This window comes from Staphylococcus sp. HMSC06C11 (assembly GCF_001808345.1).
Lineage (GTDB): Bacteria > Bacillota > Bacilli > Staphylococcales > Staphylococcaceae > Staphylococcus > Staphylococcus capitis.
Genome location: NZ_KV793038.1, coordinates 294,357 through 409,699, shown reverse-complemented (window position 1 = coordinate 409,699; position 115,343 = coordinate 294,357). Strand labels below are relative to the sequence as shown.

114 protein-coding genes, 1 other RNA gene, 2 pseudogenes, 1 riboswitch and 3 other annotated features (2 of these 121 cut by a window edge) are annotated in these 115,343 nt (G+C 32.6%); of the genes and pseudogenes, 111 read left to right on the top strand and 6 right to left on the bottom strand.

Going from position 1 to position 115,343, the window contains the following annotated elements; translation table 11 throughout:
- The 24 genes from polA to HMPREF3154_RS05275 all read left to right on the top strand — a co-directional run.
- Nucleotides 1–65, top strand: partial view of a DNA polymerase I gene (gene polA, locus HMPREF3154_RS05390; RefSeq protein ID WP_023350123.1) — the final stretch only. Its footprint begins 2,566 nt before the window's first position; 65 of the gene's 2,631 nt are visible here — the last part of the coding sequence; the start codon falls outside the window, past its left edge; it ends in the stop codon at nucleotides 63–65.
- Between the two features lie 15 nt (nucleotides 66–80).
- Nucleotides 81–953, top strand: a complete 873-nt coding sequence (mutM, locus tag HMPREF3154_RS05385; RefSeq protein ID WP_002436128.1) for a bifunctional DNA-formamidopyrimidine glycosylase/DNA-(apurinic or apyrimidinic site) lyase — start codon at nucleotides 81–83, stop codon at nucleotides 951–953.
- Between the two features lie 15 nt (nucleotides 954–968).
- The gene (gene coaE / locus HMPREF3154_RS05380) at nucleotides 969–1,568 is read left to right on the top strand and encodes a dephospho-CoA kinase (protein ID WP_023350124.1); all 600 of its coding nucleotides are present in this window, start codon (nucleotides 969–971) and stop codon (nucleotides 1,566–1,568) included.
- 196 nt (nucleotides 1,569–1,764) lie between these two features.
- Complete coding sequence (gene gap / locus HMPREF3154_RS05375) at nucleotides 1,765–2,790, top strand: type I glyceraldehyde-3-phosphate dehydrogenase (protein ID WP_023350126.1); 1,026 nt, start codon at nucleotides 1,765–1,767, stop codon at nucleotides 2,788–2,790.
- A 355-nt stretch (nucleotides 2,791–3,145) separates the two neighbouring features.
- Nucleotides 3,146–3,616 carry a transcriptional regulator NrdR gene (gene nrdR / locus HMPREF3154_RS05370; protein ID WP_002436018.1) on the top strand — a complete coding sequence of 157 codons (471 nt, stop codon included), beginning with the start codon at nucleotides 3,146–3,148 and terminating at the stop codon, nucleotides 3,614–3,616.
- Entirely contained in the window at nucleotides 3,617–5,002 is a 1,386-nt protein-coding gene (locus HMPREF3154_RS05365) for a replication initiation and membrane attachment family protein (protein ID WP_030058645.1), read from the top strand.
- Nucleotides 5,002–5,922, top strand: coding sequence for a primosomal protein DnaI (gene dnaI, locus HMPREF3154_RS05360; protein WP_002469660.1), 921 nt, complete (start codon nucleotides 5,002–5,004; stop codon nucleotides 5,920–5,922). The genes HMPREF3154_RS05365 and dnaI overlap by 1 nt, the downstream gene beginning before the upstream one ends.
- Before the next feature lie 347 nt (nucleotides 5,923–6,269).
- Nucleotides 6,270–8,207, top strand: a complete 1,938-nt coding sequence (gene thrS / locus HMPREF3154_RS05355; RefSeq protein WP_002453420.1) for a threonine--tRNA ligase — start codon at nucleotides 6,270–6,272, stop codon at nucleotides 8,205–8,207.
- A 49-nt stretch (nucleotides 8,208–8,256) separates the two neighbouring features.
- Nucleotides 8,257–8,432, top strand: a riboswitch (Lysine riboswitch).
- Nucleotides 8,433–8,652: 220 nt separating this feature from the next.
- The gene (locus HMPREF3154_RS05350; protein WP_023350128.1) at nucleotides 8,653–10,152 is read left to right on the top strand and encodes an amino acid permease; all 1,500 of its coding nucleotides are present in this window, start codon (nucleotides 8,653–8,655) and stop codon (nucleotides 10,150–10,152) included.
- Nucleotides 10,153–10,212: 60 nt separating this feature from the next.
- Nucleotides 10,213–10,336, top strand: a sequence feature (ribosomal protein L20 leader region).
- 27 nt (nucleotides 10,337–10,363) lie between these two features.
- On the top strand, nucleotides 10,364–10,891 hold the full coding sequence (gene infC / locus HMPREF3154_RS05345) for a translation initiation factor IF-3 (RefSeq protein WP_002436083.1): 528 nt from the start codon (nucleotides 10,364–10,366) through the stop codon (nucleotides 10,889–10,891).
- Nucleotides 10,892–10,918: 27 nt separating this feature from the next.
- Entirely contained in the window at nucleotides 10,919–11,119 is a 201-nt protein-coding gene (gene rpmI / locus HMPREF3154_RS05340) for a 50S ribosomal protein L35 (RefSeq protein ID WP_001830767.1), read from the top strand.
- A 48-nt stretch (nucleotides 11,120–11,167) separates the two neighbouring features.
- On the top strand, nucleotides 11,168–11,524 hold the full coding sequence (gene rplT / locus HMPREF3154_RS05335) for a 50S ribosomal protein L20 (RefSeq protein ID WP_002436058.1): 357 nt from the start codon (nucleotides 11,168–11,170) through the stop codon (nucleotides 11,522–11,524).
- A 180-nt stretch (nucleotides 11,525–11,704) separates the two neighbouring features.
- Nucleotides 11,705–12,313, top strand: coding sequence for an NUDIX domain-containing protein (locus HMPREF3154_RS05330; protein WP_023350129.1), 609 nt, complete (start codon nucleotides 11,705–11,707; stop codon nucleotides 12,311–12,313).
- A gap of 19 nt (nucleotides 12,314–12,332) precedes the next feature.
- Complete coding sequence (locus HMPREF3154_RS05325) at nucleotides 12,333–13,256, top strand: hypothetical protein (RefSeq protein ID WP_070474437.1); 924 nt, start codon at nucleotides 12,333–12,335, stop codon at nucleotides 13,254–13,256.
- Between the two features lie 163 nt (nucleotides 13,257–13,419).
- Nucleotides 13,420–14,721, top strand: a complete 1,302-nt coding sequence (tig, locus tag HMPREF3154_RS05320; RefSeq protein WP_023350131.1) for a trigger factor — start codon at nucleotides 13,420–13,422, stop codon at nucleotides 14,719–14,721.
- 389 nt (nucleotides 14,722–15,110) lie between these two features.
- On the top strand, nucleotides 15,111–16,373 hold the full coding sequence (gene clpX, locus HMPREF3154_RS05315) for an ATP-dependent Clp protease ATP-binding subunit ClpX (protein WP_002436051.1): 1,263 nt from the start codon (nucleotides 15,111–15,113) through the stop codon (nucleotides 16,371–16,373).
- Between the two features lie 145 nt (nucleotides 16,374–16,518).
- Nucleotides 16,519–17,106, top strand: coding sequence for a ribosome biogenesis GTP-binding protein YihA/YsxC (yihA, locus tag HMPREF3154_RS05310; protein ID WP_002453415.1), 588 nt, complete (start codon nucleotides 16,519–16,521; stop codon nucleotides 17,104–17,106).
- A gap of 203 nt (nucleotides 17,107–17,309) precedes the next feature.
- On the top strand, nucleotides 17,310–18,656 hold the full coding sequence (gene hemA / locus HMPREF3154_RS05305) for a glutamyl-tRNA reductase (RefSeq protein WP_023350132.1): 1,347 nt from the start codon (nucleotides 17,310–17,312) through the stop codon (nucleotides 18,654–18,656).
- Between the two features lie 21 nt (nucleotides 18,657–18,677).
- Nucleotides 18,678–19,490 (top strand): cytochrome C assembly family protein, encoded by an 813-nt coding sequence (locus HMPREF3154_RS05300; protein ID WP_023350133.1) that lies wholly within the window; start codon nucleotides 18,678–18,680, stop codon nucleotides 19,488–19,490.
- Nucleotides 19,491–19,556: 66 nt separating this feature from the next.
- Nucleotides 19,557–20,486: a hydroxymethylbilane synthase gene (gene hemC, locus HMPREF3154_RS05295; protein WP_023350134.1), complete on the top strand. Its 930-nt coding sequence runs from the start codon at nucleotides 19,557–19,559 to the stop codon at nucleotides 20,484–20,486.
- A gap of 34 nt (nucleotides 20,487–20,520) precedes the next feature.
- A complete protein-coding gene (locus HMPREF3154_RS05290) occupies nucleotides 20,521–21,201 on the top strand; it encodes a uroporphyrinogen-III synthase (RefSeq protein WP_037560641.1) in 681 nt (226 codons plus the stop codon).
- Nucleotides 21,191–22,165: a porphobilinogen synthase gene (gene hemB / locus HMPREF3154_RS05285; protein ID WP_023350136.1), complete on the top strand. Its 975-nt coding sequence runs from the start codon at nucleotides 21,191–21,193 to the stop codon at nucleotides 22,163–22,165. Before HMPREF3154_RS05290 ends, hemB begins: the two co-directional genes overlap by 11 nt.
- Before the next feature lie 28 nt (nucleotides 22,166–22,193).
- Nucleotides 22,194–23,477, top strand: coding sequence for a glutamate-1-semialdehyde 2,1-aminomutase (gene hemL / locus HMPREF3154_RS05280; protein WP_002435979.1), 1,284 nt, complete (start codon nucleotides 22,194–22,196; stop codon nucleotides 23,475–23,477).
- Between the two features lie 97 nt (nucleotides 23,478–23,574).
- Complete coding sequence (locus HMPREF3154_RS05275) at nucleotides 23,575–24,642, top strand: AbrB family transcriptional regulator (RefSeq protein WP_023350137.1); 1,068 nt, start codon at nucleotides 23,575–23,577, stop codon at nucleotides 24,640–24,642.
- Between the two features lie 52 nt (nucleotides 24,643–24,694).
- Here the strand turns inward: HMPREF3154_RS05275 and HMPREF3154_RS05270 are convergent, their stop codons facing one another.
- A complete protein-coding gene (locus HMPREF3154_RS05270; RefSeq protein ID WP_023350138.1) occupies nucleotides 24,695–25,255 on the bottom strand; it encodes a DNA-3-methyladenine glycosylase I in 561 nt (186 codons plus the stop codon).
- A gap of 58 nt (nucleotides 25,256–25,313) precedes the next feature.
- Nucleotides 25,314–25,561: a binding site (T-box leader), on the top strand.
- Nucleotides 25,562–25,601: 40 nt separating this feature from the next.
- Here HMPREF3154_RS05270 and HMPREF3154_RS05265 point away from each other — a divergent pair.
- The 5 genes from HMPREF3154_RS05265 (at nucleotide 25,602) to HMPREF3154_RS05250 (ending at nucleotide 31,432) form a co-directional block, all read left to right on the top strand.
- Nucleotides 25,602–28,232, top strand: coding sequence for a valine--tRNA ligase (locus HMPREF3154_RS05265; RefSeq protein WP_023350139.1), 2,631 nt, complete (start codon nucleotides 25,602–25,604; stop codon nucleotides 28,230–28,232).
- Between the two features lie 10 nt (nucleotides 28,233–28,242).
- Nucleotides 28,243–29,508 (top strand): bifunctional folylpolyglutamate synthase/dihydrofolate synthase, encoded by a 1,266-nt coding sequence (locus HMPREF3154_RS05260; protein ID WP_030061502.1) that lies wholly within the window; start codon nucleotides 28,243–28,245, stop codon nucleotides 29,506–29,508.
- Between the two features lie 184 nt (nucleotides 29,509–29,692).
- Nucleotides 29,693–30,403 (top strand): prepilin peptidase, encoded by a 711-nt coding sequence (locus HMPREF3154_RS11255; protein ID WP_030061504.1) that lies wholly within the window; start codon nucleotides 29,693–29,695, stop codon nucleotides 30,401–30,403.
- Nucleotides 30,400–31,083, top strand: a complete 684-nt coding sequence (gene radC / locus HMPREF3154_RS05255) for a RadC family protein (RefSeq protein WP_023350142.1) — start codon at nucleotides 30,400–30,402, stop codon at nucleotides 31,081–31,083. Before HMPREF3154_RS11255 ends, radC begins: the two co-directional genes overlap by 4 nt.
- 67 nt (nucleotides 31,084–31,150) lie before the next feature.
- Nucleotides 31,151–31,432, top strand: a complete 282-nt coding sequence (locus tag HMPREF3154_RS05250) for a hypothetical protein (RefSeq protein ID WP_023350143.1) — start codon at nucleotides 31,151–31,153, stop codon at nucleotides 31,430–31,432.
- A 70-nt stretch (nucleotides 31,433–31,502) separates the two neighbouring features.
- On the opposite strand, the gene HMPREF3154_RS11250 is transcribed toward HMPREF3154_RS05250, so the two are convergent.
- Nucleotides 31,503–31,682, bottom strand: a complete 180-nt coding sequence (locus HMPREF3154_RS11250) for a hypothetical protein (protein WP_037560643.1) — start codon at nucleotides 31,680–31,682, stop codon at nucleotides 31,503–31,505.
- A 165-nt stretch (nucleotides 31,683–31,847) separates the two neighbouring features.
- Between HMPREF3154_RS11250 and HMPREF3154_RS05245 the strand changes: the two genes are divergently transcribed.
- The 24 genes from HMPREF3154_RS05245 (at nucleotide 31,848) to HMPREF3154_RS05135 (ending at nucleotide 55,455) form a co-directional block, all read left to right on the top strand.
- Nucleotides 31,848–32,330 (top strand): DUF4930 family protein, encoded by a 483-nt coding sequence (locus tag HMPREF3154_RS05245; RefSeq protein WP_023350145.1) that lies wholly within the window; start codon nucleotides 31,848–31,850, stop codon nucleotides 32,328–32,330.
- An 88-nt stretch (nucleotides 32,331–32,418) separates the two neighbouring features.
- Entirely contained in the window at nucleotides 32,419–32,559 is a 141-nt protein-coding gene (locus HMPREF3154_RS11385) for a hypothetical protein (protein ID WP_002436055.1), read from the top strand.
- 196 nt (nucleotides 32,560–32,755) lie between these two features.
- Nucleotides 32,756–33,598 carry a rod shape-determining protein MreC gene (gene mreC / locus HMPREF3154_RS05240; protein WP_030064686.1) on the top strand — a complete coding sequence of 281 codons (843 nt, stop codon included), beginning with the start codon at nucleotides 32,756–32,758 and terminating at the stop codon, nucleotides 33,596–33,598.
- A complete protein-coding gene (gene mreD, locus HMPREF3154_RS05235; protein ID WP_023350147.1) occupies nucleotides 33,598–34,119 on the top strand; it encodes a rod shape-determining protein MreD in 522 nt (173 codons plus the stop codon). The genes mreC and mreD overlap by 1 nt, the downstream gene beginning before the upstream one ends.
- A 32-nt stretch (nucleotides 34,120–34,151) precedes the next feature.
- Nucleotides 34,152–34,282: a sequence feature (ribosomal protein L21 leader region), on the top strand.
- A 12-nt stretch (nucleotides 34,283–34,294) separates the two neighbouring features.
- Complete coding sequence (rplU, locus tag HMPREF3154_RS05230; protein ID WP_002436008.1) at nucleotides 34,295–34,603, top strand: 50S ribosomal protein L21; 309 nt, start codon at nucleotides 34,295–34,297, stop codon at nucleotides 34,601–34,603.
- 4 nt (nucleotides 34,604–34,607) lie between these two features.
- The gene (locus tag HMPREF3154_RS05225; protein WP_002436010.1) at nucleotides 34,608–34,928 is read left to right on the top strand and encodes a ribosomal-processing cysteine protease Prp; all 321 of its coding nucleotides are present in this window, start codon (nucleotides 34,608–34,610) and stop codon (nucleotides 34,926–34,928) included.
- 11 nt (nucleotides 34,929–34,939) lie between these two features.
- Complete coding sequence (rpmA, locus tag HMPREF3154_RS05220) at nucleotides 34,940–35,224, top strand: 50S ribosomal protein L27 (protein ID WP_001830822.1); 285 nt, start codon at nucleotides 34,940–34,942, stop codon at nucleotides 35,222–35,224.
- Nucleotides 35,225–35,367: 143 nt separating this feature from the next.
- Nucleotides 35,368–36,660 (top strand): GTPase ObgE, encoded by a 1,293-nt coding sequence (gene obgE / locus HMPREF3154_RS05215; RefSeq protein ID WP_023350148.1) that lies wholly within the window; start codon nucleotides 35,368–35,370, stop codon nucleotides 36,658–36,660.
- Nucleotides 36,661–36,671: 11 nt separating this feature from the next.
- The gene (locus tag HMPREF3154_RS05210; protein WP_002436060.1) at nucleotides 36,672–37,127 is read left to right on the top strand and encodes an ACT domain-containing protein; all 456 of its coding nucleotides are present in this window, start codon (nucleotides 36,672–36,674) and stop codon (nucleotides 37,125–37,127) included.
- 13 nt (nucleotides 37,128–37,140) lie between these two features.
- Nucleotides 37,141–37,743, top strand: a complete 603-nt coding sequence (ruvA, locus tag HMPREF3154_RS05205; protein ID WP_070474434.1) for a Holliday junction branch migration protein RuvA — start codon at nucleotides 37,141–37,143, stop codon at nucleotides 37,741–37,743.
- A 33-nt stretch (nucleotides 37,744–37,776) separates the two neighbouring features.
- Complete coding sequence (gene ruvB / locus HMPREF3154_RS05200; protein ID WP_023350149.1) at nucleotides 37,777–38,781, top strand: Holliday junction branch migration DNA helicase RuvB; 1,005 nt, start codon at nucleotides 37,777–37,779, stop codon at nucleotides 38,779–38,781.
- Nucleotide 38,782: 1 nt separating this feature from the next.
- Nucleotides 38,783–39,808 (top strand): tRNA preQ1(34) S-adenosylmethionine ribosyltransferase-isomerase QueA, encoded by a 1,026-nt coding sequence (queA, locus tag HMPREF3154_RS05195; protein WP_002436078.1) that lies wholly within the window; start codon nucleotides 38,783–38,785, stop codon nucleotides 39,806–39,808.
- Nucleotides 39,809–39,830: 22 nt separating this feature from the next.
- On the top strand, nucleotides 39,831–40,970 hold the full coding sequence (gene tgt, locus HMPREF3154_RS05190) for a tRNA guanosine(34) transglycosylase Tgt (protein ID WP_002436105.1): 1,140 nt from the start codon (nucleotides 39,831–39,833) through the stop codon (nucleotides 40,968–40,970).
- A gap of 15 nt (nucleotides 40,971–40,985) precedes the next feature.
- On the top strand, nucleotides 40,986–41,249 hold the full coding sequence (yajC, locus tag HMPREF3154_RS05185) for a preprotein translocase subunit YajC (RefSeq protein WP_002436110.1): 264 nt from the start codon (nucleotides 40,986–40,988) through the stop codon (nucleotides 41,247–41,249).
- A 235-nt stretch (nucleotides 41,250–41,484) separates the two neighbouring features.
- Nucleotides 41,485–43,776, top strand: a complete 2,292-nt coding sequence (gene secDF / locus HMPREF3154_RS05180; protein ID WP_023350151.1) for a protein translocase subunit SecDF — start codon at nucleotides 41,485–41,487, stop codon at nucleotides 43,774–43,776.
- Between the two features lie 138 nt (nucleotides 43,777–43,914).
- Nucleotides 43,915–46,188, top strand: coding sequence for a single-stranded-DNA-specific exonuclease RecJ (recJ, locus tag HMPREF3154_RS05175; RefSeq protein WP_023350152.1), 2,274 nt, complete (start codon nucleotides 43,915–43,917; stop codon nucleotides 46,186–46,188).
- Nucleotides 46,189–46,206: 18 nt separating this feature from the next.
- The gene (locus HMPREF3154_RS05170) at nucleotides 46,207–46,725 is read left to right on the top strand and encodes an adenine phosphoribosyltransferase (protein WP_002453394.1); all 519 of its coding nucleotides are present in this window, start codon (nucleotides 46,207–46,209) and stop codon (nucleotides 46,723–46,725) included.
- A gap of 410 nt (nucleotides 46,726–47,135) precedes the next feature.
- Nucleotides 47,136–49,325 carry a RelA/SpoT family protein gene (locus tag HMPREF3154_RS05165; RefSeq protein WP_002436070.1) on the top strand — a complete coding sequence of 730 codons (2,190 nt, stop codon included), beginning with the start codon at nucleotides 47,136–47,138 and terminating at the stop codon, nucleotides 49,323–49,325.
- 13 nt (nucleotides 49,326–49,338) lie between these two features.
- Entirely contained in the window at nucleotides 49,339–49,791 is a 453-nt protein-coding gene (gene dtd, locus HMPREF3154_RS05160) for a D-aminoacyl-tRNA deacylase (RefSeq protein ID WP_030064674.1), read from the top strand.
- Nucleotides 49,788–50,663, top strand: a complete 876-nt coding sequence (locus HMPREF3154_RS05155; protein WP_002436126.1) for an N-acetylmuramoyl-L-alanine amidase family protein — start codon at nucleotides 49,788–49,790, stop codon at nucleotides 50,661–50,663. Before dtd ends, HMPREF3154_RS05155 begins: the two co-directional genes overlap by 4 nt.
- A 387-nt stretch (nucleotides 50,664–51,050) precedes the next feature.
- The gene (hisS, locus tag HMPREF3154_RS05150) at nucleotides 51,051–52,313 is read left to right on the top strand and encodes a histidine--tRNA ligase (protein ID WP_023350155.1); all 1,263 of its coding nucleotides are present in this window, start codon (nucleotides 51,051–51,053) and stop codon (nucleotides 52,311–52,313) included.
- 15 nt (nucleotides 52,314–52,328) lie between these two features.
- Nucleotides 52,329–54,095, top strand: coding sequence for an aspartate--tRNA ligase (aspS, locus tag HMPREF3154_RS05145; protein ID WP_002436088.1), 1,767 nt, complete (start codon nucleotides 52,329–52,331; stop codon nucleotides 54,093–54,095).
- Between the two features lie 285 nt (nucleotides 54,096–54,380).
- Nucleotides 54,381–54,571, top strand: a non-coding RNA gene (ssrS, locus tag HMPREF3154_RS05140) — 6S RNA.
- A gap of 110 nt (nucleotides 54,572–54,681) precedes the next feature.
- Nucleotides 54,682–55,455 carry a tRNA threonylcarbamoyladenosine dehydratase gene (locus HMPREF3154_RS05135; protein ID WP_002435982.1) on the top strand — a complete coding sequence of 258 codons (774 nt, stop codon included), beginning with the start codon at nucleotides 54,682–54,684 and terminating at the stop codon, nucleotides 55,453–55,455.
- 96 nt (nucleotides 55,456–55,551) lie between these two features.
- On the opposite strand, the gene HMPREF3154_RS05130 is transcribed toward HMPREF3154_RS05135, so the two are convergent.
- Complete coding sequence (locus HMPREF3154_RS05130) at nucleotides 55,552–56,820, bottom strand: replication-associated recombination protein A (RefSeq protein ID WP_030064671.1); 1,269 nt, start codon at nucleotides 56,818–56,820, stop codon at nucleotides 55,552–55,554.
- Between the two features lie 83 nt (nucleotides 56,821–56,903).
- Here HMPREF3154_RS05130 and cymR point away from each other — a divergent pair, with 83 nt between their 5' ends.
- Nucleotides 56,904–57,326: a cysteine metabolism transcriptional regulator CymR gene (cymR, locus tag HMPREF3154_RS05125; protein ID WP_002436108.1), complete on the top strand. Its 423-nt coding sequence runs from the start codon at nucleotides 56,904–56,906 to the stop codon at nucleotides 57,324–57,326.
- Nucleotides 57,327–57,674: 348 nt separating this feature from the next.
- On the top strand, nucleotides 57,675–57,815 hold the full coding sequence (locus tag HMPREF3154_RS11380; RefSeq protein WP_002436115.1) for an SAS049 family protein: 141 nt from the start codon (nucleotides 57,675–57,677) through the stop codon (nucleotides 57,813–57,815).
- A 53-nt stretch (nucleotides 57,816–57,868) separates the two neighbouring features.
- Here the strand turns inward: HMPREF3154_RS11380 and HMPREF3154_RS05120 are convergent, their stop codons facing one another.
- Entirely contained in the window at nucleotides 57,869–58,864 is a 996-nt protein-coding gene (locus tag HMPREF3154_RS05120; RefSeq protein WP_023350159.1) for an LLM class flavin-dependent oxidoreductase, read from the bottom strand.
- 260 nt (nucleotides 58,865–59,124) lie between these two features.
- On the opposite strand from HMPREF3154_RS05120, the gene HMPREF3154_RS05115 reads away from it, so the two are divergent.
- From HMPREF3154_RS05115 to holA, 32 genes and pseudogenes are all read left to right on the top strand, one after another.
- Nucleotides 59,125–60,267: a cysteine desulfurase family protein gene (locus HMPREF3154_RS05115; RefSeq protein WP_002436113.1), complete on the top strand. Its 1,143-nt coding sequence runs from the start codon at nucleotides 59,125–59,127 to the stop codon at nucleotides 60,265–60,267.
- On the top strand, nucleotides 60,267–61,385 hold the full coding sequence (gene mnmA / locus HMPREF3154_RS05110; protein WP_002436098.1) for a tRNA 2-thiouridine(34) synthase MnmA: 1,119 nt from the start codon (nucleotides 60,267–60,269) through the stop codon (nucleotides 61,383–61,385). The genes HMPREF3154_RS05115 and mnmA overlap by 1 nt, the downstream gene beginning before the upstream one ends.
- A 102-nt stretch (nucleotides 61,386–61,487) precedes the next feature.
- Complete coding sequence (locus HMPREF3154_RS05105; protein WP_002470021.1) at nucleotides 61,488–62,156, top strand: tetratricopeptide repeat protein; 669 nt, start codon at nucleotides 61,488–61,490, stop codon at nucleotides 62,154–62,156.
- Between the two features lies 1 nt (nucleotide 62,157).
- Nucleotides 62,158–64,608 carry an SF1B family DNA helicase RecD2 gene (locus HMPREF3154_RS05100; protein ID WP_070474431.1) on the top strand — a complete coding sequence of 817 codons (2,451 nt, stop codon included), beginning with the start codon at nucleotides 62,158–62,160 and terminating at the stop codon, nucleotides 64,606–64,608.
- A gap of 339 nt (nucleotides 64,609–64,947) precedes the next feature.
- On the top strand, nucleotides 64,948–67,578 hold the full coding sequence (gene alaS, locus HMPREF3154_RS05095) for an alanine--tRNA ligase (RefSeq protein WP_023350161.1): 2,631 nt from the start codon (nucleotides 64,948–64,950) through the stop codon (nucleotides 67,576–67,578).
- Between the two features lie 63 nt (nucleotides 67,579–67,641).
- Nucleotides 67,642–67,902 carry an IreB family regulatory phosphoprotein gene (locus HMPREF3154_RS05090; RefSeq protein ID WP_002435994.1) on the top strand — a complete coding sequence of 87 codons (261 nt, stop codon included), beginning with the start codon at nucleotides 67,642–67,644 and terminating at the stop codon, nucleotides 67,900–67,902.
- Nucleotide 67,903: 1 nt separating this feature from the next.
- On the top strand, nucleotides 67,904–68,332 hold the full coding sequence (gene ruvX / locus HMPREF3154_RS05085; RefSeq protein WP_002435990.1) for a Holliday junction resolvase RuvX: 429 nt from the start codon (nucleotides 67,904–67,906) through the stop codon (nucleotides 68,330–68,332).
- 13 nt (nucleotides 68,333–68,345) lie between these two features.
- The gene (locus HMPREF3154_RS05080; protein WP_023350162.1) at nucleotides 68,346–68,666 is read left to right on the top strand and encodes a DUF1292 domain-containing protein; all 321 of its coding nucleotides are present in this window, start codon (nucleotides 68,346–68,348) and stop codon (nucleotides 68,664–68,666) included.
- A gap of 400 nt (nucleotides 68,667–69,066) precedes the next feature.
- Nucleotides 69,067–69,702: an O-methyltransferase gene (locus HMPREF3154_RS05075; protein ID WP_023350163.1), complete on the top strand. Its 636-nt coding sequence runs from the start codon at nucleotides 69,067–69,069 to the stop codon at nucleotides 69,700–69,702.
- A 2-nt stretch (nucleotides 69,703–69,704) separates the two neighbouring features.
- Entirely contained in the window at nucleotides 69,705–70,628 is a 924-nt protein-coding gene (locus HMPREF3154_RS05070; protein WP_070474426.1) for a peptidase U32 family protein, read from the top strand.
- Nucleotides 70,629–70,647: 19 nt separating this feature from the next.
- On the top strand, nucleotides 70,648–71,916 hold the full coding sequence (locus tag HMPREF3154_RS05065) for a peptidase U32 family protein (protein ID WP_070474423.1): 1,269 nt from the start codon (nucleotides 70,648–70,650) through the stop codon (nucleotides 71,914–71,916).
- Nucleotides 71,916–72,539: a uridine kinase gene (gene udk, locus HMPREF3154_RS05060; protein WP_002436118.1), complete on the top strand. Its 624-nt coding sequence runs from the start codon at nucleotides 71,916–71,918 to the stop codon at nucleotides 72,537–72,539. Before HMPREF3154_RS05065 ends, udk begins: the two co-directional genes overlap by 1 nt.
- A gap of 27 nt (nucleotides 72,540–72,566) precedes the next feature.
- Nucleotides 72,567–73,043 carry a transcription elongation factor GreA gene (gene greA / locus HMPREF3154_RS05055; RefSeq protein ID WP_023350165.1) on the top strand — a complete coding sequence of 159 codons (477 nt, stop codon included), beginning with the start codon at nucleotides 72,567–72,569 and terminating at the stop codon, nucleotides 73,041–73,043.
- 406 nt (nucleotides 73,044–73,449) lie between these two features.
- Nucleotides 73,450–74,181, top strand: a complete 732-nt coding sequence (gene pxpB / locus HMPREF3154_RS05050; RefSeq protein WP_023350166.1) for a 5-oxoprolinase subunit PxpB — start codon at nucleotides 73,450–73,452, stop codon at nucleotides 74,179–74,181.
- Nucleotides 74,171–75,175: a 5-oxoprolinase subunit C family protein gene (locus tag HMPREF3154_RS05045; RefSeq protein WP_023350167.1), complete on the top strand. Its 1,005-nt coding sequence runs from the start codon at nucleotides 74,171–74,173 to the stop codon at nucleotides 75,173–75,175. The genes pxpB and HMPREF3154_RS05045 overlap by 11 nt, the downstream gene beginning before the upstream one ends.
- A gap of 2 nt (nucleotides 75,176–75,177) precedes the next feature.
- On the top strand, nucleotides 75,178–75,633 hold the full coding sequence (locus HMPREF3154_RS05040; protein WP_002453375.1) for an acetyl-CoA carboxylase biotin carboxyl carrier protein: 456 nt from the start codon (nucleotides 75,178–75,180) through the stop codon (nucleotides 75,631–75,633).
- A 14-nt stretch (nucleotides 75,634–75,647) separates the two neighbouring features.
- Complete coding sequence (locus HMPREF3154_RS05035) at nucleotides 75,648–77,009, top strand: acetyl-CoA carboxylase biotin carboxylase subunit (RefSeq protein WP_002436565.1); 1,362 nt, start codon at nucleotides 75,648–75,650, stop codon at nucleotides 77,007–77,009.
- Nucleotides 77,009–77,761, top strand: coding sequence for a 5-oxoprolinase subunit PxpA (gene pxpA / locus HMPREF3154_RS05030; protein WP_023350168.1), 753 nt, complete (start codon nucleotides 77,009–77,011; stop codon nucleotides 77,759–77,761). The genes HMPREF3154_RS05035 and pxpA overlap by 1 nt, the downstream gene beginning before the upstream one ends.
- A 12-nt stretch (nucleotides 77,762–77,773) precedes the next feature.
- A complete protein-coding gene (locus HMPREF3154_RS05025; RefSeq protein ID WP_023350169.1) occupies nucleotides 77,774–79,030 on the top strand; it encodes an NRAMP family divalent metal transporter in 1,257 nt (418 codons plus the stop codon).
- Between the two features lie 171 nt (nucleotides 79,031–79,201).
- Nucleotides 79,202–79,888, top strand: a complete 687-nt coding sequence (gene mtnN, locus HMPREF3154_RS05020; protein ID WP_023350170.1) for a 5'-methylthioadenosine/S-adenosylhomocysteine nucleosidase — start codon at nucleotides 79,202–79,204, stop codon at nucleotides 79,886–79,888.
- 21 nt (nucleotides 79,889–79,909) lie between these two features.
- Nucleotides 79,910–80,434, top strand: coding sequence for a YqeG family HAD IIIA-type phosphatase (locus HMPREF3154_RS05015; protein WP_023350171.1), 525 nt, complete (start codon nucleotides 79,910–79,912; stop codon nucleotides 80,432–80,434).
- Between the two features lie 3 nt (nucleotides 80,435–80,437).
- Complete coding sequence (yqeH, locus tag HMPREF3154_RS05010) at nucleotides 80,438–81,538, top strand: ribosome biogenesis GTPase YqeH (protein ID WP_023350172.1); 1,101 nt, start codon at nucleotides 80,438–80,440, stop codon at nucleotides 81,536–81,538.
- Nucleotides 81,539–81,554: 16 nt separating this feature from the next.
- Nucleotides 81,555–82,364, top strand: a complete 810-nt coding sequence (gene aroE, locus HMPREF3154_RS05005; protein ID WP_023350173.1) for a shikimate dehydrogenase — start codon at nucleotides 81,555–81,557, stop codon at nucleotides 82,362–82,364.
- Complete coding sequence (yhbY, locus tag HMPREF3154_RS05000) at nucleotides 82,364–82,654, top strand: ribosome assembly RNA-binding protein YhbY (RefSeq protein ID WP_023350174.1); 291 nt, start codon at nucleotides 82,364–82,366, stop codon at nucleotides 82,652–82,654. The genes aroE and yhbY overlap by 1 nt, the downstream gene beginning before the upstream one ends.
- Complete coding sequence (locus HMPREF3154_RS04995) at nucleotides 82,654–83,226, top strand: nicotinate-nucleotide adenylyltransferase (RefSeq protein WP_023350175.1); 573 nt, start codon at nucleotides 82,654–82,656, stop codon at nucleotides 83,224–83,226. The genes yhbY and HMPREF3154_RS04995 overlap by 1 nt, the downstream gene beginning before the upstream one ends.
- Complete coding sequence (yqeK, locus tag HMPREF3154_RS04990; RefSeq protein ID WP_070474421.1) at nucleotides 83,216–83,800, top strand: bis(5'-nucleosyl)-tetraphosphatase (symmetrical) YqeK; 585 nt, start codon at nucleotides 83,216–83,218, stop codon at nucleotides 83,798–83,800. The genes HMPREF3154_RS04995 and yqeK overlap by 11 nt, the downstream gene beginning before the upstream one ends.
- A complete protein-coding gene (rsfS, locus tag HMPREF3154_RS04985; RefSeq protein ID WP_002436550.1) occupies nucleotides 83,801–84,154 on the top strand; it encodes a ribosome silencing factor in 354 nt (117 codons plus the stop codon). It abuts the gene before it with no gap.
- Nucleotides 84,155–84,157: 3 nt separating this feature from the next.
- Nucleotides 84,158–84,874 carry a class I SAM-dependent DNA methyltransferase gene (locus tag HMPREF3154_RS04980; RefSeq protein WP_023350176.1) on the top strand — a complete coding sequence of 239 codons (717 nt, stop codon included), beginning with the start codon at nucleotides 84,158–84,160 and terminating at the stop codon, nucleotides 84,872–84,874.
- A gap of 65 nt (nucleotides 84,875–84,939) precedes the next feature.
- A pseudogene (locus HMPREF3154_RS04975) lies at nucleotides 84,940–85,619 on the top strand (helix-hairpin-helix domain-containing protein).
- Between the two features lie 81 nt (nucleotides 85,620–85,700).
- Nucleotides 85,701–86,162: a ComE operon protein 2 gene (locus tag HMPREF3154_RS04970; protein WP_002436740.1), complete on the top strand. Its 462-nt coding sequence runs from the start codon at nucleotides 85,701–85,703 to the stop codon at nucleotides 86,160–86,162.
- A gap of 3 nt (nucleotides 86,163–86,165) precedes the next feature.
- Complete coding sequence (locus HMPREF3154_RS04965; protein ID WP_023350178.1) at nucleotides 86,166–88,382, top strand: DNA internalization-related competence protein ComEC/Rec2; 2,217 nt, start codon at nucleotides 86,166–86,168, stop codon at nucleotides 88,380–88,382.
- Nucleotides 88,383–88,427: 45 nt separating this feature from the next.
- The gene (gene holA / locus HMPREF3154_RS04960; RefSeq protein WP_023350179.1) at nucleotides 88,428–89,402 is read left to right on the top strand and encodes a DNA polymerase III subunit delta; all 975 of its coding nucleotides are present in this window, start codon (nucleotides 88,428–88,430) and stop codon (nucleotides 89,400–89,402) included.
- Nucleotides 89,403–89,460: 58 nt separating this feature from the next.
- Here the strand turns inward: holA and rpsT are convergent, their stop codons facing one another.
- Nucleotides 89,461–89,712: a 30S ribosomal protein S20 gene (gene rpsT, locus HMPREF3154_RS04955; RefSeq protein WP_002436569.1), complete on the bottom strand. Its 252-nt coding sequence runs from the start codon at nucleotides 89,710–89,712 to the stop codon at nucleotides 89,461–89,463.
- A 310-nt stretch (nucleotides 89,713–90,022) separates the two neighbouring features.
- Here rpsT and lepA point away from each other — a divergent pair, with 310 nt between their 5' ends.
- The 19 genes and pseudogenes from lepA to recO all read left to right on the top strand — a co-directional run bounded on the left by lepA (nucleotide 90,023) and on the right by recO (nucleotide 108,260).
- Nucleotides 90,023–91,846 (top strand): translation elongation factor 4, encoded by a 1,824-nt coding sequence (lepA, locus tag HMPREF3154_RS04950; RefSeq protein WP_002436542.1) that lies wholly within the window; start codon nucleotides 90,023–90,025, stop codon nucleotides 91,844–91,846.
- A gap of 102 nt (nucleotides 91,847–91,948) precedes the next feature.
- Nucleotides 91,949–93,073, top strand: a complete 1,125-nt coding sequence (gene hemW / locus HMPREF3154_RS04945; RefSeq protein ID WP_002453365.1) for a radical SAM family heme chaperone HemW — start codon at nucleotides 91,949–91,951, stop codon at nucleotides 93,071–93,073.
- Between the two features lie 99 nt (nucleotides 93,074–93,172).
- Complete coding sequence (gene hrcA / locus HMPREF3154_RS04940; protein ID WP_002453364.1) at nucleotides 93,173–94,150, top strand: heat-inducible transcriptional repressor HrcA; 978 nt, start codon at nucleotides 93,173–93,175, stop codon at nucleotides 94,148–94,150.
- A 28-nt stretch (nucleotides 94,151–94,178) separates the two neighbouring features.
- Nucleotides 94,179–94,814, top strand: coding sequence for a nucleotide exchange factor GrpE (gene grpE / locus HMPREF3154_RS04935; protein WP_023350180.1), 636 nt, complete (start codon nucleotides 94,179–94,181; stop codon nucleotides 94,812–94,814).
- Between the two features lie 55 nt (nucleotides 94,815–94,869).
- The gene (gene dnaK, locus HMPREF3154_RS04930; RefSeq protein WP_002436539.1) at nucleotides 94,870–96,699 is read left to right on the top strand and encodes a molecular chaperone DnaK; all 1,830 of its coding nucleotides are present in this window, start codon (nucleotides 94,870–94,872) and stop codon (nucleotides 96,697–96,699) included.
- Between the two features lie 147 nt (nucleotides 96,700–96,846).
- Nucleotides 96,847–97,983, top strand: a complete 1,137-nt coding sequence (dnaJ, locus tag HMPREF3154_RS04925) for a molecular chaperone DnaJ (RefSeq protein ID WP_030064651.1) — start codon at nucleotides 96,847–96,849, stop codon at nucleotides 97,981–97,983.
- Nucleotides 97,984–97,986: 3 nt separating this feature from the next.
- Nucleotides 97,987–98,925 (top strand): 50S ribosomal protein L11 methyltransferase, encoded by a 939-nt coding sequence (gene prmA, locus HMPREF3154_RS04920; RefSeq protein WP_023350183.1) that lies wholly within the window; start codon nucleotides 97,987–97,989, stop codon nucleotides 98,923–98,925.
- Nucleotide 98,926: 1 nt separating this feature from the next.
- Complete coding sequence (locus tag HMPREF3154_RS04915; protein WP_002436722.1) at nucleotides 98,927–99,679, top strand: 16S rRNA (uracil(1498)-N(3))-methyltransferase; 753 nt, start codon at nucleotides 98,927–98,929, stop codon at nucleotides 99,677–99,679.
- A 5-nt stretch (nucleotides 99,680–99,684) separates the two neighbouring features.
- Nucleotides 99,685–101,031 carry a tRNA (N(6)-L-threonylcarbamoyladenosine(37)-C(2))-methylthiotransferase MtaB gene (mtaB, locus tag HMPREF3154_RS04910; protein ID WP_030064648.1) on the top strand — a complete coding sequence of 449 codons (1,347 nt, stop codon included), beginning with the start codon at nucleotides 99,685–99,687 and terminating at the stop codon, nucleotides 101,029–101,031.
- 126 nt (nucleotides 101,032–101,157) lie between these two features.
- Nucleotides 101,158–101,334 (top strand): 30S ribosomal protein S21, encoded by a 177-nt coding sequence (rpsU, locus tag HMPREF3154_RS04905; RefSeq protein WP_000048060.1) that lies wholly within the window; start codon nucleotides 101,158–101,160, stop codon nucleotides 101,332–101,334.
- 333 nt (nucleotides 101,335–101,667) lie between these two features.
- Nucleotides 101,668–102,339, top strand: a pseudogene (locus HMPREF3154_RS04900) (NfeD family protein).
- A gap of 17 nt (nucleotides 102,340–102,356) precedes the next feature.
- Nucleotides 102,357–103,346 carry a flotillin-like protein FloA gene (gene floA, locus HMPREF3154_RS04895; RefSeq protein ID WP_002436747.1) on the top strand — a complete coding sequence of 330 codons (990 nt, stop codon included), beginning with the start codon at nucleotides 102,357–102,359 and terminating at the stop codon, nucleotides 103,344–103,346.
- A gap of 16 nt (nucleotides 103,347–103,362) precedes the next feature.
- Nucleotides 103,363–104,070 carry a hypothetical protein gene (locus HMPREF3154_RS04890; protein ID WP_002436544.1) on the top strand — a complete coding sequence of 236 codons (708 nt, stop codon included), beginning with the start codon at nucleotides 103,363–103,365 and terminating at the stop codon, nucleotides 104,068–104,070.
- Nucleotides 104,071–104,388: 318 nt separating this feature from the next.
- The gene (locus tag HMPREF3154_RS04885; protein ID WP_023350187.1) at nucleotides 104,389–105,336 is read left to right on the top strand and encodes a PhoH family protein; all 948 of its coding nucleotides are present in this window, start codon (nucleotides 104,389–104,391) and stop codon (nucleotides 105,334–105,336) included.
- On the top strand, nucleotides 105,337–105,807 hold the full coding sequence (ybeY, locus tag HMPREF3154_RS04880; protein WP_002436567.1) for an rRNA maturation RNase YbeY: 471 nt from the start codon (nucleotides 105,337–105,339) through the stop codon (nucleotides 105,805–105,807).
- A 2-nt stretch (nucleotides 105,808–105,809) separates the two neighbouring features.
- The gene (locus HMPREF3154_RS04875; protein WP_002453353.1) at nucleotides 105,810–106,166 is read left to right on the top strand and encodes a diacylglycerol kinase family protein; all 357 of its coding nucleotides are present in this window, start codon (nucleotides 105,810–105,812) and stop codon (nucleotides 106,164–106,166) included.
- Nucleotides 106,167–106,571: a cytidine deaminase gene (gene cdd / locus HMPREF3154_RS04870; protein ID WP_002436745.1), complete on the top strand. Its 405-nt coding sequence runs from the start codon at nucleotides 106,167–106,169 to the stop codon at nucleotides 106,569–106,571. It abuts the gene before it with no gap.
- Nucleotides 106,571–107,473 (top strand): GTPase Era, encoded by a 903-nt coding sequence (gene era, locus HMPREF3154_RS04865; RefSeq protein WP_002436750.1) that lies wholly within the window; start codon nucleotides 106,571–106,573, stop codon nucleotides 107,471–107,473. Before cdd ends, era begins: the two co-directional genes overlap by 1 nt.
- A gap of 31 nt (nucleotides 107,474–107,504) precedes the next feature.
- On the top strand, nucleotides 107,505–108,260 hold the full coding sequence (recO, locus tag HMPREF3154_RS04860; protein WP_023350188.1) for a DNA repair protein RecO: 756 nt from the start codon (nucleotides 107,505–107,507) through the stop codon (nucleotides 108,258–108,260).
- Between the two features lie 109 nt (nucleotides 108,261–108,369).
- Here recO and HMPREF3154_RS04855 read toward each other — a convergent pair whose 3' ends face one another.
- Nucleotides 108,370–109,761 (bottom strand): glycine--tRNA ligase, encoded by a 1,392-nt coding sequence (locus HMPREF3154_RS04855; RefSeq protein ID WP_002436742.1) that lies wholly within the window; start codon nucleotides 109,759–109,761, stop codon nucleotides 108,370–108,372.
- Between the two features lie 351 nt (nucleotides 109,762–110,112).
- On the opposite strand from HMPREF3154_RS04855, the gene HMPREF3154_RS04850 reads away from it, so the two are divergent.
- The 5 genes from HMPREF3154_RS04850 to HMPREF3154_RS04830 form a co-directional block, all read left to right on the top strand.
- Nucleotides 110,113–110,736 carry a transcriptional regulator CcpN gene (locus HMPREF3154_RS04850; RefSeq protein ID WP_072093086.1) on the top strand — a complete coding sequence of 208 codons (624 nt, stop codon included), beginning with the start codon at nucleotides 110,113–110,115 and terminating at the stop codon, nucleotides 110,734–110,736.
- 11 nt (nucleotides 110,737–110,747) lie between these two features.
- Nucleotides 110,748–111,566 (top strand): pyruvate, water dikinase regulatory protein, encoded by an 819-nt coding sequence (locus HMPREF3154_RS04845; protein ID WP_002453349.1) that lies wholly within the window; start codon nucleotides 110,748–110,750, stop codon nucleotides 111,564–111,566.
- 60 nt (nucleotides 111,567–111,626) lie between these two features.
- Nucleotides 111,627–113,411 carry a DNA primase gene (dnaG, locus tag HMPREF3154_RS04840; protein ID WP_023350190.1) on the top strand — a complete coding sequence of 595 codons (1,785 nt, stop codon included), beginning with the start codon at nucleotides 111,627–111,629 and terminating at the stop codon, nucleotides 113,409–113,411.
- Between the two features lie 290 nt (nucleotides 113,412–113,701).
- Nucleotides 113,702–114,808 (top strand): RNA polymerase sigma factor RpoD, encoded by a 1,107-nt coding sequence (rpoD, locus tag HMPREF3154_RS04835; RefSeq protein ID WP_002436727.1) that lies wholly within the window; start codon nucleotides 113,702–113,704, stop codon nucleotides 114,806–114,808.
- A 155-nt stretch (nucleotides 114,809–114,963) separates the two neighbouring features.
- Nucleotides 114,964–115,343 carry the 5' portion of a tRNA (adenine(22)-N(1))-methyltransferase gene (locus HMPREF3154_RS04830; protein ID WP_030063902.1) on the top strand. 313 nt of this gene lie beyond the right edge of the window, so the window shows 380 of its 693 coding nt (coding positions 1–380); it begins with the start codon at nucleotides 114,964–114,966; the stop codon falls past the right edge of the window.

Here is a 115,343-nt window from a genome sequence, read left to right as displayed (position 1 = left end):
TAGATTTAGATGTACCTCTAAAAGTAGATTCAAGTTATGGACCAACATGGTATGACGCTAAATAAGGAAAGGATTAAAATATGCCAGAATTACCAGAAGTTGAACATGTTAAAAGAGGTATAGAACCTTTTGTAATAAATGAAAAAATTGATAAAGTTATTTTTTCAGAGAAGGTAATCGAAGGTAAAAATAATCAAAGAGAAACAATTATAAAAGGTATAGAGTTAGATAGTTTTAAAAAATTAACTGAAGGTTATGTTATATCTGAAGTTCTTAGGCGTAGTAAGTACATCGTTTTTCATATTGAAAAAGACAATGATCATAGAATTTTGATAAGTCATTTAGGTATGGCAGGAGGATTTTTTGTAGTAGATGATTTAGAAGAAATTGGAACGCCAAATTACCGTAAACATTGGCAAGTGATTTTCGAACTTAACAATGGTAAAAAATTAGTTTACTCAGATATTAGACGTTTTGGAGAAATTAGAAATATTGCCAATTATGAAAGTTATCCTCCTTTTCTAGAAATAGCTCCAGAACCATTTGATAAAGAAGCAATGATACATTATCTGAGTTGTTTTGATATTAATAAATACGCTAATAAACCTATTAAACAAATGATTTTAGATCATAAAGTGATTGCCGGTGCTGGTAATATTTATGCTTGTGAAGCACTTTATAGAACTGGTATTCGACCTGATAAAATTGCTAACTCATTGAGTCATCAACAAAAAGAGATGTTATTTTATTATGTTCGAGAAGTTCTTGAAGAGGGTATTAAATACGGTGGAACAAGTATTTCTGATTATCGCCATGCTGACGGTAAAACCGGAGAAATGCAATTGCATTTAAATGTTTATAAACAGAAATATTGTAAAACATGTGGGCATGAAATAGAAACAAAAGTGATTGCCACTAGAAATAGTCATTTTTGCCCAAATTGTCAGAAATAAAGGAAGCGTGAAAATATGCCAAAGATTATTGGACTAACAGGTGGAATCGCAACTGGTAAATCAACAGTCTCAGAATTATTAACTGCTTATGGATTTAAGGTTGTTGATGCGGATGTTGCATCTCGAAAAGCTGTTAAGAAGGGTTCAAAAGGATTAGATCAAATAAGAGAGAAATTTGGTCAAGAAGCTATTGACGACAATGGTGAGATGAATCGTAAATATGTTGGAGAACTTGTCTTTAATAATCCAGAACAACGAATAGAACTTAATAAGATAGTTCATCCTATTGTTAGAGAAATAATGGAAGAAGAGAAGAATCACTACCTAAATGAGGGATACAATGTCATTATGGATATTCCTTTGTTATTTGAAAATGATTTACAAGATACTGTGGATGAAGTTTGGGTAGTTTACACTTCTGAAAGTATTCAAATTGAACGTTTAATGGAAAGAAATGATTTATCACAAGAAGATGCTAAGGCACGTGTGTATAGTCAAATATCTATTGATAAGAAAAGTAGAATGGCGGATCATGTCATAGACAATCTAGGTGATAAACTTGAATTAAAACAAAATTTACAACAACTTCTTGAAGAAGAAGGTTATATCGATTAATAAAGTTAACGTACACAAAGCATTGTTTTGTGTACGTTTTTTATTTTTGTATGTTAAATAATAAGTATAACTTATTTAAAATGATAGATAAAAGTTCGAACATGAGTATAGGGAAACGCTTTCAAAAGACAGATAATATGTTATACTAATTTCATAAAGTATAACATATAAATAAATGTTCAAGGGGTGCTTTTTAATGTCAACGAATATCGCGATTAATGGAATGGGTAGAATTGGAAGAATGGTGCTACGTATAGCTTTAAAAAACGAAAACTTAAATGTTGTAGCGATTAATGCAAGTTATCCTTCTGAAACTATTGCACATTTAATTAATTATGATACAACTCATGGTACATATGATAAAAAAGTTGAAGCAACAGAAAATGGTATTAAAGTAGATAATCATGAAATTAAACTTGTTTCTGATAGAAATCCAGAAAACTTACCATGGAATGAATTAGATATCGACATTGTTATTGAAGCTACTGGTAAATTTAATCATGGAGATAAAGCCATTGCTCATATTAATGCAGGTGCAAAGAAAGTATTACTCACAGGCCCTTCAAAAGGTGGAGAGGTACAAATGATTGTTAAAGGTGTTAATGATGACAAACTTGATATTAATCAATATGACATCTTTAGTAATGCTTCATGTACTACCAATTGTATCGGTCCAGTTGCAAAGGTCTTGAATGATAAGTTTGGCATTGTAAATGGTTTAATGACAACTGTTCATGCCATTACTAACGATCAAAAAAATATTGATAATCCTCATAAGGATTTACGTAGAGCACGTTCTTGCAATGAAAGTATTATTCCAACTTCAACTGGTGCCGCTAAAGCGCTTAAAGAAGTGTTACCAGAAGTTGAAGGGAAACTTCATGGAATGGCTTTACGTGTTCCAACTAAGAATGTCTCACTTGTTGATTTAGTCGTTGATTTAGAAAAAAATGTCACTGCTGAAGAAGTAAATGAAGCATTTAGACAATCGGACTTAGATGGCATTTTAGATGTTGAAGATGCACCTTTAGTATCAGTAGACTTTAATACGAATCCTAATTCTGCAGTTTTAGATTCTCAATCTACTATGGTTATGGGTGAGAATAAAGTAAAAGTAATTGCTTGGTATGATAATGAATGGGGTTACTCTAATCGTGTTGTAGAAGTAGCTGAACAAATTGGAGAACTGATTGAGAAAGTGGCCACTGTTAAAGCAGTATAATTAAAAAACAGTATAAGACATGTAATTATAAGCTGTCGACAAAGTATGAACAATCATAAAGTTAGTATTCATCTAACTCATATTGGTTGATCTTTATCCTTTGTTGACAGCTTTCTTTTTGGAAATTTGTAGTAAGACTTATATCTTTATAATAAAAACATTAGAAAGCGTAATTAACTTAATTTAAATTTCTGTTTTAAACATTTATCCAAAGATTCAATTTTATAGTAAAATATCATTTAAAAATCTATATTTATAGCATTAAAATCTAAATTCTAGCGTAAATAACCTTTCTTTTTTACAATACAATTATGTAGTATAATGTACGTTAATCAAACTTAAGAGGGTGACATAAATGAAATGCCCAAAATGTAATTCAACACATTCTAGAGTAGTTGATTCTAGACACGCAGATGATGCAAATGCAATAAGACGAAGAAGAGAATGTGAAAATTGTGGAACTCGGTTTACTACTTTTGAACACATTGAAGTAAGTCCGCTTATCGTTGTTAAAAAAGATGGTACTCGAGAACAATTTTTAAGAGAAAAAATATTAAATGGGTTAGTGAGATCTTGTGAAAAGAGACCAGTAAGATACCAACAATTGGAAGATATTACCAATAAAGTCGAATGGCAATTACGTGACGAAGGTCAAACTGAAATATCCTCAAGAGATATAGGAGAGCATGTTATGAAATTATTAATGCATGTTGATCAAGTCTCATATGTTAGATTTGCATCTGTCTACAAAGAGTTTAAGGACGTTGACCAATTACTTGCTTCAATGCAAGGAATCTTGAGTGATAATAAACGGAGTGATTATTAAATGGGATTACAGTCGTATGAGTATGGGTTAAGACCTCAAGATAGCTTCGAAGTCATCAAAGAATTTCAATTAACGACAGAACATTTAGAAATATTGAACCGTCTCTTTACGCCGTTAATCGGTCCGCAATCTATAGGGCTTTATCACTTTATCAATCAATTTGTAGACGACCATCATCATTATCCGCTCACTCATTACATATTTATGAATGAGTTAAAAATCAATCTTTTAGACTTTAGAAAGCAGATGGATTATTTAGAAGCTATCGGGTTAATTAAAACCTTTGTTAAGCATGAAGAGCAGCAAACACGATTTGTATATCAATTAATACAACCTCCTACAGCTTATCAATTTTTTAATGATCCTATGTTATCTGTTTTTTTATATAGTGAAGTTGATAAAAATCGTTATCAGTCTTTAAAGAATCATTTTGAAAAAGACAAAAAGGATTTAAGTCATTATCAACAAACGACTAGGAAGTTTACTGAAGTTTTTAATGTACCCAAAAAGGTTTTGAATCAAGATTTATCTAATCTTAAACAAGCTAATCACTATAGTGGTATTGATTTATCCAATGAGACATTTGATTTCGAAATGTTGAGCCATATGTTAAATCAACACTTTATCAGTAATGAAATCGTAACTAAAGATGCTAAAGAATTAATTATTCAATTGGCTACGTTATATGGTTTGACTGCCGATGGAATGAAAAAAGTTATATTAAATTCAATTACTAGTGCACAACAATTATCATTTGAAGAAATGCGCAAGCAAGCACGATCATATTATTTGATTGAACACGAAAATCATTTGCCTAAATTACAATTGAAAGGTGAGTCTTTTGATAAATCAACTCAAGAAAAAGATACACCCCTAGATAATACTGATGAATGGTTACAACTATTAGACGAAACTAGTCCTATAGATATGTTAGCGAGTTGGTCAGGTTCTGAACCTACGCAATCACAAAAAAGTATGATTGAAGAATTAATTGATAGAGAAAAAATGAGTTTCGGTGTGATTAATATACTATTGCAATTTGTTATGCTAAAAGAAGATATGAAGTTACCCAAATCTTACATATTCGAAATTGCATCAAATTGGAAGAAAAAAGATATTAAAACAGCTAAGCAAGCGTACAACTATGCACTTCAAGTTAATCAACCTAAAAGTTATGACCAAAATTTCAAAGGGAATAGAAACTATTCCAGACAAAACAAGCAACTTATTTCAAAAGAGAAAACTCCAAAATGGCTTGAAAATAGAGAGGCTCAATCAAATTCATCAGCTACAAAAGATTCAACCACAAAAGATGAAAAATTAGAAAAAGATCGAAAAGCATTCTTAGAACGTTTGAATAAAAAATGGGAGGAGGGCAATGAGTAATGAAAAGTTTCAAGAACATAATGGGTGCGTCAGACGACTTAAATAAACGTATTGAGAAAATCAAGCAAAATGTTATAAAAGACCCAGATGTTAAAGAGTTTCTAGAGCAACATCAATCTCAACTTACGAATGCAATGATTGATGAAGATTTAAATGTTTTACAAGAGTATAAAGATCAACAGAAGCATTATGATGGTCATCGTTTTGAAGAATGTCCTAATTTTGTTAAAGGGCACGTACCTGAGTTGTATATAGAAAATGAAAGAATTAAGATTAGATATTTGAAATGTCCATGTAAAATTAAACATGATGAAGAACGCTTTAACTCTCAACTCATCACCTCACATCATATGCAACGTGATACATTAGATGCAAAATTAAAAGATATTTACATGACTGAACGTGATCGTTTGGACGTAGCGATGGCTGCAGATGAAATATGCACAAATATAGCTAATAATGAAAAAGTAAAAGGATTATATTTGTATGGCCCTTTTGGAACAGGTAAGTCATTTATATTAGGTGCAGTTGCTAATCAACTCAAATCGAAGAAGATTTCATCCACTATTGTTTACTTACCTGAATTTATTCGTACTTTAAAAGGTGGCTTCAAAGACGGTAGTTTTGAAAAGAAACTAGAACGTGTGCGTGAAGCTAATATACTTATGCTTGATGATATAGGTGCTGAAGAGGTTACACCATGGGTAAGAGATGAAATTATCGGACCATTATTACATTATAGAATGGTTCATGAGTTACCTACGTTTTTCAGTTCGAACTTCGACTATAGTGAATTAGAGCATCATTTATCTATGACGAGAGATGGAGCTGAGAAAACTAAAGCAGCTAGAATTATTGAACGTGTGAAAACACTATCTACGCCATATTATTTAGAAGGTAAAAATTATAGAAACAATTGAATTTTATCTTATGAGGTGTATAATGGACTTAAATCTTAATCGTTGAAACTATTGAAGATAAGATAATTTAATCACTATTACACAGAAAGTCATTAGTTGATGAGAATATGGCTAATATATTAAATTATTACTACTTCATAATGATATTTGTAATGAATATCCGGCTCGAGACCGTTATCTCATGTAGAGTAGCTTAGTTATTATTTTTATAAAGCTGAGCAACTAGGGTGGTACCACGACAAACTCGTCCCTTGTTATAGGGGGCGAGTTTTTTGTTTTGTGGATATTTATCTTAATCATTCAATAAGTCAACGATCAGATCTTTTTAATATTTAGGAGGGTTTAATATGGATCAAATTAATATTCAATTTCCAGATGGTAATTCAAAAGAATTTGATAAAGGTACTACTACTGAAGACATCGCTCAATCTATTAGCCCAGGTTTAAGAAAGAAAGCTGTAGCAGGTAAATTTAATGGTCAAATGGTAGATTTAACTAGACCACTTGAGGAAGATGGATCAATTGAGATTGTTACACCAGGTAGTGAAGAGGCTTTAGAGGTTTTACGACATTCTACTGCGCATTTAATGGCACAAGCTTTGAAGCGTTTATATGGTGATGTGAAATTTGGTGTAGGTCCGGTGGTTGAAGGCGGATTTTACTATGACTTTGATATGGATGAAAAAGTATCATCAGATGATTTTGAAAAAATAGAAAAAACGATGAAGCAAATCGTTAATGAGAATTATAAAATAGAACGAAAAGTTGTAAGTAGAGATGAAGCTAAAGAATTCTTCAAAGATGATCCATATAAATTAGAACTTATTGATGCAATTCCAGAAGATGAGAGCGTTACTTTATACTCACAAGGTGAATTCACTGATTTATGTCGTGGTGTACATGTACCTTCGACTTCTAAGATAAAAGAGTTTAAATTACTATCAACTGCAGGTGCTTATTGGCGTGGTGACAGTAACAATAAAATGTTACAACGTATATACGGTACTGCGTTTTTTGATAAAAAGGATTTAAAAGCGCATTTACAAATGCTTGAAGAACGTCGTGAAAGAGATCACCGTAAAATCGGTAAAGATTTAGAATTATTTACTAATAGCCAACTTGTTGGTGCTGGATTACCTTTATGGTTACCAAATGGCGCTACAATCAGACGTGAAATTGAACGCTATATTGTAGATAAAGAAGTGAGCATGGGATATGACCATGTATATACTCCAGTATTAGCAAATGTTGATTTATATAAAACTTCTGGTCACTGGGATCATTACCAAGATGACATGTTTCCACCTATGAAATTAGATGAAACTGAAGAAATGGTATTAAGACCAATGAACTGTCCACACCATATGATGATTTATAATAATAAACCACACTCTTACCGAGAATTACCAATCCGTATTGCGGAATTAGGTACTATGCATAGATATGAAGCAAGTGGTGCAGTTTCAGGTTTACAACGTGTTCGTGGAATGACTCTTAACGATTCTCATATATTCGTGAGACCAGATCAAATTAAAGAAGAGTTCAAAAGAGTAGTCAATATGATTCAAGAAGTTTATGAAGACTTCGGTTTTAAGGATTACACTTTCAGATTAAGCTACAGAGACCCAGAAGATAAAGAAAAATATATGGATGATGATGAAATGTGGAATAAAGCTGAATCAATGCTCAAAGAAGCAGTTGATGAAATGGGTCTACCATATGTAGAAGCTATTGGTGAAGCGGCATTTTATGGTCCTAAACTTGATGTTCAAGTTAAAACTGCGATGGGTAAAGAAGAAACTTTATCTACTGCGCAGCTTGATTTCTTACTACCTGAACGTTTTGAACTCACTTATATTGGTAGTGATGGTGAACAACATAGACCAGTAGTTATTCACCGAGGTGTTGTTTCTACAATGGAACGTTTCGTCGCATTCCTTACTGAAGAAACTAAAGGAGCTTTCCCAACATGGTTAGCACCAAAACAAGTCGAAATCATTCCAGTTAATGTAGATTTACATTATGATTACGCCCGCCAATTACAAGATGAACTTAAATCGCAAGGCGTTCGTGTTGAGATTGATGATCGTAATGAAAAAATGGGTTATAAAATTCGTGAAGCGCAAATGCAAAAAATACCATACCAAATTGTTGTAGGGGATAAAGAAGTAGAAAATAATGAAGTCAATGTAAGACAATATGGTTCCCAAGATCAAGAAACACTTGAAAAAGATGAATTTATTTGGAATTTGGTGGATGAAATTCGTTTGAAAAAACATAGATAACCTTGAAAAGATAGGTCGTATCATGTATATTACAGATGAATGAAATAAAATTAGAGTTAGAGGTTGCATCTTTAATTAGTAACTAGTCAGAAGTCGTATGGGACATGTGTTGAATTAGTGAAAGGTAACGATGCCGAAACAATTGTAAAACCATAATTTATAATTGTTGGGACAGTTTTCGACAAGAAGCTGTACTGTCACAGAATGTGATGTGCTACCTTATATAGATAAAACCTAAGTGGTTGCATATCTTAAAGGTATGTAACCACTTTTTATTTTCGTATTGTGTAGTATTTAGCTTATTAAATGATTTAGTGCTATTATTGTTACAAAGTTTGTTGCTTATAAATTTTTTAATCAAACTTTCATATTTAAAATATATATTTATTACACAAAGAGAAAAATAGTTACATGTTAGCCTCTAAGACAAGGAAAGGGAGCTTCTATGAGTAAAAAAGAAAATCAAAATGACGGTGTCCAAAGAGGATTAAAAGACCGTCATATTTCAATGATCGCTATAGGCGGTTGTATTGGTACAGGTCTATTCATGACATCTGGTGGTGCTATTCATGATGCTGGTGCGTTAGGTGCTTTAATTGCTTATGCAATTATTGGTACAATGGTATTCTTCCTGATGACATCTCTTGGGGAAATGGCTACTTATTTACCAGTTTCCGGTTCATTTAGTACATATGCTACACGCTTTGTTGATCCATCACTGGGATTTGCATTAGGTTGGAACTATTGGTTTAACTGGGTAATAACTGTTGCTGCTGATGTTACCATTGCTGCACAGGTTATACAGTATTGGTCACCTATGCAAGGTATACCAGCGTGGGTTTGGAGTTGTATCTTTTTAGTAATTATATTTGCCCTAAATTCTTTATCAGTGAGAATTTATGGTGAAAGTGAATATTGGTTCGCTTTAATAAAAGTAATAACTGTAGTTATATTTATTGTCATTGGTTTATTAACAATTGTTGGAATTATGGGTGGTAAATACGTCGGTTTTGATACATTTACCAAAGGTGATGGTCCTATTCTAGGTGGAAATTTAGGTGGTAGCCTATTATCAATTTTAGGAGTATTCCTTGTTGCAGGTTTCTCATTCCAAGGAACAGAATTAATAGGTATCACAGCTGGTGAGTCTGAAAATCCAGAAAGAGCCGTCCCTAAAGCGATTAAGCAAGTGTTTTGGCGTATCTTATTATTTTACATTTTAGCAATATTCATAATAGGTATGTTAATTCCTTATGATAGTAAGTCTCTAATGGGCGGTGGAGATAGCATTTCTACTTCTCCATTTACACTTGTGTTCAAAAATGCTGGTCTTGCTTTTGCAGCATCATTTATGAACGCCGTTATATTAACGTCTGTTTTATCTGCTGGTAACTCAGGAATGTATGCATCAACTCGTATGTTATATTCAATGAGTAAAGACAAATTAGCATTTTCTTCTTTTGGTAAGACTAACAAAAGTGGCGTACCTTATTTATCATTAATTGCTACTGGTGTACTTGTTGTAATTATCTTTGCTTTACAGCATATAAGTGGAGATGCATATGAATATATTGTTGCAGCTAGTGGTATGACAGGGTTTATCGCTTGGGTAGGTATAGCAATAAGTCACTATAGATTCAGACGAGCATTTGATAAACAAGATTATGATAAAAGTAAACTTAAATATAAGGCTAAGCTGTTCCCATTTGGCCCTATATTTGCAGGTATATTATGTATAATTGTTATCATCGGACAAGATGTAGACTTTATAAAAACAGGACATTTTGATCTTAATCGTTTTGTTATTACTTATATGGGAATACCTGTTTTCTTAGCATTCTTCATTTACCATAAGCTACGCTATAAAACGAAAATGATTCCACTTAAAAAAGTTGATTTAAGACAAGATGTTTCGATGGATGAAATTAGACATCACAATAAATAACAAAAAAACAATTGACTTACATGTTTATTATTGATATGATTAGTAACGTTGAATACGAAACGAACCAAGTAGAAGCACCCGCTTCTCACCTGTAGCGACGCAATAGCAGTTGGCAGGTTAATCATGTTACACAATAAATGTGTGGAAGAAGAGCGGGTATTGTTACTCGCTCTTCTTTTTTGCTTGGGACAATTTCGTAAAACTCTAGGAGGTGTCAACCATAGCAAAAGATCAAACTCAAGTTAATGAGAGAATTCGTGCAAAAGAACTACGTTTAATCGGCCAAGATGGTGATCAAATTGGTGTGAAATCGAAACGTGAAGCTTTAGAAATGGCTGAACGAGTTGATTTAGATTTAGTTGTTGTCGCACCAAATGCGAAACCACCTGTTGCGAGAATTATGGACTACGGTAAATATAAATTCGAACAACAGAAAAAAGAAAAAGAAATGAAGAAGAAACAAAAAGTCATTAATGTTAAAGAATTACGTTTAAGTCCAACAATTGAGGAACATGATTTCCAAACTAAGTTGAAAAATGGACGTAAATTCTTATCTAAAGGCGACAAATGTAAAGTTTCTATTCGTTTCAGAGGTCGTGCGATTACGCATAAAGAAATTGGTCAACGTGTATTAGAACAATTTGCAGATGAATGTAAAGATATAGCAACAGTTGAACAAAAGCCTAAAATGGAAGGGCGTCAAATGTTTATCATGTTAGCGCCTATCAATGAAAAATAATCGTTAAATAATAGGAGGAAATGAATCATGCCTAAAATGAAAACTCACCGTGGAGCTGCTAAACGTGTTAAAAGAACTGGTTCTGGTCAATTAAAACGTTCAAGAGCTTTCACATCTCACTTATTCGCAAACAAAAACACTAAACAAAAGCGTCAATTACGTAAAGCTAAATTAGTTTCAAAAAGTGATATGAAACGCGTAAAACAATTATTAGCTTACAAAAAATAATATTTAATACGAAATTACAAGATAGATAATATCTAAGGAGGAATTATTATGCCACGAGTTAAAGGTGGAACAGTAACAAGAGCACGTCGTAAAAAAACGATTAAATTAGCTAAAGGTTACTTCGGTTCAAAACATACATTATATAAAGTAGCTAAACAACAAGTAATGAAATCAGGTCAATATGCTTTCCGTGACCGTCGTCAACGTAAACGTGACTTCCGTAAATTATGGATTACACGTATTAACGCTGCTGCACGTCAACACGACATCAGCTATTCTCGTTTAATGAACGGTTTGAAAAAAGCTGAAATCGATATTAACCGTAAAATGTTATCAGAAATTGCTATTTCAGATGACAAAGCTTTCGGTGAATTAGTTACTAAAGCTAAAGAAGCTTTAAAATAATATTAGATTAAGAGATGACTCAGGTGTCATCTCTTTTTTTATGGCAATTCATAGTTGTGTATCATTATCAATTGCCATTAAGATTTTTGTTATTAAAACTTCATAATAAAGTAAATCGCAAAATAAGTAGATTTTTGCTAAAATGACTGATATAAAAGTATATACCTAAAGGAGATTAATATGTCTAAATTTGATGAACAAATTATCGTTGTTCCACGAAAAGTACTATTTAATGATGAGAAAAATGCTTTTAATGGATTTTTACATAAAAATAATATTAAAGGTAAAGATATCTTTAATGCACTAAATGAATACGAAGTAAAAAGACGTGGAGATATGGAAGAGGATTCCACATTTAAACAGCTTATTTCATATTGTTTATTAGAAAATGAAAAAGGTGAAATCCTTGTATATGAGCGCTTATCTGGCGGAGGAGAAAAAAGGTTGCATGGTCAATCTTCTATAGGAGTAGGTGGTCATATGAACGATGTTATGGGAGCAGACTCTATCAATGAAGTACTAAGAGTTAATGCTCAAAGAGAATTAGAAGAAGAAGTTGGCCTTGCAAAAGAAGATTCTCAAAACATGGAATATCTTGGATTTATTAACGATGATAATAATGAAGTAGGAAAAGTTCACATGGGCATTGTTTTTAAAATAACTGTAAGTACTACTGATGTTGAAGCGAAAGAGACAGATACCCTTAGAATTAAATGGGTAGAAAAGGGTAGTATTGAGTCGTATGATGATTTTGAGACATGGAGTGCTTTAATTCTTCAAGATTTATAAAGATTGGAGTGCATAATCAATGTCAAATGTAATTCCATTTCCACAATCAGAGGAGAAAATAAGAAAGCAAATTAATGAAGCTCAAACGAGTCTTGATCTTGATTTAATGTATGATTTGTTTGAGAAGTATGAAATGCATTTTGAACTTAGTGAAGAATTAGCATTGAAAAAATGTTGGATGCTTCATCAGATGAGCTCTTTTTTAGAATTAAGAGAAGAAGCAATTATATTATTAAAGCGTGGATTAAATTGCTATGACGATTTAATGATTTATTATATAAAAAGTTTAAATGGATTAGGTCAATATTACCAAGCGGTCGAAGTAATTAATCAAATTATCGATGAAGTTAAAAATCATAAAACGAGAATGGAATTATTTCCATTGAAAGAATATGCACAATCTAAACTTGATCAAGATAGAAAAATGATTTCAACTTCTTTATCTCAATTTGATGAGTTCAATAGTAGAGAACAGACAGCACTAATCCTCCAACTTATTGATAACGGTCATTATCAATTTAAAGAAAGTATCGCTCATTTATTAACAACATTAGATTTACCTAATAATATAAAAAGCTTGATGCTAGAATATTTAAGATTTGCGGGTTATCAACGAACAATTGATATTAACAAATATCGTCTTAGTGCACAAGTTATACCATCGAAATTATGTGGACTTGAACATACAATAATGAAGAAACTAGTTATTCCTCAAGTAATTCAAAGGCTTGAAGATGGGGCTTTGAATATTGTAGATGTGGCTCATCATATCATGAATAATCACTCGATTCTTCTATATCCATTAAATATTGAAGATTTGTATGATATAGAAGATTGGATAAATGCATACGATGTTTATTTCAAAGCGTTACTTGGTATAGATATAACTGTTGAAAACTTAAACACACTTGAATTCATAAAATCTTTAGATATTGAAAGCTAAAATTCATTTGTTGCAAATTAGCTAAAAGAATTTTAATATAGTATCTATTGAAAACAAATAAACATGAAAAAGTCAGTATTTTCAATGTTTGTTTACGTTTTGAACCTATGATATAATAGGGAAGTTGAAAAAATAAATTAGTCAATCATGGAGGTATTTATACATGACAGCAACTTGGGAAAAAAAGGAAGGTAACGAAGGCGTATTAACAGTTACAGTTCCAGCAGAAAAAGTAGACAAAGCATTAGATCAAGCATTCAAAAAAGTAGTTAAACAAATTAATGTGCCTGGTTTCCGTAAAGGTAAAGTGCCTCGTCAAATTTTTGAACAACGTTTTGGTGTAGAGGCATTATACCAAGATGCAGTTGATATCTTATTACCTGAAGCTTACGGTGAAGCTATTGATGAAACTGGTATCAACCCAGTAGCGCAACCTGAAGTAAGCGTTACTCAAATTGAAAAAGGTAAAGACTTTATTTTCGATGCTACAGTAACAGTTGAACCTGAAGTTAAATTGGGCGACTATAAAGGTCTTGAAATTGAAAAACAAGATACTGAACTTACAGATGATGAATTGCAAGAATCAATTGATCATAGTTTAGGTCATTTAGCAGAAATGGTTGTTAAAGAAGATGGAGCTGTTGAAAATGGCAATACAGTAAACATCGACTTCACAGGTTCTGTTGACGGTGAAGAATTTGAAGGTGGACAAGCTGAAGGTTACGACCTAGAAGTTGGTTCTGGTTCATTCATTCCAGGATTTGAAGAACAATTAGAAGGTATGAAAACTGGCGAAGAAAAAGATGTAGTCGTTACATTCCCAGAAGAATACCATGCTGAAGAATTAGCTGGTAAGGAAGCTACTTTCAAAACTAAAGTCAATGAAATTAAATATAAAGACGTTCCAGAGCTTAATGATGAAATTGCGAACGAATTAGATTCTAATGCTGAAACAGTAGATGAGTATAAAGAAAACTTACGCAAACGTTTATCTGAACAAAAAGCTACTGAAGCTGAAAATACTGAAAAAGAAGAAGCCATCAACAAAGCAACTGAGAACACTACAATCGACATTCCAGAGGCTATGGTTAACACTGAATTAGATCGTATGATTCAAGAGTTTGGCCAAAGAATTCAACAACAAGGTTTAGATTTACAAACTTATTATCAAATCTCAGGTCAAAATGAAGATCAACTAAGAGAACAAATGAAAGACGATGCAGAGCAACGCGTTAAAACAAACTTAACTTTAACTGCTATTGCTGATGCTGAAAATGTTGAAGTTTCAGACGAAGACATCGATAAAGAATTAGAAAAAATGAGTGAACAATTTAATATTTCAGTTGAAGATATTAAATCAACATTAGGTAATACTGACATTGTTAAAAATGATGTTCGTATCCAAAAAGTTATTGACTTATTAAGAGATAATGCTAAATATGTTGAATCAACAAAAGAAGACTAATTAACAAGTAAAGTTAATTTAACTTGCGCTATTTAATCAATTACTGATTGTTCGTATACTATGTTAATGTCATAAAGTGGGAGAGGGGCGAAATATAATTTGTCAAAATTATTTTCATTGTCCCTCTCCCAACTTACCCTACTTGTAGAATTTCGCTAAAATGAAATTCACTATGTTGGGCCCTGTTGACAAAGATGAATATGTTGGAAGAATCTTGGTATAAGCGCGCTTCCAATTCAGACATCTACTGCCAATATGTTGAGTGAGGCTGAGACAATGAATCATGTCCCAGCCTCATAACTATGTAAGCAGATAAATTGTAAATGTATAAAGTTGCATTGTAGAATACAATCTAGTATAGTCTTTAAAGAATAGGGGTGTATATAAGAATGTTCAAATTCAATGAAGATGAAGAAAATTTAAAATGTTCTTTCTGCGGTAAAGACCAAGATCAAGTTAAAAAATTAGTCGCAGGAAGTGGCGTATATATTTGTAATGAGTGTATTGAATTATGCTCTGAAATCGTTGAAGAAGAATTAGCTCAAAATACGTCTGAAGGATTTACTGAATTACCAACTCCTAAAGAAATAATGGATCATTTAAATGAATATGTTATCGGCCAAGAAAAAGCTAAAAAATCATTAGCAGTAGCTGTATATAATCATTACAAACGAATTCAACAATTAGGACCAAGCGATGATGATGTTGAACTACAGAAAAGTAACATCGCTTTAATAGGTCCAACGGGTAGCGGTAAAACATTATTAGCTCAAACATTAGCTAAAACGCTTAATGTACCTTTTGCTATTGCTGATGCAACAAGTCTTACTGAAGCCGGTTACGTTGGTGATGATGTTGAAAATATACTATTACGTTTAATCCAAGCTGCAGACTTTGATATAGATAAAGCTGAAAAAGGTATCATTTATGTAGATGAGATTGATAAAATTGCTCGTAAATCTGAAAATACTTCAATTACACGTGATGTTTCAGGTGAAGGTGTACAACAAGCATTACTTAAAATTTTAGAAGGTACAACTGCAAGTGTTCCTCCACAAGGTGGCCGTAAACATCCAAATCAAGAATTAATTCAAATTGATACGACAAATATATTATTTATTTTAGGCGGTGCCTTTGATGGTATTGATGAAGTTATCAAACGTCGTCTAGGTGAAAAAGTTATTGGCTTTGCTAGTAATGAAGCAGACAAATACGATGAAGAAGCACTATTAGAACAAATTAGACCTGAAGATTTACAATCATATGGTTTAATTCCGGAATTTATCGGACGTGTTCCTATTGTTGCAAACCTTGAAACATTAGACGTTGCAGCGCTTAAAAATATTTTAACTCAACCTAAAAATGCATTAGTTAAACAATATACTAAAATGCTTGAGTTAGATAATGTTGAGTTAGAATTCACTGAAGAAGCGTTATCTGCTATAAGTGAAAAAGCTATTGAGCGTAAGACTGGTGCTCGTGGTTTACGTTCTATTATTGAAGAAGCACTTATTGATATTATGTATGACGTGCCATCAACTGAAAATGTAAGTAAAGTTGTTATAACTGAAAATACAATTAATGAAGAGATTGAACCTGAATTATATGATTCAGAAGGTAATCTTGTTAATGAAGATAAAACTTCTGCTTAATTTAAAAGCTAAACAGTGTCACACTTCTGTGACACTGTTTTTTTATGTGTTGATTTAAATATATAATCAAATATATCTTATCGACACTAAATCATATATAATGTTAGAGTTAAGTTAAATTTAAGTGATAAAGAGAGGATCTAACATGAATATTAATCCTAATAATATTGAATTAATAATTAGTGCTGTTCAAGAGGCTCAATATCCTGAGACAAATTTGTCAGAAGTTGCTTTAAGCGGTCGTTCAAATGTTGGTAAATCAACATTTATCAATAGTATGATAGGACGAAAAAATATGGCTCGAACATCTCAACAACCTGGTAAAACTCAAACACTTAATTTCTTTAATATCGATGAACAACTTATCTTTGTAGATGTACCAGGGTATGGCTATGCAAAAGTGAGTAAAGCACAAAGAGAAAAATTCGGAAAAATGATAGAAGAGTATTTAACTCAACGAGAAAATCTAAGACTTGTCATACAACTCGTTGATTTAAGACATAATCCGACTGAAGATGATGTGCTTATGTATAATTATCTCAAACATTTTGATATACCTACTCTAGTTATCTGCACTAAAGAAGATAAAATCGCTAAAGGAAAAGTGCAAAAGCATTTAAAAAATATTAAGGATAAACTTGAATTAGAACCTGAGGACAGTATTATTAGTTATTCTTCTATTAAAAATAATAAGCAACAACAAATTTGGGATCTCATCTCAACTTATTTATAATTATTATTGATTAAGATTGCTTAAACGAGTACAAATTTAGATATGAACTATATTTGATGGAAGATAATATTAATGCTTGTAATGATTTTGACAAAAAATTGAAGTTAGATTAGAATATTTCTAATTTATTTGAGCAATCAACTTAAATGTGTATATAAATGTGTTATACTTGGATTATTGTTAGTATATGGAGGGCGTTATAAATGCATTTTATTGCAATTAGCATAAATCATCGAACTGCTGATGTAGCATTAAGAGAGCAAGTTGCTTTTAGAGATGATGCCTTGCGATTAGCCCATGAAGATTTATATGAAACTAAATCTATTTTAGAAAATGTCATTTTATCTACATGTAATCGTACTGAAGTATACGCCGTTGTTGATCAAATCCATACAGGACGCTACTATATTCAACGATTTTTAGCACGTTCATTTGGATTCGATGTAGATGATATTAAAGTAATGTCAGAAGTCAAAGTGGGGGACGACGCAGTAGAACATTTATTGCGTGTGATTTCTGGTCTTGATTCAATAGTACTTGGTGAAACTCAAATTTTAGGTCAAATGCGTGATGCATTCTTCCTTGCCCAAGAAACAGGTACTACTGGAACGATATTTAATCATTTATTTAAACAGGCAATTACTTTTGCTAAACGCGCACATAGTGAAACAGACATTGCAGATAATGCAGTAAGTGTTTCATACGCTGCAGTTGAATTAGCTAAAAAGGTATTCGGTAAATTAAAAAGTAAACATGCTGTCATTATTGGTGCAGGGGAAATGAGTGAATTATCACTCTTAAATCTTTTAGGTTCTGGTATCTCAAACATTACTATTGTCAATCGTACTCTAGCTAAAGCAGAAATTTTAGCTAATAAACATAATGTATCATTTGATTCTTTAGATGCTTTACCTTCATTGTTAGAGCAAACTGATATTGTAATCAGCTCTACAAGTTCTCAAGATTATATCATTACTAATGAAATGATTAATCAAATTTCTGATCGTAGAAAAGTTGATTCATTGGTTATGATTGATATAGCGGTACCTCGTGATATTGAACCAGGTATCGATGCAATCACTAATATTTTTAACTATGACGTTGATGATTTAAAAGGTTTAGTTGACGCTAATTTAAGAGAACGTCAACTTGCAGCTGAAACGATTGCACAACAAATTCCAGCTGAAATTGACTCACACAATGAATGGGTTAATATGTTAGGTGTCGTACCTGTCATTCGAGCATTACGTGATAAAGCTATGGATATACAATCAGAAACGATGGATAGTATTGACCGTAAATTACCTCATCTTTCAGAAAGAGAAAGAAAAGTAATTTCTAAGCATACAAAAAGTATTATTAATCAAATGTTGAAAGATCCAATCAAACAGGCTAAAGAATTAAGTAGTGATAAGAAAAGTACTGAAAAATTAGAGCTATTTCAAAACATTTTTGACATTGAAGCCGAAGATCCTAGAGAAAAGGCTAAGCTAGAAAAAGAGAGTAAAGCACAGGAGATCTCTGCTCGTCGAATTTTTAGTTTTGAATAAGCATATTAATATGGTGATAATATGCAAGAAACCCTGTTTATTCGATTTCATGAAATTATATTAATTATATATATTCTAAGTATAGTGTTCTATTTTATAGATTTTATTAGTAAAAGTTATAAAGTTAGGACTTTAGGCGTTTATTCATTAGGGATTGTTTGGGTATTACAAACAATCTCTTTATCTGTTTTTATCATTCAAACTCAAAAAGTGCCTTTAAATTCGATATTTGATGTCTTTTTCACACTTACGTGGATTATTATTTCACTTTCTTTAATATTGAATTTAATTAAAGTTCTTAATTTCTCCGTTTTCTTCTTGAATTTAGTAGGATTAGCACTTATGGCGATGAACACGTTTCAGCCTGAACACTATCAAACACAGGTACAACAAGTAGCTGTGATTAATGAACTTTTACTTGTTCATATAGGTTTAGCTGTGTTAAGTTACGCCTTCTTTGCAGTAGCATTTGTGAATGCTTTGCTATACATTATTCAATATAGAAACTTAAAAGAGAAAATTTTTGATCAAAATTACTTTAGAATTGGTAGCGTCGCTACTTTAGAGTCGATTATATTTTACTCCACACTAATAGGCTTTATCGTTCTTATTTTGAGTATTATTTTAGGTGCTCAATGGGGCGTTTTTGCCATCGGTAATCGTATTTTTATAGATCCAAAAGTTATCTTTTCTTCAATTATTACTTTATTATATGGTGTTTACATCCTGTTACGTATTAGAAAATGGATTGCACAAAGAAATTTAATTTATTTTAATATCATTCTATTCTGTCTTAGTATGATTAATTTATTCTTTACAACGCACTTTAATTAAAAAGTTGCTTAATTTTTACTATTTCGAGTATTTAATAGATTTTAGTACCTAGGAGGCATTCAACATATGCGTAAACTCGTTGTTGGATCACGTAGAAGTAAACTAGCTTTGACTCAAAGTCAACAATTTATAGATAAATTAAAAAAAATCGATCCTGATTTAGACATCGAAATCAAAGAAATTGTTACAAAAGGGGACCAAATTGTAGATAAACAACTATCCAAAGTTGGAGGTAAAGGTCTATTTGTTAAAGAAATTCAAAATGAATTATTTAATAAAGAAAGCGATATGGCTATTCATTCTCTGAAAGATGTGCCAAGTATTATTCCCGAAGGTCTTACATTAGGATGTATTCCAGATCGTGAAGTTCCATTCGATGCTTATATTTCGAAAAATCACACCCCACTAAGTGAGTTAACAGAGGGTAGTATAGTCGGTACAAGTTCACTTCGTCGAGGTGCACAGATTTTATCTAAATATCCTCATTTGGAAATTAAATGGATCCGCGGTAATATAGATACGCGTTTAAAAAAATTAGAAACAGAAGATTATGATGCAATTATACTCGCTGCAGCAGGTCTAAAACGTATGGGTTGGTCAGACGACATAGTTACAACTTATTTAGATAAAGATGTCCTTCTACCAGCTATTGGACAAGGAGCACTAGGTATAGAATGTAGAAGCGATGATAAAGAACTTTTAGAGTTGCTTAAAAAAGTGCATAATCAAGATGTCGCACAATGTGTTACTGCTGAACGTACCTTCTTGTCGGAGATGGATGGCAGTTGCCAAGTACCCATCGGTGGGTACGCCACTATAGATGGTGATAAGCAAATCGAGTTCACAGGATTAATTATGACACCAGATGGAAAAGAACGTTATGAACATACTGCCAAAGGTTTAGATCCTGTTGAATTAGGTCAAGAAGTTAGTCGCGTATTGAAAGAACAAGGCGCTTATGAAATTATTAGAAAGTTAAATGAGGAAAATAATTAAAAAGATTACCATGTCTTAAAGGTGGAACTCAATGATGAAACCAGTTATAGTTATGACCCAAACAAGTAAAGTTCAAAGTAATTTAGTCAATATTATTCATAAACCATTGATTCAAATACAAGAACTTTCGTTTAATGAGCATTTGCTTAATCATGACTATGACTGGCTTATTTTTTCTTCTAAAAATGCAGTCAAATACTTTTATGAGTATTTAAAAAGCGTTAAAGTTAAGAAGGTAGCAGTTATCGGCGAGAAAACGGCTCAATACTGTGAGGATTTAAATATAAATGTTGATTTTATTCCAAGTGATTTTTCTCAAGAAGGATTTCTTAAAGAGTTTAATTCTATGAATCAGCGAATCTTACTTCCTTCTAGTCAGCTTGCACGACCAAAATTAGCACATCAATTGAATATTAATAATGTTGTGATTAAGATTGATTTATATAAACCTATACCTCACCATCAAAATATTAATGAGGTTAAACAACTTGTAAAAAATAATGAATTAGATGCTATAACTTTCTCAAGCTCATCTGCAGTTCGTTATTATTTTGAAAATGGAGATACTCCAGAGTTTCACCATTACTATGCGATAGGTAAGCAAACAGCTACAGTTCTTAAAAATTATAATCAAAATGTGCAAGTTGCTGATTCACAAACTTCGGAATCAATAATAGCCAAAATTTTAGAAAGTAGGGAGAATAATGAAATTTGATAGACATAGAAGACTACGTTCTTCTCATACAATGCGAGATTTAGTGAGAGAGACACACGTGAGAAAAGAGGATTTAATTTATCCTATTTTCGTAGTCGAACAAGATGACATTAAATCTGAAATTCATTCACTACCTGGTGTATATCAAATTAGTTTAAATCTATTACATGAAGAAATTAAAGATGCTTATGATTTAGGCATTAGAGCAATAATGTTCTTTGGAGTGCCTAATAACAAAGACGATGTAGGTTCAGGTGCATACGATCATAACGGTGTTGTACAAGAAGCAACGCGTATTGCTAAAAAAATGTATGATGACTTGTTAATTGTTGCGGATACTTGTCTATGTGAATATACAGATCACGGCCATTGTGGCGTTATTGATGATCATACTCATGATGTTGACAATGATAAGTCATTACCTTTATTAGTTAAAACTGCTATATCACAAGTAGAAGCAGGCGCAGATATTATCGCTCCAAGTAATATGATGGATGGTTTCGTTGCAGAAATTAGGAAAGGCTTAGATCAAGCTGGGTACGAAAATATTCCAATTATGAGTTATGGTATTAAATATGCGTCTAGTTTCTTCGGTCCGTTCCGTGATGCAGCAGATTCAGCTCCATCTTTCGGTGACAGAAAAACTTATCAAATGGATCCAGCAAATCGTTTAGAAGCATTGAGAGAATTAGAAAGCGATCTTAAAGAAGGTTGCGATATGATGATTGTTAAGCCAGCTTTAAGTTACTTAGATATTGTTAGAGACGTAAAAAATAATACTAATGTTCCTGTTGTTGCATACAATGTCAGTGGTGAATATAGCATGACTAAAGCTGCGGCCCTCAATGGTTGGATTGATGAAGAAAAAATTGTGATGGAACAAATGATTTCTATGAAACGTGCTGGTGCGGATTTAATCATCACTTACTTTGCTAAGGATATTTGTCGCTATTTAGATAAGTAATGAATCACTACTAAGGAGGATTTTATTTATGGGTTATGAAAAATCTATAAAAGCTATGGAAACAGCTGAAAATTTAATGCCTGGAGGTGTTAATAGCCCTGTCAGAGCATTTAAATCGGTAGATACACCTGCTATTTTTATGGATCATGCAGACGGTTCTAAAATATATGATATAGATGGCAATGAATACATTGATTATGTACTAAGTTGGGGACCACTAATTTTAGGACATAAAAATAAACGTGTGATAGAAAAGCTTCATGAAGCAGTTGATAACGGTACAAGCTTTGGTGCTTCAACGTTACAAGAAAATAAACTAGCAGAACTCGTGATTGACAGAGTGCCATCAATAGAAAAAGTAAGAATGGTGTCTTCAGGTACTGAAGCTACACTTGATACTCTACGTTTAGCTAGAGGGTATACAGGTCGTAGTAAAATAATTAAGTTTGAAGGTTGCTATCATGGTCATAGTGATTCTTTATTAATTAAAGCTGGTTCTGGCGTAGCTACATTAGGATTACCGGACTCTCCTGGTGTACCAGAGGGAATTGCTAAAAACACAATAACAGTTCCTTATAATGATTTAGAATCATTAAAATTAGCTTTTGAAAAATATGGTGACGATATCGCTGGTGTAATTGTTGAACCAGTAGCAGGTAATATGGGTGTAGTTCCGCCTTTAGAAGGATTCTTACAAGGTTTACGTGACATTACAAATGAATATGGTTCTTTACTTATTTTTGATGAAGTAATGACTGGTTTCCGCGTAGGATATAATTGTGCTCAAGGTTACTTTGGTGTTACTCCAGACTTAACTTGTTTAGGAAAAGTTATTGGTGGCGGATTACCAGTTGGTGCATTTGGTGGTAAAAAAGAAATTATGGATCAAATAGCTCCAGTAGGAAATATTTATCAAGCTGGAACTCTATCAGGAAATCCTTTAGCAATGACGAGTGGGTATGAAACATTAAGTCAGCTAACTCCTGAGTCTTATGAATATTTTAATGAATTAGGGGACATTCTTGAAAAAGGTCTAAAAGATGTATTCGCTAAACATAATGTACCTATTACTGTAAATAGAGCAGGCTCAATGATAGGATACTTCCTAAATGAGGGCCCTGTTACTAATTTTGATGAAGCAAATAAAAGTGATTTAGAACTATTTAGTAATATGTATAGAGAAATGGCAAAAGAAGGTGTATTCTTACCGCCATCTCAATTCGAGGGTACTTTCCTTTCAATGGCTCATACTAAAGAGGATATTGAAAAAACAATTCAAGCATTTGATAACGCACTAGGCCGTATTGTATGATAAATTGAACTAAATAAAAAAGATAAATGACTGGGGTGATAGCTATTATCCCAGTCTAAGTTTTGTTAATGTTCTTTTATGAAAGTAGTGAGATAAGATGAATAATATACAGAGAAATAACTTTATTGTCTTAGCATTAGCTATAATAATAAGTTTAATATTAAAGATTTCTCACATACTGTTGCCTTTCATGTTTGGACCAATTATTGCAGCGGTTATTTGTGTGAAAGCATTTAAATTGGAGATCAAATGGCCTTTTTGGTTAAGTCAAATTGGTTTAATATTTCTTGGCGTACAAATTGGTTCTACTTTTACGAAAACAGTGATCGGTGATATAAAAAATGATTGGTTAACAATCATCATAGTAACTGTACTTTTATTAGTCTTAGCATTATTAATAGCTTATTTCTTTAAGAAAATAGCTCAAGTTAATTCGGAAACAGCTATTTTAAGTGTAATTCCAGGTGCATTAAGCCAAATGTTAATTATGGCTGAGGAAGATAAGAAAGCTAATATTTTAGTTGTAAGTTTAACTCAAACATCTCGTATAATATTTGTGGTTATATTAGTTCCGTTGATTTCATATTTTTTCCAAGATTCCCATAATACCACTGGGGAACATGTAAGCAAAGCTCCAGCATTGACACAGGCTCTTGATTTTTGGCAAATAATCATAATATTTTTAGCTGTAGCAATAGTTTATTTCTTGATGGCGAAAATTAACTTTCCTACTAAACAATTGTTAGCTCCTATATTTGTCTTAATTGTTTGGAATATGACTACAAATTTAAATTTCACTTTAGATAATTGGTTACTCGCATCTGCGCAAGTGATTTATATGATACGTATAGGCCTTCAAATTGCTCATCTACTTAATGATTTAAAAGGTCGTATCGCAGTAGCAATAGCTTTTCAGAATATAATGTTAATTATTTCGGCTTTTATAATGGTGGTTATCATACATCTTTTCACGCATAATTCAATTAATGAATTATTCTTAGGTGCAGCCCCAGGAGGTATGAGTCAAATAGTTTTAGTAGCTATAGCTACTGGTGCTGATGTAGCAATGATTTCAAGCTATCACATCTTTAGAATTTTCTTCATTCTTTTCTTAGTTGCACCTGTGATTAATTACTTCTTAAAATTTAGAGCGAAATCTCGTTAAATAAATAATAAAACGCATTTCCTAAGTTGATAGGAAATGCGTTTATTTCTATCTAAGAATGGCTCGGTTTAACAGGGCATCCTTCAAGATGTGAATCGTATAATCCTGCAGCCTCAAGAAATGAAAATACAGTGACAGGACCTAAAAATTTAAAACCATATTTTTTTAAATCTTTAGAAAGTTGTGTAGCTCTATCATCTACTGTTTTACGATCTCTGGGTTTTTTATAACCCATATTAATAGGTTGATGATTAACATATGACCAAAGAAAATCACTAAAACTTTTATAATCTTTTTCAATTTGTAAGTAACCTCGTGCTTGGCTAACAATAGCTTCTAACTTTTTTCTATTATGAACTATATTAGGAAATTCCATAAGGCGATCAATATCTTTATCAGACATTTTGGCAACCTTTTTTGGTTCGAAATTATAGAATGCTTCTTCATAGGATTCTTTTTTCTTTAAGATGGTAAGCCATGATAAACCGGCATGTTGGGATTCTAAGGCGATTAACTTAAAAAGTTCTTTACTATCATATAAAGGTTGACCCCAAAAATAATCATGATATTCTAAATATGTTTCATCTTTAGTACCAAAGGCGCACTCATTCATAAATTTTACCTCCAATACATTGACTTATTGATGTATCCATTATACTATAAATAAGTAAATGAATATAATGATAGGGAAGAGTAAATTCTAATCATTTCAAAGAGAGCATATGTTTGGTGTGAATATGTAGATGATTTTAATTGAAGGTAGCCCAAAATGAAACTTTCACTGAACAAATATTCAGTAGGTGAAAGCGTGTGAGAGCGTTAATCTTATACTTAAGTGCTCGAAGAATAAAGTATGTTTAAGTTAAAAGACTTTATTTTTCTTGAATATAGGTGGTACCACGGAACATCCGTCCTATTTTTAGGGTGGATGTTTTTTTATTTTATTAGGAGGTTTTTACATGGAAATGAAACCGAAATACGACCCAAGAGAAGTAGAAGCTGGTCGTTATGAAGAATGGGTAAAAAATGGTTATTTTAAACCATCAGAAGATAAATCGAAAGATACATATACTATTGTTATTCCGCCGCCAAATGTGACGGGAAAATTACATTTAGGACATGCGTGGGACACAACGTTACAAGATATAATTACTCGTATGAAGAGAATGCAAGGATATGATACTTTGTATCTTCCAGGTATGGATCATGCTGGGATAGCTACACAAGCGAAAGTAGAAGCAAAATTAAATGAACAAGGTATTTCAAGACACGAATTAGGTCGAGAAAAATTTCTAGAACAAGCATGGGATTGGAAAGAGGAATACGCTTCATTTATTAGACAACAATGGGCTAAACTAGGCTTAGGATTGGATTATAGTAGAGAGCGTTTCACTCTTGATGAAGGTCTAAGTAAAGCTGTTAGAAAAGTATTTGTTGATTTATATAACAAGGATATAATTTATAGAGGCGAAAGAATTATTAACTGGGATCCTCAAGCTAGAACGGCTTTATCTGACATTGAAGTTATTCATGAAGATGTGCAAGGTGCATTTTATCACTTTAAATATCCTTACGCAGACGGTGAAGGTTATATTGAAATTGCGACTACCCGTCCCGAGACAATGTTAGGTGATACAGCGATTGTTGTTAACCCTAACGATGAACGTTATAAAGATGTTATTGGTAAAAAAGTAATTTTACCAATTGTTGGTAGAGAATTGCCTATCTTAGCTGATGAATATGTTGATATAGAATTTGGTTCAGGTGCAATGAAAGTCACACCTGCGCATGATCCAAACGACTTTGAAATTGGGCAAAGACATGATTTAGAAAATATCATCGTAATGGATGAATACGGTAAAATGAATGAGAGATCTGGTAAATATGAAGGTATGGATCGTTTCGAATGTCGTAAACAACTTGTTCAAGATTTAAAAGATCAAGATTTAGTTATTAAAATCGAAGAGCATACGCATTCTGTAGGTCACTCAGAAAGAACAGGTGCAATCGTCGAACCGTATTTATCAACACAATGGTTTGTTAAAATGAAACCTTTAGCTCAAAGAGCACTAGATAACCAAAAAACAGACGACAGAATTGATTTCTTCCCAGGTCGTTTCGAAAACACATTTAATCGTTGGATGGAAGAAATAAGAGATTGGACTATTTCTCGTCAATTATGGTGGGGACATCAGATTCCTGCTTGGTATCATAAAGAAACTGGTGAAATCTACGTAGGGGAAGAAGCACCAAATGACATTGACAATTGGGAGCAAGATGCAGATGTATTAGATACTTGGTTCTCAAGTGCTTTATGGCCATTTTCTACTTTAGGTTGGCCAGATACTGAATCTGAAGACTTTAAACGTTATTATCCAACGAATGCTTTAGTTACAGGTTATGACATTATTTTCTTCTGGGTAGCAAGAATGATATTCCAAGGATTAGAATTCACAGATAGAAGACCATTTAATGATGTTTTACTACACGGTTTAGTAAGAGCTGAAGATGGACGTAAAATGAGTAAGTCATTAGGTAATGGTGTAGACCCAATGGATGTAATTGATGAATATGGTGCAGATAGCTTGAGATACTTCTTAGCTACTGGTTCATCACCAGGTCATGACTTACGCTATTCGACTGAAAAAGTTGAATCTGTATGGAATTTTATAAACAAAATTTGGAACGCTGCGCGCTTTAGTTTAATGAATATTGGTGAAGAGTTTAAAGTAGAAGATATCAATTTATCTGGAAACTTATCGCTGGCTGATAAATGGATTTTAACTCGCCTAAATGAAACAATTAAAACCGTAACAGATTTAAGTGACAAATATGAGTTTGGTGAAGTAGGGCGTGCGCTTTATAACTTTATTTGGGACGAATTCTGTGATTGGTATATCGAAATGAGTAAGATACCAATGAATGGTGATGATGAAGCTCAAAAACAAACTACACGTTCAGTGTTAAGCTATGTTCTTGATAAAATTATGAAGATGTTACATCCATTTATGCCTTTTGTTACAGAAACAATCTGGCAAAGTTTACCTCATGAAGGTGAAACTATAGTTAACGCAGATTGGCCAACTGTTAACTCTGAATATATGTTTGACGAAAGTAAGCAAACAATGCAGCAACTTGTTGAAATCATTAAATCTGTTCGTCAATCAAGAGTTGAAGTGAATACGCCACTTTCTAAATCAATACCAATTTTAATTCAAACTAAAGATGATAACGTTAAGCAAACATTGAAAGATAATGCGAGTTATTTAAACAAATTCTGTAACCCAAGCGAACTCACTATTGATACAGAAGTTGAAATTCCTGAAAAAGCTATGACATCAGTAGTTGTAGCGGGTAAAGTTGTGTTACCGCTTGAAGGACTTATTGATATGGATAAAGAAATCGCTCGCTTAGAAAAAGAACTAGATAAACTTAAAAGTGAATTAGATAGAGTAGACAAAAAATTATCAAACGAAAACTTTGTAAATAAAGCACCTGAGAAAATAATTAATGAAGAAAAAGAAAAACAACAACATTATCAAGAGAAGTATAATGGTGTTAAATCACGAATCGAACAATTAAAAGCATAGGAGTATGATCATGAATTACCTAGACAGCTTGTATTGGATACATGAAAGATCGAAATTTGGTATTAAACCAGGTGTCAAACGTATGGAATGGATGTTAGAACAATTTAATAATCCTCAAGATAAAATTAGAGGTATACATGTTGGCGGCACCAATGGTAAAGGGTCTACGGTAGCATATCTAAGAACTGCTTTGGTTGAAAATGGTTATGATGTCGGAACCTTTACATCTCCGTTTATAGAAAGTTTTAATGAACGCATTAGTTTAAATGGCACACCAATTACTAATGATGAAATTGTAGATTTAGTTGAGCGTGTTAAGCCAGTTAGTGAAGCTTTAGAAAATGAAACAGAACTTGGTGGAGCAACAGAGTTCGAAATTATTACTACTATGATGTTCCTTTACTTCGGTGAAATCCATCCAGTTGATTTCGTTATCATAGAAGCTGGTTTAGGAATTAAACACGATTCAACAAATGTATTTAAACCAATTTTATCAATTTTAACTAGTATTGGATTGGATCATACTGATATTCTTGGGTCAACTTATCTAGATATAGCAAAAGACAAATCAGCAATAATTAAACCATATACACCAGTTATCTATGCTGTGAAAAACGATGAAGCTCTTAAGTATGTGAGAGACTATGCTTTAGAACAAAACGCTAAACCAATTGAGTTAGATAGAGAAGTAACAATCATTTCACAAGATGATGAGTTTACTTACCGATATAAAGATTATGAACTAGAAACTATCATTTTAAATATGATGGGTGAACATCAGAAAGAAAATGCTTCCTTAGCAATTACGGCGCTTATTGAACTTAATGAAGCGGATATTATTGATTTAGATTTTAATAAGATGATTGATGGTATTGAATCTGTAAATTGGACTGGACGTATTGAACAAGTGAAAGAACAGCCGCTTATGGTTATCGATGGTGCACATAATAATGAAAGTGTAGAAGCTTTAATCGATACTATTAAACATTACTATGGTAGAGATAAAATTGATGTACTCTTCTCAGCAATTAAAGGCAAACCAATTAATTCGATGATTCATAATTTAAGTGAAATTGCCTCGCAGTTTTATTTAGCGGATTTCGATTTTCCTAAAGCTTTAACTAAAGAAGAAATTGCTGATGAAACTAATTTAGATAATGTAGAACTTGTAGAAGATTATGTACAGTTTATTGAAAATTACACTGGTGAAGGTTTAATCATCACGGGTAGTTTGTATTTTATAAGCGAAATAAAAGCAAAAATTAAATTTAACTAAATTAAGAAAGAGTAAAATGAGTAGTTATACTAACTTGTTTTACTCTTTTTTATATGAAAGCCATTAAAATATGGAAATTAAACATAGCCAATAAATAAGTACTCCAATGATAAAATTCCTCTAATTATGCAACTATTTACATTCAAAAGAAATTACTTATAATTATTTTAAAGGAGGATGATACATGGCTTTACTGGCTTATTCATGTAGTGTGATATTTAGTTTTTTATACCAATTTAGTCACAAGGGTACATTAAAATTTAATTATTTCCTTTCAAGATCCGTTTGTGATCATTGTAATCAAAATGTTAAGCCTTATGACTTATTACCGATTATGAGCTACATATTACTCAAAGGGCGCGCTCGCTGTTGTCACAAGAAATTACAAATATATTATTTGATAGGGGAAGTTTTAGCGCTTATACCAATATTTTTGTATTACTTTTCACATGGTAATATCAATTTCTCTCATTTCTTATTAACTTTTCTTTTTTTACTCAGTTTCTCTATATACGATATTAACAATCTATCGATCGACATAAGATTGTCCTTAATCTATGTTATAGTAGCCTCCTTTTGTTCACATTTATATCTTCATACTTTTATAATTACTTTTTTAATTTCGCAATTGCTATATCTAATTCTACGCAAATATATAGGTTACGGAGATATCGTAATTTTTAACATGCTGTCTTTATTCTTACCTTTAAATTTTCTTATTTATTTATGTATGTTTACTTTTATTTTTGGCGGTTTTATATCCATTTTTATAAAACTTTTGATTAATAAAGATTTAAAATATATTCCATTAATTCCTTTTGTCTTCCTCTCTTTCATTTTCACTTCGCTTTTCTATAATGATTTAAATATTGTATTAGGAGGAACATATTATTGAAAATAAATGAAATGGCAATTTCCGAGAAACCTAGAGAGCGTCTTATGAATTACGGTGCAAAAAGCTTATCAAATGTGGAATTGCTGGCAATACTTATTAATACTGGTAGAAAAGGCTTCTCTAGCATAGATATTGCTAATGAACTTATAAAAAGTCATCATTCTATTAGAGATTTAAAAAAATTATCTATCAATGATTTACTAAAAGTAAAAGGAATTGGATTGTATAAAGCAATTATATTGCAAGCAGCTTTTGAGTTAGGAGAAAGGCTAAATGCATCAAGCACGATAGATAAAGTTAAAATTACTCATCCGAGTGACGTGGCTGATTTGATGATGTCTTCTATGAAAGATTTAGATCAGGAACATTTTGTAGTATTATTACTTAATTCAAAAAATATCGTTATAAAACAATCTTGGATCTTTAAAGGAACACTTAATAGTTCGATTATTCATCCACGTGAGGTATTTAATATTGCAATTAGAGAATCCTCTAATGCTATCATTATTGTTCACAACCATCCTTCAGGTGATGTAACACCCTCTAGAGAAGACATTACTACGACTTTACGTTTAAAAGAGTGTGGTGCTATTTTAGGAATTGATGTACTTGATCACATCATCATTGGAGATAATCAATTTACAAGTTTGGTTGAAGCAGGCTATTTTGAGGAGCATTGAAATCAATTAGTTTATATCAGTCACATAGTGTATAATTTTCTTATTAAAAAATAAGGAGATATTTTATATGAGTTTATTTCTAATTTTAGGTATAATCATGCCAGTGATTTACGTAATAAGGCTTAATATCCTAGATAATATAATGACTATTAGACGTGGTTTCATAACGATTATTTTATCGATTATAGGTATAGTTACAGCATCTTTGTTAGGTAGTATAGTAACAAAGCAATTGAATGAATTAATTTTTATAATCATTGGAGCTATAATAACAGGTGTATTGTGGGGATTACTTCTAGTGGGGAGTTATATATTAATAAATTGGTTAACTAAATTAATTAAAAAATAATAAAAAGTTAGCTAAAAAACATTGAAGAGGTTTTGAAAATTTCACTCACAATGTATAGCTAACTCTTAAATTAATTAACATAAGATATCAAGTTTTGATAGTTATCTAATAGCCAAATTACTCCTTGATACGCCAAATAAATACATAGTAAAACAATCCCTGCAGATATTAAGAAACGTAGTATAGATAGACCAACTCTAAAGAGAAGTACGACTAATAATACTATCAAAATAATAGTTAAGATACTTATCAAACGCTGTCCCTCCTCATCACGTATGCATGTTATATTGCTTATTATAATTCATTTAATGAATGTTAGCATCCGTCTACAGATATAATATTTCTACACCTATAGTCTGATGTAAACTAAAAACATTTAACATATACTTAATTAAATATGATAAGGAGGGCGAATATGAGATTTATATTTAGTATAGTTAAGAATATTATTGCTGTGCTAGCTATTATTGCTATTATTTATATAGCATTGAAGTATGCCCCTTTCCTTAGAGATCAAGAATGGAATCCTTTACATGAAAGTACTAATTATATTCAACAAAATATGCATGATACTCCGGCAAATAACAGACTACCTGCTCAGCCAAAAAACGGCAAAAGTTATTCATTAAAAGAAAACGACATCATCAATAATGTCCCTTCTAGTCAAATTAAAAATGTATTTAATATGATTGATAAGAAAGAATTTATGTCAGTATCTGGTATAGGTAGAATGGGCTATAATAATAAATACTTAGCAGGCCAAAGAGGGGACGAATTCATAATATATAAATTTGGTTCAGATTCTATAAGAGTATATAACACAGAGTTTGAAATGCAACAGGATCTAAATAAATTAGGACAACATATAGAGTTAAAACCATCAGAAGCTTTTAAGTAAAAACTGTAAACTATGAATTTGAAATGTATTTTTAAATAAGTTAACCTTTATATATAGATAAATACATTAAAGGTTGGTGTGATTTCTAATGGCTGAACAATCAAAAGAAAAACAAGCTAACGAACAAGCAAAAGCACAAAATCTTTTTGCTCGTTGGAGAAAAGAAGAAACACTATATAGCGAAGACGAAAAGAAAGATAAAAATGATAGCGAAGATGAAACTAAATAAATTTAAAGTCATATTTTATTAAACTACTAACGATAAGGTTAGTAGTTTTTTTATGTATTTAGGCATAATGTTTTTAAAAAGTTTAACATTACTTATTATAAAATTTACCTTTTAGATTAGTTAGTGCTTTATTTCATGTAGTGAGTAATATAAAATATAAAAGGATAATAAATTTAGTCTTATAGAGGTGTTCTGGGTGCTTAATTTTTTCAAAAATAACAAGCTCATTGTTGTTTTATGTGCAATTATCGTTTTTATAGCGTTAATTGGTTTATCCATTCGTTCCCAAAACCAATCACCTCCTGAACAATATGTAGGAGACTCAGTTTCTTTAGGACAAAGAGTTGTGAGTTATCCTATTCATTTTGTAACTGGAGCTATTGGAAATATTTTCAATAATGGTGGATCGAAAGAAGATAAAAATAAAATTAAACAACTTGAGGCAAAGAATCAAAAGTTAGAAACTGAAAATAAAAAGTTTAAAAAAGAATTAGACGTTAAAGATTTATCAAAATATGAGCCTATTTCAACAACAGTGATTGCTAGAAACCCAGATCAGTGGATGAATACAATTGTGATAGACAAGGGTTCTAAATCTGGCATTAAAAATAATATGGCGGTTATGACTTCTGAAGGTTTAGTTGGTAGAGTCACAAAGGTAAATCAATTTTCTGCTCAAGTCGATTTGATTTCCACTCATACGAGAGCAGGTAAACTTTCAGTTAACGTACAACACGGTTCTAAAAATGTTTTTGGTTTGATTGATCATTATGATGCTAAAAACGAAGAATTAGTGATTAGTGATATTAACAACAAAGATAGTGTGAAAAAAGGAGATAAGGTAGTAACCAGTGGCTTAGCTGACCAGTTACCAAGTGATCTTTACATAGGTGAAGTTACAGATGTTGAAAATGATCAATACGGACTTGCCAAAGAGGTAAGAGTTAAGACTGGTGCTGATTTAGCTGACTTAAATCATGTATATGTTGCAAAACGTGATGTGAGCACGATTCCCGATGATGAAAGCAGGGATAACTAATGCGAACGCTTTATTATTTACTAATTGGAGTACTTTTATTTTATATAGATACGGCTATAGGATTAGTTATTCCATTGCATTTCGGTAAAATCGACATTATCTTTGTTCCTCATTTAACTTTAATGTACATATTGATAATGACTGTATATAGAGGTTTTGGTGTATCAATTGTGCTTGCTATCTTTTTCGGGATAGTTACAGATTTATATTTTGGAAGTATATACGGTTTATATATGTTTGGTTACATTATATTAGTTGTGATTGTAGATAAATTCTTTAAAGTGTTTTATCGAGACCATACAATGCTATTTAGCATCGTGTTGTTAAGTACAGTGATACTTGAAATTTATGTAGCAGCCATATATGCAGTAATTGGTTTTATTCAATTTGATTTTATTGATTTTATTTTATTCAGATTAATCCCAACGTTTATAATTAATTTTATCTTATTATTAATTTTATATCCTATCATCATAAAATTTACGCGAAAAATGCAAAACGCAATTGACAGTAAAGCTTAGTGATGGTAAGATGCAGTAGTTGAGTAGTTTCAGGCTACATACAACCGCTCAAATACAGGTTTAAGTACGAAGGCAAATATATTATCTTGTTTGTCTATTCAAGCTAGCTTCATTGTATAGCTCATGAAGGTGTCACCTGTATATGGCGTGACTTATTATATAGGAGGTGCAAAGTATGTTTGCTATTATTGAAACAGGTGGAAAACAAATCAAAGTAGAAGAAGGTCAAGAAATCTTCGTTGAAAAATTAGACGTAAATGAAGGTGACTCATTCACTTTTGATAAAGTATTATTTGTAGGTGGAGATTCAGTCAAAGTTGGTGCGCCAACTGTTGAAGGTGCCTCAGTTACTGCTACTGTTAACAAACAAGGACGCGGCAAAAAAATCACTGTATTCACTTACAGACGTCGTAAAGACTCAAAACGTAAAAAAGGCCATCGTCAACCATTTACTAAATTAACTATCGATAAAATTAACGCATAATTTTATGATTACTGTTGATATTACAGTTGATGATGAAGGCAAAGTCACAGATGTGATCATGGATGGTCATGCGAATCATGGTGAATATGGTCATGACATTGTCTGTGCTGGTGCCTCAGCAGTTTTATTTGGTAGTGTGAACGCAATTATGGGATTGACATCAGAAAAGCCTGACATCGATTACGATGATGATGGTGGTCATTTTCATATAAGAAGTGTTGATACTAATAACAAAGAAGCACAATTAATTCTTCAAGCGATGTTAGTTTCTTTACAAACAATTGAAGAAGAATATAATGAGAATATCAGATTAAATTATAAGTGAGGTGTATCCCGATGTTAAAATTAAACTTACAATTCTTCGCATCTAAAAAAGGGGTAAGTTCTACTAAAAACGGACGTGACTCTGAATCTAAACGTTTAGGTGCTAAACGTGCTGACGGTCAATATGTATCAGGTGGTTCAATTCTTTATCGCCAACGTGGTACTAAAATCTACCCTGGTGAAAATGTAGGTCGTGGTGGCGATGATACATTATTCGCTAAAATCGACGGCGTTGTTAAATTTGAACGCAAAGGTCGCGACAAAAAACAAGTTTCTGTATACGCAGTTGCTGAATAATTTTGTCTAGTTAACACCAGAAGTGAATGCTTCTGGTGTTTTATTTTTGTTTAAATTGATATACACATTAAAAATTTTTCTATAAATAGGGATAATGATATAATTATAAGGATGAAAAATTCAGAGTAAAAGAGGTGAGATATATGTTTGTCGATCAAGTCAAAATATCTCTCAAAGCAGGTGATGGAGGTAACGGAATCACTGCTTATCGAAGAGAAAAATATGTACCTTTTGGTGGACCAGCTGGAGGTGACGGTGGTAAAGGTGCCTCAGTTGTATTTGAAGTAGATGAAGGTTTAAGAACACTTTTAGACTTTAGATATCAAAGACACTTTAAAGCTAAACAAGGTGAAAATGGGCAAAGTAGCAATATGCATGGTAAAAATGCTGAAGATTTAGTATTAAAAGTACCCCCAGGTACAATTATTAAAAGTGTAGAAACTGAAGAGGTTTTAGCCGACTTAGTTGAAGACGGTCAAAGAGCTATCGTTGCACGAGGGGGCCGTGGTGGTCGTGGTAACTCACGTTTTGCTACTCCACGTAATCCAGCACCTGATTTCAGCGAAAATGGTGAGCCCGGTGAGGAACTAGATGTAACCTTAGAACTTAAATTATTAGCGGATGTCGGTTTAGTTGGTTTCCCTAGTGTTGGTAAATCTACGTTACTATCTATTGTTTCAAAAGCAAAACCTAAAATTGGAGCTTATCATTTTACTACGATTAAGCCAAACTTAGGTGTAGTTTCTACGCCAGACAGTAGAAGTTTTGTTATGGCTGATTTACCTGGTCTTATAGAAGGTGCTTCAGATGGCGTTGGTCTAGGTCATCAATTTTTAAGACATGTAGAACGAACTAAAGTGATTGTTCACATGATAGATATGAGTGGTTCTGAAGGAAGAGATCCTATTGAAGACTATAAAATCATCAATCAAGAACTTGTTAATTATAAGCAACGACTTGAAGATCGCCCACAGATTGTAGTGGCTAATAAAATGGACATTCCTGACGCTAAAGATAATTTAGAACTTTTTAAAGAAGAAGTTGGCGAAGATATTACAATTGTTCCGGTATCAACTATCACACGAGATAACATAGATCAATTGTTGTATCTCATTGCTGATAAACTAGAAGAAGTTAAAGATGTTGACTTCTCAGTTGAAGAAGATGAAAATATAGGCGTCAATCGTGTTTTATATAAACACACGCCTTCCCAAGATGCATTTACAATTACAAGAGACGACGATGGTGCTTATGTAGTAAGTGGTAATGCAATTGAAAGAATGTTCAAAATGACTGATTTCAATAGTGATCCTGCCGTTCGTCGATTCGCAAGACAAATGCGTTCAATGGGTATTGATGATGCGTTAAGAGAAAGAGGATGTAGTAATGGAGATATCGTTAGAATTCTAGGTGGAGAATTTGAATTTGTCGAATAGGAGTGTAGACTATGGACAATAAAGACTATAGAAAGTTTTATTTAATTAGAGAAGATGTATTACCTGAATCTGTTGTTAAAACTTTGAAAGTTAAAGATGCTTTAAAAAACAATCCTGAATTGTCCATTTATGATGCAGTTAAACAGTTCAACTTATCCCGTAGCGCCTTTTATAAATATAGGGAAACTATATTTCCTGTAGATGAAAAGATGCTAGATCATAGGGAGTTTACACTCATTTTATATGTTAATGATATCGTAGGAATGTTAGCACAAGTATTAAATACAATTTCAAGACTTCAATTATCTGTATTAACGATACATCAAAGTGTACCTATGGAAGATAAAGCTACGATTACTTTATCACTTAACGCTCAATCATCCTATCTCTCAATTGATGATGTAGTCAATACACTTAGAGAAATAGAGCATGTTTCAAAAGTTGAGTTAATTAGTATGAGTATGTAAAGGGAGGGCCAACATGTATGCTTATGTAAAAGGGACATTAACGCAATTATTTCCAACTCATGTAGTGGTTGAAACTTCAGGAATAGGTTATGAAATTCAAACACCTAATTCTTATCGTTTTCAAAAATATTTAAATCAAGATGTACAAATTTTCACTTCTTTGATTGTTAGAGAAGATGCACAATTGTTGTATGGATTCATTAGTGAAGAAGAGAAAGATATGTTTCATAGTTTAATTAAAGTTACGGGAATTGGTCCCAAGTCAGCTTTAGCTATTTTAGCAGCTAGTTCTCCAAATGAAGTGAAAAGAGCAATTGAAAATGAAAATGATGCTTATCTAACTCAGTTCCCTGGCATTGGTAAAAAAACGGCCAGACAAATCGTATTAGATTTAAAAGGTAAAGTCACCATTAGTGAGGAAGATTCAGAATCATTGCTTCAAGTCGATGTTAATAATAATGAACAAAGTCAAGTTGTTAAAGAAGCTATGTTAGCATTAGAAGCATTAGGATACTCAAAACGTGAACTTTCTAAGGTTGAAAAAGTGTTAAACAAGCAAAGTGTATCTAGTGTAGACGAAGCTGTAAAATTAGGCTTACAAACGTTAGTTTCTTAATAAATAGAGTATGTATCTTATGGAGGCACGAATATGGATAAAAGAATGGTCGATCAACAATTTCATAATGAAGATTCGGATTTCGAATTATCATTGAGACCTACTAAACTCAAACAATATATTGGTCAAACCTCTATTAAAAGTAATTTAGAAGTGTTTATTAAAGCTGCTAATTTAAGAGAAGAACCTCTCGATCATGTGCTTTTATTCGGGCCACCAGGATTAGGTAAAACAACACTTTCAAATATTATAGCTAATGAAATGGAAGTTAATATACGTACAATCTCAGGTCCTTCATTAGAAAGACCTGGAGATTTAGCTGCAATTCTATCAGGACTACAGCCAGGTGATGTGCTCTTTATAGATGAAATTCATAGATTAAGTAGTGTCGTTGAAGAGGTACTCTATCCAGCAATGGAGGATTTCTTTTTAGATATTATTATTGGTAAAGGTGACGAGGCACGTAGTATTAGAATAGATTTACCACCATTTACATTAGTCGGTGCTACAACCAGAGCAGGTAGTTTAACAGGACCGTTAAGAGATAGATTTGGGGTGCACTTGAGACTTGAGTATTATAATGAAAATGATCTTAAAGAAATAATTACTCGAACTGCAGATGTACTTGGTACTGGTATTGATGAAGAGAGTGCTTTAGAATTAGCTCGACGTTCTCGTGGTACACCAAGAGTAGCAAATCGTTTATTGAAACGTGTTAGAGACTTTCAGCAAGTCAATGAAGATGATCAAATTTATATTGAAACAACAAAAAGAGCATTACAATTACTTCAAGTTGATAAAGAAGGTTTAGATTATATAGATCATAAAATGATGAACTGTATTATCAATCAATATAATGGTGGCCCTGTTGGTTTAGATACAATTGCTGTATCTATAGGTGAAGAGCGCATTACTATTGAAGATGTTTATGAACCATTTTTAATACAAAAAGGCTTTTTAGAGCGAACACCACGTGGACGAAAAGCGACGCCTTTCGCTTACGAGCATTTTAATAATACGAATGAAAAGAGGGAGTAAGTTGAATATTGAAGAATTTGACTATCATTTGCCAGAATCTTTAATAGCTCAAACACCTTTAAAAAATAGAGACCAAAGTCGTTTGCTTGTGCTTCAAAGAGAGACTGGTAAAATGACTCACCTCCATTTTAAAGATGTCATTGATTATTTAAATCCTGGAGATACACTGGTTTTAAATGATACGCGAGTGATGCCCGCAAGACTATTTGGCTTAAAAGAGGAAACTGGCGCTAAAGTAGAAATGCTTATGCTTACTCAAATTGAGGGAAACGATTGGGAAGTATTGCTAAAACCTGCTAAAAGAATCAAGGTGGGTAATCGCTTATCATTTGGCGACGGAAAAATTGTTGCTGAATGTATTAAAGAATTAGAACAAGGTGGACGTATTATGCGTCTACACTATGATGGTATTTTACAAGAACGCCTTGATGAGCTTGGTGAGATGCCTTTACCTCCATACATTAAAGAACGTCTTGATGATCCAGATAGGTATCAAACTGTATACGCTAAAGAAAGTGGTTCTGCTGCAGCTCCAACTGCAGGGTTACATTTTACGGATGATTTATTAAATCAAATTAAGCAAAAAGGGGTCAATATCGCTTTTATAACATTGCATGTAGGGTTAGGCACGTTCAGACCAGTTAGCGTTGATAACATTGATGATCACGAAATGCATAGCGAATATTATCAAATGACTCAAGAAACTGCTGATTTACTTAATCAAACAAAGGCCAAAGGTAAAAGAATAATTTCGGTGGGAACAACATCTACACGTACTTTAGAAACTATTAGAAGAGACCACGAGCAATTTGTTGAAAAAAGTGGCTGGACGGATATATTTATTTATCCTGGATTTGAATATAAAGCAATAGATGGATTAATTACTAATTTTCATTTACCTAAATCTACATTAGTAATGCTAGTTTCAGCATTTAGTACTAGAGAAAACATTTTAAATGCATATCATAAAGCGGTAGAAATGGAGTACAGATTCTTCAGTTTTGGAGATGCAATGTTAATTATTTAAAGAAGAATGTGAGGTTTAACGTATGCCTGCGGTAACTTATGAGCATATTAAAACATGTAAACAATCAGGGGCAAGATTAGGTATTGTACATACACCACATGGTTCATTTGAGACACCGATGTTTATGCCTGTGGGAACAAAAGCTACAGTTAAAACGATGAGCCCTGAAGAACTTAAAGATATTGAAGCAAAAATCATTTTGGGCAACACATATCATTTGTGGCTACAACCTGGAAATGATATCATCAAGCATGCTGGGGGCCTACATCAATTCATGAATTGGGATGGTCCGATTTTAACAGACTCTGGTGGATTTCAAGTTTTCAGTTTGAGTAATTTGCGTAAAATAACTGAAGAGGGCGTTGAATTTAGACATCATACTAATGGTTCTAAACTTTTCCTTAGCCCTGAAAAGTCTATGCAAATACAAAATGATTTAGGTTCAGATATCATGATGGCGTTTGATGAATGTCCGCCCATGCCATCTGAATACGATTATGTTAAAAACTCAATTGAAAGAACCACACGCTGGGCAGAAAGATGTTTAAAAGCGCATCAACGTCCCGAAGATCAAGCATTGTTCGGTATTATTCAAGGTGGAGAATACAAAGATTTACGTGAGCAAAGTGCGAAAGAGCTTGTTGACCTTGATTTTCCTGGTTATGCTATCGGAGGTCTGTCTGTGGGAGAACCGAAGCCAGTTATGTATGACATGGTTGAACATACCGAACAATTTATGCCGAAAGATAAACCTAGATATCTTATGGGGGTAGGCTCACCTGATGCATTAATAGAGTGTAGCATCAGAGGCATGGATATGTTTGATTGCGTGCTTCCTACTAGAATCGCTCGAAATGGTACATGTATGACTTCAAAAGGTCGTGTAGTTATAAAAAATGCAAAATATGCAGATGACCTTGGACCATTAGATGATAATTGTGACTGTTATACTTGTCGTAATTATTCAAGAGCATATATTAGACATTTAATCAAAGCGGAAGAAACTTTTGGTATCCGTCTTACTACTATTCATAATTTACATTTTCTGCTAAAATTAATGGAAGATATAAGACAAGCCATTCGAGAAGACCGTCTTTTAGACTTTAAAGATGCGTTCTTTGAACAGTATGGATTAAATGTAGAGAACCCTAAGAACTTTTAAAAGGAGAATTTAACAATGGGCCAATTCACATCATTGATTTTACCAATTTTATTATTGGTATTAATGTGGTTCTTTTTAATCAGACCACAACAAAAACGTGCTAAAGAGCATCGTGAAATGATTAGCCGTGTAGAATCAGGACAAAAGGTTACTACAATAGGCGGTATTAAAGGTACTGTTAAATCTGTTGATGAAACAACAGTTGTCATTACAGTAAATGGTCATGGTACGGAAATGACTTTCGAGAAACCAGCCATCAAACAAGTTGACCCTTCATAATATGAGGTCAGTTTTAATTAAAAGTGGGACTCTTTAAAAGGAGTTCCACTTTTTTTATATACAAATCATTATGTTAAATTTGTTTAAAAGTTTTAAATTAAGCCAATAATTTCACTATTGAGTGTAGTATGTTAATATAGATAGGTCGTTAAAGTGAACGTAATATCATTTTAACTTGCATGATAAAATAATCATCGAGTATGCTAAATACATAAGTAAATAATGAGGTGTTCATGTGAAGAAAACTAGTAGATTAATTGCATTCATACTACTTGTGGCTCTTCTTTTTACAGGAATGGGACTTACATATAAGAATGTAGTTAAAAATGTTAATTTAGGACTTGATTTACAAGGTGGTTTCGAAGTACTTTATCAAGTTAATCCTTTAGATAAAGGAGAAAAGATAGACAAGAAAGCACTTCAAGCAACATCAAGAACACTCGAAAACCGAGTTAATGTTCTAGGTGTTTCAGAACCTAAAATTCAAATTGAAGATCCTAACCGTATACGTGTTCAATTAGCTGGTATTAAGGACCAAGCTCAAGCACGTAAATTGTTATCTACGCAAGCGAATTTAACAATTAGGGACGCTCAAGACCATGTTTTAATGTCTGGTTCAGATATCAAACAAGGTTCAGCCAAACAAGAATTTAAACAAGAAACTAATCAACCAACAGTAACATTTAAGGTTAAAAGCAAAGAAAAATTCAAAAAGGTTACTGAAAAGATTTCAAAAAAACGTGACAATGTTATGGTTGTCTGGATGGACTATAAAAAGGGTGATAGTTACAAGAAAGAGGCTAAGAAGCAACAAGAAGGTAAAGACCCTAAATATGTTTCTGCCGCAAACGTAGATCAGCCAATTAATTCAGATAGCGTCGAAATTTCCGGTGGTTTCAATGGTAAAAAAGGTGTTAAAGAAGCTAAACAAATCGCTGAATTACTAAATGCCGGTTCGTTACCTGTAGATCTTAAAGAAATTTATTCTAATTCAGTTGGCGCACAATTTGGTCAAGATGCTCTAGATAAAACAATATTCGCTTCATTTATAGGTGTAGGAATAATTTATCTATTTATGCTTGGCTTCTACAGATTACCAGGTTTAGTAGCAATTATTGCATTGACTACTTACATTTACCTAACATTAGTTGCATTTAACTTTATTTCTGGTGTGTTAACTTTACCGGGACTTGCCGCACTTGTGCTTGGTGTAGGTATGGCTGTTGATGCTAACATTATTATGTATGAGCGGATTAAAGACGAACTAAGAATAGGTCGAACGCTCAAGCAGGCATATTCTAAAGCAAACAAAAGTTCATTCCTAACGATCTTTGACTCAAACTTAACAACTGTTATTGCTGCAGCTGTTCTGTTCTTCTTCGGTGAGAGCTCAGTTAAAGGTTTCGCGACGATGTTACTATTAGGTATTCTAATGATATTCGTTACAGCTGTCTTCTTGTCACGTGGACTATTATCATTATTAGTATCATCTAACTTCTTTAAGAAAAAATATTGGTTATTTGGAGTTAAGAAAAAAGATCGCCATGACATTAATGAAGGTAAAGATGTTCATGACCTTAAAACATCATTTGAAAAGTGGAATTTCGTTAAGTTAGCAAAACCGCTTATCGCGTTAAGTATTTTAATCGTCATAGTTGGTTTAGTTATTTTATCAATTTTTAAACTTAATTTAGGTATTGATTTCTCTTCTGGTACAAGAGCAGATATTGAGACAAATCAATCACTCACTCAAGGTAAAGTCGAAAAAGCTGTTAAAGATGTCGGCTTATCGCCAGACCAAGTTCAAATTAATGGCAGCGGTCATAAAAATGCTACTGTACAATTCAAGAAAAATTTAACAAGGGCAGAAGATAACAAGCTAAGTGATAAGATGAAATCAGAGTTTGGTGATACACCACAAATTAACTCAGTATCACCATTAATCGGTCAAGAACTCGCTAAAAATGCTATGACAGCGTTAATCCTAGCTTCAATAGGTATTATTATTTATGTATCACTTCGATTTGAATGGCGAATGGGCTTATCTGCAGTACTTGCGTTATTACATGACGTATTCATAATCGTAGCAGTATTTAGTTTATTTAGATTAGAAGTTGACTTAACATTTATCGCAGCTGTATTAACAATTGTAGGTTATTCTATTAATGATACAATTGTTACTTTCGACCGTGTTCGAGAAAACTTGCATAAGGTTAAGGTGGTTACGTCACCTGAGCAAATTGACGATATTGTTAATAGATCAATTAGACAAACAATGACACGTTCAATTAATACGGTCTTAACCGTTGTAGTTGTAGTTGTTGCTATACTCATTTTTGGTGCACCAACTATATTTAACTTCTCATTAGCGTTATTAATTGGTTTAATCTCAGGAGTATTCTCTTCTGTATTTATCGCCGTACCGCTTTGGGGTATCATGAAAAAACGTCAATTGAAGAAATCTCCAAACAGTAAATTAACGGTTTATAAAGAGAAAAAATCAAATGATGAAAAAATCTTAGTTTAATCTATTAGTTAACTGTCAATTAAGTATTTAATGCTTAATTGACAGTTTTTTGTTGAAATTATTTAATCCTCAACGGGTTGTACTTTTTATTTTAAATAAAGTTCGGTATAATGACTTTTGGAAATGAGGACGATTGTTATGATTAAATCAAGATATCATTGGGATTTAGCCCAGCCAACTGAATACATAACAGATGATCTTGCTAAGAAACTTAAGCTTTCACCTATTGTAAAAAAAGTTTTGGAAAGCAAGAATCTAGTTCAAGAAAATAATATTTTAGATGTATTAGAAGATAAAGTACTTGACCATGACCCTTGGTTATTAAGTGATATGCAAAAAGCAATTGATCGCATAAATTTAGCTATTGATAAAAATGAACGTATTTTAGTCTATGGCGATTATGATGCTGATGGTGTCACTTCAACAACTATTCTTGTTAATACATTACAGCAATTGGGTGCTCAAGTAGGATGGTATATTCCTAATCGGTTTTCTGAAGGTTATGGACCTAATGAACATGCCTTTCGTAATGCATATGATGAGGGGATCTCACTAATCATTACAGTGGATAATGGAATACAAGGGCATGATGAAATTAAAATGGTTCAAGACCTCGGTGTGGATGTCATTGTGACAGATCATCATGAGATTGGACGTACTTTACCAGAGGCATTAGCCATTGTACATCCAATGCACCCGGATTTTGACTATCCGTTCAAATATCTTTGTGGTGCTGGTGTGGCATATAAGCTATCGCAAGCTTTATTAAGTCATCCCCCTCAGCAATTTATAGCATTAGCAGCTATAGGAACGATTGCAGATTTAGTGTCTTTAACAGATGAAAATCGTTCAATAGTTAAAAGAGGATTGAAAATATTAAATGATCAGACACCTGTTTCTATCAATGCTATATTGAAACAAGCAGGTTATAATGATCAAATCAACGAGGAAACAATTGGGTTTATCATTGGACCTCGACTCAATGCGGTAGGTAGATTAGAAGATGCATCACTAGCTGCTGAATTATTAATGGTAGATGAGTTTGAGGAAGCAGAATTTTTAGCTGAACAAGTGGAGCATTTCAATCAAGAAAGAAAAGATATTGTAGCAGAAATTACTGAAGAGGCGCTTTCATTAGCTGAGGAACAAGTTCAACAAGGAAATTTATTTTTATTATTAGCTAAAGAGAATTGGCATGAAGGAGTACTCGGTATTGTAGCATCTAAGATTGTTGAAACTTATGCTCTGCCAACTCTAATCTTGAATATTGATTTAGAGCAAAATCATGCTAAAGGCTCTGCACGCTCGATAGACCAGGTGTCAATGTTTGAAATTTTAAATGCTCATCAGGATTTAATTACTAAATTTGGTGGTCATCATATGGCTGCTGGTATGACTATGGATATAGAAAATATTGATGAACTACGAAAAGGTCTTAACGAATGGATGAAGCAACTTTCAGAATCAACATCTTTAGCACCACGTAAACATGTAGATGTACTGCTCAATGAAAGTGAAATTACTGTTAAAAATATTCAAGATATACAAAAATTGCGTCCATTTGGTACAGACTTTAATAGTCCTACATTTGAAGTTAATGATTTAAATGTTAAATCGATTAAAGCTATTGGCCAGGAAGGTAAACATTTAAAAGTGGCACTTGGGGAGAATCAATTAGCGGCACTTTACTGGAGTTATGGACATCTTGCTAAAGAAATCGAAATGGGGCAACCACTTAATTTAATAGGTAACCTTCAAATCAATGAATGGAATGGAAATCAATCACCCCAATTAATTATTCAAGATATTGCTACAGAAACAATACAAATCTTAGATTATCGAAGCAAACGTAAGCATCTTCAATTCACTGAAAATAATTCTAATACAGCATATGTGATTCATCCTAAAAAGGATAAAACCAATGAGCATCATTATTATTATGGTGAAACTATAGAATCACAATATGATAAAGTAGTTCTCAGAGATTTACCTACAACAATGAATGAAATTGAAGAAACGCTTAAACAATTACAATTTTCCCAGCTTTATCTTGTTTTACAACATGATCAATCAATTTATTTTGAAGGTATGCCAAGCAAAGCATTGTTTAAAGAATGTTTTAAAGCTTTAATTAACAAACAAGAAACAAATTTAGCTAAAGAGGGTATGATGTTGTGTGAGTTTTTAAAAGTTAAGCCAGAAATATTAAAGTTTATGCTTAAAGTTTTTAGTGAGCTTGATTTTATTTACAACGAGGATGGTCTTATTAAAATAAATTCACACTCTAGTAAAAAAGATATCGAGACGAGTCGTCTTTACCAATTAAGACAATCTCGAATAGAAGTAGAAAAAAGATTACTGTACGATGACTTTTCAAATATTAAAAAATGGATAAAGTCTCAATTGAGTTAAAATTTAGGAGGAAATTTAATGGATTTAAAACAATATGTCTCAGAAGTTCAAGATTGGCCAAAACCGGGAGTAAGTTTTAAAGATATAACTACAATTATGGATAATGGTAAAGCATATGGATACGCGACTGATCAAATCGTGGAGTATGCGAGAGAAAGAGATGTTGATGTTGTAGTAGGGCCAGAAGCTAGAGGATTTATTATTGGTTGTCCAGTGGCATACTCTATGGGGATTGGATTTGCTCCTGTGCGTAAAGAAGGTAAATTACCTAGAGAGGTTATTCGTTACGAATATAGTTTAGAGTACGGTACAAACATTTTAACTATGCACAAAGATGCGATTAAACCAGGTCAACGTGTGTTGATTACAGACGATTTACTCGCTACGGGTGGTACAATTGAAGCGGCAATTAAACTTGTAGAGAAATTAGGTGGCATCGTTGTAGGTATTGCATTTATTATCGAATTAAAATATCTACATGGTATTGAAAAGATAAAAGATTATGATGTCATGAGTCTTATTTCATATGATGAATAACTAAAGTTATGTTCAAAGCTATATCTTGTATTATTTAAATTTTAATACAGGATATAGCTTTTTTATATTTGCAAAAGTAACCTTATTTTAGCGAAATTTAATAAATAGATTGTAAGCTTTAAAGTCTACCCACGTTTATTTATTTAAAAAATTGTAGTATCATAGAACTATTATTTAAATTAAAGTGAACTACCTTATTTAAGTTAGGGTAAAAGTTATAGTAAAGTGGAAGTAAGTATTACTTATTGTATAGATAAGGGCATAGATTTTATATAATCAGAATTTTACAAATATATTATATTTTAATTTTCAAAATCAAAAACCTATAAAAGCAAATAAATTAACTCGTTTATTTAGCGTTTAAATACTAAGGTATGTAATAGTAATAAATTTGAGTGGGGTGTCATAATTTGAACAACGAATATCCATATAGTGCGGATGAGGTTCTTCATAAAGCTAAATCATATTTATCGGCAAGTGAATATGAATATGTACTTAAGAGTTATCATATCGCTTATGAAGCCCATCAGGGTCAGTTTAGAAAAAATGGCTTACCTTATATCATGCATCCTATTCAAGTTGCAGGTATATTAACTGAGATGAGACTCGATGGGCCTACAATCGTAGCCGGCTTTCTACATGATGTCATAGAAGACACGCCTTATACATTTGAAGATGTTAAAGATATGTTCAATGAAGAGGTTGCTCGTATTGTAGATGGTGTAACAAAACTTAAAAAAGTTAAATATCGCTCTAAAGAAGAGCAACAAGCTGAAAACCATAGAAAACTATTTATAGCCATCGCTAAAGATGTTCGAGTTATTTTAGTAAAGTTAGCAGACCGTCTGCATAATATGAGAACATTGAAAGCAATGCCTAGAGAGAAACAAGTCAGAATTTCAAAGGAAACTTTGGAGATATATGCTCCACTTGCGCATCGTTTAGGTATTAACACAATCAAATGGGAATTAGAAGATACAGCATTAAGATATATTGATAGCGTCCAATACTTCCGTATTGTAAATCTAATGAAGAAAAAACGTAGTGAACGTGAAGCATATATAGATAATGCGATAAACAAAATTGAAGCAGAAATGGAAAAAATGAACCTTTCTGGTGAGATTAATGGTAGACCTAAACATATTTATAGTATTTACCGTAAAATGATGAAACAGAAAAAACAATTTGATCAAATTTTTGATTTATTAGCAATACGTATCATTGTTAATTCAATTAATGATTGTTACGCCATTTTAGGTCTTGTTCATACATTATGGAAACCTATGCCGGGTAGGTTTAAAGATTATATAGCTATGCCAAAACAAAATATGTATCAATCTCTTCATACTACAGTTGTAGGTCCTAATGGTGATCCACTCGAGATACAAATTAGAACATATGAAATGCATGAAATTGCCGAACACGGTGTAGCGGCTCACTGGGCTTATAAAGAGGGAAAAACGGTTAATGAGAAAACTCAAGATTTCCAAAACAAACTTAATTGGTTAAAAGAACTAGCTGAAACAGATCATACCTCCACTGATGCTCAAGAATTTATGGAGTCTTTAAAATACGATTTACAAAGCGACAAAGTTTATGCGTTTACACCTGCGAGTGACGTTATTGAATTGCCATATGGAGCAGTGCCTATTGATTTCGCTTATGCCATACATAGTGAAGTAGGTAATAAAATGATCGGTGCAAAAGTAAATGGCAAAATTGTACCTATTGATTATGTACTACAAACAGGTGATATCATTGAAATACGTACCAGTAAACACTCATATGGACCGAGTCGTGATTGGTTGAAAATCGTAAAATCTTCAAGTGCGAAAAGTAAAATTAAAAGTTTCTTTAAAAAACAAGACCGCTCCTCAAATATTGAAAAAGGTAAATTTATGGTTGAAGCAGAAATTAAGGAACAGGGATTTCGTGTTGAAGATGTTTTAACCGAAAAGAATTTAGAGGTTGTAAATGATAAGTATCATTTTGCAAACGACGAGGATTTATTTGCGGCTGTAGGATTTGGTGGCGTAACTTCCGTACAAATTGTTAATAAACTAACTGAAAAACAACGCATATTAGATAAACAGAAAGCTTTAAATGAAGCCCAAGAAGTTACAAAATCAGTTCCTATTAAAGAAGATATTATTACTGACAGTGGTGTTTATGTTGAAGGATTAGAAAACGTCCTTATCAAACTGTCAAAATGTTGTAATCCTATACCTGGTGATGATATTGTAGGATATATCACCAAAGGTCACGGTATAAAAGTTCACCGTACAGATTGTCCAAATATAAAAAACGAGACAGACCGGTTGATTTCTGTAGAGTGGGTTAAATCTAAAGATTCAACTCAACGTTATCAAGTTGATTTAGAAGTGACAGCATACGATAGAAATGGTTTACTTAATGAAGTGCTACAAGCTGTTAATTCGACAGCAGGTAGTTTAATTAAAGTTTCAGGTCGTTCTGATGTAGACAAAAATGCTGTGATAAATATTAGCGTGATGGTGAAAAATGTTAACGATGTTTATCGCGTCGTTGAAAAGATAAAACAACTAGGTGACGTATATACAGTATCGAGAGTTTGGAACTAGAGGTGCAAAAGAAATGAAGATAATTGTACAAAGAGTTAAACATGCGAGAGTAATAAATGATTCTATCGATAATGAAATCGAGAGAGGATTTTGTTTACTAGTAGGTGTAGGCAAAGATTCTACTGAAGAAGATATCAAAATCGTTGCCAAAAAAATTGCTAACGCTCGATTATTTGAAGATGAAAATGACAAATTAAACCTTAATATACAACAAGTTAATGGACAAATCTTATCTGTATCTCAATTCACACTTTATGCAGATGTTAAAAAAGGTAATCGTCCTGGATTTTCAAATTCAAAAAGCCCTGAAGAAGCGAAACAACTTTATGAAAGATTTAATGAGGAATTAGAATCATACGGTTTAACTGTTAAAACAGGCGAATTTGGTACACACATGAATGTTGAAATTAACAACGATGGTCCTGTTACTATAATCTATGAATCACAGGATGGAAAAATTCTATGAACAAAATAGATGCTTGGTTAACACGACATGGCCTAAAAAATTGGCTTACACTTGTAGTAGTCATAGCATTCATTCTATTTATTATCTTGTTATTTATGTTTCTCAATCAAGGTGATGAGGATACTGGTCAAATTACAATCACTGAAAATGCTGAATTAAGAACAGGTCCTAATGCAGCCTATCCTATCATTTACAAAATTGAAAAAGGTGATAGCTTTAAGAAAGTAGATAAACAAGGTAAATGGATAGAAGTCCAAAATCGGGCTGGAACAGAAAAAGGCTGGGTTGCCGGTTGGCATACTAACTTAAATATACATGCTGACAACTCTAAAGCTTCTAATCCTCTTAAAGGTAAAACAATTGTACTTGATCCTGGTCATGGTGGTAGTGACCAGGGTGCATCAAGTAACACCCCCTCTAAAAGTTTAGAAAAGAATTACACTTTGAAAACTGCTAAAGAACTTAAAAAATTACTTGAAAAAGAAGGTGCCAAAGTCAAAATGACTCGCACCACAGATAAATATGTGTCTTTAGATGATAGAAATATTAAAGGCGACGCATTTATCAGTATACATAATGACTCTTTAGATTCCTCTAATGCTAACGGTGCAACCGTTTATTGGTTACAAGATAATCAAGAATCGCTAGCTCAAACATTAAATTCTAATATCCAGAAAAAAGCCTTGCTTACTAATAGAGGTGCGCGACAACAGAATTATCAAGTACTCCGACAAACTGATGTGCCAGCTGTATTGTTAGAACTCGGATATATTAGTAATCCAACCGATGAAAATATGATTAAAGACCAACTACATCGTCATGTCGTAGAGCAAGCAGTAGTTGATGGTCTTAAACAATATTTCTCATCATAGAACTTGCAAATTAAAATAAAACTCGTTATCATAATTAATGAACTTTATAAATAAAACCATTATTATTCTTGGAAGATTAAACGAAAAAGGTAGCAAAGTATTGCGTAGAAATACAATCCTAGGCTGTAAGATTGTACTGAGTAGTTTAATTCTTGAACACAAGAAGAGGTACTTTAGGAAACTAATGTCGGCTTACGCACGTTAAGCGTATTGAGTGGGTCAAGCTCTTATTAAGAGACTGATCAATTAGGGTGGCAACACGGTTATTACGTCCCTTGTATAGTTTTAAACTATACAAGGGACTTTTTATTTTCTTAATTGGGGATAATCATCACCTTAGTCGTCACTATGACCTATTCTGAAACTAACGACAAAGGAGACAATGATATGATAAAGATTCCAAGAGGCACGCAAGATATCTTACCTGAAGATTCAATCAAATGGCGCCACATTGAGAATAAATTAGATGAACTCATGGAATTATATAATTATAAAGAAATTCGCACACCTATATTTGAAAGTACTGAACTATTCGCAAGAGGTGTTGGCGATTCTACCGATGTAGTTCAAAAAGAGATGTATACCTTTAAAGACAAAGGAGATCGTAGTTTAACTTTACGACCTGAAGGTACTGCAGCGGTTGTTCGTTCTTATATAGAACATAAAATGCAAGGTAATCCTAATCAACCTGTTAAATTATATTATAACGGTCCTATGTTCAGATATGAACGTAAACAAAAAGGACGTTATCGTCAATTTAATCAATTTGGTGTAGAGGCGATTGGTGCTGAAAATCCGAGTATAGATGCTGAAGTTTTAGCTATGGTAATGCACATTTACGAATCTTTTGGTTTAAAACATCTTAAACTCGTTATTAATAGTATCGGTGATAGTGAATCACGAAAAGAATATAACGAAGCGCTTGTTAATCATTTTGAACCTGTTATTGATACGTTTTGTTCAGACTGCCAATCTCGTTTGCACACAAATCCGATGCGTATTTTAGATTGTAAAATTGACAGAGACAAAGAAGCAATCAAAACCGCACCTCGTATAACAGATTATCTTAATGACGATTCTAAAGCATACTATGAACAAGTAAAACATCATTTAGATGACTTAAATATTCCTTACGTAGAAGACCCAAATCTAGTAAGAGGCCTGGATTATTATACTCACACAGCATTTGAACTTATGATGGATAATCCAAACTATGATGGAGCTATCACTACATTATGCGGTGGCGGTCGTTATAATGGTTTACTACAGTTATTAGATGGACCAAGTGAAACTGGTATTGGATTTGCTTTAAGTATTGAAAGACTCTTACTTGCACTAGAAGAAGAAGGTATTGAGTTAGATATTGAAGAAAACTTTGATTTATTTATCGTAACGATGGGTGAGGAAGCTGATCGTTATGCAGTGAAGCTTTTAAATGACTTACGAAAAAATGGTGTGAAAGCTGATAAAGATTATCTCAATAGAAAAATTAAAGGACAAATGAAACAAGCCGATAGATTAAATGCAAAATATACAATTGTCATTGGCGATCAAGAACTTGAGAATAATTCCATTGCAATTAAAAATATGACTACAGGCGAGTCAGAAAATATACAACTTGATCAGTTAATTAATTATTTTAAAAAGTAGAAAGGGAGTATAACTTTGAGTAAGAGAACAACATATTGTGGTTTAGTCACAGAAGATTTATTAGATGAAAAGGTAACTTTAAAAGGATGGGTACACAATCGCCGTGATCTCGGAGGATTAATTTTCGTAGATTTAAGAGATCGTGAAGGTATTGTTCAAATCGTTTTCAATCCGGACTTTTCAGAAGAGGCCTTAAAAGTAGCTGAAACAGTACGTTCTGAGTATGTTGTAGAAGTACAAGGTGTTGTTACTAAACGTGACCCAGAAACAATTAATCCTAAAATTAAAACAGGTCAAGTAGAAGTTCAAGTTTCAAATATAGAGATTATTAATAAGTCAGAAACGCCTCCGTTTGCAATTAACGAAGAAAACGTCAATGTAGACGAGAACATCCGCTTAAAATATAGATATTTAGATTTACGTAGACAAGAATTAGCTCAAACTTTCAAAATGAGACATCAAACAACACGTTCAATTCGTCAATATTTAGATGATAATGGCTTCTTCGATATAGAAACGCCAGTATTAACTAAATCTACACCAGAAGGTGCTCGTGACTATTTAGTACCTTCACGTGTTCATGAAGGTGAATTTTACGCTTTACCTCAATCACCTCAGCTGTTTAAACAATTATTAATGATAAGTGGTTTTGATAAATATTATCAAATCGTTAAGTGTTTCCGTGATGAAGATTTACGTGCAGACCGTCAACCTGAGTTTACGCAAGTAGATATTGAAATGAGTTTTGTTGATCAAGAAGACGTTATTTCAATGGGCGAAGAGATGTTACGTAAAGTTGTTAAAGATGTTAAAGGTATCGATGTAGAGGGACCGTTCCCACGTATGACATACGCTGAAGCTATGGACCGATATGGTTCAGATAAACCTGATACACGCTTTGATATGGAACTCATTAATGTATCTCAATTAGGTAAAGACATGGATTTCAAAGTCTTTAAAGATACTGTTGAAAATGAAGGCGAAATTAAAGCAATTGTTGCTGAAGGTGCTGCGGATCAATATACACGTAAAGATATGGATTCATTAACTGAATTTGTAAATATTTACGGTGCTAAAGGATTAGCTTGGGTTAAAGTAGTCGAAGATGGCTTAAGTGGCCCAATCGCTAGATTCTTTGAAGATGCTAATGTAGAAACATTAAAAACATTGACTGGAGCTAAACCTGGTGATTTAGTTATGTTTGTAGCCGATAAACCTAGTGTGGTTGCTCAAAGTTTAGGAGCATTACGTATTAAATTGGCCAAAGAATTAGGATTAATCGACGAGTCTAAATTAAACTTCTTATGGGTAACTGATTGGCCATTACTTGAATATGATGAAGATGCTAAACGTTATGTTGCTGCACATCATCCATTCACATCTCCTAAACAAGAAGATATTTCTAAACTAGATTCTGAACCTGAAAATGTTCAAGCAAACGCATACGATATCGTATTAAATGGTTATGAGCTTGGTGGGGGATCAATAAGAATACATGATGGTGAATTACAACAAAAAATGTTCGAAGTTTTAGGGTTCTCTACTGAACAAGCAAAAGAACAATTCGGCTTCTTACTTGATGCATTTAAATACGGTGCACCACCACACGGCGGTATAGCATTAGGATTAGACAGACTAGTGATGTTACTCACTAACAGAACAAACCTAAGAGATACAATCGCATTCCCTAAAACAGCATCAGCAACATGCCTATTAACAGACGCACCAGGAGAAGTATCAGACAAACAACTAGAAGAACTCTCACTACGAATCAGACACTAGGGGCCTCAACATAGAGAATTTCAAAAAGAAATTCTACGAGCAATGCAAGTTGGGGTTAGGCTCCCGACACAAAGGATTTCGATAAGAAATCCCACGGGCAATGCAAGTCGGGACAAAGGGGCCCCAACATAAAGAATTTCAAAAAGAAATCCCACGAGCAATGTGGACCTAGATGAAAACTCAATACCGCTTACTAAAGTTAAAAATTTAGACATAAAAAAGTTGATACTTTGAGTTTAAAAATTTCTTTAAATTCGAATTTGTGGTAAGATTATTTCATAGGATAGTCATCTGTGGTGTACGTAAGTTTGCTTTTTATTTGGGCCTAACACTCTTTGATCAGGGAGCCCAATAGGTTTTCTCGCAGCGCACACGCCTCTATAGGAGGACTTGCAAAACGAGAAACAGGGCACCCACCTGTATATAGCAGGCCGAATGATCAAGCTATTTACAACTACGGCACCTACGGACTCTATCGATACGCAAGACTTCGGTCTTGCGTATTTTTATGTGAATTTTTACAATGATGAATATACATACATAAATGAAAAGCTAATTAAGGTTTAGTTTGATAAAGGAGTACAGAATGAAACATCAATTTTCCAGAAATGAATTGGCAATTGGTCAAGAAGGCTTAGATTTATTAAAAAATAAAACTGTAGCAGTTCTTGGTATCGGAGGAGTCGGATCTTTCGCTGCAGAAGCACTTGCTAGAACAAATATTGGTCATATTATACTTATTGACAAAGATGATGTTGATATTACAAACGTTAATAGACAAATTCATGCATTAACATCTACGATAGGTCAAAGTAAGGTCACGCTTATGGAAGAGCGAATTAAATTGATTAATCCAGATTGTAAAGTAACGTCGCTTCATATGTTTTATACAGAAGAAACATATGAACAAATTTTTAATAATTATCATATAGACTACTTTATTGATGCGAGTGATACCATTATTTATAAAGTACACCTTATGAAAGAATGTCTAGAGCGTGGAATTGATATGATTTCAAGTATGGGTGCAGCAAATAAAACGGATCCTACACGTTTTGAAATTGCAGATATTTCTAAAACGCATACAGATCCAATGGCCAAGGTGATTAGAAATAGATTAAAAAGACAAGGCATTAGAAAAGGAGTCAAAGTCGTATTCTCTGATGAAAGTCCAATTGTGATTCGTGAGGATGTAAAAGAAACTGTTGGCGATAAAAATGCGATTAATCGTAAAGGTCAAATGCCACCTTCATCTAACGCCTTTGTACCAAGTGTGGTAGGACTCATATGTGCAAGCTATGTTATTAATGATATTTTAAAAGATATTCCAGTTAGACGTATTAAAGATAAAGGTCAGTAACCTCAAAAAAGTTAGCTTATATTCCATAGGATAGATTGAACAGAAGTTGCATATAACTACTATTCAACTATCTTATTATTGGAATATAGCTAACTTTTATTTTTTGTTTAATAAATTTTCATAAACATCTTTAAATTGTTGCTCACTCTTAGACGTTGTTTTAGGTTCATAGTAAATTCTATTTTTAAGTTTGTCTGGTAAATATTGTTGCACGACGTGACCATTTTCATAATTGTGAGGATATTTATAGCCAATTGCTCTTCCTAAGTCTTTAGCGCCAGAGTAATGACCATCTTTTAAATAGTCTGGTATTTGTCCTACTAAACCTTTTCTGATATCACTCAAAGCACTATCTATAGCTGTGATTCCTGAATTAGATTTAGGTGATAAACACAGTTCTATCACAGCTTGGCTAAGTGGAATTCTAGCTTCAGGAAATCCAAGACGTTCAGCTGACTGAATTGCCGCTAATGTTCGTTGCCCCGCAGATGGTGAAGCTAGGCCAACATCTTCGTAACTAATGACTAATAAACGCCTTACAATGGTAGGTAAGTCGCCAGCTTCAATAAGTCGTGCTAAATAATGTAATGCTGCATTAACGTCACTACCTCGAATTGATTTCTGAAAAGCACTCATTACATCATAGTGCATATCGCCATCTTTATCGCTCACAAAAGCACCTTTTTGTAAACAATCTTTAGCATCATCTAATGTAATGTGACGTTGGTTTTCAACTACTTCTGCACTGAGAACTGCTAACTCTAAAGCATTTAGAGCACTTCTTACATCACCTTGGCTTTGAGTGGAAAAGTACTCCATAGCATCTTCGTCTACAATAGGATGATAACTTTTAAGACCTCTATCACTATCCTCAATTGCACGATCAAGTGCAATTCTTACATCATGGTCATCTAAAGGATAAAGTTCAAAAATTTGAGCTCTAGAACGGATAGCTGGGTTAATCGCATGATATGGATTTGACGTAGTGGCTCCTATCAAGACAATTTTGCCATTTTCTAAATGAGGCAAAAGAAAGTCTTGCTTTGCTTTATCCAAACGGTGTATCTCATCAAGTAGCAAGATGACTTGGCCAGACATTTTGGCTTCTTCAACAACCATTTGCATATCCTTTTTAGTATTTGTTACAGCATTTAATTGTCTAAATTTAAACTGCGTACTTCCAGAAATGGCTTTGGCAATACTCGTTTTACCAATACCTGGAGGTCCATAAAATATCATGGAAGAAAGTCGTTTAGTCTCAACCATTCTTCTAATAATACCTTTAGGACCAACGAGATGCTGTTGTGATATAATCTCATCTATATTCATAGGCCTCATTCGAGACGCTAGAGGTTCTGTACTCACATTTGTCACACCTTTCTAATATTATCTTAACGTAAAAAATGATAGAATGGGAATATATAATTCGAATTAAGTGAGGTTATACAATGAAAATATCAACAAAAGGGAGATACGGATTAACATTGATGATTTCTCTTGCTAAAAGAGAAGGTCAAGGTTGTGTATCTTTAAAGTCTATTGCTGAAGAAAATAAACTAAGTGATTTATATCTTGAACAATTAGTCGGCCCTTTAAGAAATGCTGGATTAATTCGAAGTGTGCGTGGTGCTAAAGGTGGTTATCAACTTAGAGTACCAGCTGATGAAATCACAGCAGGCGATATTATTCGCTTACTTGAAGGTCCGATTACGTTTGTAGAAAGTATTGAATCTGAACCACCTGCACAGAAACAATTATGGTTGAGAATGAGAGATTCAGTTCGAGATGTGTTAGATAACACAACTTTAAAATATCTTGCTGATTATAAAGAAACCAATGAAGATTTAGATGGCTATATGTTCTATATTTAACATTTTAGTAATCTATTTAAGTTAGAAATATACTCATTAATCGCATAAATCCTAAATTTTTATAGAAAAATTTAATTAATAATGTTTATCCTCATTTTCAAGTGGTATAACAATTAATACATCGAAGAGGTAGTAAGTATGGCAGACGAAATTAAGTTTAAATAAACTTAAGCTAACGTCAAATAGTCAATTGGAAATGCTACCATCAACCAAGAACTTGAAAGTGAAGGTCCGTAAAATAGTGCTTATGGCGAAACGAATGAATTCGTTGTAAATGTCAAAGATAAAGCAAGTGACCTTATTAATAAGCAAAAAATAATTTTTCAAATTCGAAAGGAGCTATTATTTATGAGTTTCATGGATAAAGCAAAAGAAGCAGCAGAAAAATTCAAGGATAGCGATAACGAACAAGTTAACAAAGCAAAAGATAAAATTAACGAATACACTGGTGGCGGAGACGACGACAAAAAAGACAAAGACGACAAATAAGTCTTAACCATACAGTTATAAAGGGAGGGCAGACGCCCTCCCTTTATTTTATATTATGACTGAATTACTTTTTGTAATCTTTGATAAGATTCAAGTTGTTTATCTTGGTCATAAATGTAACTTATTGCCATTAGCTCATCAATTTCTCCATATTCCTTTATAAAGCCTTCAAGTTGACGCTTAACAGAATCCTCTGAGCCAATTAAAGAGCCACTGAAACGTTGTTTAGCTAGTTCATATTCTCTCGGAGTAAGTAATCCTTTTAAATCATCAGTTGGTGGTTGAACAGGTTGCATTCTGCCTCTTGTAATACTCACCATTACTTGAGCCATTGTGCTTGCTAAATATTCTGCATGCGTATCTGTATCTGAAACAATCACATTTAAACATACAATGACATAAGGTTCGCTTAACACATCAGAAGGTTCAAATAACTCTTTATATATTTGAATAGCTTCTTTCATTTGTTGAGGCGCAAAATGTCCGGCAAATACATATGGCAATCCTCTTCTAGCAGCCACATGAGCAGAATCAGTAGAAGAGCCTAGTATATATAGAGGAACATTTTTACCTACAGCAGGGTAAGCTCTTACATATGCTTGTTGATTCCCCGGTCCGAAGTATTTCTCTAGTTGTTCGACTTCTTCAGGAAATTGGTATACACCATTATGTTGGTCACGTCTTAATGCACTAGCAGTCATCATATCTGTACCAGGCGCGCGACCTAAACCTAAATCAACGCGATGTGGGAAAAGTGTTTCCATCGTGCCAAATTGTTCGGCCACTATAAGTGGTGCGTGATTAGGTAACATAATTCCACCTGAACCTACTTTAATTCTTTCCGTATGTTCTAAAGTATGTTGAATAAGTAATGCCGTAGCAGAACTAACTAAATTTGGAGCGTTGTGATGTTCAGCTATCCAATAACGTTCGTAACCTAATTCATCTAAACCTTGAGCTAATTTAACCATGTCATTAATAGCGTCTTTATCGTCTTGACCTTCTCTAATAGGTACAAGATTTAATGCTGATAATTTAATATCTTTCATTTTATAGCTTCCTTTCATGACAATTTAATAGTTGAAGTATAACAACTGAATATTGAATGCAACATTTATATGCTCATGCATAGAAAGGTTTCATCTTTTTGGAAAATGAGTTTCATTAAAGATTAATCATCGAAAAATTACTATTTAAGATGTTAAAATATTATAGAAATAAAAATTCTTTCCATAAACAGAAAGGTAGAAAAAAGCAAGTATTGGTGCTATTATAGGAACATTGATAACATGACGAGGAGTGTCCACACATGGAAGTTTATGCAGATTATGCCGCGACCACACCAGTAAAAACAGAAGTCGTTGATGCAATGATGGAAATCTATAAAGAACATTATGGTAATCCATCTTCTATTCACTCAATAGGTAGAGATGCACGTAAATATTTAGATCAATCACGCCGAAAAGTTGCACAACTATTAGGTGCAAAACCTCATGAAGTGATATTTACAAGTGGTGCTACGGAATCTAATAATACTGCAATCAAAGGATTAGTAAAAGCGAATGAACAATTAGGAAATCATATTATTACTTCTAAAATTGAACATCATTCCGTTTTACATGTATTTGAGCAACTTGAACGAGAAGGCTATGACGTAACATATTTAGATGTAGATGATACTGGAGCGGTTGATTTAGATCAATTACGTGAAACAATCACAGATAAAACAATTCTTGTATCAATTATGTTTGTTAATAATGAAGTTGGTACTGTTCAAAATATGTATGACATTGAGGACATTATTGCTGAAACTAATGCGTTATTCCATGTTGACGCTGTACAAGCTATTGGTCATTTAGAAATTGACTTTCATGATTTCAAAATTGATACAATGAGTGTAACTGGACATAAATTTGGGGGCCCTAAAGGAGCTGGTATACTCTTAGTAAAGGACCATACTCCGCTTGAATTTAATCAGCTAGGTGGGGAACAAGAAACGAAACGTCGAGCTGGTACAGAGAATGTTCCTCAAATAGTTGGACTTACTAAAGCTTTGGAATTAGCAGTTCAACATCGTGACGCAAATAATGTTCATTTAATGAATTTAAAAGAATTATTCTTAGTTAGTTTGCAAGAACGTGCGATTCCGTTCGAACTTAATGGTTCTATGACAGACTCAACAGGTCATATTTTAAATCTTTATTTCCCATTTATTGATGTTGAAACAATGTTAACTCTACTAGACCTCTCTAATGTATACGTATCATCTGGGTCAGCTTGCACAGCAGGTTCTACAACACCGTCACATGTTTTAGCAGCAATGTTTGAAGATGAAGAACGTGCAAAACATTCTGTTAGATTTAGCTTTAATGAACAAATGAACGAACAACAAATTAAATATATAGTAGCCGAAATTCATAAAATTTATCATAAATTTAAGGAGGAATCATAGTGTCAAATAAAGATATACGCGTAGTCGTTGGTATGTCTGGAGGTGTTGATAGTTCAGTAACTGCACACCTATTAAAAGAGCAAGGTTATGACGTTATAGGTATTTTTATGAAGAACTGGGATGACACTGATGAAAATGGTGTATGTACCGCCACAGAAGATTACAATGATGTCATTGCAGTATGTAACCAAATTGGTATACCATATTACGCAGTTAACTTTGAAGAAGAATATTGGGACAAAGTATTTACTTACTTTTTAGATGAATATAAAAAAGGACGCACACCAAATCCTGATGTAATGTGTAATAAAGAAATTAAATTCAAAGCATTCTTAGAGCATGCTTTGAAATTAGGTGCTGACTATGTCGCAACTGGACATTATGCTCGTATACGTCGACACGAGGATGGGCATGTAGAAATGTTACGCGGTGTAGATAATAATAAAGATCAAACTTACTTTTTAAACCAACTATCACAAGAACAACTTTCTAAAGTTATGTTCCCAATTGGTGACATTGAAAAAAGTGAAGTTAGACGAATCGCAGAAGAACAAGATTTAGCTACAGCCAAGAAAAAAGATTCTACAGGAATCTGTTTCATTGGTGAAAGAAACTTCAAGGAATTTTTATCGCAATATTTACCAGCACAATCAGGTGACATGGTAACATTAGATGGTAAAAAAATGGGACAACATAGCGGTTTAATGTATTATACAATTGGACAACGTCATGGCTTAGGAATAGGTGGAGATGGAGATCCATGGTTTGTTGTAGGTAAAAACTTAGATGACAATTTATTATATGTTGAGCAAGGCTTCCATCATGATGCTTTATATAGTGATTACTTAATCGCTTCAGATTTCTCATTTGTTAATGAAAATGAAATTGACTTAGAGCATGGTTTCGAATGTACTGCGAAATTCCGTTATCGTCAGAAAGATACAAAAGTATTCGTTAAAAAAGAGGATGAATCTTCAATTCGTGTAACTTTCGACCAACCTGTACGCGCAATTACTCCTGGACAAGCGGTTGTCTTTTACAATGAAGAAGTCTGCTTAGGTGGAGCTACTATAGATGATGTATACAAAAATGAAGGTCAACTTAGTTACGTAGTTTAAACCGTGAACTTGAATACCGTTAATTCATAAGATGACTATCTTTGGGTTAACGGTTTTTATTTTTTTAACATGTTATAATTATTTAGAAACGAGGTACGAATGATGCATGAACAGAATCAGATTTATCAATATATTAAAGATGGTAAGTTCGAAGATGCTTTAAAAGCGCTTTTCGAAAATATTGAAGAAAATCCTAATGCAGTTGAAAACTACATTAATGCAGGAATTGTGTTATCTGATGCAGGAGAAATAGAAAAAGCCGAGCGTTTCTTCCAAAAAGCGATTACTATTGATCCGTCTAATGGTGCTGTATATTATAATTTAGCGAATGTTTACTATAATCAAGGTCGCTTTAAAGAAGCAATTAAATTATATCAAAAGGCATTAAAAAACAATGTAGCTACTGTAGATTGTAATTATATGATTGGAATGTCATTTAACCAATTAGAAGCTTTTAAAGAAGCATTACCATTCTTGATGACTGCAGCTGAAAAAGACGATAACGATGATGTTGAGATTCAATTTCAATATGGACTTGTCTTATGCCAGCTCGAAATGTTTGAACAAGCCATTAATCAGTTAAATCACGTATTAAAAATTGACCCTAAACATGTAGATGCTATATATAATCTCGGCCTAGCAAGCTATATGAAAAAAGAAGATGTTGATGAAGCTATTGCTTATTTTGAACAAGCAGTTTCTATTGATGAACAGCATTTATTAAGTCAACACGCTTTAAAAACGTTTAAGACGATGAAAGAGGAGGAGTAACATGTCTGACCCTACACTTTTTGATAAATCAATGATCAAAGGTACTGTAGATGCTATATTATTTCAAAATAATGATAATTTCTATACAGTTCTTAAAGTAGACACGATTGAAACGAATGAGTCCTTTGATAGCATGCCAACTGTTGTAGGGTTTCTTCCAAATGTAGTTGAAGGAGACGTCTATACGTTTAAAGGGCAAATTGTCGACCACCCACGTTATGGTAAACAATTAAAAGCTGAAACTTTTGAAAAGGAACTTCCACAAACCAAAGATGCAATTGTTAGTTATTTATCTAGTGATTTATTTAAAGGAATAGGAAAGAAAACTGCTCAAAATATTGTTAATGCATTAGGCGAGAATGCAATCAATGATATATTAAATAATCCTGAAGTGTTAGAAAAAGTCCCTAGTTTACCTAAGAAAAAGCAAAAGCAGATTGCAGAACAAATAAGTTCGAATCAAGAATCAGAAAAAATAATGATTCGGTTACATGATTTAGGATTTGGTCCTAAACTTTCAATGGCAATTTATCAGTTTTATATGGGAGATACATTGAAAATACTAGACGAAAATCCTTATCAACTCGTTTATGATATTAAAGGAATAGGTTTTAATAAAGCTGATCAATTAGCGCGAAACATTGGTATTGCAGCAGATTCTGAAGAGCGTTTGAAAGCAGGATTGCTTTATACACTTGAAGAAGAATGTATCAAACAAGGACATACATATTTGCCTAATTCATATGTGATTGAATCAACGCAAACTATGCTTAACGATAGCTCTGAAGTTGTAATTTCTACTAAAATGCTAGAGCAAAAGATTGAGCAACTCTCTGAAGAGAAAAAATTGATTCAAAGCGAAGAACAAGTTTCAATTCCAAGTTTGTATTATTCGGAATTAAAGAGTGTTCAAAATCTTTATCGTATTCAAACTAATAATAAAAAGTTAAAAGAAATCGAACAATCAGATTTACAAATGCATATTGGTGAAATTGAGTCACTAAATCAAGTAAATTATGCAACTTCACAGAAAGAAGCTTTAGAGACGGCAATCAATTCAAAAGTGATGCTTCTTACTGGTGGTCCCGGTACTGGTAAAACTACTGTCATTAAAGGCATCGTAGAGCTTTATGCAGAAATACATGGATTATCATTAGATTATGATGATTACAACGAGGATGATTATCCAGTTGTACTTGCTGCACCAACTGGACGCGCATCTAAAAGACTTCAGGAATCTACTGGATTAGAAGCAATGACAATTCACCGTTTAATAGGTTGGAATCAAGAAACACAACCTGAAGATATTTTAGATAATGAAATTAATGCACGGCTTATCATTATAGATGAAATGTCTATGGTAGATACATGGTTATTTCATCAATTTTTAAGTGCTGTTCCATTAGATGCTCAAATTGTATTTGTAGGAGATGAAGACCAACTCCCTTCAGTTGGACCGGGTCAAGTGTTTAAAGACCTCATTGATTCTAAAAGAATTCCGCGTGTTAATCTTACGGAAGTGTATCGCCAACAGGATGGCTCAAGTATTGTTGATTTAGCACATCGTATGAAAGTAGGCGAACCCATAGATATAACTCAACGTTTTCACGATCGCAGTTTCATTAACTGTACTTCAGACCAAATACCTGATGTAGTAGATAAAGTTGTTAAAAGTGCAGTGAGTAAAGGGTATAATATGAGTGATATTCAAGTCCTTGCTCCTATGTATAAAGGTAATGCAGGAATAAAACGTCTCAATCAAGTATTACAATCTATTTTAAATCCAAAGGAAAAAGATAGTCGTGAAATTGAATTCGGAGATGTTGTATTTCGTAAAGGAGATAAAGTACTTCAGTTGGTCAATAGACCTAATGACAATATATTTAATGGTGATATTGGTGTAATTGTAGGCATATTTTGGGCTAAAGAAAATGCTCTTAATAAAGATGTAATAGTAGTAGATTTTGAAGGAAATGAAATTACCTTTACTCGACAAGACTTACTTGAACTTACTCATGCTTATTGTACATCTATTCATAAATCTCAAGGGTCAGAATTTCCAATTGTTATTATGCCTATAGTTAAACAATACTTTCGTATGTTACAAAGACCTATCCTTTATACGGGTCTGACCCGTGCTAAGCAATCACTTGTTTTACTTGGGGATCCCCAAGCATTTGATATAGGACTGAAGACAAAAGGCCAAGAACGTTTAACTCAGTTGAATCACTTATTAAAATCTTATTTTGGTGATGAGCAAGAAGTTATAGGTAGTTCAGGTCATTCATCTGTAAATAGCACTGAAAAACATGATACTACACAAACTGATGAAGAGAACGCAACAACTGACGCACCACAAAATGACATTGTTCTTAGTGAAACCACTATATTTAAGATTGATCCTATGATTAATATGGGAGAAATGACGCCTTACGATTTTGCCGAGCATTGACATTCGTCATTAAAATAAATAAAATAAACTTAAGTTCACATAAAGATGAGTAAGTAACTTGTTGATTTTAGAGATGTACTGGCTGGTGTAAAGTGCAATCAATGTTACTGAACGCTACTTTATGTCATAGAGAATACGTGATTTTAAGTGGTAAGAAATTTAATTAAGTTATAAATAGTTTCTTTTATAGCTACTATTATTTTTCTTATAACTAGGGTGGTACCGCGATAACGTTCGTCCCTTTGTGGATGAACGTTTTTTATTTTTCGTGTGATTATCATTAAGTTAAAATTCGTATTTCTTTATTAAATACTTATTTCCCAAGGGAGTGTTCTATAGATGAAAAATTTAAAAGCTAGTGAAATTAGACAAAAATATTTAGATTTCTTCGTTGAAAAAGGTCATATGATTGAACCTTCTGCACCACTTGTACCTATTGATGATGATTCATTACTATGGATTAACTCAGGTGTAGCAACACTAAAAAAATACTTTGATGGTCGCGAGACGCCAAGAAAGCCAAGAATTGTAAACTCACAAAAAGCCATTCGTACTAATGATATTGAAAATGTTGGCTTTACAGCGAGACATCATACATTTTTTGAAATGCTTGGAAATTTCTCAATTGGAGATTATTTTAAACAAGAAGCAATTGAATTCGCTTGGGAATTCTTAACTAGTGAGAAATGGATGGGTATGGAACCAGAAAAATTATATGTAACAATTCATCCAGAAGATACGGGTGCTTATCAAATTTGGAATGAAGATATTGGTTTAGATGAAACTCGTATTATTCGAATCGAAGGTAACTTTTGGGATATTGGCGAAGGGCCATCGGGACCTAATACAGAAATTTTCTATGATCGTGGTGACGAATATGGTCAGAATGATCCTGCCGAAGAAATGTATCCTGGCGGAGAAAATGAAAGATATTTAGAAGTATGGAATTTAGTATTTAGTGAATTTAATCATAATAAAGACAATACGTATACACCACTTCCTAATAAAAATATTGATACTGGCATGGGATTAGAGCGTATGGCTTCAATCTCACAAAATGTCAGAACAAATTATGAAACAGATTTATTTATGCCTATTATAAATGAAGTTGAAAATGTTTCAGGAAAGAAATATTTAGAAGTTGAAGAGCAAGACGTAGCATTTAAAGTTATTGCAGATCATATTAGAACCATTGCGTTTGCTATTGCTGATGGTGCATTACCTGCAAATGAAGGGCGTGGATATGTCCTACGTCGTTTATTACGTCGTGCAGTTAGATTTAGTCAATCACTAGGTATTAATGAACCATTTATGTATAAACTTGTGGATATTGTTGCTGAAATTATGGAACCATATTATCCAAATGTTAAAGAAAAAGCCGATTTTATTAAACGAGTGATTAAGTCAGAAGAAGAACGATTCCATGAGACACTCGAGGAAGGCTTATCAATTCTAAATCAGTTAATTGAAAAAGCTAAAAAAGACAATCATGAAATTAAAGGGGAAGATGCATTTAAACTGTATGATACTTATGGTTTCCCTGTAGAATTAACCGAAGAATTAGCAACTCAAGAAGGTTTATCAGTTGATATGACTACTTTTGAAAATGAAATGCAACAGCAAAGAGACCGTGCTAGACAAGCACGTCAAAGCTCTCAATCTATGCAAATACAAAGTGAAGTGCTAAAAAATATTACTGATGATAGTACATTTGTTGGATATGAAACAACTGATTACCAATCTATAATCACGCATTTAATATACAATGGTGAAGAAGTCGAGTCAGTGGAAGCTGGAGAGACTGTTTATTTCACACTAAAAGCTACGCCATTTTATGCTGTCAGTGGTGGCCAAGTAGCAGACGAAGGTACAATTGGAAATGATAAATTTGAAATTGCAGTATCTGAAGTGACGAAAGCACCAAATGGTCAGAATCTACACAAAGGTATTGTGCAATATGGACAAGCTACAGTTGGAGCAGAAGTGGATGCTAGCGTTAATAAAGAAGACCGTCGTGCAATTCAAAAGAATCATAGTGCTACGCATTTATTACATGCTGCTTTAAAAGAAGTATTAGGTGATCACGTAAACCAAGCAGGTTCATTAGTAGAAGCAGATCGGTTACGTTTTGACTTCTCGCACTTCGGCCCAATGACTCAAGAAGAATTAGATCAAGTTGAACGAAGAGTGAATGAAGAAATATGGAGAGGCATTGATGTTCGTATTCAAGAAATGGGTATAGATGAAGCCAAATCTATGGGGGCAATGGCTCTCTTCGGTGAAAAATATGGTGATATTGTTCGAGTAGTAAATATGGCTCCATTTTCTATCGAATTATGTGGTGGTATTCATGTAAGTAATACTGCAGAAATTGGTTTATTTAAAATTGTAAGTGAATCTGGTACTGGTGCAGGAGTTAGACGTATTGAAGCGTTAACAGGAAAATCTGCTTTCCTTTATCTCGAAGATATTCAGTCTAAATTTAATACCATTAAAAATCATGTTAAAGTCAAATCAGATGAACAAGTAGTTGGTAAAGTAACTCAGTTACAAGAAGAAGAAAAATCATTACTTAAACAATTAGAACAACGTAACAAAGAAATCACCTCTCTTAAAATGGGAAATGTTGAAGACCAAGTTGAAGTTATCAATGACTTGAAAGTATTAGCAACTGAAGTTGAAGTTCCAAACGCTAAAGCGATACGCTCAACGATGGATGATTTTAAATCTAAGTTACAAGACATGATTATTGTGTTAGCAAGTAATGTTGATGGTAAAGTTTCCATAATAGCTACTGTTCCTAAATCACTTACAGATCAAGTTAAAGCAGGAGACATTATAAAAAACATGGCACCTATCGTAGGTGGTAAAGGCGGTGGTCGTCCGGATATGGCTCAAGGTGGCGGCACACAACCTGAAAACATAACAGAAGCATTACACTTCATTAAAGATTACATTAAAAATCTATAACTTAATTTCATAATATTGTAGAATTAACTTGAATAATAATATGCATTAAAAGGAGTGTCACATATGGAAAACTTTGATAAAACGATGAAATTTGACTATGAAGAGATTCCAAAAGAAGATGTCAAATCAGTACTTAACAATGTGCACCGTACATTAGAAGAAAGAGGATATAACGCAGTAAATCAAATTGTAGGTTATTTACTCTCTGGTGATCCTGCCTATATTCCACGCCAAAATGAAGCGAGAAATCAAATTCGTCATATTGATAGAGATGTGATTATGGAAGAACTTGTTTCTTATTATTTAAAAGAGTCTGACCATTAAAATGTTACAACATAAAATTATAGGTTTAGACGTAGGAAGCAAAACTGTTGGCATTGCTATAAGTGACCTAATGGGATGGACTGCCCAAGGTTTAGACACACTCCGTATCAACGAAGAACAAAACGAATTAGGCATAGAAGAATTAGTCGATATTATTAAAAAAAATCAAGTCGGTACTGTAGTTATAGGATTACCTAAAAATATGAACAATTCTATTGGATTTCGAGGAGAGGCTTCGTTACAATACAAAGAGAAACTTCAAGAAGCCTTGCCTTCCATAGAAATTATAATGTGGGATGAACGATTAAGTACGATGGCTGCTGAACGTTCATTACTAGAAGCAGATGTTTCTAGGCAAAAGAGAAAGAAAGTTATAGATAAAATGGCAGCTGTGTTTATATTACAAGGCTATTTAGACTCTATCCAATAAAGGAGATATAAAAATGACAGAACATAACCACGAACAAAATCATGAATCAGATTTAAGCATTAATAACGAAGAAGAATTATTAACTTTATTCGATGAAGACGGCAATGAAGTTTTATATCGTAAAATGTTAGAATTTTACCATCCTGAATACAAAAAGGAGTATGTTGTATTAGCCGAAGAAGGTGCTCAATCTGATGAAGATGATATGATTGAACTCGTACCTATGATTAATGAACCTGATGAATCTGGAGATGGTGGTAAATTAGTACCTATCGAAACAGATGAAGAATGGGATATGATTGAAGAGGTTGTAAATACTGAGATTAATGAATAGTATCTCATTATTAATATGTAAGCTTTAATTGTTTAAAACTCATAGCTCTAAGATGTAAGTTTTTAGTATACATCTTAGAGCTTTTTTGATTAAAAATGAGTTTATTGTTATTTAATTGAGTTAGTAATATCGAACTTAAAAACTCAAACTATAATTACTTTAATAACATACTAAAATAAATTGAATCACATATTTCGCACTTATATTTATTAATAATTTATGGTAAAATATGTAAAGTTAATTTCTATGAAACGATCATTCACTTCTAATATGAAAGAAATAGAAGCACCATTATAGAAATCAGTCATTTATATTGATTAAAATGATAATCAATTTTGGACTGATTTATTTTATGTCTACAAATCTTTTTAGTTTTTATAATAAAGGAAGTTATTTCAAAATGGATTTGAACCAAAACTATTTAACTCAATTACATCAAAAGTTAGATACAAACATAGAGAATTTAAGACCTTATGCAGAAGACAATCAAGTTCCTATTGTAGATAAATTAACTTTAGATATGATTAAACAATTAATAAGAATGAATCATACCAAAAACATTCTAGAAATTGGTACTGCTATTGGCTATAGTTCAATGCAATTTTCTTCAGTAGCAAATGATATACATGTAACTACCATTGAACGTAACGAAGATATGATTGCTTTGGCGCGAAATTATTTTCATCAATATGGTTACAATGAACAAATAAGATTGATTGAAGGTAATGCGCTAGAAACATACCAACAAGTCAATGATAGAGAATATGATATGATATTTATCGATGCAGCCAAAGCTCAATCCAAAAAGTTCTTTGAGTTATATACGCCTCTTTTAAGAAAAGGTGGGATTGTAGTAACTGACAATGTCTTATACCACGGTTTTGTATCGAATATAGACATTGTGAGATCTAGAAATGTTCGTCAAATGGTTAAAAAGGTACAACAATATAACCAGTGGTTAATGGAGCAATCAGGGTATACAACTAACTTTTTAAATATAGATGATGGTTTAGCAATATCAATTAAAGGAGAATGACTATGGTTGAATTATTAGTTACTCCTAAGTCAATAACTCATATGGAAACACTAATAGAAAAAGGTGCAGATGCATTTGTTATTGGTGAACAAAAATTTGGTTTAAGACTTCCAGGAGAATTTAATCGTGAAATGATGAAAGAAGCTGTTGAAATAGCACATAGAAACAATAAAAAAGTTTATGCTGCGGTCAATGGTTTGTTTCATAATTATCATTTAGATGCTTTAGAAGATTACATACATTTTTTACATCAAATTCAAGTGGATCGAATTATTTTCGGTGATCCAGCAGTAGTAATGTTTGTTAAAAAACAATCAAATCCTATCCCTTTACATTGGGATGCTGGAGCATTAGTAACAAATTATTTCCAATGTAATTATTGGGGGAAAAAGGGTGCATCAAGAGCTGTTTTAGCTAAAGAGCTTAGCTTAGAAGAGATGATTAATATTAAAAAGAATGCTAATGTTGAAATCGAAGTCCAAGTACATGGAATGACATGCATGTTTCAATCGAAACGAATGTTGTTAGGTAATTACTATACATTCCAAGACAGACAAATGAAGATTGAGCGCAATAATGCACAACAAGATTTACTTTTATATGATGAAGAACGCGATAACAAATATCCAGTTTTTGAAGATTATAATGGAACGCATATTATGTCTCCGAATGATATTTGTTTAATCGAGGAATTAGAACCATTCTTTGAAGCGGGAATTGACGCATTCAAAATCGATGGCGTTCTACAATCAGAAGGCTATATCAATGTAGTAACAGAGCAATATAGAGAAGCAATTGACTTATATAATGAAGACCCTGAAGCATATGATGATGAAAAATTCATGTTAGTCGATCCTATAGAGGAAATTCAACCTGAACATCGTCCATTCGATGAAGGTTTCTTATATAAACAAACGGTTTACTAAGGGAGGCTTATCATTAATAATGAAAACTCTAGAAGAAGTTCAACCAAGTTCGAAACCAAAAATGAAAAAGCCAGAATTACTTGCTCCAGCAGGAAATTTAGAGAAACTTAAAATAGCTGTACATTATGGTGCTGATGCAGTATTTTTAGGTGGTCAAGAGTATGGTTTACGTTCAAATGCAGATAATTTTACTATGGATGAAATTGCTGAAGGCGTAGAATTTGCAAATCGTTATGGTGCTAAAATCTACGTTACAACAAATATTATTGCACATGATGAAAATATGGATGGATTAGAGGACTATCTACGTCAGTTAGATAAAACAGGCGCAACTGGAATTATTGTAGCTGATCCATTAATCATAGAAACATGCAAAGAGGTCGCACCAAGACTTGAAATTCATTTATCTACTCAGCAATCTCTTTCAAATTATAAAGCTGTTGAATTTTGGAAAGAAGAAGGTTTAGACCGTGTTGTGTTAGCACGTGAGACAGGCGCTATGGAAATGAAAGAAATGAAGGAAAAAGTTGATATTGAAATTGAAGCTTTTATTCATGGTGCAATGTGTATAGCATATTCAGGACGTTGTACATTAAGTAATCATATGACAGCTCGTGATTCAAACCGTGGAGGTTGTTGTCAAAGTTGCCGTTGGGACTATGATTTACTTCAAGTAGATAATGATGGAGAACTTGATTTATTTTATGAAGATGGAGATGTTACACCGTTTGCAATGAGTCCAAAAGATTTAAAATTAATTGAATCTATACCACAAATGATGGAATTAGGAATCGACTCTTTAAAAATTGAGGGTAGGATGAAATCTATTCATTATATTGCAACTGTCGTATCAGTTTATCGAAAAGTCATAGACGCTTATGCTATGGATCCTGAGAATTTTAAGATTAAACCTGAATGGCTCAAAGAACTGGATAAATGCGCAAATCGTGATACAGCGCCAGCTTTCTTCCAAGGGACACCTGGATATGAAGAGCAAATGTTTGGAGAAGAACAATCTAAGAAATCAGCTTACGATTTTTGCGGACTAGTACTCGACTATGATGAACAAACGCAACTTGCTACCATACAACAGCGAAACCATTTCAAACCAGGACAAGAAATTGAATTCTTTGGTCCTGAAATTGATAGTTTCAGGCAAATTGTTGATGCTATTTATGATGAGGAAGGCAATAGTTTAGATGCCGCACGTCATCCACTGCAAATTGTTCAAATTAAAGTCGACAAACCTATTTATGCTAATAACATGATGAGAAAGGAAATCGGCTAATGAATCAAACGACAATTATTGGTATTGCTGGTGGCTCTGGTTCAGGTAAAACCACTGTTACTAATGAAATTATGAAGAATCTTGAAGGCCACAGTGTTGCACTTTTAGCTCAAGATTACTATTATAAAGACCAGTCTCATTTAACTTTTGAAGAAAGACTTGAGACAAATTATGATCATCCATTCGCATTCGATAATGATTTACTTATACAAAATCTTAAAGATTTAAGAAATGGTGTGGCCATCGAAGTTCCTACTTATGATTATTCGAAACATACTCGTAGTGATGAAACGATTGCATTTGAACCAAAAGATGTTATTATCGTAGAAGGTATCTTTGCTTTAGAAAATAAAACTTTACGAGATATGATGGATGTAAAAATTTATGTTGATACAGATGCAGATTTAAGAATTTTACGTAGACTTACACGTGATACTCAAGAACGTGGACGTTCTATGGAGTCTGTAATTAATCAATATTTAAATGTAGTCAGACCAATGCATGAACAATTTATTGAACCAACAAAAAAACATGCAGATATAATCATACCTGAAGGTGGCAGTAATAAGGTCGCAATAGATATTATGACTACGAAGATTCAATCACTCGTTAGCAAAAAATAGTAACTTATAGTAAAGGAAGATGACATTATGGAAAACCAAAAACAATACCCAATGACTCAAGAAGGTTATGAACAACTTGAGCAAGAATTAGAAGAATTAAAAACGGTTAAAAGACCAGAAGTTGTTGAAAAAATTAAAGTAGCTCGTTCTTTTGGTGACTTATCAGAGAACTCTGAGTACGATGCAGCAAAAGATGAACAAGGATTTATCGAACAAGATATTCAACGTATTGAACATATGATTAGAAATGCGCTTATCATTGAAGATAATGGCGATAATAACGTTGTTCAAATTGGTAAAACAGTCACTTTTGTTGAATTACCAGGTGATGAAGAAGAAAGTTATCAAATAGTAGGTTCTGCTGAAGCTGACGCATTCAAAGGAAAAATTTCAAATGAATCTCCTATGGCAAATGCTTTAATAGGTAAAGGATTAAATGACGAAGTTCGTGTTCCTCTTCCTAACGGCGAAGAAATGAACGTTAAAATCGTTGATATCAAATAATTAAATATTTTATTTTAAAATTGCTAGTACTAATGAATTCTAGTATTAAGTCCGAGTCATATTTTATGACTTGGACTTTTTTATGTTATTATTATAGAAATTTTAGCTTTAAAGAAACATTACACCATTAAATGTAGTTCTTAATAGATGAGTAGGATAAAATCCTTTTGTTATTCATCATTTTTATCATGACAAAAAATAATATGTATGATTAAATAAATATTAGCGATTTTTTGAAATAGAAATGCTATATTTTTTGAAAGACCTTAATTTCTAAATATCAAATTATTAGTAATTATCACTAACAATTTGAATTAATTATTAAACAAACATTTTATTGCAATGATACAATTAAATAGTTACAGCAAATAAATCCTTAAAAATTTAAAGGGGAGGGATTTTAAAGTTGGAAACTCAAATTATAAATGAACAAACTGTGATGATTTATTTTGATAATGAAATTAGTGAAAGCACTTACCAACTCGTTCAATCAACAGTACAATACATAAAGAATCAGAATCATTCAGAGATAACAGAAATCATTCCATCTTATAGAGCAATTCTAATATACTTCGATAATAAGAGGATAGAAGGAAATGAATTGTTAGAAAATTTAGAACTTAACCGCTTACAAAACGAGTCAGATGCTAGAACTCGAAATAAGCGTATTATTCAAATTCCTGTTTTATATGGTGAGGAATATGGACCTGACTTGGCTGAAGTTGCAGAACATAATCATTTAACTAAAGAAGAAGTCAAACAGATTCATACTCGTCAGCCATACCTTATTTATATGTTAGGCTTTATGCCAGGATTTCCTTATTTAGGGGGGCTTGACGAACGTTTACATACACCAAGACGTTCTGAGCCAAGACTTAAGATTGAGGCTGGTTCTGTTGGAATAGCCAATAATCAAACGGGATTATATCCAATGGACTCTCCAGGAGGGTGGCAAATTATTGGTCGTACACCTCTTAAGGTTTTTGATCTCAATCGAACTCCGATGACAATGTATGAAGCTGGAGATTATATTCAGTTTTATGAGATTGATCAACATGAATATAACAATATATCTGAGGAAATTGAAAATGGAAAATTTGATATAGATAAGTGGGTGACAAATAAAGATGAGTATTAAAATTTTACAACCTGGCTTATTTTCAACAATCCAAGACGAAGGACGTATAGGTTATCAAGATTTAGGATTTTCCGGAGCTGGTGCTTTAGACTTTTATAGTTTTAAAATGGCTCAAAAATTAATTGGTAATGATGGACCTGCGATTGAATACACTGTTATTGGCCCTAAAGTACAGTTTCTTAAAGAAAATACTTTTGCATTTATCGGTGGTACATCCAATGCAAAATTAAACGGTAATTCCATTGATTCACAAGTAGTATATAAAGTACAGACTAACGATGTATTAGAAATCGGTCAGGTTACTGAAGGTGCGAGAGGATATCTTGTGTTTGGTCATCCGTTAAAAATAGAAAGGATTGCAGAGAGTTATTCTACTCATACTAGAAGTGGACTTGGTGGTTTTGAAGGACGAGCGCTTAAAAAGCATGATATTATACCTACTCAAAGTAATGCATCTTATAATGAGAATTTAGGTAAAGCAACCGACTATAAACCATTAGTAGAGGATAATACTATTCATGTTATTAAAGGTCCTCAATTTAGTTCATTTTCAGAGGAAGCAGTAGATACATTTATCAATTCTGAATTTAAGGTTTCAGATCAGTCGGATCGTATGGGTTACAGATTAGTTGGTCCATCCGTTTCACCTTTGAAAACGGCTGACATTATTTCTGAACCTGTAGCTTTAGGAAGCATCCAAGTTCCTAATGACGGAAATCCAATTATTCTATTAAATGATAAACAAACTGTAGGTGGTTATACTAAAATTGCTACAGTTTCTCAATTAGATTTAAAAAAATTAGCGCAACTTAAACCTGGAGAGACTATTCGATTTGAATGGATATCTACAGAAGAAGCGTTTAAACAATTAATTGAATTTGAAAATGATTTTGATCAAAAATTAAAAAACGTGTCAGAACAACCATTATTTAATTTAAGCAATGTAAGAAACACTTCTAAGAAATTAGCATCACTAATTAAGGAGGACAAATAATAATGAATCTTGAAAGAATAGAAGAAATTATAAATTTAGTAAAATCAAATGATGTAAAAAAGTTTAAATATAAAGACTTTGAGAATGAAATTGAACTTGATTTCACAGAGGGTAATTCATCACAAGGTTTATCTCAAACTGCAAATGTACAATCAAATGAAATGACACAAACTAATAATGAAACTCAAGATACTAACAACCAAACGCAAGATTCTAGTGATGACAAAGAAATTAAATCTTCTATGGTTGGTACGTTTTTCTTACAAGATAGTAAAGAATTAACGGATCCCCAAATTAAAGTTGGTGATCAAGTTAAAGAAGGAGATATCATTGGTTACATAGAAGCAATGAAGGTAATGAACGAAATCACTAGTGACGTGAGTGGTGAGGTTACTGAAATTGTTGTAGAACATGGTACTAATGTTGAATATGATCAAGTATTAGTCAAAGTGAAGTAAGGGGGAATAGACTTATGTATCGTTGTTTGATTGCAAACAGAGGGGAAATAGCCGTAAGGATTATTCGCGCATGTAGAGAGATGAAAATCGAAACAGTAGCCATCTATGCCAAAGGCGACGAAGATAGTCTGCATGTAAGTTTAGCTGATCAAGCGATTTGTATTGGAGAAGCTAATCCTTTAGATAGCTATTTAAATATAGAACGTATTATCTCAGCAGCAGAAATTACCGGAGCAAATGCGATACACCCTGGTTACGGTTTCTTATCTGAATCAACTACTTTTGCTGAAGCTGTTGAAGAAAATGATATCCACTTCATTGGCCCTAATAAAAAGACAATGGAAATGATGGGGGATAAAATTACAGCTCGTCAGACCGTTCATGCTGCAAATGTTCCAGTAATTCCTGGATCTGACGGCGAGGTTGAATCTGTTGATGAAATTAAAAAACTCGCGGAAGAAATAGGATACCCCCTTGTTCTTAAAGCTGCAAGTGGCGGTGGAGGTAAGGGTATCCGTATCGTTAAAGAACCTGAACAATTAGAAAAATCATTAAAAGAAGCTAAAAGTGAAGGTCAAAAATATTTTAATGATGATCGTGTATACGTTGAAGCTTTTATTCCCGTTGCAAAGCATGTAGAGGTTCAAGTCATCGGTGATGGTAAAAATAACTATGTTCATTTAGGTGAACGTGATTGTTCAGTGCAACGAAAAAATCAAAAACTTATTGAAGAATCACCTTGTGCTGCATTAACAGATGAAAGACGAGAACGGATTTGTAATGATGCTGTTAAAGTAGCAAAGGCATCTAATTATAGAAGTGCTGGTACAATTGAATTTTTAGTAACAGAGGATGCTCACTACTTTATTGAGATGAATGCACGTATCCAAGTCGAACATACAGTTACTGAAATGCGAGCAGATAGAGATCTTTTACAAGCACAATTATATTTATTGCAATATGGTGAATTACCGTTCCAACAAGAAGATATAGTGTTTAACGGACATGTAATTGAAGCACGTATTAATGCTGAAAATCCAGAAAAGAAATTCCAGCCCACTCCTGGTAAAGTGAAGAAATTACATTTACCACAAGGATTTAATATTCGAGTAGATTCTTTATTATATTCCGGTTATCAAGTATCACCATATTATGACTCACTTGTAGCAAAAGTGATTGTAAAAGACTCAAATAGACAAACAGCTATCAATAAATTAAAAGTAGCATTAGATGAAATGGTTATTGAAGGTTTCACTACAACAGCAGATTTCTTATACGCAGTATTAAGTTATCCGTTATATGCAGATGGTGATGCAAGTGAAGTTGATATTAAATTCTTAGAGAAGCATCAAATCATTAAAGGGGTGGATTTATAATGCAAATCGATTTGAATTGTGATTTAGGTGAAGCATTTGGAAATTATTCATTTGGTGGCGACAATGATATTATTCCTTTAATTACTTCGGCAAACATTGCTTGTGGTTTTCACGCCGGTGATGAAAATGTAATGAATGAGACAATACAACTTGCTAAAGAAAATAATGTAGGCATAGGAGCACATCCAGGTTTACCTGATTTACAAGGTTTCGGCAGACGCAAAATGGATATTAAACCTAAAGAAATCTACAATTTAGTTGTCTACCAATTAGGTGCTTTGAATGGTTTTTGTAAAATTCATGGAGCTCGTATAAATCATGTTAAACCTCATGGTGCTTTATATAACATGGGCGCTAAAAATAAAGAAATTGCTCAAGCTATTGCACAAGCGGTTTATGATTTCGATAAATCCGTAGTGCTAGTTGGACTATCTAATACATTGTTAATTTCAGAAGCTGAAGCGCTTGGTTTACGTACTGCTTCAGAAGTTTTTGCAGATCGTCGTTATGAAGATGATGGTCAGCTTGTAAGTCGTCAAGAATCAGATGCGACAATTACAAATACGGATGAAGCATTACAGCAAGTGTTAAAAATGGTTACTGAAAATAAAGTTGTTAGTAAAAATGGTAAAGAAATTGATTTACAAGCCGATACAATATGTGTCCATGGTGATGGTGCTCATGCACTTGATTTTGTAACTCAAATTAGAAAAAAATTAACGAAAGAAGGCATTGATATTCAATCCTTATAGGGGGTACCAGAGATGGGAGAAAATTTTAAACAAAGCAACAATCAAGAAACAAAACAAAGTGGGAAAGACTTTAAATTTACAAAAGGTCATAGACGTTTATTATATGGTTCAGTATTTTTGATGGCTACTTCTGCCATTGGTCCGGCATTTCTAACTCAAACGGCTGTTTTCACAGCACAATTTTATGCTAGTTTTGCATTCGCTATTTTAATATCAATATTAATTGATATTGGTGCTCAAATTAATATTTGGCGTGTTTTAGTAGTTACTGGATTGCGTGGTCAAGAAGTTTCAAATAAAGTTGTACCTGGATTAGGCACAGTGATATCAATATTAATAGCATTTGGGGGACTTGCATTTAATATAGGTAATATTGCAGGTGCAGGTCTTGGACTCAATGCAATGTTTGGTTTAGATGTTAAATGGGGTGCAGCTATAACTGCAATATTCTCTATCTTAATCTTTGTAAGTAAAAGTGGCCAAAAAATAATGGATGTAGTATCTATGATTCTAGGGGTAGTAATGATTTTGGTCGTTGCATATGTGATGGTAGTTTCTAATCCTCCATACGGTGATGCATTAGTACACATGGTTGCACCTGAACATCCAATCAAACTTATTTTACCTATAATTACTTTAGTCGGAGGCACTGTAGGTGGTTATATAACTTTTGCAGGAGCACACCGATTATTAGACTCTGGCATGAAAGGTAAAGAGTTTTTACCTTTCGTTAACAGATCTGCGATTGCAGGTATTTTAACAACAGGTGTTATGAGAACTTTACTTTTCTTAGCAGTTTTAGGTGTGGTTGTTACTGGAGTTACGTTAAGTGCAGAAAATCCACCTGCTTCAGTGTTTGAACACGCTATTGGTCCAATAGGAAAAAATATATTTGGTGTAGTTATTTTTGCAGCAGCGATGTCATCTGTTATCGGTTCAGCATATACAAGTGCAACCTTCTTGAAGACATTACATAAGTCTTTATTTAATAAAAATAATTTAATAGTCATTATGTTTATAGTTATCTCAACATTAATTTTCTTATTCATTGGTAAACCTGTAAGTTTACTTATAATTGCGGGAGCAATCAATGGTTGGATTTTACCAATCACACTAGGGGCTATCTTAATTGCTAGTCGTAAAAAATCTATTGTTGGAGATTATAAACATCCTACTTGGATGCTTGTTTTCGGAATCATAGCAGTTATAGTTACGATTATCACTGGTATTTTCTCGCTACAAGATTTAGCAAGCTTATGGAAAGGTTAATTATTTTTTATTACTTCACGTCGTTAAGATGTGAAGTATTTTTTTATTAAAAAGTCTTAAAAATTTAATTATTTAACTCCCTATTGATAATTAACTTATCCTATCGTGATGAATTTTAAAATATGATAAAATACGTAGTGCTAGGACTTTTTAAATGAGGTGTAAAAAGAAATGATAGGCATAATTGGAGCTATGGAAGAAGAAGTAGGTATACTCAAAGATAAAATTGTCGACTTAAGTGAAATTAGTGTGGCACACGTAAAATTCTATACTGGTACACTTAATAATAAAGACATTGTTTTAACTCAAAGTGGAATAGGTAAAGTGAATGCTACTATATCTACGACTTTATTAATTGAAAAATTCAATCCAGATATAGTAATTAATACAGGTTCTGCTGGCGCTCTTGATGAGAGTTTAAAAGTGGGTGACGTATTAGTTAGTAATGAAGTCATTTATCATGATGCAGATGCAACAGCATTTGGTTATGCTTATGGTCAAATCCCACAAATGCCAGAGCGTTATGAGTCTAGTGAAAAATTATTAGAAAAAACAATTGATATATTAAAACAGCAACAGCTAAATGGTAAAGTTGGCATGATTACTAGTGGCGATAGTTTTATTGGTAGTGCTCAACAACGAAATAAAATTAAATCACAATTTCCAGATGCAATGGCAGTAGAAATGGAAGCGACAGCTATTGCACAAACATGTTTCCAATTTAACGTTCCATTTATTGTGACGAGAGCAGTTTCAGATTTAGCTAATGGAGAAGCAGATATTTCATTTGAAGAATTTTTAGGTCAAGCTGCGATTTCTTCTAGTGAGACAGTTGAATTGTTAGTTAAATCATTATAAAAGTAAAGGTGAATTTATAAAATGGGTATTATTAAAAATTTATTTATGCCAAATGCATACGTACAATCTGTATTCGATATAGATATAGAAAAATTAGCGAGTATGGGAGTTAAAGGAATCATTACAGACCTAGATAACACCCTTGTTGGTTGGGACGTTAAAGAGCCTACCGAGAGAATTAAAGAGTGGTTCTCTAAAGCGCGTGAGCTTGGTATTACAATTACAATTGTGTCGAACAATAATGAAAAACGTGTATCTAGTTTTTCTAAAGATTTAGAAGTAGATTTTATATTCAAAGCACGTAAACCAATGGGTAAAGCTTTTATAAAAGCTATTAAACAAATGAATATACAAGCTAAAGAAACTGTTGTTATTGGTGATCAAATGCTTACAGATGTTTTCGGTGGTAATCGCAATGGACTATATACTATTATGGTCGTTCCAGTTAAAAGAACTGATGGCTTTGTGACTAAATTTAATCGTCTAATTGAAAGACGCTTATTAAATCATTTTAGAAAAAAAGGTTATATCAAATGGGAGGAATAGTGTTTGAGTGAATTACTAAAATGTATTGGTTGTGGCGCTCCACTACAATCAGAAGATAAAAATGCTCCAGGCTATGTACCTGAACATAATATGTTCCGTGAAGATGTTATATGTCAAAGATGTTTTAGATTAAAAAATTATAATGAAGTTCAAGATGTTGGGATGGACAGTGAGGATTTCTTAAATTTATTAACTGGTCTTTCTAATAAATCTGGTATTGTAGTTAATGTTGTGGATGTTTTTGACTTTGAGGGATCATTTATTAATGCAATTAAACGTATTGTAGGTAATAAAAAAATCATTTTAGTTGCAAACAAACTTGATCTACTACCTAAACAAATCAATCAGCGTCGTGTAAAAGAGTGGTTAAAGAAAACTGCTAGAAAATACGGCTTAGAAGCCGATGATGTTGTACTTATTTCAGCTGATAAAGGTTGGGGCATTGAAGAGTTGATGCAGTCAATTAATCAAGTAAGAAATAATGAGGACGTTTATGTCGTAGGTACGACTAATGTAGGGAAATCTACTTTAATTAATAAATTAATTGAAATTAGTGTTGGTGAAAAAGATGTAGTAACTACTTCAAGATTTCCAGGTACTACTTTGGACATGATTGATATTCCGCTTGATGAAACTACGTTTATGTATGATACACCTGGTATTATACAAGAGCATCAAATGACAAACTATGTCTCTGATAAAGAATTAAAAACCATTATGCCTAAAAAGGAAATAAAACAACGCGTATATCAACTAAATGAAGAACAGACATTATTTTTTGGTGGTTTAGCTAGAATTGATTATGTATCTGGAGGTAAAAGATCATTAGTATGTTTCTTCTCCAATGATTTAAATATCCATAGAACAAAAACTGAAAAAGCTAATGAATTATGGAAAAATCAATTGGGTTCACTTTTAACACCACCACATGACGCAAGTCAATTTGATTTAAATGACGTAAAAGCTGTTAGATTAGAAACTGGTAAAGCTAAACGTGATGTTATGATATCAGGCTTAGGATTTATCACAATTGACGAAGGTGCAAAAGTGATCGTGCGTGTACCCAAAAATGTAGACGTCATTTTAAGAAATTCTATTTTATAAAAGGGAGTGGTTGAGAATGAAATTTGCAGTAATTGGCCATCCGATTTCTCATTCTTTATCACCTATAATGCATAGTGCTAACTTTTCAAATTTAAGTTTAAATTACACCTATGAACCACTAGACATTCCTATTGACGAATTCCACTTACTTAGAGACACCATTACTGAAAAGAAACTTAGTGGATTTAATGTCACTATCCCTCATAAAGAGCGGATAATACCTTACCTAGACGAGGTAGATGAGCAATCTAAAACAGTTGGTGCGGTAAATACTGTTTTAATTAGAGATGGTAAGTGGATAGGCTATAATACAGATGGTATAGGTTATGTAACTGGCTTAAAACAAATTTATGATGATTTAAAGAATGCTTATATACTCATTTTAGGTGCTGGTGGTGCAAGTAAAGGAATTGCTAACGAATTAACTAAATTTGTTGAACCTAAATTAACAATTGCTAATCGTACAATGTCAAGATTTGAAGATTGGAATTTAGATATTAATGCTATTTCTCTAAATGACGCTGAGAAGTATTTGGATGAATTTGATATCGTTATTAATACAACACCTGCTGGAATGGATAAAAACAATGATAGTGTGATAAATCTAAGAAATTTATCTCCTCATACGTTAGTAAGTGATATAGTGTACATTCCTTATAAGACTCCAATCTTATTAGAAGCTGAAAGTAAAGGTAACCCCATTTATAATGGTTTAGATATGTTTGTGTATCAAGGTGCTGAAAGCTTTAAAATTTGGACAGGAGAACAACCTAATATTCAAATCATGAAAAATACTGTATTAGATAAATTAAAAGGAGATTTATAATGTTAACTGGAAAACAAAAGAGATACTTACGTAGTTTAGCTCATAATACTGATCCAACTTTCCAAATAGGTAAAGGTGGAATTAACGAAAATATGATTTCTCAAATTGATGAAACCTTAGAGAAAAGAGAACTCATTAAAATACATGTTTTACAAAATAATTTTGATGATAAAAATGAATTAGCTAATGAACTTAGTCATGCAACTAAAAGTGAATTAGTACAAGTAATCGGGTCAATGATTGTACTTTATAAAGAATCTCAAGAAAATAAAGACATCGTTTTACCCTAATGTCTAAAAAGATTGTATTATACGGCGGTCAATTTAACCCGATTCATACCGCTCATATGGTGGTAGCTAGCGAGGTGTTCCATGAATTACAACCTGATGAATTTTATTTCTTACCTAGTTACATGGCTCCGTTGAAAGAACATGAAGATTTCCTTGATGCTTCTTATCGTATGAAGATGATTGAATTTGTCATTGAGGAATTAGGTTTTGGAAAAATTTGTACTAGTGAATTAGATAGAAAAGGACAAAGCTATACTTTTGACACGTTGTCTGAAATAAAGCGTAACAATCCTAAAGATGAATTTTATTTTGTAATAGGAACTGATCAATATGAGCAGCTTGATAAGTGGTTTAAAATTGACGAATTAAAAAAGTTGATCACCTTCGTTATAGTTAATCGTGAGTCAGATTATCAAAGTGTCGAAACTGGTATGATATCGGTTAAAATACCTCGTATTGATATTAGTTCAACAATGATTCGAGACCGTGTTAAAAATCATAAATCTATACAAGCACTCGTCCCTAATAAAGTGGAGGACTATATTGAGGAGGAAGGACTTTATGGAAATTAGTGAAGCTAAAAAGCTAGTGAAAGAAAAGTTGCCCGAGAAGCGTTATAATCACTCGCTTAGAGTTGCTGAGACAGCTGTAAAATTAGCAGAAATATATGATGGAGATAAAGATAAAGCAGAATTAGCTGGTGTTTTACATGACTATTGTAAGTATGATGATTTAAGTTCAATGTACCAAATTGTTAGACAATGTGAATTAGAGAGTGACTTACTTAGTTATGGAAGTGAAATATTACATGGACCTGTTTGCGCTGCAATCATGGAACATGATTATCACATTGAAGATGAAGAGGTTTTACTAGCTATAAAATATCATACAACTGGGCGTCAGCAAATGACTAAAACAGAAAAGCTTATTTTTATTGCTGATTATATTGAACCTGGTAGAAAAACCCCAGGAGTTGAAGAAATTAGAGATATGGCATACAATCAAGGTAGCTTAGATAAAACAATTTATGAAATTTCTAAGCAAACAGTTTTATTTTTAATCGGTAAAGACATTACGGTATATGGCGCTACGATTGCATGCTTGAATTATTATAATTATAGTGACGAAAGAATAAAGGATGATTAAATGAGTTCAGAAGAATTATTAAATATTGCTGTCGAAGCGACAGAAAACAAAAAAGCAGAAGATGTAATTTCTCTTAATATGCAAGGTATCAGCGATATGACTGATTACTTTGTTGTGTGTCATGGTAACAATGAGCGACAAGTACAATCCATTGCAAGAGCTGTTAAAGAAGCTGTTCATGAGCAAGGTATTGATGTTAAACGTATGGAAGGTTATAACGACGCAAGATGGGTATTAATTGATTTAGCTAATGTTGTGGTTCATATTTTCCATAAGGATGAGCGAAATTATTATAATATCGAGAAATTATATCAAGATGCTCCGTATGAGTCATATGGTCAGGTTGCTTATTAAAATATGAGTCAATACGAAGATATGAGTATGGTCTATGACCAGCTAACTCAAGATCAACCATATGATGCTTGGTTCAATATAGTTCAAACCTTTTCAAAGAGAGAATCTAATGACATTCTAGATTTAGGTTGCGGTACAGGAAATTTAACACATATGTTGGTTCCATTAGGCAATGTTATCGGAATGGATTTAAGTGTTGATATGTTAACTATCGCTAATCAAAAATCTAATGAAGTTAGATGGTTAGAAGGAGATATGACAAGTTTTAAGTTGAACCAAAAATTCAATATCATTACAATATTTTGTGATTCACTGAATTATTTATCTTCAAGTAAAGAAGTTAAAGAAACCTTTAATAAAGTTTACCAGCATTTAACTGATGATGGAGTATTTCTATTTGATGTGCATACTGTACATAAGATGAATACTTTATTTAATAATCAAAGTTATATTGATGAAACCGAAAATGTCTTCTTAGGTTGGGAAGCAATTCAAGGTAATGAACCATTAAGTGTTTATCATGAAATGACTTTTTTCATTCAAAATAATGGAAGTTATCGACGCTTTGACGAATCCCATTATCAACGCACATATGAAGAAGATGTTTATAAACGGTTACTCAATGAGGCTGGCTTTAAAGAAGTTAAAACTTTCACCGATTTTGATTTTAATCAAAAAGAAGAAGATGCTGATCGATTATTTTTCGTTGTAAAAAAATAGATTATGAAATAAATAGAAGTAAAATCACTCGTTCATACGTTATTAAGTGTGAAGGGGTGATTTTTTTGTTTAACAAAGGTAATAAGTATATTGAATTTATTATTAAATGGAAAATTTATTTAATTATAGGTCTAGTAGTTTTAGCAATGGTAGTTTTAAGTCTATTTAATCATTATGAAGACAATAGCAAAGAGGATGAATTTAACAAAGAGATTAATAGCAAGCAGGTTAATTCTAAGAGATATAGTTCAACTAACAAAGATAATAATGAAAAAGAAAAACAATCTCAAAGAGGAAACAACAATGAAAAAATTTTTATAGATATTAAAGGCGCAGTAGAACATCCAAATGTTTATCAGATGACAAACACTGAAAGAGTCATAGATGCAATTAATAAAGCTAAACCTTATAAGGATGCAGACTTATCACAAATAAACTTATCTGAAAGGTTAATAGATCAAAAGCTAATTTATGTTCCCAAAAAGGGAGAACACAGTCAATATAATACGGTAAATAATATTTCAAATAATAATATCAATCAAAATGAGGGAAATAAACAAATTAATTTGAATAATGCCACTGAAACGGATTTAAAAAGCATTCCAGGCGTCGGGCCTTCTAAAGCAAGAGAAATAATTAATTATAGAGAGCAAAATGGAGGGTTCAAGAATATAGAAGATTTGAAAAAATTAAAGGATTTGGCGAAAAAACATTTGAGAAACTTAAAGAACATCTTGTTGTTTAACTGGTCAATGATTGCATTTATAATTATAAATGATTAAGCTATAAATGTTGATTGTTATTCAAGATAAGGAGGCACCTTTACATGGAACGAATTAAATGGGAAGAATATTTTATGGCTCAAAGTCATTTACTTGCTTTGAGATCAACATGTCAGAGACTATCTGTAGGAGCTACTATTGTTAAAGATAATCGAATTATAGCAGGAGGCTACAATGGTTCAGTTGCCGGTGAAGTTCACTGCATAGATGAAGGTTGCCTAATAGAAGATGGACATTGTATCAGAACAATTCATGCAGAAATGAATGCATTACTTCAGTGTGCTAAACAAGGCGTTTCAACAGAAGGAGCGACAATATATGTTACACATTTCCCTTGTTTAAATTGTACTAAATCTATTATTCAAGCAGGGATTAAAACAATTTATTATGCTGAAGATTACCACAATCATAATTATGCGATTAAGTTACTAAATCAATCTGGTATTGAATATAAAAAAATTCCATTTACACCGGAATATGTAGCTCAATATTTAACACAGGGGTAATCAATGATATACATAGCACTATCATTTTTAGTAGGGATACTTTGGATGAATTTCAAAGTTATCTCTATCTCTTTATTTTTCCTTTTAATCTTATTAATCTTCATCAAAAAACTTAAACTTCCAATAATCATACTTATTGTTGTGTGTCCTTTCTTTTCAAATTATATTACACAAACATATAACCAACGTGTTGACCATGAACAACGCATACTAATGTATAATCCCAAAGTTAATGATTACGTAAAATTTAAAACACTTAAAGTTCAAAATAATTTTATTACTGGAATATTAGTTTATAAAGGTAAAAATTATAATTTCTTTTATAATAACAATAATAAGACAAACATTACCTCCCTCAAACATCACACTTGTAGTATAAATGGGGAATTCAAGTTTGATAAAGTTCCTCCATCAATTACACTGAATGAAATCCACACTAATTCATGTACTTATAATGATAGGTTTAAATTCATTTATTTCCATCAAGACTATATAATCGATAAGATTCAACATTCAGGTGTAAAATATCCAAATCGAATTTTAGCACTGATTACAGGTAATCCATTATTAATCAATGCTGATTATAGAGATAAAGTGAAGGATATAGGTATATATCATTTACTAGCAGTGAGTGGGACTCATGTAGCAGCAATTATACTTCTCATTCATCAACTTTTAGTGAGATTTAACACGCCACTTGTCATTATTAAAACAATGATTATTAATGTTTTAGTACTATACGCTGTTTATACTGACTTTGTTCCTAGCGCAGTAAGAGCAATTTCAATCGCAATATTAGTTTTAATCCTTCCTAAAAGATTCAGAAAATCTTCTATTGATTTGATTTCTATCATATTTATTATGATGTTTATAAGCAATCCAGGTTATGTTTATAATATAGGTTTTCAATTTTCTTTCTTAATTTGCTTTTTTATTTTACTATCACAACCTTATTTAAAAAAATTAACTTCATTTCAAAGCATAATAGCCATTACATGTATAGCTCAATATAGTTCTATTATTATAAGTACATATCATTTTAATCAATTTCAATGGATTGGTTTCCTCTCGAATTTAGTTTTTGTGCCTTTCTACAGTTTCATACTTTTTCCTTCAATAATTTGCTTTTTTATTATGACTCACATTGTATCAAATTTTGAAATTCTAAATGTTTACATGAATAAAATTTATGAAATACATGATTTATTACTCCACTTCTTTTTGAAATTTAATAATTATAAGTGGTTTATACCTTCTTTAAGCGAAATTTATCTACTAATATTGTTAATAAATATATTGATTGCTTATTATTTATTAGTGTACAAAAAGATTTTTAAATCCCTAATATACTTTTTAATTACCTTAATAATAATATCTACATTGAGTAAACCTTCAAACGCAGAGTTAACAATTTTTGATGTAGGCCAGGGGGATAGCATACTTTTCAAAAGTAATACAAATAAAACTGTATTAATAGATACTGGAGGGAAAGGAGAAGAAAACTTTGAATTTAAACATCATAATATTGCTAAATACAAAATTCTCCCAAGTTTGAAGCGAAGAGGTATTACTACGATTGATTATTTAATTATTACTCATCCACATGCGGATCATATGGGGGAACTTCCTTATATCATAGACCATGTTAAAATTAAAAATTTAATATTAAACAGTGATGGTTTTCCTAAGCATTTATTAAATCAAGTTCACAACGAATGCAAGAAAAAAAGGATAAATATAATTGAAGCTAAAAATATACCTCAAATAAAGATTGATGATACTGAATTAGAAATTTACGATACATTTATATCCTCAAGTTCCGATAAAAATGAGTATTCAATCATTACATTAATAAAATATAACAATAGAAATATTTTACTCATGGGTGATGCCACTAAAAACAATGAGGATATTTTATTGAAGAAATATCATTTGCCTACAATAGATATTTTAAAAGTAGGACATCATGGTAGTCGAACAAGTAGCTCTGAAGAATTTATTAAGAAAATTCAACCAAGGTTAAGTTTGATTTCAAGTGGAAAACATAATAAATATAAATTACCTAATGACGAAGTTATTGAACGTTTAAAGAGATATGGAAGCTTAGTGTATGACACGCAACAAAACGGTGAAATGACGATTAATTTAGATAAACACCATTTAAATGTGATGAATGTTAAAGATCATCTAAAAACTATCGCTAGAGAAGTCACTCAATAAAATGATATAATTTAAAAGTATGAGATATAGAGGAAGGATGCACTTATGAGCGACAATATCGTAACTATCTATGGCGAAGTACCTGAGCTTGTCGAGAAGAAAAGTTCAGAAATAGTTAATAATTATCTCGGGCAAGAAAAAGATGATTTTAACTACGTTAAATTTAATATGTATGAAAATGATCTAACGCCCATCATTGAAGAAACATTAACTATGCCTTTTTTTTCTGATAAAAAAGCAATTGTAGTAAAAAATGCATACATATTTACAGGTGAAAAAGGTGCAAAGGAACTCAATCATAATCCAGAGCAGTTAATAGAATTTATAGAAAAATATGACGGGGATAATCTGATTCTTTTTGAGCTTTATCAAAATAAGTTAGATGAACGTAAAAAATTAACAAAATCACTTAAAAAAAATGCGCAACTCAAAAAAGTTGAACAAATGTCTGAAGAAGAAATAAAAAAATGGATTCAAAATAAATTACACGAAAATTATAAAGATATTAAACAAGATGCTTTAAATCTATTTATTGAACTAACAGGTATTAATTTCAACATTGTTTCACAGGAGCTTTCGAAACTTATGCTGTATATAGGAGATAGACCTACAGTTAATAAAGATGATGTTAATCAAATTATAAATAGAAGCTTAGAGCAAAACGTTTTTCTTTTAACTGAATATATTCAAAAAGGAAAAAAAGATAAGGCTATACAATTATTGAATGACTTAATTACTATGAAAGAGGAACCTATAAAACTTTTAGCTTTAATAACTAGTAATTATAGATTATATTATCAATCTAAGATTTTAGAACAAAAAGGGTACAGTGGCCAGCAGATTGCGAAGACAGTTAGTGCGCATCCGTATAGAGTGAAACTTGCTCTAAACCAAGCACGATACTATCAATTAAATGATTTATTAAACATTATTGATTCATGTGCAGAAACCGATTATAAATTAAAATCTTCTTATATGGACAAACAGTTAATTTTAGAATTATTAATTTTATCTTTATAGATTAATGATTAAACAAAAAAGATCAAGCACTATGCTTGATCTTTTTTAATAAACTGAATTATTTGTTAGCTGTCATAAGTTGAGATTTAATACGATCAGCTTTGTTTGAGTGAATTAAGTTGCTTTGAGCAGCTTTATCAACTTGTTTAATTGCAAAACTTAATAATTCATTTTTGTTTTCAGCATCAGTAGAGATAGCTGTTTTAGCGCGTTTAACTGCTGTACGCATTGCATTCTTTTTAGAGATATTACGTGCTTCAGCTGTTTCAGTTGTTCTAACACGTTTAACTGCAGATTTAATGTTTGGCATTTCTGTCACCTCCTAAAAGTGAGCTTAACTTATCAAAATTTATTTGATTACAACAAGAAATATTTTATCAAATGTCTTACCTTTGTGCAATCATTTATTTATGCGTAATATTAATCATGTTTAGTAACTTTAACTATTGGAAAGTGTGTTTTAACTATATATAATTAAAATTGTTAGGGTAAATAAATATTAATAGAAAATGAAAACTTAAGCTCTTAGATAGAGTGTTTGCAATTACCCTCTAAAAACGTTATCATATCAAAGATGTATACATATATCGGGTTAATATTATGAAAGTGAGAAGGATAAGATGGATAAGCAAGAACGCTATAATAGAAGAGAAAATATCAGAAATTTCTCTATCATTGCACACATAGATCATGGGAAATCAACGTTAGCGGATAGAATCCTTGAAAATACAAAATCAGTTGAAACACGTGAAATGCAAGATCAACTACTTGATTCCATGGACCTTGAAAGAGAACGCGGTATTACTATAAAGTTAAATGCTGTTCGTTTGAAATATGATGCTAAAGATGGTCAAACATATACTTTCCATCTTATAGATACACCAGGACATGTCGACTTTACATATGAAGTGTCGCGTTCATTAGCTGCATGTGAAGGCGCGATTTTAGTTGTAGATGCCGCTCAAGGTATTGAAGCTCAAACTTTAGCAAATGTATATTTAGCTCTTGATAATGACTTAGAGTTATTACCAGTTGTTAACAAAATTGATTTACCTGCAGCTGAACCTGAAAGAGTTAAACAAGAATTAGAGGATGTTATTGGTTTAGACCAAGATGATGTAGTACTCGCTAGTGCCAAATCAAATATCGGTATAGAAGAAATTTTAGAAAAAATAGTAGAAGTTGTACCAGCTCCTGATGGAGATCCTGATGCACCTTTAAAAGCTCTAATATTTGATTCAGAGTATGATCCTTATAGAGGCGTTATCTCATCTATTAGAATCATTGATGGTGTAGTTAAAGCTGGGGATAAGATTAAAATGATGGCTACAGGAAAAGAATTTGAAGTGACAGAAGTAGGCATTAATACACCTAAACAACTTCCAGTTGAGGAATTAACAGTAGGAGACGTAGGATATATCATTGCAAGTATTAAAAATGTAGATGATTCACGTGTAGGTGATACTATCACATTAGCTAATCGTCCTGCAGATAAGCCACTCAAAGGTTATAAAAAAATGAATCCAATGGTTTATTGTGGTCTATTCCCAATAGATAATAAAGATTACAATGATTTACGTGAAGCGTTAGAAAAATTACAACTCAATGATGCTTCACTCGATTTTGAGCCTGAGTCATCACAAGCATTAGGGTTCGGATATAGAACTGGTTTCTTAGGCATGTTGCATATGGAAATTATTCAAGAAAGAATTGAGAGAGAGTTCGGTATTGAATTAATTGCAACGGCTCCTTCAGTTATATACGAATGTATTTTAAAGGATGGAACTGAAGTTACTGTTGACAATCCAGCTCAGATGCCAGAAAGAGACAAAATAGAACATATTTATGAACCATTTGTAAGAGCTACAATGATGGTACCTAATGATTATGTTGGTGCAGTGATGGAACTATGCCAACGTAAGCGAGGTCAATTTGTAAATATGGATTATTTAGATGATATAAGAGTAAATATTGTTTATGAAATTCCATTATCTGAAGTTGTGTTTGACTTCTTTGACCAACTTAAGTCTAATACTAAAGGTTATGCTTCATTTGATTATGAATTCATTGAAAATAAAGAAAGTAATCTAGTTAAAATGGATATCTTACTTAATGGAGATAAAGTGGATGCCTTAAGTTTCATCGTCCATAGAGATTTTGCATATGAAAGAGGTAAAGCACTTGTTGAAAAATTAAAAACACTTATACCTAGACAACAGTTCGAAGTACCTGTTCAAGCAGCTATAGGTCAAAAAATTATAGCCCGTACAAATATTAAATCTATGGGTAAAAATGTTTTATCTAAATGTTATGGTGGCGATATTAGTCGTAAACGTAAGCTTTTAGAAAAACAAAAAGCAGGTAAAGCAAAAATGAAAGCTGTAGGAAATGTTGAAATTCCTCAAGATGCTTTCCTAGCTGTGCTTAAAATGGAAGATGAATAGTTTATAATAATTTAAATAACATTGAAGCGGGATGTTGAAATCGTTGTATAAAGAAATTGATTTCACTTCCGCTCTTTTTACGTTAGTGAATGGGGGGATTTTTTGACAGTTAAAAGTGCTTATATACATATACCATTTTGTGTAAGAATCTGTACTTATTGTGATTTTAATAAGTATTTTATAGATAAGCAGCCAGTAGATGAATATTTAGATGCGCTCATTAAAGAAATGCAAGTTGAAAATAATAGAAAGCTTGAGACAATGTATGTTGGCGGAGGGACACCCACTGCATTGAATATTGTACAACTTGAAAAACTACTAAAAGCTATTAATAACACGTTTACTATTCATGGAGAATATTCATTTGAAGCTAATCCCGATGAATTAACTTATGAGAAAGTAGCACTTTTAAAAAAATATGGTGTTAATAGAATTTCGATGGGAGTACAAACGTTTAAGCCGGAGTTGTTAGAAATTCTTGGACGAACTCATAAAACTAATGATATCTATAGCGCTGTAAACAACGCTCGCAAGGCAGGTATTAATTCAATTAGCCTTGATTTAATGTATCATTTACCACAGCAATCATTAGAAGATTTTAAACAAAGTTTAGAATTAGCTTTAGAAATGGATATTGATCATATTTCGAGCTATGGTCTTATTCTTGAACCAAAAACTCAATTTTACAACATGTATAGAAAAGGACATTTAAAGCTTCCTAATGAGGATTTAGGGGCAGATATGTACCAATATTTGATGAAACGATTAGAGGATTCTAATTTAAATCAGTATGAGATTTCTAATTTCGGGAAAAAAGGTCACGAATCAACTCATAACAAAGTCTATTGGCTTAATGAAGAATATTATGGTTTTGGTGCAGGAGCAAGTGGTTATGTGGATGGTGTAAGATATACCAATCTCAATCCAGTTAATCATTATATTAAAGCTATTTATAACAATGAGGAACCTATACTTACAAAGAACACCCCAACTTTTGAAGAGAGAATGGAAGAGGAGATGTTTCTTGGCTTAAGAATGAACCAAGGTGTTAGCATATCGAGATTTAAGAGAAAATTTGGTATAAATATTGAAGAGGTATTTGGTCAAACAATTACGGATTTAATAAATAGAAATTTATTAGAAAATAAATGCGGTTATATATCATTAACTGAACGTGGTAAAGTCATTGGGAATGAGGTTTTCGAGGCTTTTTTACTCAACGTATAAAAAATTTGATATTTTAATGCTTTAACATTGACTTACTTTGACCTTTTTGATAAATTATAATTAGCACTTGAGAGAAAAGAGTGCTAATGAGGTGAAAACATGATTACAGAAAGACAATTAAGCATTCTTAATGCAATTGTTGAAGATTATGTTGATTTTGGACAACCGATTGGTTCTAAAACATTAATTCACCGACATAATTTAGAGGTAAGCCCAGCAACTATTAGAAATGAAATGAAACAGCTTGAAGATATGAACTTCATTGAGAAGACGCATACTTCATCTGGCAGGACTCCCTCAGAATTAGGTTTTAGATATTATGTCAATCGTTTATTAGAACAAACATCTCATCAAAATCAAAACAAAATTCAACGTTTAAATCAATTATTGATTGAGAATCACTATGATATTTCTACAGCATTGACATACTTCGCTAATGAACTATCTATGAAATCTCAATATGCTACGTTGGTTGTACGTCCAAATCACAATCAAGATATTATTAATAATATTCATTTGATTCAAGCCAATAGTCATTTGGTTATATTAGTTATGGTCTTTTCATCCGGACATGTCGAAAATATTCATGTTGTAACTCAAATACAACTTAATCATCTCAATCTAAACAGAATAGCTAACTTTTTAACTGTCCATTTCAATAAACATAACCAAGATATGCAACACGAGATTAAAAGTTTTGTCAATTCTAGTGATGAACAAGAGTTAGTAAATGAGATGATTGAATTAATTAATATTCATATTAATAATCAAAGTAATAGCATTTACATGGGTGGAAAGGTTAAACTTATTGATGCGTTAAACGAAACTAACGTATCATCGATTCAACCTATATTGCAGTACATTGAATCAAATAGAATAACTGAACTTTTAGATGATATTTCTACTTCTCAAATCAATGTTCGAATAGGAAAGGAAATTGATGAGAGCTTAAGTGATATCTCCATAGTTACTAGTCAGTATCATGTTGATGAATCACTTAAAGGACAAATTGCGGTCATAGGACCAACTGCGATGCATTATCAAAATGTAATTCAATTACTCAACCAAATATGGTAGTAATTAGAATTGTATTGGAGGTCAGAAAATGACAGAAAAAGATCAATCAGTGAATAATACTGAGGAAGAAGTTAATTCAGAAGAGAATGTAGAAACTCAAAATGTTGATAATTCTCAAGACTCAGTTGAAAATACTGACAATAGTGAAGTAAAAGAAGATCATTTGCAAGAAGATTCTCAGGAAGAAGTTCAAGCTGAGGATGTAGATCCTAAAGATGAGAAAATTCAAGAATTAGAAAAGCTAGCAAATGATAATGAAGAGAAATATTTAAGATTGTACGCTGAATTTGAAAATTATAAGCGTCGAATTCAAAATGAAAATCAAATTAACAAAACTTATCAAGCTCAAGGTGTTTTAACTGACATCCTTCCGTCAATAGATAATATTGAACGTGCATTACAAATTGAAGGTGATGATGAATCATTTAAATCACTACAAAAAGGTGTCCAAATGGTTCATGAAAGTTTACTTAGAGCTTTAAAAGATAATGGTCTTGAAGAAATTGAAGCTGAAGGTCAAGAATTTGACCCTAATCTTCATCAAGCGGTGGTTCAAGATGATAATCCTGATTTTAAATCGGGGGAAATCACTCAAGAACTTCAAAAAGGTTACAAACTAAAAGATCGCGTCTTGAGACCATCAATGGTAAAAGTAAATCAATAAACTGATTGAAAAAACATTGTATAAAATTACAAAATGATATTGGAGGAATTTTATTATGAGTAAAGTAATCGGAATCGACTTAGGTACAACAAACTCTTGCGTTGCCGTATTAGAAGGTGACGAACCAAAAGTAATTCAAAATCCAGAAGGCGCACGCACTACTCCTTCAGTAGTTGCTTTTAAAAATGGTGAAACTCAAGTAGGTGAAGTTGCTAAACGTCAAGCAATCACTAACCCTAATACAGTTCAATCAATTAAACGTCATATGGGTACAGACTACAAAGTAGATATTGAAGATAAATCATACACTCCACAAGAGATTTCAGCTATGATTTTACAAAACTTAAAAAGTACTGCTGAAAGTTATTTAGGAGATACAGTTGATAAAGCAGTTATCACTGTTCCAGCTTACTTCAATGATGCTGAACGTCAAGCTACTAAAGATGCTGGTAAAATCGCTGGACTAGAAGTTGAACGTATTATCAACGAACCTACTGCAGCTGCTTTAGCTTACGGTTTAGACAAAACTGAACAAGATCAAAAAGTTCTTGTATTTGACTTAGGTGGCGGTACTTTCGACGTGTCAATCCTTGAATTAGGTGACGGAGTATTTGAAGTATTATCTACTGCAGGTGACAATAAACTTGGCGGTGACGATTTCGACCAAGTAATTATTGATTACTTAGTTTCAGAATTTAAAAAAGAAAATGGCGTAGATTTATCTCAAGATAAAATGGCACTACAAAGATTAAAAGATGCTGCTGAAAAAGCTAAAAAAGACTTATCAGGTGTATCTCAAACTCAAATTTCACTTCCATTTATTTCAGCTGGAGAAAGTGGTCCATTACATTTAGAAATTAGCTTAACTCGTTCTAAATTTGAAGAATTAGCAGATTCATTAATTAGAAAAACAATGGAACCAACTCGTCAAGCACTAAAAGATGCTGGGTTATCAACTTCTGATATTGATGAAGTTATCCTTGTTGGTGGTTCTACTCGTATTCCAGCAGTACAAGAAGCTGTTAAAAAAGAAGTAGGTAAAGACCCTCATAAAGGTGTAAACCCTGATGAAGTAGTAGCTATGGGTGCTGCGATCCAAGGTGGTGTCATCACTGGTGATGTTAAAGATGTGGTATTACTAGACGTAACACCATTATCACTAGGTATTGAAATCATGGGCGGACGCATGAACACATTAATTGAACGTAACACTACTATTCCAACATCTAAATCACAAGTTTATTCAACAGCAGCTGATAACCAACCAGCAGTTGATATTCACGTGTTACAAGGTGAACGTCCAATGGCTTCAGATAACAAAACTCTTGGTCGTTTCCAATTAACTGATATTCCACCTGCTCCACGTGGTGTACCTCAAATCGAAGTAACATTTGATATTGATAAAAATGGTATCGTTAATGTAACTGCTAAAGATTTAGGAACTAACAAAGAACAAAATATCACTATTCAATCAAGCTCAGCATTATCTGATGAAGAAATTGATCGCATGGTTAAAGATGCTGAAGAAAACGCTGAAGCAGATAAAAAACGTCGCGAAGAAGTGGACTTACGTAACGAAGCTGATAGCTTAGTATTCCAAGTTGAAAAAACTATCACTGATTTAGGCGACAATATTAGTGAAGATGATAAGAAAAATGCTGAAGAGAAAAAAGATGCGCTTAAATCTGCACTTGAAGGTGAAGATATGGAAGACATCAAATCTAAAAAAGAAGAACTTGAAAAAGTTGTTCAAGATTTATCAGCTAAAGTATACGAACAAGCTCAACAAGCACAGCAACAAGCTCAAGGAGAACAAGGTTCTCAAGACAGCACTGTAGAAGATGCGGACTTTAAAGAAGTAAAAGATGACGAAGATAAAAAATAATTCTAGGTTGAGTTAGTATATAAGTTTAATTTATGACTAAGCCAAAAAAGTCAAAGTCAATTGAACATTGGCTTTGGCTTTTTATTTGGATAGTAAGAATTAATCAGATAAACTAATCTTGTTAAACGTATAAAAGGAGAGATAGTTGTGGCCAAAAGAGACTATTATGAAGTCTTAGGCGTAAGTAAAAGCGCTTCTAAGGACGAAATTAAAAAAGCTTATCGTAAATTATCAAAAAAATATCATCCAGACATTAATAAAGAAGAAGGCGCAGACGAAAAATTCAAAGAAATCTCCGAAGCTTATGAAGTTTTAAGTGATGATAATAAACGTGCAAATTATGACCAGTTTGGACATGAAGGCCCACAAGGAGGATTCGGCAGTCAAGGTTTCGGTGGCGGAGACTTTGGCGGATTTAGCGGAGGTGGATTTGAAGACATTTTCAGTTCATTCTTCGGTGGTGGTTCAAGACAACGTGATCCTAATGCGCCACGTAAAGGTGATGATTTACAATATACTATGACTGTTACCTTTGAAGAAGCTGTTTTTGGTACTAAAAAAGAAATTTCTATTAGAAAAGATGTAACATGTCATACGTGCGATGGTGAAGGCGCGAAACCTGGAACAAGTAAAAAAACTTGTAGCTATTGTAATGGAGCTGGTCATGTTTCCGTCGAACAAAATACTATTTTAGGTAGAGTCAGAACTGAACAAGTTTGTCCTAAATGTGAAGGTAGTGGTCAAGAATTTGAAGAGCCATGTCCTACTTGTCACGGTAAAGGAACTGAAAATAAAACTGTTAAATTAGAAGTTACAGTTCCAGAAGGTGTAGATACTGAACAACAAATTCGTTTAGCTGGTGAAGGTTCACCAGGTGTAAACGGTGGTCCTCACGGTGATTTATATGTAGTGTTTAGAGTTCAACCTTCCGATACATTTGAACGTGATGGAGATGACATTTACTACAATTTAAATGTGAGCTTCCCTCAAGCTGCCTTAGGCGATGAAATCAAAATACCAACTTTAAATAGTAATGTAGTGCTAACAATACCTTCAGGTACACAAACAGGAAAGCAATTCCGTCTTAAAGATAAAGGTATTAAGAACGTTCACGGTTATGGTTATGGAGATTTATTCGTTAATATTAAAGTAGTTACTCCAACTAAAATGAACGATAGACAAAAAGAAATTATGAAAGAATTTGCTGAAATTAATGGCGAAGACGTGAGTGAACAACCTTCTAATTTTAAAGATAGAGCAAAAAGATTCTTCAAAGGAGAATAGAGAATGAATTGGACGGAACTCTCAATTGTAGTTAATCACGATGTTGAATTTGAAGTAACTGATATACTTGAAGATCATGGTTCTAATGGTGTAGTCATTGAAGATTCAAGAGACTTAGAAACACCACCATCAGATAAATTTGGTGAGATTTATGAATTAAATCCTGAGGATTATCCTAGTAGTGGTGTTCGTTTAAAAGCTTATTTTAATGAACTTACATTCAATGATGAACTCAGAAAGAGTATTAAGAATAATATTTTAAATGTATCAAATTTAGATAAAGAAGTACTTACATTTTCAGAAAAGGAAATTGCGGAGAAGGATTGGGCGAATGAATGGAAAAATTATTTTCATCCCTTTAAAGCTTCTAATAGATTTACCATAGTTCCAAGTTGGGAAACTTACACAAAAGAAAACAGTGATGAATTATGTATTGAACTCGATCCTGGTATGGCTTTCGGTACAGGTGACCACCCAACTACTAGTATGTGTTTAAAAGCTATTGAAGAATATGTTCAACCAACTGATTCTATTATTGATGTTGGAACAGGTTCAGGTATATTAAGTATTGCCAGTCATCTCGTTGGTGTTAAAAGAATTAAAGCATTAGACATTGATGAAATGGCAGTAAATGTTGCTAAGGAGAACTTCAAAAAGAATCGTTGTGAAGACGCAATTGAAGCTGTTCCCGGTAATTTATTAAAAGAAGAAAAAGAGAAATATAATATCGTTATTGCAAATATTCTTGCTCACATTATTGAAGAAATGATAGAAGATGCTTATAATACATTATTTGAAGAAGGATATTTTATTACTTCAGGTATTATAGAAGAAAAATATGAAGAGATAGAATCTCATATGAAGCGTGTTGGTTTTAATATTATTTCTGTAGAACATGACAACGGTTGGGTCTGCATCGTTGGTCAGAAAGTGAGTGATTAATTTGCAAAGATATTTTATTAATCAAAGCGCTGATAAACTTCAGCGCTTTTTTATTGAAAATAAAGAAGATATTCATCATATAAAAAATGTCATGCGTTATAGTGAAGGTGATTCAGTTATCGTTACATTTCTAGATCAAACAGTGTACAAGTGTCAAATAAAAGCTTTAAACGATAATTATGTTGAACTAGAGTTAAAAGATAAACAAAACATTGATACAGAATTACCTCAACATATCACTATTTGTAGCGGATTGATTAAGGCTGATAAGTATGAATGGATGATTCAAAAAGCAACTGAAATGGGCGCTAATGAATTTATTGCAGTTGGTATGGACCGTTCAGTAGTTAAATTGAATGAATCTAAAGTTGCTAAAAAGTTAGAAAGATGGCAAAAAATTATTAAAGAAGCTGCAGAACAAAGTTATCGTTTAACAATTCCTAATATTTATTTTAAGTCGAATTTACAGGAAATTTATGATATTATAAGTCATTATGACTATGTTCTTATAGCATATGAAGAACAGGCTAAACATGGTGATTTAAGTCATTTTAAACAAATTATAAAGCAATTTAAAACACAAGATCGTGTTTTAATGATATTTGGACCTGAAGGCGGTTTATCTGATAAAGAAGTGTCTTTATTCAGTGAAAATAGTACTTTAGTAGGCTTAGGTCCACGTATTTTACGGGCAGAAACTGCACCTCTATATGCTTTAAGTGCAGTGAGTTTTGAAAAAGAATTATTGGGGTGAAGACGATGTCAACAGTTGCATTTCATACATTAGGTTGTAAAGTCAATCACTATGAAACTGAAGCAATATGGCAATTATTTAAAGAAGCAGATTACGATAGAGTAGATTTTGAAACAAATGCAGATGTATTTGTTATTAATACTTGTACTGTTACGAATACTGGAGATAAAAAAAGTAGACAAATTATTAGACGTGCGATCAGACAAAATCCTGAAGCAGTTGTATGTGTTACAGGTTGTTATGCTCAAACATCTTCAGCTGAAATTATGGAAATTCCTGGCGTGGATGTAGTTGTCGGTACTCAAGACCGTCATAAATTATTAGACTATATTGATCAATTCCAAGAAGAGAGACAACCAATTAACGGTGTTGGTAATATAATGAAGAATCGTACATATGAGGAGTTAGAAGTTCCTTACTTTACCGATAGAACTAGAGCCTCTTTAAAAATCCAAGAAGGATGCAACAATTTTTGTACGTTTTGTATTATACCTTGGGCACGCGGCTTGATGAGATCACGTGATCCTGAGAAAGTTGTAGAACAAGCTTCACAATTAGTAAACTCTGGCTATAAAGAGATTGTTTTAACTGGTATTCATACTGGTGGTTATGGTCAAGATTTAAAAAATTATAATCTAGCGCAATTGTTAAGAGATTTAGATGAAATTGAAGGTTTAGAGCGTATACGAATCTCATCTATCGAAGCGAGTCAATTAACTGATGAAGTAATAGAGGTTATTGGCAATTCAAACAAAGTAGTAAGACATTTACATGTTCCGTTACAATCTGGTTCAGATTCAGTTTTAAAACGTATGAGACGTAAATATACTATGGAACATTTCTCTGAGAGATTAACAGAATTACACAAAGCATTGCCTGACTTAGCTGTAACAAGTGATGTAATAGTAGGATTCCCTGGAGAAACTGAAGAAGAATTTCAAGAAACATACGATTTTATTGTTAAACATCAATTCTCTGAATTACATGTGTTCCCATATTCACCAAGAATCGGTACACCAGCAGCTCGAATGGACAATCAAATCGATGAATCTGTTAAGAATGAACGTGTGCATAAATTGATTGCTTTAAGTGACCAACTTGCTAAAGAGTATGCCTCTAAATTTGAAAATGAAGTGCTTGAAGTAATACCTGAAGAAAAAGGCGAAGAACCGAATACATTGGTAGGTTATGCAGATAACTATATGAAAGTTCAATTTGAAGGTGATGAATCACTAATTGGACAAATTGTTAAAGTAAAAATTCTTAAAGCTGACTATCCTCTAAATGATGGTAAAGCCATTAGAGTAGTTGAGCATGCTACGAATAAATCTGAAGAAGAAGTACTTGTCTAAATATTTAAAAAATGTAAATTTTACTAATTGACCACCTATTTGAGTTATATTATACTAATAGTTGCATAGTTTTTACTATGTGATGACTATAAAGTTCCGTTGATATTTGGAGGGAGGGAAATACAGATGTCTAAAACAGTAGTACGTAAAAACGAATCACTAGAAGATGCTTTACGTAGATTTAAACGTTCAGTATCAAAAAGTGGAACAATTCAAGAAGTACGTAAACGTGAATTTTACGAAAAACCAAGCGTTAAACGTAAAAAGAAATCAGAAGCTGCACGTAAACGTAAATTCAAATAATTAATAGCTCTGTTGACTCCCTCAACACGAATGTTAATTATATATAATAGATACCCTAGTTATTAGAACTAGGGTATTTTTTTATACTATGCTAACAACTTTAATTATTCTCGTAAAATTATTTAAACGTATTGCTCAATTAATTAAATCTTTTTCATTTTTCAGATAAATAAACAAATATTATTAAAATTAATAAAATTAAATTGTTAAGCTACAAATTACCAATTTATATATTAGTGAAATACTATATAATGGGTGCGTTTTCATGTATAATTAATGTGAGGGCGAGGTGAAATAGTGAATTACTCCTATCTAATACATACGTTACTTTTTATAAGATTCACTAGTGAAAATAGTTGGGCTGATAATCTATCAAGTTTTATTACGCAACCTTTTATTTCACTAATTCTTACGTGTATAATCTTCCTAGGCTTTTTGTATCAATTATATTCAAAACGCATTAACTTGATTGGAATTATTGCTTAACTAGCATTATTACTTTTATTTTTAGGATTCCTTATCAATGGAGATGTAAATGTTTTATCCGTATTATTGTTTACTATTTGTGTCATACTAGTTATTATAGAACTGTTTATCATTGGTGCCGTGATAGGTATTATTGGTATGCTACTTATAACTCTCAGTATCATCATGCTAGGAAATAATATTATACTCATGCTCGGTAATGTAATAGTTGCGTTAATTTTATCAATAATTGAATGGGTGATATTAGTGAAAATTTTCAACAAGAAAATACCATTTCTTGATAAAGTGATCTTAAAAGATTCAACAAATTCAGAGGCTGGTTATCGTTCACATGACGACCGCTCTCACCTTGTAGGTAAAACTGCTCAAACAATCACTGACCTCAGACCTGCTGGGATTATTAATTGTGACGATGAAAGAATAGATGCAGTTTCAGACGGCACATTTATTTTAAGAAATAGACAAGTAAAAATTCTTGAGGTTGAAGGTACGCGTGTAGTTGTGAGAGAAATAGAATAAAATTAAGGAGCGATTTAATGTTTGGTATTGGTTTTATAATCATTGCTGTAATTATTGTAGTAGCTTTACTCATACTATTTTCTTTTGTACCTATCGGATTATGGATTTCTGCTATAGCAGCTGGCGTTCACGTAGGTATTGGTACCCTTGTAGGTATGCGTTTAAGAAGAGTTTCACCAAGAAAGGTCATTGCACCTTTAATTAAAGCACATAAAGCAGGTTTAAAATTAACAACAAATCAATTGGAGTCACACTACCTAGCTGGTGGTAACGTTGATAGAGTTGTTGATGCAAATATCGCAGCACAACGTGCAGATATTGATTTACCATTTGAACGAGGAGCGGCAATTGATTTAGCAGGTCGTGATGTACTTGAAGCAGTTCAAATGTCAGTTAACCCTAAAGTTATTGAAACACCATTTATTGCTGGTGTAGCGATGAACGGTATTGAAGTTAAGGCAAAAGCTCGTATTACAGTTCGCGCAAATATAGCAAGATTAGTCGGTGGCGCTGGAGAGGAAACAATTATTGCCCGTGTAGGTGAAGGTATTGTTTCTACAATTGGTTCAAGTGAGCATCACACTGAGGTTCTAGAAAATCCAGACAATATTTCTAAAACTGTGTTAAGTAAAGGTTTAGATTCAGGTACTGCTTTTGAAATTTTATCTATTGATATTGCAGATGTAGATATTAGCAAAAATATCGGTGCTGATTTACAAACTGAGCAAGCTCTTGCAGATAAAAATATTGCTCAAGCGAAAGCTGAAGAGCGCCGTGCTATGGCAGTAGCTTCTGAACAGGAAATGAAAGCTCGAGTACAAGAAATGAGAGCGAAAGTAGTTGAAGCTGAATCAGAAGTACCATTAGCAATGGCTGAAGCTCTTAGATCAGGTAATATTGGAGTTAAGGATTATTATAATCTTAAAAATATTGAAGCAGATACTGGCATGAGAAATGCTATTAACAAACGTACTGATCAGAATGATGACGAATCACCAGAACAATAAATAATGAGGTGATTAAATGAATATCGGTATTATCATATTTATAATATCTGTTATTGTAACCGGTATTAGCGCGCTACGTGATAAAAGTCATGAAAGCAGACAAAATCAAAAGCCACCTCAAAATACGCAAGGTGATAATCAACCCAAAAAAGGTGGTTTCTTTGAAGAATTAGAAAAAACATTTAAAGAAATTAACGATGAGTTAAATGATGAACCCGAGAAAAAGCAACGAAGAGAATTTGAAGAGACGCTTCCACCTTTAAGTAAAAACCTTGAAGATGAAGATGCTGACTCTCAAACAGAAAATAAATCGTCTAAAGAAACGCATAAACAATCGGAAGTCAAAAATCATCCTAAACCTGACCCAACACCATATAACCAGGATAATCCTAGACCTCAACCTGTTACTTCAACTTCACGAGATGAAAGTGCAGAAAAATTAAGAAAAGAACTTGAGTCCAATTTGACTCAGGATTTAAAAAATGTTCGCAACGAAATTGATAGAGAAAAAGAAAAACAACTCGAATTGATTGAGAAAAAAGCAAGAGACATCATTGAGGATAAGTATTTATCAGAGAGAACTAAACGTTATCGCTTAAAACAATTACTTAATTCTCAAAACATTGAACGTAATATGTCTCATTCTGCTTTTCAATTTGATAAAGATGAAGTAATAAATGGTCTGATTTGGTCAGAAGTTTTAAGTAAACCAAAGCAACTTTAAATTTTTTAATAAAATTAAAGAATTAGCTATTATATTAACATTAGAGGGTAAAACTATGTATTCATGCTTAAATATTGAATACTGTTTTACTCTCTTTTTAGTTTGTCTAATTAGTATGAGTTTAGTAAAATTTTAGTAAGAAATAATATATATTCAGTAGTATTTGTTCAATAATTTTGAAGCAAAGCATAATCACATCATTAAGATGAATAAGAATGATATAATGTGTTTGGATATTATTTTTATTAAAAATAACAAATTAGTCTAAAATTTTTAGCTAATAAAACTTATTATTGTAACTTGTAAAGGAGCGCGTTTATGCCAGGAATAATTCAAATTGACGACATTAATCAATCACAAGCTTTAATGGGAAATAATGATGAGCATTTAAAAACTATTGAAGATAATTTTGATGTCGTGATACATGCTAGAGGTCAAGAAATAGCTGTTAAAGGCGAAAAATTAGAGCATGTTGAAAAAGCAGAATTAGTTCTCACCAATTTACTTAAAGTTATAGAATTAGGTAATACAATTACACTTAAAGACGTAGAGGCTGCTATTAAAATGGCAGACAATGATACAATTCAACATTTACTTGATTTGTATGATGAAGAGATTACTAAAGATGCATTTGGTAAAACGATTCGTGCTAAAACAATGGGACAACGTATGTATATCAATGCTATGAAGAGAAATGACTTAGTATTTGGAATAGGTCCTGCTGGTACTGGTAAAACATTTTTAGCAGTTGTATATGCAGCTAAACAATTACGTAAAGGTTCAGTTAAACGTATCGTATTGACTAGGCCAGCCGTTGAAGCAGGAGAATCTTTAGGTTTCTTACCAGGTGACCTAAAAGAAAAAGTAGATCCATATTTACGTCCTCTATATGATGGCTTAAATACAGTTTTAGGTAGAGAGCAAACTGAAAGATTCATAGAGAGGGGTATTATTGAGATTGCGCCACTTGCTTATATGAGGGGTAGAACATTAGATGATGCGTTTGTTATTTTAGATGAAGCTCAAAATACAACGCACGCACAAATGAAAATGTTCCTAACTCGTTTAGGTTTTGGTTCAAAAATGGTAGTTACAGGTGACCAAACTCAAATCGACCTACCAAAAGGCGTAAAAAGTGGCTTAAAAGAAGCAATTAAAAAATTATATGGGGTCAATGGAATTAGTATTATGAAATTAGATCAAAGTGACGTTGTAAGGCATCCACTTGTAAGTAAAATTATAGATCGTTATGAAGGAGTTGAGTAAATGTTTACAATTGACTTTAGTGACCATACCGATTTAGTAAAGAATGAATGGTATGAACAAATAGATTCATTACTTACCTTTGCTAAAAAACAAGAACATATTGATAGTGAGGCTGAACTTTCAGTAACATTTGTAGATAAAGATGAAATTCAAAATATCAATAAAATGTATAGAGATAAAGATAAAGTCACTGACGTCATCTCATTCGCTTTAGAAGAAGACGAGCCAGAAATCGATATGAATGAACTTGATATACCTCGAGTTTTAGGCGATATTATTATATGTACAGATGTAGCACATGAACAAGCTGAAAATTACGGACATTCTTTTGAACGTGAATTAGGCTTCTTAGCTTTACATGGTTTTTTACATTTATTGGGATATGATCATATGACAGATGAAGATGAAAAAGAAATGTTTGGTCGACAAGATGCAATTCTTAATGCATACGGTTTAACAAGAGAATCATAATAATGAGACGTTTTAAATACGCTTATGATGGCTTTACAGCCATTTTGAAAAAAGACCAAAATTTCTTACTTCACATATTAGCAGGAATTATCGCTATTATTATGGGGTTTATTTTTCATATCAATCGATCTGAGTGGATGTTTATATTATTCTCAATAGCTTTAGTATTGAGTCTAGAAGCTATCAATACATCAATTGAATTTGTGGTTGATTTGGTAACAACCGATTATCATGAATATGCTAAACACGCTAAAGATATCGCTGCTTTTAGTGTTGTAATTGTGTCTGTTTTAGCATTATGTATTGGATTAATAGTTTTTGTACCACATATTTTAAGTTTATTTTTGGGAGGAAAATAAATGAGTTATCAATCGCATTACTTTAAGGAAGTTAGAGAGGCACAAAGTAAAGCTTATGCTCCATATAGTCGCTTCAAAGTTGGTGCCTATTTAAGAACTAAGGACGGACGTACTTTTCATGGAGCAAATGTAGAAAATGCTGCATATTCCATGGCAATTTGTGCTGAACGTTCAAGTCTTGTTGCAGCAATCTCAGAAGGATATAAACCAGGGGATTTTGAATCGATAACCGTTACTGTTGATTCGGATAAACCCTCCTCACCATGCGGGGCTTGTAGACAAGTACTTAAAGAACTTTGCGATGATGATATGCCTGTGTATATGACTAATCATAAAGGAGAAATGATTAAGTCTACTGTAAACGAATTATTACCATTAGGATTTTCAGGAAAGGATTTAAATTAATGACAGAAGAACATAAATCAGGATTTGTATCCATCATTGGTCGACCTAATGTTGGTAAATCTACATTTGTAAATAGAGTAATAGGGCATAAAATTGCGATTATGTCAGATAAAGCACAGACAACACGTAATAAAATTCAAGGCGTCATGACAAGAGACGATGCACAAATCATCTTCATTGATACGCCAGGTATTCACAAACCTAAACATAAACTTGGTGATTATATGATGAGAGTTGCCAAGAATACACTATCAGAAATAGATGCAATTATGTTTATGGTTAACGTAAACGAAGATATTGGTCGTGGCGATGAATATATTATGGAAATGCTTAAAAATGTTAAAACGCCTATCTTTTTGGTATTAAATAAGATTGACCTTGTGCATCCGGATGCTTTGATGCCTAGAATTGAAAAATATAAAGAATATATGGACTTCACAGAAATTATACCAATTTCAGCACTTGAGGGATTGAATGTAGATCACTTTATAGATGTGTTGAAATCTTATTTACCTGTAGGTCCGAAATACTACCCTGACGACCAAATTTCTGACCACCCAGAACAATTTGTTGTTAGCGAAATTATCCGTGAAAAGATATTACATTTAACAAGTGAAGAGATACCTCATGCAATAGGCGTTAATGTTGATAGAATGATTAAAGAAGATGAAGACAGAGTTAGAGTTGAAGCAACGATTTACGTTGAGCGTGATTCTCAAAAGGGTATAGTCATCGGTAAAGGTGGTAAAAAACTTAAAGAGGTAGGTAAACGTGCACGTCATGATATAGAGATGCTATTAGGATCTAAAGTTTACTTAGAACTCTGGGTAAAGGTACAACGTGATTGGAGAAATAAAGTAAACTTTATACGACAAATTGGTTATGTAGAAGACCAAGATTGATTGATAGAGAGTCGGTGAATGAGTCATGTTAATGAAACAAAAAGGCATCATAATCAAATCAGTAGATTATGGTGAATCTGATAAAATCATCACAATTTTAAATGAATATGGCGCTAAAATACCTTTAATGGCTCGACGTGCGAAAAAAGTTAAATCTGGATTACAAGCTCATACACAAATGTTTGTGTATGGCTTATTTATTTATAATAAATGGCGTGGTATGGGAACACTCAATTCTATAGATGTGATTGATCAACATTATGAATTACAGCTTGATTTATTTGAAAGTAGTTATGCATCGTTATGCACAGAGACTATTGAAAGATCTATGGAAGAAAATGAAGTTTCGAAGTACAATTATGACTTACTCTATTTTGTACTTACTAAAATAACAGAGGGCACATCAGCACAACTCATGTCTATCGTAGTATTATTGAAGTGTATGTCTAAATTCGGATTTACAGCTTCATTTAATCATTGTGTGATTACTGGAAATGAAGATCAATCTAAATTAGTAGGTTATAGTTTCAAATTCGATGGAGCAATCTCTGAAGAAGTATTATATCAGGATCCACACGCTTTCAAATTAACAAATCGCTCGCTTTATCTATTAGATATACTACAAAAACTACCTATCAATAAAATGAATTCACTGAGTATTCATAAAGAAATCTTAGATGAGATGTCAGAACTTATTATCATGCTCTATAGAGAATATGCTGGTATGTTTTTTAAGAGTCAAAAATTAATTAATCAACTTAAAAGATTAGAAAGTGATCCACACTAAACCGTTTTATTTCGATAAACGGTTTAGTGTGGATTTTTTTATGCAATAAAAATACTCTTACCTAAACACTTATTGTGTCAAAGTAAGAGCATTATTAGGTAATAAGTTATTAAAATTTAACTTTCTCTGCTAAGAATGTTTCTAATTCTGAAATTGGCATACGTACTTGTTCCATTGAATCTCTGTCACGTACAGTTACTTGATTATCTTCTAATGAATCAAAGTCGAATGTAATACAATATGGTGTACCGATTTCGTCTTGTCTACGGTAACGTTTACCAATTGATTGTGATTCGTCGAAATCAATAGAGAAGCTTTGACTTAATTGTTCAAAGATTTTAATCGCTTCGCTTGATAATTTTTTACTTAAAGGTAATACCGCAGCTTTATATGGTGCTAAGGCAGGGTGGAAATGCATTACAGTACGTGCATCTTTACTTCCTTCAACACCTTCTTCTTCATATGCGTCACATAAGAATGCTAACGTTACACGATCAGCACCTAATGAAGGTTCGATACAATACGGAACATATTTTTCATTTGTTTCTGGATCGTGATATTTAAAGTCTTCACCAGAGTGTTCGCTATGCTTTTGTAAATCGAAGTCTGTACGGCTTGCGATACCCCATAATTCGCCCCAACCAAATGGGAATTTGTATTCAATATCAGTTGTAGCGTTAGAGTAGTGAGATAACTCATCTGCATCATGGTCTCTTAAACGCATATTTTCTTCATTAATATTTAAATCTTTTAACCATTGACTTGCAAATGTTTTCCAGAAGTTTTGCCATTCAATTTCTTCACCAGGTTTGCAGAAGAATTCTAACTCCATTTGTTCAAATTCTCTTGTTCTGAAAATGAAGTTACCAGGTGTAATCTCGTTACGGAAAGATTTACCGATTTGACCAATACCGAACGGTAATTTTTTACGCATTGAACGTTGTACATTTTTATAGTTAACGAAAATACCTTGAGCTGTTTCAGGACGTAAAAACAATTCGTTAGTGGAATCTTCAGTGACACCTTGGAAAGTTTTAAACATTAAATTAAATTGACGAATATCAGTCCAATTTGCAGTGCCACTTACAGGACATACAATACCTTCATCATCAATAATTTGTTTCATTTCATCAAAGCTTAATCCATCAGCGATGAAGTTTTCATCACCTTTTTCTTTTTGCATGTAATCTTCAATTAATTTATCCGCACGATAACGAATTTTACTATCTTTATTATCGATCATAGGGTCATTAAAGTTGCCTAAGTGACCTGAAGCTTCCCAAGTTTTTGGATTCATTAAAATAGCTGCATCGATACCCACATTATATGGAGATTGTGTGATGAACTTTTGCCACCAAGCTTTTTTAATATTATTTTTAAGTTCAACGCCTAATGGTCCGTAATCCCATGTATTTGATAAACCACCGTATATGTCACTACCAGGGAAGACGAACCCTCTATGTTTTGCTAATTGAACAATTGTTTCCATATCTTTTGCCATAAATTAACTCTCCTTAGACATAAAAAACGCCCCAAGACAATATATACATATTAGTAATGTATTATTATCTTGGGACGAGTTTTAAAAAGTATTTTTAATCATATGTATTGTTATAATACAATATGGTTACTTACAATTTTTAACCCGCGGTTCCACCCAAATTAGTGCAGACACTCGCTTTTATTTCATTAATAAGTCATTCGCCAATATAAGTTGTTAAGCTCGCACCATCCTTAACTCGCTTTAACTTTATTCTAATTGAAAGAATTTTTAATAGCAAGTATTTATATGTATTTGTAGCAATTTATAATAAAAGTTATAATAGAAAGTATTCAAGAGGGGTGAAGACCTATAGAACTTAGTAAAAGACAGGAACTAATAATTGAGATTGTCAAATCTAAAGGACCGATCACAGGTGAGCATATCGCTGAAAAATTAAATTTAACAAGAGCTACGTTAAGACCGGACTTAGCTATACTTACTATGTCTGGTTTTATAGAAGCGAGACCTAGAGTAGGTTATTACTATTCAGGTAAATCGAAAAATAAAATTATCAATGAACAATTGAGACAATATGTGGTTAAAGATTATATGTCTCAACCAGTTGTCATTAAGGAAGAAATGTCAGTTTATGATGCAATATGTACTATATTTTTAGAAGATGCAGGGACATTATTTATCACTAATAATGACAATGACTTCGTAGGCGTATGTTCTAGAAAAGATTTATTAAGAGCATCTATGATTGGTGAGGATATACATACAATGCCTATCAGTGTAAATATGACTAGAATGCCACATGTGACATATTTAGAAGAGGAAGAACTTGTAATATACGCTGCCAATCAAATGATAGATAACGAGATTGACTCACTACCAATTGTAAGGAAGAAAGACAATAAAAAATACGAGGTAATTGGTCGAATCTCTAAAACAACTATAACTAAATTATTCGTATCATTATTCAAAGAATAGGTGGTAAATACATGGACATTATAAAGATAATTGTAGCCTCAGATTCAATTGGTGAAACTGCAGAGTTAGTAGCAAGAGCAGGAGTATCTCAATTTAACCCTAAACAATGTAAACATGAATTTCTTCGATATCCTTATATTGAATCATTTGAACATGTAGATGAAGTTATTCAAGTTGCTAGAGATACCAATGCAATTATTGTATACACTTTGGTTAAACCAGAAATTAAAAAATATATGCTTGCAAAAGTCGAAGAATTTTCATTAAAATCTGTCGATATTATGGGACCTCTAATGGATTTGTTATCGGATTCGATTGATGAAACACCATATTATGAACCAGGAATAGTTCACAGACTAGACGATGCGTATTTTAAAAAAATTGATGCAATTGAATTTGCTGTGAAATATGACGACGGAAAAGATCCAAAAGGATTACCAAAAGCCGACATCGTTCTGTTAGGTATTTCTAGAACTTCTAAAACTCCATTATCTCAGTATTTAGCACATAAAAGTTATAAAGTGATGAATATACCTATAGTTCCTGAAGTAACTCCACCTGATGCATTATTTGATATTGATACCTCTAAATGTATTGCTTTAAAAATAAGTGAAGAGAAACTAAATCGCATACGTAAGGAAAGATTAAAGCAATTAGGTTTAGGAGATAAGGCTAGGTATGCCACAGAGGCACGTATTCAAGAAGAATTGAATTATTTTGATGAATTAGTTAATAAAGTAGGTTGTCCGGTCATAGATGTTACTGACAAAGCTATTGAAGAAACAGCGAATGATATCATACATTTAATTGAAGAAAGTAAATCGAAATGATTTCATTTTCCGTAGAAAAAAGATATAATTATATGACTAATATTTGATAGGTGATTCCATTTGCGTATAGATCAATCGGTCATTAATGAAATTAAAGATAAAACAGATATATTAGATTTAGTAAGCGAATATGTAAAATTAGAAAAAAGAGGACGCAATTATATCGGCTTGTGTCCTTTTCATGATGAAAAGACACCTTCGTTCACAGTATCTGAAGATAAGCAAATTTGTCACTGTTTTGGTTGTAAAAAAGGTGGCAATGTCTTTCAATTTACACAGGAGATTAAAGATATACCTTTCGTAGAAGCTGTTAAAGAACTTGGCGAACGTGTAAATATTAAAGTTGATGTGGGGCAAACTCAATATAATCAACAATCTCAAATGGCTTCAGACGATTTAAAAATGATAGAAATGCATGAGTTAATTCAAGATTACTATCATTATGCCTTGATGAAAACTGTTGAGGGTGAAGAGGCTTTAAACTACTTGCGTCAGCGTGGTTTTACTGACGAACTCATCAAGCAGAGACAAATTGGATATGCGCCAGATAGCTCTCATTTTTGTCATGATTTTTTAGAGAAGAAAGGATATGACATAGAATTAGCTTACGAAGCGGGTCTATTGTCTCGAAATGAAGAAAATTTTAGTTACTATGATAGATTTAGAAATCGAATCATGTTTCCTTTGAAGAATGCTCAAGGTAGAATAGTTGGATATTCTGGAAGAACATATACGAACCAAGAACCCAAATATTTGAATAGCCCTGAAACACCCATCTTTCAAAAACGTAGACTCTTATATAATTTAGATAAAGCACGTAAATCAATTCGCCAAAACGACGAAATTGTATTATTAGAAGGATTTATGGATGTTATTAAATCAGATTACGCTGGTTTAAAACAGGTTGTAGCGAGTATGGGGACACAGTTGTCCCAAGAACATATGACGTTTCTAAAAAAATTAACAAATAACATTACATTAATGTTTGATGGAGATTACGCTGGTAGAGAGGCTACTTTAAAAACGGGTCAAGCTTTATTACAACAAGGTCTAAATGTATATGTGATCCAATTACCATCCGGTATGGATCCTGATGAATACATTGGCAAATATGGAAATGAGGCTTTTTTAAACTTTGTTGCTAAGGATAAAAAGGCATTTGTGCTGTTTAAAGTGGAGTCACATCAAGATGAAATTAATAATAATGATTTAGCTTATGAAAGACATTTTAGAGAAGCAACTCATGACATCGCTCAAGTTCAATCAACAATTTTACGTAATAAGTTAATTCAAGATGTTGCTAATATATTCAATATGAGCCCAGAAATGATCTATCATGAAGTTGGTTCTAACAATATGCCACAAGTGGCACCAGCAGAATATGGATATTCTCCGCAATCTGGTTCACAATTGTTTAATAATTTAACTAAACATGAAAAAGCTGAAAGAGCTCTATTGAAGCATTTTATGAAAGATAAGGATACCTTTATAAATTATTATCAAAAAATTAGCGATGAAGACTTTACAAATAAATATTTTAAGAGTATATTTAATATTTTGCATGACTATTTTTCAGAACATGATAATTATAGTATCAGTGATGTTATGCAATACATTGATTCCAATGAGCTTAGAGAGGCATTTATTGAACTTGAACAATATACCCTCAATGATGAACCTTATGAGAATGAAATAGAGGACTACATACTAATTATTAATAATAATGATGATGAGTCAATTGAATCATTAAATCACAAACTAAGGGAAGCATCTCGCATTGGTGATGTTGAATTACAAAAGTATTACTTACAACTTATTGTCGATAAAAACAAAAATAGAATGTAATTTTAAGCTAAATCTATTAATTAGAATTTAGTAGTTCAGACTTTTACAATTAATGATTAGATTTGAACTAATGGTTACTAGAGAGGTTGAACGGGTAGAAAATTATTGTCACAACTTTAATAGTAAACTTAGATTAAAATAATAATATAACTACACATTATTGAAAGTGTTTAAATGACTTAATTGAAAGTGATAAATTTAAAATTTACAATATACAAATCATATTTAATTGATATAATATATAGTTATTGAGAGATTATCAGTATTTATCAAAATCGGGAGGCCTTTTCATGTCTGATAACCAAGTGAAAATTAAAAAGCAAACAATTGATCCGACTTTAACATTAGAAGATGTTAAAAAACAATTAATTGACAAGGGTAAAAAAGAAGGTCATTTAAGTCATGAAGAAATTGCTGAGAAGCTTCAGAATTTCGAAATGGATTCTGACCAGATGGATGATTTCTTCGATCAACTAAATGATAATGATATAACGCTTGTTAATGAAAAAGATAGTTCAGATACAGATGAGAAATTAAATCCAAATGATTTAAGTGCCCCTCCTGGTGTCAAAATTAACGACCCAGTTCGTATGTATCTTAAAGAGATTGGTAGAGTTAACTTATTAAGCGCTCAAGAAGAAATAGAGTTAGCTAAAAAAATTGAACAAGGCGATGAAGTAGCAAAATCTCGTCTAGCTGAAGCCAACTTACGTCTTGTTGTTAGTATTGCTAAAAGATATGTAGGAAGAGGTATGTTATTCCTTGATTTAATTCAAGAGGGTAACATGGGCTTGATTAAAGCTGTAGAAAAATTTGACTTTAGTAAAGGGTTTAAATTTTCAACATATGCGACTTGGTGGATTAGACAAGCAATCACTAGAGCTATTGCTGACCAAGCACGTACTATCCGTATTCCTGTGCATATGGTTGAAACAATTAATAAATTAATACGTGTTCAACGCCAACTTTTACAAGACTTAGGCCGAGATCCTGCACCAGAAGAAATTGGTGAAGAAATGGATTTACCACCTGAAAAAGTACGTGAAATCTTGAAAATTGCTCAAGAGCCTGTATCTCTTGAAACGCCAATTGGTGAAGAAGATGATAGTCATTTAGGTGACTTCATTGAAGACCAAGAAGCTCAAAGCCCATCAGACCATGCAGCTTACGAATTGTTAAAAGAACAACTTGAAGATGTTCTTGACACATTAACTGATAGAGAAGAAAATGTATTACGTTTAAGATTTGGTTTAGATGATGGACGTACAAGAACACTTGAAGAAGTAGGTAAAGTATTTGGCGTAACACGTGAACGTATACGTCAAATCGAAGCTAAAGCTTTAAGAAAATTAAGACATCCTAGTCGTAGTAAGAGACTTAAAGATTTCATGGATTAAAATAATAATGTTGGGGAAGTAGCTATGAATTAATGCATATTAATTTTACCTCGCCCAATTGAATCATCACACTTGAGAGGGTGGGATAATGAATTCAACTTTTAATATACTGAATTCAATCCCGCTCTTTTTTAATACATATGAGGAGTTTAAAAATGATTAATTTAAACCAAAGATTATTGCGTGTGTGTTCATTTTTAAAAGAAGGAACGCTAGCTGATATTGGTTCGGACCACGCATATCTACCTATTTATGCCATCCAAAATAAGATATGTAACAGTGCAATTGCTGGAGAAGTCATCAAAGGACCGTACAAAGCTGCGCTAAATAATGTAGCTGAAAATAACTTAGGTGATTCGATTGAAGTTCGCTTAGGAGACGGTTTAGCAGTTATCAATCATGATGATGAAATTGATAATATAACGATTTGTGGCATGGGAGGACCTCTCATTGCTAAAATTTTAAAAGAAGGTCAAGAAAAATTAGCACATCACCCAAGACTTATTTTACAGAGCAACATCCAAACACAAGTTTT

Excerpts from the sequence above, each read along its gene's own strand:
- mutM (WP_002436128.1), top strand. The coding sequence starts at position 81 with ATGCCAGAATTACCAGAAGTTGAACATGTTAAAAGAGGTATAGAACCT.
- coaE (WP_023350124.1), top strand. The coding sequence starts at position 969 with ATGCCAAAGATTATTGGACTAACAGGTGGAATCGCAACTGGTAAATCA.
- gap (WP_023350126.1), top strand. The coding sequence starts at position 1,765 with ATGTCAACGAATATCGCGATTAATGGAATGGGTAGAATTGGAAGAATG.
- nrdR (WP_002436018.1), top strand. The coding sequence starts at position 3,146 with ATGAAATGCCCAAAATGTAATTCAACACATTCTAGAGTAGTTGATTCT.
- HMPREF3154_RS05365 (WP_030058645.1), top strand. The coding sequence starts at position 3,617 with ATGGGATTACAGTCGTATGAGTATGGGTTAAGACCTCAAGATAGCTTC.
- dnaI (WP_002469660.1), top strand. The coding sequence starts at position 5,002 with ATGAAAAGTTTCAAGAACATAATGGGTGCGTCAGACGACTTAAATAAA.
- thrS (WP_002453420.1), top strand. The coding sequence starts at position 6,270 with ATGGATCAAATTAATATTCAATTTCCAGATGGTAATTCAAAAGAATTT.
- HMPREF3154_RS05350 (WP_023350128.1), top strand. The coding sequence starts at position 8,653 with ATGAGTAAAAAAGAAAATCAAAATGACGGTGTCCAAAGAGGATTAAAA.
- rpmI (WP_001830767.1), top strand. The coding sequence starts at position 10,919 with ATGCCTAAAATGAAAACTCACCGTGGAGCTGCTAAACGTGTTAAAAGA.
- rplT (WP_002436058.1), top strand. The coding sequence starts at position 11,168 with ATGCCACGAGTTAAAGGTGGAACAGTAACAAGAGCACGTCGTAAAAAA.
- HMPREF3154_RS05330 (WP_023350129.1), top strand. The coding sequence starts at position 11,705 with ATGTCTAAATTTGATGAACAAATTATCGTTGTTCCACGAAAAGTACTA.
- HMPREF3154_RS05325 (WP_070474437.1), top strand. The coding sequence starts at position 12,333 with ATGTCAAATGTAATTCCATTTCCACAATCAGAGGAGAAAATAAGAAAG.
- tig (WP_023350131.1), top strand. The coding sequence starts at position 13,420 with ATGACAGCAACTTGGGAAAAAAAGGAAGGTAACGAAGGCGTATTAACA.
- clpX (WP_002436051.1), top strand. The coding sequence starts at position 15,111 with ATGTTCAAATTCAATGAAGATGAAGAAAATTTAAAATGTTCTTTCTGC.
- yihA (WP_002453415.1), top strand. The coding sequence starts at position 16,519 with ATGAATATTAATCCTAATAATATTGAATTAATAATTAGTGCTGTTCAA.
- hemA (WP_023350132.1), top strand. The coding sequence starts at position 17,310 with ATGCATTTTATTGCAATTAGCATAAATCATCGAACTGCTGATGTAGCA.
- HMPREF3154_RS05300 (WP_023350133.1), top strand. The coding sequence starts at position 18,678 with ATGCAAGAAACCCTGTTTATTCGATTTCATGAAATTATATTAATTATA.
- hemC (WP_023350134.1), top strand. The coding sequence starts at position 19,557 with ATGCGTAAACTCGTTGTTGGATCACGTAGAAGTAAACTAGCTTTGACT.
- HMPREF3154_RS05290 (WP_037560641.1), top strand. The coding sequence starts at position 20,521 with ATGAAACCAGTTATAGTTATGACCCAAACAAGTAAAGTTCAAAGTAAT.
- hemB (WP_023350136.1), top strand. The coding sequence starts at position 21,191 with ATGAAATTTGATAGACATAGAAGACTACGTTCTTCTCATACAATGCGA.
- hemL (WP_002435979.1), top strand. The coding sequence starts at position 22,194 with ATGGGTTATGAAAAATCTATAAAAGCTATGGAAACAGCTGAAAATTTA.
- HMPREF3154_RS05275 (WP_023350137.1), top strand. The coding sequence starts at position 23,575 with ATGAATAATATACAGAGAAATAACTTTATTGTCTTAGCATTAGCTATA.
- HMPREF3154_RS05270 (WP_023350138.1), bottom strand. The coding sequence starts at position 25,255 with ATGAATGAGTGCGCCTTTGGTACTAAAGATGAAACATATTTAGAATAT.
- HMPREF3154_RS05265 (WP_023350139.1), top strand. The coding sequence starts at position 25,602 with ATGGAAATGAAACCGAAATACGACCCAAGAGAAGTAGAAGCTGGTCGT.
- HMPREF3154_RS05260 (WP_030061502.1), top strand. The coding sequence starts at position 28,243 with ATGAATTACCTAGACAGCTTGTATTGGATACATGAAAGATCGAAATTT.
- HMPREF3154_RS11255 (WP_030061504.1), top strand. The coding sequence starts at position 29,693 with ATGGCTTTACTGGCTTATTCATGTAGTGTGATATTTAGTTTTTTATAC.
- HMPREF3154_RS05250 (WP_023350143.1), top strand. The coding sequence starts at position 31,151 with ATGAGTTTATTTCTAATTTTAGGTATAATCATGCCAGTGATTTACGTA.
- HMPREF3154_RS05245 (WP_023350145.1), top strand. The coding sequence starts at position 31,848 with ATGAGATTTATATTTAGTATAGTTAAGAATATTATTGCTGTGCTAGCT.
- HMPREF3154_RS11385 (WP_002436055.1), top strand. The coding sequence starts at position 32,419 with ATGGCTGAACAATCAAAAGAAAAACAAGCTAACGAACAAGCAAAAGCA.
- mreD (WP_023350147.1), top strand. The coding sequence starts at position 33,598 with ATGCGAACGCTTTATTATTTACTAATTGGAGTACTTTTATTTTATATA.
- rplU (WP_002436008.1), top strand. The coding sequence starts at position 34,295 with ATGTTTGCTATTATTGAAACAGGTGGAAAACAAATCAAAGTAGAAGAA.
- HMPREF3154_RS05225 (WP_002436010.1), top strand. The coding sequence starts at position 34,608 with ATGATTACTGTTGATATTACAGTTGATGATGAAGGCAAAGTCACAGAT.
- rpmA (WP_001830822.1), top strand. The coding sequence starts at position 34,940 with ATGTTAAAATTAAACTTACAATTCTTCGCATCTAAAAAAGGGGTAAGT.
- obgE (WP_023350148.1), top strand. The coding sequence starts at position 35,368 with ATGTTTGTCGATCAAGTCAAAATATCTCTCAAAGCAGGTGATGGAGGT.
- HMPREF3154_RS05210 (WP_002436060.1), top strand. The coding sequence starts at position 36,672 with ATGGACAATAAAGACTATAGAAAGTTTTATTTAATTAGAGAAGATGTA.
- ruvA (WP_070474434.1), top strand. The coding sequence starts at position 37,141 with ATGTATGCTTATGTAAAAGGGACATTAACGCAATTATTTCCAACTCAT.
- ruvB (WP_023350149.1), top strand. The coding sequence starts at position 37,777 with ATGGATAAAAGAATGGTCGATCAACAATTTCATAATGAAGATTCGGAT.
- tgt (WP_002436105.1), top strand. The coding sequence starts at position 39,831 with ATGCCTGCGGTAACTTATGAGCATATTAAAACATGTAAACAATCAGGG.
- yajC (WP_002436110.1), top strand. The coding sequence starts at position 40,986 with ATGGGCCAATTCACATCATTGATTTTACCAATTTTATTATTGGTATTA.
- recJ (WP_023350152.1), top strand. The coding sequence starts at position 43,915 with ATGATTAAATCAAGATATCATTGGGATTTAGCCCAGCCAACTGAATAC.
- HMPREF3154_RS05170 (WP_002453394.1), top strand. The coding sequence starts at position 46,207 with ATGGATTTAAAACAATATGTCTCAGAAGTTCAAGATTGGCCAAAACCG.
- dtd (WP_030064674.1), top strand. The coding sequence starts at position 49,339 with ATGAAGATAATTGTACAAAGAGTTAAACATGCGAGAGTAATAAATGAT.
- HMPREF3154_RS05155 (WP_002436126.1), top strand. The coding sequence starts at position 49,788 with ATGAACAAAATAGATGCTTGGTTAACACGACATGGCCTAAAAAATTGG.
- hisS (WP_023350155.1), top strand. The coding sequence starts at position 51,051 with ATGATAAAGATTCCAAGAGGCACGCAAGATATCTTACCTGAAGATTCA.
- HMPREF3154_RS05135 (WP_002435982.1), top strand. The coding sequence starts at position 54,682 with ATGAAACATCAATTTTCCAGAAATGAATTGGCAATTGGTCAAGAAGGC.
- cymR (WP_002436108.1), top strand. The coding sequence starts at position 56,904 with ATGAAAATATCAACAAAAGGGAGATACGGATTAACATTGATGATTTCT.
- HMPREF3154_RS11380 (WP_002436115.1), top strand. The coding sequence starts at position 57,675 with ATGAGTTTCATGGATAAAGCAAAAGAAGCAGCAGAAAAATTCAAGGAT.
- HMPREF3154_RS05120 (WP_023350159.1), bottom strand. The coding sequence starts at position 58,864 with ATGAAAGATATTAAATTATCAGCATTAAATCTTGTACCTATTAGAGAA.
- HMPREF3154_RS05115 (WP_002436113.1), top strand. The coding sequence starts at position 59,125 with ATGGAAGTTTATGCAGATTATGCCGCGACCACACCAGTAAAAACAGAA.
- HMPREF3154_RS05105 (WP_002470021.1), top strand. The coding sequence starts at position 61,488 with ATGCATGAACAGAATCAGATTTATCAATATATTAAAGATGGTAAGTTC.
- HMPREF3154_RS05100 (WP_070474431.1), top strand. The coding sequence starts at position 62,158 with ATGTCTGACCCTACACTTTTTGATAAATCAATGATCAAAGGTACTGTA.
- alaS (WP_023350161.1), top strand. The coding sequence starts at position 64,948 with ATGAAAAATTTAAAAGCTAGTGAAATTAGACAAAAATATTTAGATTTC.
- HMPREF3154_RS05090 (WP_002435994.1), top strand. The coding sequence starts at position 67,642 with ATGGAAAACTTTGATAAAACGATGAAATTTGACTATGAAGAGATTCCA.
- ruvX (WP_002435990.1), top strand. The coding sequence starts at position 67,904 with ATGTTACAACATAAAATTATAGGTTTAGACGTAGGAAGCAAAACTGTT.
- HMPREF3154_RS05080 (WP_023350162.1), top strand. The coding sequence starts at position 68,346 with ATGACAGAACATAACCACGAACAAAATCATGAATCAGATTTAAGCATT.
- HMPREF3154_RS05075 (WP_023350163.1), top strand. The coding sequence starts at position 69,067 with ATGGATTTGAACCAAAACTATTTAACTCAATTACATCAAAAGTTAGAT.
- HMPREF3154_RS05070 (WP_070474426.1), top strand. The coding sequence starts at position 69,705 with ATGGTTGAATTATTAGTTACTCCTAAGTCAATAACTCATATGGAAACA.
- HMPREF3154_RS05065 (WP_070474423.1), top strand. The coding sequence starts at position 70,648 with ATGAAAACTCTAGAAGAAGTTCAACCAAGTTCGAAACCAAAAATGAAA.
- udk (WP_002436118.1), top strand. The coding sequence starts at position 71,916 with ATGAATCAAACGACAATTATTGGTATTGCTGGTGGCTCTGGTTCAGGT.
- greA (WP_023350165.1), top strand. The coding sequence starts at position 72,567 with ATGGAAAACCAAAAACAATACCCAATGACTCAAGAAGGTTATGAACAA.
- HMPREF3154_RS05045 (WP_023350167.1), top strand. The coding sequence starts at position 74,171 with ATGAGTATTAAAATTTTACAACCTGGCTTATTTTCAACAATCCAAGAC.
- HMPREF3154_RS05040 (WP_002453375.1), top strand. The coding sequence starts at position 75,178 with ATGAATCTTGAAAGAATAGAAGAAATTATAAATTTAGTAAAATCAAAT.
- HMPREF3154_RS05035 (WP_002436565.1), top strand. The coding sequence starts at position 75,648 with ATGTATCGTTGTTTGATTGCAAACAGAGGGGAAATAGCCGTAAGGATT.
- pxpA (WP_023350168.1), top strand. The coding sequence starts at position 77,009 with ATGCAAATCGATTTGAATTGTGATTTAGGTGAAGCATTTGGAAATTAT.
- HMPREF3154_RS05025 (WP_023350169.1), top strand. The coding sequence starts at position 77,774 with ATGGGAGAAAATTTTAAACAAAGCAACAATCAAGAAACAAAACAAAGT.
- mtnN (WP_023350170.1), top strand. The coding sequence starts at position 79,202 with ATGATAGGCATAATTGGAGCTATGGAAGAAGAAGTAGGTATACTCAAA.
- HMPREF3154_RS05015 (WP_023350171.1), top strand. The coding sequence starts at position 79,910 with ATGGGTATTATTAAAAATTTATTTATGCCAAATGCATACGTACAATCT.
- aroE (WP_023350173.1), top strand. The coding sequence starts at position 81,555 with ATGAAATTTGCAGTAATTGGCCATCCGATTTCTCATTCTTTATCACCT.
- yhbY (WP_023350174.1), top strand. The coding sequence starts at position 82,364 with ATGTTAACTGGAAAACAAAAGAGATACTTACGTAGTTTAGCTCATAAT.
- HMPREF3154_RS04995 (WP_023350175.1), top strand. The coding sequence starts at position 82,654 with ATGTCTAAAAAGATTGTATTATACGGCGGTCAATTTAACCCGATTCAT.
- yqeK (WP_070474421.1), top strand. The coding sequence starts at position 83,216 with ATGGAAATTAGTGAAGCTAAAAAGCTAGTGAAAGAAAAGTTGCCCGAG.
- rsfS (WP_002436550.1), top strand. The coding sequence starts at position 83,801 with ATGAGTTCAGAAGAATTATTAAATATTGCTGTCGAAGCGACAGAAAAC.
- HMPREF3154_RS04980 (WP_023350176.1), top strand. The coding sequence starts at position 84,158 with ATGAGTCAATACGAAGATATGAGTATGGTCTATGACCAGCTAACTCAA.
- HMPREF3154_RS04970 (WP_002436740.1), top strand. The coding sequence starts at position 85,701 with ATGGAACGAATTAAATGGGAAGAATATTTTATGGCTCAAAGTCATTTA.
- HMPREF3154_RS04965 (WP_023350178.1), top strand. The coding sequence starts at position 86,166 with ATGATATACATAGCACTATCATTTTTAGTAGGGATACTTTGGATGAAT.
- holA (WP_023350179.1), top strand. The coding sequence starts at position 88,428 with ATGAGCGACAATATCGTAACTATCTATGGCGAAGTACCTGAGCTTGTC.
- rpsT (WP_002436569.1), bottom strand. The coding sequence starts at position 89,712 with ATGCCAAACATTAAATCTGCAGTTAAACGTGTTAGAACAACTGAAACA.
- lepA (WP_002436542.1), top strand. The coding sequence starts at position 90,023 with ATGGATAAGCAAGAACGCTATAATAGAAGAGAAAATATCAGAAATTTC.
- hrcA (WP_002453364.1), top strand. The coding sequence starts at position 93,173 with ATGATTACAGAAAGACAATTAAGCATTCTTAATGCAATTGTTGAAGAT.
- grpE (WP_023350180.1), top strand. The coding sequence starts at position 94,179 with ATGACAGAAAAAGATCAATCAGTGAATAATACTGAGGAAGAAGTTAAT.
- dnaK (WP_002436539.1), top strand. The coding sequence starts at position 94,870 with ATGAGTAAAGTAATCGGAATCGACTTAGGTACAACAAACTCTTGCGTT.
- prmA (WP_023350183.1), top strand. The coding sequence starts at position 97,987 with ATGAATTGGACGGAACTCTCAATTGTAGTTAATCACGATGTTGAATTT.
- mtaB (WP_030064648.1), top strand. The coding sequence starts at position 99,685 with ATGTCAACAGTTGCATTTCATACATTAGGTTGTAAAGTCAATCACTAT.
- rpsU (WP_000048060.1), top strand. The coding sequence starts at position 101,158 with ATGTCTAAAACAGTAGTACGTAAAAACGAATCACTAGAAGATGCTTTA.
- floA (WP_002436747.1), top strand. The coding sequence starts at position 102,357 with ATGTTTGGTATTGGTTTTATAATCATTGCTGTAATTATTGTAGTAGCT.
- HMPREF3154_RS04890 (WP_002436544.1), top strand. The coding sequence starts at position 103,363 with ATGAATATCGGTATTATCATATTTATAATATCTGTTATTGTAACCGGT.
- HMPREF3154_RS04885 (WP_023350187.1), top strand. The coding sequence starts at position 104,389 with ATGCCAGGAATAATTCAAATTGACGACATTAATCAATCACAAGCTTTA.
- ybeY (WP_002436567.1), top strand. The coding sequence starts at position 105,337 with ATGTTTACAATTGACTTTAGTGACCATACCGATTTAGTAAAGAATGAA.
- HMPREF3154_RS04875 (WP_002453353.1), top strand. The coding sequence starts at position 105,810 with ATGAGACGTTTTAAATACGCTTATGATGGCTTTACAGCCATTTTGAAA.
- cdd (WP_002436745.1), top strand. The coding sequence starts at position 106,167 with ATGAGTTATCAATCGCATTACTTTAAGGAAGTTAGAGAGGCACAAAGT.
- era (WP_002436750.1), top strand. The coding sequence starts at position 106,571 with ATGACAGAAGAACATAAATCAGGATTTGTATCCATCATTGGTCGACCT.
- recO (WP_023350188.1), top strand. The coding sequence starts at position 107,505 with ATGAAACAAAAAGGCATCATAATCAAATCAGTAGATTATGGTGAATCT.
- HMPREF3154_RS04855 (WP_002436742.1), bottom strand. The coding sequence starts at position 109,761 with ATGGCAAAAGATATGGAAACAATTGTTCAATTAGCAAAACATAGAGGG.
- HMPREF3154_RS04845 (WP_002453349.1), top strand. The coding sequence starts at position 110,748 with ATGGACATTATAAAGATAATTGTAGCCTCAGATTCAATTGGTGAAACT.
- rpoD (WP_002436727.1), top strand. The coding sequence starts at position 113,702 with ATGTCTGATAACCAAGTGAAAATTAAAAAGCAAACAATTGATCCGACT.